The 115,343-nt window shown below is 68.7% G+C and carries 96 protein-coding genes, 2 tRNA genes and 12 pseudogenes (1 of these 110 only partly in view); 59 read left to right on the plus strand and 51 right to left on the minus strand.

Annotation, left to right across the window (positions count from 1 at the left end; translation table 11 throughout):
* Nucleotides 1-1,081, plus strand: the 3' portion of a protein-coding gene (locus RGU41_RS16990) for a purine-cytosine permease family protein (protein ID WP_322136914.1). 419 nt of this gene lie to the left of the window's left edge; the window shows 1,081 of its 1,500 coding nt (coding positions 420-1,500); its start codon lies off the left edge, out of view; its stop codon occupies nt 1,079-1,081.
* Between the two features lie 51 nt (nt 1,082-1,132).
* On the opposite strand, the gene RGU41_RS16995 is transcribed toward RGU41_RS16990, so the two are convergent.
* Nucleotides 1,133-1,396, minus strand: coding sequence for a YdeI/OmpD-associated family protein (locus RGU41_RS16995; protein WP_322137382.1), 264 nt, complete (start codon nt 1,394-1,396; stop codon nt 1,133-1,135).
* Here RGU41_RS16995 and RGU41_RS17000 point away from each other — a divergent pair.
* Nucleotides 1,364-1,528, plus strand: a complete 165-nt coding sequence (locus RGU41_RS17000; RefSeq protein WP_322137423.1) for a hypothetical protein — start codon at nt 1,364-1,366, stop codon at nt 1,526-1,528. The genes RGU41_RS16995 and RGU41_RS17000 overlap by 33 nt on opposite strands.
* A gap of 282 nt (nt 1,529-1,810) precedes the next feature.
* Here RGU41_RS17000 and RGU41_RS17005 read toward each other — a convergent pair whose 3' ends face one another.
* The 5 genes from RGU41_RS17005 to RGU41_RS17025 all read right to left on the minus strand — a co-directional run bounded on the left by RGU41_RS17005 (nt 1,811) and on the right by RGU41_RS17025 (nt 6,955).
* A complete protein-coding gene (locus tag RGU41_RS17005) occupies nt 1,811-3,166 on the minus strand; it encodes an alpha/beta hydrolase (protein ID WP_322136915.1) in 1,356 nt (451 codons plus the stop codon).
* 2 nt (nt 3,167-3,168) lie between these two features.
* Nucleotides 3,169-3,828: an alpha/beta hydrolase gene (locus RGU41_RS17010; protein ID WP_322136916.1), complete on the minus strand. Its 660-nt coding sequence runs from the start codon at nt 3,826-3,828 to the stop codon at nt 3,169-3,171.
* A complete protein-coding gene (locus RGU41_RS17015; RefSeq protein ID WP_322136917.1) occupies nt 3,822-4,175 on the minus strand; it encodes a hypothetical protein in 354 nt (117 codons plus the stop codon). Before RGU41_RS17015 ends, RGU41_RS17010 begins: the two co-directional genes overlap by 7 nt.
* A gap of 178 nt (nt 4,176-4,353) precedes the next feature.
* A complete protein-coding gene (locus RGU41_RS17020; protein ID WP_416172962.1) occupies nt 4,354-4,632 on the minus strand; it encodes a YbdD/YjiX family protein in 279 nt (92 codons plus the stop codon).
* Nucleotides 4,633-4,642: 10 nt separating this feature from the next.
* Nucleotides 4,643-6,955 carry a carbon starvation CstA family protein gene (locus RGU41_RS17025; protein WP_322136918.1) on the minus strand — a complete coding sequence of 771 codons (2,313 nt, stop codon included), beginning with the start codon at nt 6,953-6,955 and terminating at the stop codon, nt 4,643-4,645.
* A gap of 210 nt (nt 6,956-7,165) precedes the next feature.
* On the opposite strand from RGU41_RS17025, the gene RGU41_RS17030 reads away from it, so the two are divergent.
* Nucleotides 7,166-8,551 carry a glycine--tRNA ligase gene (locus tag RGU41_RS17030; RefSeq protein WP_322136919.1) on the plus strand — a complete coding sequence of 462 codons (1,386 nt, stop codon included), beginning with the start codon at nt 7,166-7,168 and terminating at the stop codon, nt 8,549-8,551.
* 103 nt (nt 8,552-8,654) lie between these two features.
* Here RGU41_RS17030 and RGU41_RS17035 read toward each other — a convergent pair whose 3' ends face one another.
* Nucleotides 8,655-9,794 (minus strand): glutamyl-tRNA reductase, encoded by a 1,140-nt coding sequence (locus RGU41_RS17035; RefSeq protein WP_322137383.1) that lies wholly within the window; start codon nt 9,792-9,794, stop codon nt 8,655-8,657.
* Nucleotides 9,692-10,006: a hypothetical protein gene (locus RGU41_RS17040; protein WP_322137384.1), complete on the minus strand. Its 315-nt coding sequence runs from the start codon at nt 10,004-10,006 to the stop codon at nt 9,692-9,694. The genes RGU41_RS17035 and RGU41_RS17040 overlap by 103 nt, the downstream gene beginning before the upstream one ends.
* A gap of 83 nt (nt 10,007-10,089) precedes the next feature.
* Between RGU41_RS17040 and hemE the strand changes: the two genes are divergently transcribed.
* The 13 genes and pseudogenes from hemE to RGU41_RS17105 all read left to right on the plus strand — a co-directional run bounded on the left by hemE (nt 10,090) and on the right by RGU41_RS17105 (nt 20,674).
* Complete coding sequence (gene hemE / locus RGU41_RS17045) at nt 10,090-11,286, plus strand: uroporphyrinogen decarboxylase (RefSeq protein ID WP_134560692.1); 1,197 nt, start codon at nt 10,090-10,092, stop codon at nt 11,284-11,286.
* Nucleotides 11,287-11,324: 38 nt separating this feature from the next.
* Nucleotides 11,325-12,476, plus strand: a complete 1,152-nt coding sequence (locus RGU41_RS17050; protein WP_322136920.1) for a protoporphyrinogen/coproporphyrinogen oxidase — start codon at nt 11,325-11,327, stop codon at nt 12,474-12,476.
* Nucleotides 12,386-12,874, plus strand: a complete 489-nt coding sequence (locus tag RGU41_RS17055) for an FAD-dependent oxidoreductase (protein ID WP_322136921.1) — start codon at nt 12,386-12,388, stop codon at nt 12,872-12,874. Before RGU41_RS17050 ends, RGU41_RS17055 begins: the two co-directional genes overlap by 91 nt.
* A 95-nt stretch (nt 12,875-12,969) precedes the next feature.
* Entirely contained in the window at nt 12,970-13,365 is a 396-nt protein-coding gene (locus tag RGU41_RS17060) for a YtxH domain-containing protein (protein WP_134449205.1), read from the plus strand.
* A complete protein-coding gene (locus RGU41_RS17065; protein WP_322136922.1) occupies nt 13,362-13,820 on the plus strand; it encodes a phage holin family protein in 459 nt (152 codons plus the stop codon). Before RGU41_RS17060 ends, RGU41_RS17065 begins: the two co-directional genes overlap by 4 nt.
* On the plus strand, nt 13,810-14,103 hold the full coding sequence (locus RGU41_RS17070; RefSeq protein ID WP_134449203.1) for a DUF3618 domain-containing protein: 294 nt from the start codon (nt 13,810-13,812) through the stop codon (nt 14,101-14,103). The genes RGU41_RS17065 and RGU41_RS17070 overlap by 11 nt, the downstream gene beginning before the upstream one ends.
* 79 nt (nt 14,104-14,182) lie before the next feature.
* On the plus strand, nt 14,183-14,947 hold the full coding sequence (gene hemQ / locus RGU41_RS17075; RefSeq protein ID WP_134449202.1) for a hydrogen peroxide-dependent heme synthase: 765 nt from the start codon (nt 14,183-14,185) through the stop codon (nt 14,945-14,947).
* Complete coding sequence (locus tag RGU41_RS17080) at nt 14,947-16,065, plus strand: ferrochelatase (protein WP_134449201.1); 1,119 nt, start codon at nt 14,947-14,949, stop codon at nt 16,063-16,065. Before hemQ ends, RGU41_RS17080 begins: the two co-directional genes overlap by 1 nt.
* A pseudogene (hemC, locus tag RGU41_RS17085) lies at nt 16,062-17,014 on the plus strand (hydroxymethylbilane synthase). The gene RGU41_RS17080 and the pseudogene hemC overlap by 4 nt, the downstream one beginning before the upstream one ends.
* Nucleotides 17,015-17,017: 3 nt before the next feature.
* On the plus strand, nt 17,018-17,809 hold the full coding sequence (locus tag RGU41_RS17090; RefSeq protein WP_134449199.1) for a uroporphyrinogen-III synthase: 792 nt from the start codon (nt 17,018-17,020) through the stop codon (nt 17,807-17,809).
* A gap of 129 nt (nt 17,810-17,938) precedes the next feature.
* On the plus strand, nt 17,939-18,922 hold the full coding sequence (hemB, locus tag RGU41_RS17095) for a porphobilinogen synthase (protein ID WP_416172980.1): 984 nt from the start codon (nt 17,939-17,941) through the stop codon (nt 18,920-18,922).
* Nucleotides 18,922-20,252 (plus strand): annotated as a pseudogene (gene hemL / locus RGU41_RS17100) (glutamate-1-semialdehyde 2,1-aminomutase). Before hemB ends, hemL begins: the two are co-directional and overlap by 1 nt.
* 191 nt (nt 20,253-20,443) lie before the next feature.
* Complete coding sequence (locus tag RGU41_RS17105; RefSeq protein ID WP_322136924.1) at nt 20,444-20,674, plus strand: hypothetical protein; 231 nt, start codon at nt 20,444-20,446, stop codon at nt 20,672-20,674.
* Between the two features lie 31 nt (nt 20,675-20,705).
* On the opposite strand, the gene RGU41_RS17110 is transcribed toward RGU41_RS17105, so the two are convergent.
* The 5 genes from RGU41_RS17110 to RGU41_RS17130 all read right to left on the minus strand — a co-directional run bounded on the left by RGU41_RS17110 (nt 20,706) and on the right by RGU41_RS17130 (nt 25,987).
* A complete protein-coding gene (locus RGU41_RS17110; RefSeq protein ID WP_322136925.1) occupies nt 20,706-21,245 on the minus strand; it encodes a hypothetical protein in 540 nt (179 codons plus the stop codon).
* A gap of 454 nt (nt 21,246-21,699) precedes the next feature.
* Nucleotides 21,700-23,301 carry a glutamine--fructose-6-phosphate transaminase (isomerizing) gene (glmS, locus tag RGU41_RS17115; RefSeq protein ID WP_322136926.1) on the minus strand — a complete coding sequence of 534 codons (1,602 nt, stop codon included), beginning with the start codon at nt 23,299-23,301 and terminating at the stop codon, nt 21,700-21,702.
* A complete protein-coding gene (locus RGU41_RS17120; protein ID WP_322136927.1) occupies nt 23,235-23,483 on the minus strand; it encodes a hypothetical protein in 249 nt (82 codons plus the stop codon). Before RGU41_RS17120 ends, glmS begins: the two co-directional genes overlap by 67 nt.
* Nucleotides 23,483-24,541 carry an NAD-dependent epimerase/dehydratase family protein gene (locus tag RGU41_RS17125; protein ID WP_134562096.1) on the minus strand — a complete coding sequence of 353 codons (1,059 nt, stop codon included), beginning with the start codon at nt 24,539-24,541 and terminating at the stop codon, nt 23,483-23,485. Before RGU41_RS17125 ends, RGU41_RS17120 begins: the two co-directional genes overlap by 1 nt.
* A gap of 84 nt (nt 24,542-24,625) precedes the next feature.
* Entirely contained in the window at nt 24,626-25,987 is a 1,362-nt protein-coding gene (locus RGU41_RS17130) for a nucleotide sugar dehydrogenase (protein WP_134449194.1), read from the minus strand.
* Nucleotides 25,988-26,297: 310 nt separating this feature from the next.
* On the opposite strand from RGU41_RS17130, the gene RGU41_RS17135 reads away from it, so the two are divergent.
* A complete protein-coding gene (locus RGU41_RS17135; RefSeq protein ID WP_322136928.1) occupies nt 26,298-27,635 on the plus strand; it encodes a glycosyltransferase family 2 protein in 1,338 nt (445 codons plus the stop codon).
* Between the two features lie 41 nt (nt 27,636-27,676).
* Here the strand turns inward: RGU41_RS17135 and RGU41_RS17140 are convergent, their stop codons facing one another.
* Nucleotides 27,677-30,370, minus strand: a complete 2,694-nt coding sequence (locus RGU41_RS17140; protein WP_134449192.1) for a helix-turn-helix transcriptional regulator — start codon at nt 30,368-30,370, stop codon at nt 27,677-27,679.
* 366 nt (nt 30,371-30,736) lie between these two features.
* The gene (locus RGU41_RS17145; protein ID WP_134449191.1) at nt 30,737-31,753 is read right to left on the minus strand and encodes an MDR family oxidoreductase; all 1,017 of its coding nucleotides are present in this window, start codon (nt 31,751-31,753) and stop codon (nt 30,737-30,739) included.
* A gap of 59 nt (nt 31,754-31,812) precedes the next feature.
* Between RGU41_RS17145 and RGU41_RS17150 the strand changes: the two genes are divergently transcribed.
* A complete protein-coding gene (locus tag RGU41_RS17150) occupies nt 31,813-33,249 on the plus strand; it encodes an LssY C-terminal domain-containing protein (protein WP_174774865.1) in 1,437 nt (478 codons plus the stop codon).
* On the opposite strand, the gene RGU41_RS17155 is transcribed toward RGU41_RS17150, so the two are convergent.
* The gene (locus RGU41_RS17155; protein WP_134560687.1) at nt 33,218-34,111 is read right to left on the minus strand and encodes a rhodanese-related sulfurtransferase; all 894 of its coding nucleotides are present in this window, start codon (nt 34,109-34,111) and stop codon (nt 33,218-33,220) included. The genes RGU41_RS17150 and RGU41_RS17155 overlap by 32 nt on opposite strands.
* Before the next feature lie 112 nt (nt 34,112-34,223).
* On the minus strand, nt 34,224-35,924 hold the full coding sequence (locus RGU41_RS17160) for a sodium:proton antiporter (protein ID WP_322136929.1): 1,701 nt from the start codon (nt 35,922-35,924) through the stop codon (nt 34,224-34,226).
* Nucleotides 35,925-36,059: 135 nt separating this feature from the next.
* On the opposite strand from RGU41_RS17160, the gene RGU41_RS17165 reads away from it, so the two are divergent.
* Together RGU41_RS17165 and RGU41_RS17170 are read left to right on the plus strand one after the other, a co-directional pair.
* Nucleotides 36,060-36,605, plus strand: coding sequence for a YbhB/YbcL family Raf kinase inhibitor-like protein (locus RGU41_RS17165; protein ID WP_134449188.1), 546 nt, complete (start codon nt 36,060-36,062; stop codon nt 36,603-36,605).
* 96 nt (nt 36,606-36,701) lie between these two features.
* Nucleotides 36,702-37,682 (plus strand): alpha/beta hydrolase, encoded by a 981-nt coding sequence (locus RGU41_RS17170; protein WP_241975507.1) that lies wholly within the window; start codon nt 36,702-36,704, stop codon nt 37,680-37,682.
* Nucleotides 37,683-37,692: 10 nt separating this feature from the next.
* Here RGU41_RS17170 and RGU41_RS17175 read toward each other — a convergent pair whose 3' ends face one another.
* Nucleotides 37,693-38,331 carry a LysE family translocator gene (locus tag RGU41_RS17175; protein ID WP_134560685.1) on the minus strand — a complete coding sequence of 213 codons (639 nt, stop codon included), beginning with the start codon at nt 38,329-38,331 and terminating at the stop codon, nt 37,693-37,695.
* A gap of 48 nt (nt 38,332-38,379) precedes the next feature.
* Here RGU41_RS17175 and RGU41_RS17180 point away from each other — a divergent pair, with 48 nt between their 5' ends.
* Complete coding sequence (locus RGU41_RS17180; RefSeq protein WP_322136930.1) at nt 38,380-38,937, plus strand: acyl-CoA thioesterase; 558 nt, start codon at nt 38,380-38,382, stop codon at nt 38,935-38,937.
* A 91-nt stretch (nt 38,938-39,028) separates the two neighbouring features.
* Here RGU41_RS17180 and RGU41_RS17185 read toward each other — a convergent pair whose 3' ends face one another.
* From RGU41_RS17185 to RGU41_RS17205, 5 genes and pseudogenes are all read right to left on the minus strand, one after another.
* Nucleotides 39,029-39,562 carry an SRPBCC domain-containing protein gene (locus tag RGU41_RS17185; protein WP_134562102.1) on the minus strand — a complete coding sequence of 178 codons (534 nt, stop codon included), beginning with the start codon at nt 39,560-39,562 and terminating at the stop codon, nt 39,029-39,031.
* A 125-nt stretch (nt 39,563-39,687) separates the two neighbouring features.
* On the minus strand, nt 39,688-41,304 hold the full coding sequence (locus RGU41_RS17190; protein WP_134562103.1) for a phytoene desaturase family protein: 1,617 nt from the start codon (nt 41,302-41,304) through the stop codon (nt 39,688-39,690).
* 66 nt (nt 41,305-41,370) lie between these two features.
* Nucleotides 41,371-42,303, minus strand: a pseudogene (locus RGU41_RS17195) (aldo/keto reductase).
* Nucleotides 42,304-42,450: 147 nt separating this feature from the next.
* Entirely contained in the window at nt 42,451-42,843 is a 393-nt protein-coding gene (locus tag RGU41_RS17200) for an META domain-containing protein (protein ID WP_241987449.1), read from the minus strand.
* A gap of 135 nt (nt 42,844-42,978) precedes the next feature.
* Complete coding sequence (locus RGU41_RS17205; protein WP_134449181.1) at nt 42,979-43,860, minus strand: LysR family transcriptional regulator; 882 nt, start codon at nt 43,858-43,860, stop codon at nt 42,979-42,981.
* A 507-nt stretch (nt 43,861-44,367) separates the two neighbouring features.
* On the opposite strand from RGU41_RS17205, the pseudogene RGU41_RS21065 reads away from it, so the two are divergent.
* The 5 genes and pseudogenes from RGU41_RS21065 to RGU41_RS17230 form a co-directional block, all read left to right on the plus strand.
* Nucleotides 44,368-44,772: pseudogene (locus RGU41_RS21065) on the plus strand (proline dehydrogenase family protein); the annotation flags it as partial.
* Nucleotides 44,773-44,876: 104 nt separating this feature from the next.
* Nucleotides 44,877-47,648, plus strand: coding sequence for a proline dehydrogenase family protein (locus tag RGU41_RS17215; protein ID WP_416173166.1), 2,772 nt, complete (start codon nt 44,877-44,879; stop codon nt 47,646-47,648).
* A 218-nt stretch (nt 47,649-47,866) separates the two neighbouring features.
* Nucleotides 47,867-48,889: a 3-oxoacyl-ACP synthase III gene (locus tag RGU41_RS17220; RefSeq protein WP_322136932.1), complete on the plus strand. Its 1,023-nt coding sequence runs from the start codon at nt 47,867-47,869 to the stop codon at nt 48,887-48,889.
* A gap of 11 nt (nt 48,890-48,900) precedes the next feature.
* A complete protein-coding gene (locus RGU41_RS17225) occupies nt 48,901-51,756 on the plus strand; it encodes an alpha/beta fold hydrolase (RefSeq protein ID WP_322137387.1) in 2,856 nt (951 codons plus the stop codon).
* A gap of 5 nt (nt 51,757-51,761) precedes the next feature.
* Nucleotides 51,762-52,727 (plus strand): NAD-dependent epimerase/dehydratase family protein, encoded by a 966-nt coding sequence (locus tag RGU41_RS17230; protein ID WP_322137388.1) that lies wholly within the window; start codon nt 51,762-51,764, stop codon nt 52,725-52,727.
* A gap of 45 nt (nt 52,728-52,772) precedes the next feature.
* On the opposite strand, the gene RGU41_RS17235 is transcribed toward RGU41_RS17230, so the two are convergent.
* Nucleotides 52,773-53,144 (minus strand): GntR family transcriptional regulator, encoded by a 372-nt coding sequence (locus tag RGU41_RS17235; RefSeq protein ID WP_322136933.1) that lies wholly within the window; start codon nt 53,142-53,144, stop codon nt 52,773-52,775.
* Between the two features lie 83 nt (nt 53,145-53,227).
* Between RGU41_RS17235 and RGU41_RS17240 the strand changes: the two genes are divergently transcribed.
* A complete protein-coding gene (locus RGU41_RS17240) occupies nt 53,228-53,680 on the plus strand; it encodes a YdeI/OmpD-associated family protein (RefSeq protein WP_134449177.1) in 453 nt (150 codons plus the stop codon).
* Nucleotides 53,681-53,788: 108 nt separating this feature from the next.
* Nucleotides 53,789-54,562, plus strand: a complete 774-nt coding sequence (locus RGU41_RS17245; RefSeq protein WP_198413731.1) for an ABC transporter permease — start codon at nt 53,789-53,791, stop codon at nt 54,560-54,562.
* Between the two features lie 40 nt (nt 54,563-54,602).
* Here the strand turns inward: RGU41_RS17245 and RGU41_RS17250 are convergent, their stop codons facing one another.
* Nucleotides 54,603-55,040 carry an Lrp/AsnC family transcriptional regulator gene (locus RGU41_RS17250; RefSeq protein ID WP_134449176.1) on the minus strand — a complete coding sequence of 146 codons (438 nt, stop codon included), beginning with the start codon at nt 55,038-55,040 and terminating at the stop codon, nt 54,603-54,605.
* A gap of 274 nt (nt 55,041-55,314) precedes the next feature.
* Between RGU41_RS17250 and ddaH the strand changes: the two genes are divergently transcribed.
* Nucleotides 55,315-56,172: a dimethylargininase gene (gene ddaH, locus RGU41_RS17255; RefSeq protein WP_322136934.1), complete on the plus strand. Its 858-nt coding sequence runs from the start codon at nt 55,315-55,317 to the stop codon at nt 56,170-56,172.
* On the plus strand, nt 56,169-57,467 hold the full coding sequence (gene rocD / locus RGU41_RS17260; protein ID WP_134449174.1) for an ornithine--oxo-acid transaminase: 1,299 nt from the start codon (nt 56,169-56,171) through the stop codon (nt 57,465-57,467). The genes ddaH and rocD overlap by 4 nt, the downstream gene beginning before the upstream one ends.
* Nucleotides 57,468-57,533: 66 nt before the next feature.
* On the opposite strand, the gene RGU41_RS17265 is transcribed toward rocD, so the two are convergent.
* Together RGU41_RS17265 and RGU41_RS17270 are read right to left on the minus strand one after the other, a co-directional pair.
* Complete coding sequence (locus tag RGU41_RS17265) at nt 57,534-58,796, minus strand: alpha-hydroxy acid oxidase (protein ID WP_134449173.1); 1,263 nt, start codon at nt 58,794-58,796, stop codon at nt 57,534-57,536.
* A gap of 86 nt (nt 58,797-58,882) precedes the next feature.
* Nucleotides 58,883-59,689 (minus strand): FadR/GntR family transcriptional regulator, encoded by an 807-nt coding sequence (locus RGU41_RS17270; RefSeq protein WP_322136935.1) that lies wholly within the window; start codon nt 59,687-59,689, stop codon nt 58,883-58,885.
* A gap of 262 nt (nt 59,690-59,951) precedes the next feature.
* Between RGU41_RS17270 and RGU41_RS17275 the strand changes: the two genes are divergently transcribed.
* A complete protein-coding gene (locus RGU41_RS17275) occupies nt 59,952-60,719 on the plus strand; it encodes a dienelactone hydrolase family protein (protein ID WP_134560677.1) in 768 nt (255 codons plus the stop codon).
* 6 nt (nt 60,720-60,725) lie between these two features.
* Here the strand turns inward: RGU41_RS17275 and RGU41_RS17280 are convergent, their stop codons facing one another.
* Nucleotides 60,726-61,316: a DJ-1/PfpI family protein gene (locus RGU41_RS17280; protein ID WP_322136936.1), complete on the minus strand. Its 591-nt coding sequence runs from the start codon at nt 61,314-61,316 to the stop codon at nt 60,726-60,728.
* A 153-nt stretch (nt 61,317-61,469) separates the two neighbouring features.
* A complete protein-coding gene (locus RGU41_RS17285) occupies nt 61,470-61,865 on the minus strand; it encodes a sortase (protein WP_134449169.1) in 396 nt (131 codons plus the stop codon).
* A gap of 127 nt (nt 61,866-61,992) precedes the next feature.
* On the opposite strand from RGU41_RS17285, the gene RGU41_RS17290 reads away from it, so the two are divergent.
* Nucleotides 61,993-63,459 carry a peptide MFS transporter gene (locus tag RGU41_RS17290; protein WP_322136937.1) on the plus strand — a complete coding sequence of 489 codons (1,467 nt, stop codon included), beginning with the start codon at nt 61,993-61,995 and terminating at the stop codon, nt 63,457-63,459.
* Nucleotides 63,460-63,613: 154 nt separating this feature from the next.
* Here the strand turns inward: RGU41_RS17290 and RGU41_RS17295 are convergent, their stop codons facing one another.
* Together RGU41_RS17295 and RGU41_RS17300 are read right to left on the minus strand one after the other, a co-directional pair.
* Complete coding sequence (locus tag RGU41_RS17295; protein WP_322136938.1) at nt 63,614-64,945, minus strand: MFS transporter; 1,332 nt, start codon at nt 64,943-64,945, stop codon at nt 63,614-63,616.
* The gene (locus RGU41_RS17300; RefSeq protein ID WP_322136939.1) at nt 64,942-65,418 is read right to left on the minus strand and encodes a MarR family winged helix-turn-helix transcriptional regulator; all 477 of its coding nucleotides are present in this window, start codon (nt 65,416-65,418) and stop codon (nt 64,942-64,944) included. Before RGU41_RS17300 ends, RGU41_RS17295 begins: the two co-directional genes overlap by 4 nt.
* A gap of 90 nt (nt 65,419-65,508) precedes the next feature.
* On the opposite strand from RGU41_RS17300, the gene RGU41_RS17305 reads away from it, so the two are divergent.
* On the plus strand, nt 65,509-66,372 hold the full coding sequence (locus RGU41_RS17305; RefSeq protein WP_134449167.1) for an alpha/beta fold hydrolase: 864 nt from the start codon (nt 65,509-65,511) through the stop codon (nt 66,370-66,372).
* Between the two features lie 9 nt (nt 66,373-66,381).
* Complete coding sequence (locus tag RGU41_RS17310; protein ID WP_134449166.1) at nt 66,382-67,431, plus strand: lipoate--protein ligase family protein; 1,050 nt, start codon at nt 66,382-66,384, stop codon at nt 67,429-67,431.
* 36 nt (nt 67,432-67,467) lie between these two features.
* Here RGU41_RS17310 and RGU41_RS17315 read toward each other — a convergent pair whose 3' ends face one another.
* A complete protein-coding gene (locus RGU41_RS17315) occupies nt 67,468-67,821 on the minus strand; it encodes a GNAT family N-acetyltransferase (protein WP_134449165.1) in 354 nt (117 codons plus the stop codon).
* A gap of 34 nt (nt 67,822-67,855) precedes the next feature.
* Here RGU41_RS17315 and RGU41_RS17320 point away from each other — a divergent pair.
* Both RGU41_RS17320 and RGU41_RS17325 read left to right on the plus strand, forming a co-directional pair.
* Nucleotides 67,856-68,811: pseudogene (locus RGU41_RS17320) on the plus strand (DNA-methyltransferase).
* A 27-nt stretch (nt 68,812-68,838) separates the two neighbouring features.
* Nucleotides 68,839-69,762 carry an LLM class F420-dependent oxidoreductase gene (locus RGU41_RS17325; protein ID WP_134449163.1) on the plus strand — a complete coding sequence of 308 codons (924 nt, stop codon included), beginning with the start codon at nt 68,839-68,841 and terminating at the stop codon, nt 69,760-69,762.
* A gap of 133 nt (nt 69,763-69,895) precedes the next feature.
* On the opposite strand, the gene RGU41_RS17330 is transcribed toward RGU41_RS17325, so the two are convergent.
* Complete coding sequence (locus tag RGU41_RS17330) at nt 69,896-70,924, minus strand: LacI family DNA-binding transcriptional regulator (protein WP_134449162.1); 1,029 nt, start codon at nt 70,922-70,924, stop codon at nt 69,896-69,898.
* A gap of 306 nt (nt 70,925-71,230) precedes the next feature.
* On the opposite strand from RGU41_RS17330, the gene RGU41_RS17335 reads away from it, so the two are divergent.
* The 3 genes and pseudogenes from RGU41_RS17335 (at nt 71,231) to RGU41_RS17345 (ending at nt 74,699) form a co-directional block, all read left to right on the plus strand.
* Nucleotides 71,231-72,562: an ABC transporter substrate-binding protein gene (locus tag RGU41_RS17335; RefSeq protein ID WP_134560671.1), complete on the plus strand. Its 1,332-nt coding sequence runs from the start codon at nt 71,231-71,233 to the stop codon at nt 72,560-72,562.
* Nucleotides 72,563-72,646: 84 nt separating this feature from the next.
* Nucleotides 72,647-73,773, plus strand: a pseudogene (locus RGU41_RS17340) (carbohydrate ABC transporter permease).
* Nucleotides 73,770-74,699 carry a carbohydrate ABC transporter permease gene (locus RGU41_RS17345; protein ID WP_174774658.1) on the plus strand — a complete coding sequence of 310 codons (930 nt, stop codon included), beginning with the start codon at nt 73,770-73,772 and terminating at the stop codon, nt 74,697-74,699. Before RGU41_RS17340 ends, RGU41_RS17345 begins: the two are co-directional and overlap by 4 nt.
* Nucleotides 74,700-74,792: 93 nt before the next feature.
* Here RGU41_RS17345 and RGU41_RS17350 read toward each other — a convergent pair whose 3' ends face one another.
* Together RGU41_RS17350 and RGU41_RS17355 are read right to left on the minus strand one after the other, a co-directional pair.
* A complete protein-coding gene (locus RGU41_RS17350; RefSeq protein ID WP_134562112.1) occupies nt 74,793-75,473 on the minus strand; it encodes an NAD(P)-binding oxidoreductase in 681 nt (226 codons plus the stop codon).
* A gap of 80 nt (nt 75,474-75,553) precedes the next feature.
* The gene (locus RGU41_RS17355; RefSeq protein WP_134449265.1) at nt 75,554-77,290 is read right to left on the minus strand and encodes an MDR family MFS transporter; all 1,737 of its coding nucleotides are present in this window, start codon (nt 77,288-77,290) and stop codon (nt 75,554-75,556) included.
* Between the two features lie 203 nt (nt 77,291-77,493).
* Between RGU41_RS17355 and RGU41_RS17360 the strand changes: the two genes are divergently transcribed.
* The 4 genes from RGU41_RS17360 (at nt 77,494) to RGU41_RS17375 (ending at nt 80,668) form a co-directional block, all read left to right on the plus strand.
* Nucleotides 77,494-78,339: a M15 family metallopeptidase gene (locus RGU41_RS17360; RefSeq protein WP_134562113.1), complete on the plus strand. Its 846-nt coding sequence runs from the start codon at nt 77,494-77,496 to the stop codon at nt 78,337-78,339.
* A gap of 98 nt (nt 78,340-78,437) precedes the next feature.
* Complete coding sequence (locus RGU41_RS17365) at nt 78,438-79,310, plus strand: IPT/TIG domain-containing protein (RefSeq protein WP_322136940.1); 873 nt, start codon at nt 78,438-78,440, stop codon at nt 79,308-79,310.
* Nucleotides 79,289-79,807: an amidase domain-containing protein gene (locus tag RGU41_RS17370; protein WP_322136941.1), complete on the plus strand. Its 519-nt coding sequence runs from the start codon at nt 79,289-79,291 to the stop codon at nt 79,805-79,807. The genes RGU41_RS17365 and RGU41_RS17370 overlap by 22 nt, the downstream gene beginning before the upstream one ends.
* Nucleotides 79,808-79,903: 96 nt before the next feature.
* The gene (locus RGU41_RS17375) at nt 79,904-80,668 is read left to right on the plus strand and encodes an amidase domain-containing protein (protein WP_134560737.1); all 765 of its coding nucleotides are present in this window, start codon (nt 79,904-79,906) and stop codon (nt 80,666-80,668) included.
* An 85-nt stretch (nt 80,669-80,753) separates the two neighbouring features.
* On the opposite strand, the pseudogene pgm reads toward RGU41_RS17375, so the two are convergent.
* Nucleotides 80,754-82,368 (minus strand): annotated as a pseudogene (gene pgm, locus RGU41_RS17380) (phosphoglucomutase (alpha-D-glucose-1,6-bisphosphate-dependent)).
* 35 nt (nt 82,369-82,403) lie between these two features.
* On the opposite strand from pgm, the gene pheA reads away from it, so the two are divergent.
* Nucleotides 82,404-83,339 (plus strand): prephenate dehydratase, encoded by a 936-nt coding sequence (gene pheA / locus RGU41_RS17385; RefSeq protein ID WP_134560736.1) that lies wholly within the window; start codon nt 82,404-82,406, stop codon nt 83,337-83,339.
* Nucleotides 83,340-83,491: 152 nt separating this feature from the next.
* Here the strand turns inward: pheA and RGU41_RS17390 are convergent, their stop codons facing one another.
* Nucleotides 83,492-84,493 carry a diacylglycerol/lipid kinase family protein gene (locus RGU41_RS17390; RefSeq protein WP_134560735.1) on the minus strand — a complete coding sequence of 334 codons (1,002 nt, stop codon included), beginning with the start codon at nt 84,491-84,493 and terminating at the stop codon, nt 83,492-83,494.
* 48 nt (nt 84,494-84,541) lie between these two features.
* On the opposite strand from RGU41_RS17390, the pseudogene serS reads away from it, so the two are divergent.
* From serS to RGU41_RS17415, 5 genes and pseudogenes are all read left to right on the plus strand, one after another.
* Nucleotides 84,542-85,805, plus strand: a pseudogene (gene serS, locus RGU41_RS17395) (serine--tRNA ligase).
* Nucleotides 85,802-86,611, plus strand: coding sequence for an HAD family hydrolase (locus tag RGU41_RS17400; RefSeq protein WP_134449151.1), 810 nt, complete (start codon nt 85,802-85,804; stop codon nt 86,609-86,611). Before serS ends, RGU41_RS17400 begins: the two are co-directional and overlap by 4 nt.
* A 141-nt stretch (nt 86,612-86,752) precedes the next feature.
* Nucleotides 86,753-86,837 (plus strand) — tRNA-Ser (locus RGU41_RS17405).
* Nucleotides 86,838-86,878: 41 nt separating this feature from the next.
* Nucleotides 86,879-88,162, plus strand: coding sequence for an LCP family protein (locus RGU41_RS17410; RefSeq protein ID WP_241975523.1), 1,284 nt, complete (start codon nt 86,879-86,881; stop codon nt 88,160-88,162).
* Between the two features lie 94 nt (nt 88,163-88,256).
* Nucleotides 88,257-88,347: transfer RNA gene (locus RGU41_RS17415), tRNA-Ser, on the plus strand.
* A 76-nt stretch (nt 88,348-88,423) separates the two neighbouring features.
* Here RGU41_RS17415 and RGU41_RS17420 read toward each other — a convergent pair.
* The 3 genes and pseudogenes from RGU41_RS17420 to RGU41_RS17430 form a co-directional block, all read right to left on the minus strand.
* Nucleotides 88,424-88,615: pseudogene (locus tag RGU41_RS17420) on the minus strand (tyrosine-type recombinase/integrase); the annotation flags it as partial.
* Between the two features lie 415 nt (nt 88,616-89,030).
* Nucleotides 89,031-90,131, minus strand: coding sequence for an SDR family oxidoreductase (locus RGU41_RS17425; protein ID WP_241985116.1), 1,101 nt, complete (start codon nt 90,129-90,131; stop codon nt 89,031-89,033).
* Between the two features lie 10 nt (nt 90,132-90,141).
* Entirely contained in the window at nt 90,142-91,005 is an 864-nt protein-coding gene (locus RGU41_RS17430) for an alpha/beta hydrolase (protein WP_322136942.1), read from the minus strand.
* Between the two features lie 164 nt (nt 91,006-91,169).
* Here RGU41_RS17430 and RGU41_RS17435 point away from each other — a divergent pair, with 164 nt between their 5' ends.
* Nucleotides 91,170-91,742: a TetR/AcrR family transcriptional regulator gene (locus RGU41_RS17435; RefSeq protein ID WP_166787370.1), complete on the plus strand. Its 573-nt coding sequence runs from the start codon at nt 91,170-91,172 to the stop codon at nt 91,740-91,742.
* A 687-nt stretch (nt 91,743-92,429) separates the two neighbouring features.
* Here RGU41_RS17435 and RGU41_RS17440 read toward each other — a convergent pair.
* Nucleotides 92,430-93,752, minus strand: a complete 1,323-nt coding sequence (locus RGU41_RS17440) for a replication-associated recombination protein A (RefSeq protein WP_322136943.1) — start codon at nt 93,750-93,752, stop codon at nt 92,430-92,432.
* Nucleotides 93,753-93,834: 82 nt separating this feature from the next.
* Nucleotides 93,835-94,224: an MmcQ/YjbR family DNA-binding protein gene (locus tag RGU41_RS17445; RefSeq protein WP_134449147.1), complete on the minus strand. Its 390-nt coding sequence runs from the start codon at nt 94,222-94,224 to the stop codon at nt 93,835-93,837.
* Between the two features lie 87 nt (nt 94,225-94,311).
* On the opposite strand from RGU41_RS17445, the gene RGU41_RS17450 reads away from it, so the two are divergent.
* Nucleotides 94,312-94,920 (plus strand): TetR/AcrR family transcriptional regulator, encoded by a 609-nt coding sequence (locus RGU41_RS17450; protein WP_322136944.1) that lies wholly within the window; start codon nt 94,312-94,314, stop codon nt 94,918-94,920.
* On the opposite strand, the gene RGU41_RS17455 is transcribed toward RGU41_RS17450, so the two are convergent.
* Together RGU41_RS17455 and RGU41_RS17460 are read right to left on the minus strand one after the other, a co-directional pair.
* Nucleotides 94,917-95,807: an NADPH:quinone oxidoreductase family protein gene (locus RGU41_RS17455; protein ID WP_241975245.1), complete on the minus strand. Its 891-nt coding sequence runs from the start codon at nt 95,805-95,807 to the stop codon at nt 94,917-94,919. The two genes, RGU41_RS17450 and RGU41_RS17455, sit on opposite strands and share 4 nt — an antisense overlap.
* 256 nt (nt 95,808-96,063) lie before the next feature.
* The gene (locus RGU41_RS17460; RefSeq protein ID WP_134558333.1) at nt 96,064-96,537 is read right to left on the minus strand and encodes an aromatic ring-opening dioxygenase LigA; all 474 of its coding nucleotides are present in this window, start codon (nt 96,535-96,537) and stop codon (nt 96,064-96,066) included.
* 244 nt (nt 96,538-96,781) lie between these two features.
* Here RGU41_RS17460 and pgi point away from each other — a divergent pair.
* A pseudogene (pgi, locus tag RGU41_RS17465) lies at nt 96,782-98,510 on the plus strand (glucose-6-phosphate isomerase).
* A 56-nt stretch (nt 98,511-98,566) separates the two neighbouring features.
* Here the strand turns inward: pgi and arr are convergent.
* Together arr and RGU41_RS17475 are read right to left on the minus strand one after the other, a co-directional pair.
* A pseudogene (gene arr / locus RGU41_RS17470) lies at nt 98,567-98,994 on the minus strand (NAD(+)--rifampin ADP-ribosyltransferase).
* Between the two features lie 63 nt (nt 98,995-99,057).
* Nucleotides 99,058-99,885: a helix-turn-helix transcriptional regulator gene (locus tag RGU41_RS17475; protein ID WP_322136945.1), complete on the minus strand. Its 828-nt coding sequence runs from the start codon at nt 99,883-99,885 to the stop codon at nt 99,058-99,060.
* An 85-nt stretch (nt 99,886-99,970) separates the two neighbouring features.
* Here RGU41_RS17475 and RGU41_RS17480 point away from each other — a divergent pair, with 85 nt between their 5' ends.
* The 3 genes and pseudogenes from RGU41_RS17480 (at nt 99,971) to RGU41_RS17490 (ending at nt 102,646) form a co-directional block, all read left to right on the plus strand.
* Nucleotides 99,971-100,651 (plus strand): SDR family NAD(P)-dependent oxidoreductase, encoded by a 681-nt coding sequence (locus RGU41_RS17480; RefSeq protein WP_322136946.1) that lies wholly within the window; start codon nt 99,971-99,973, stop codon nt 100,649-100,651.
* A 57-nt stretch (nt 100,652-100,708) separates the two neighbouring features.
* Entirely contained in the window at nt 100,709-101,596 is an 888-nt protein-coding gene (locus RGU41_RS17485) for a helix-turn-helix transcriptional regulator (protein ID WP_322136947.1), read from the plus strand.
* Nucleotides 101,597-101,630: 34 nt separating this feature from the next.
* Nucleotides 101,631-102,646, plus strand: a pseudogene (locus tag RGU41_RS17490) (aldo/keto reductase).
* 120 nt (nt 102,647-102,766) lie between these two features.
* Here the strand turns inward: RGU41_RS17490 and RGU41_RS17495 are convergent.
* Together RGU41_RS17495 and RGU41_RS17500 are read right to left on the minus strand one after the other, a co-directional pair.
* Nucleotides 102,767-103,408 (minus strand): NADPH-dependent F420 reductase, encoded by a 642-nt coding sequence (locus tag RGU41_RS17495; protein ID WP_134449138.1) that lies wholly within the window; start codon nt 103,406-103,408, stop codon nt 102,767-102,769.
* A gap of 70 nt (nt 103,409-103,478) precedes the next feature.
* Nucleotides 103,479-104,600 carry a hypothetical protein gene (locus RGU41_RS17500; protein WP_134558329.1) on the minus strand — a complete coding sequence of 374 codons (1,122 nt, stop codon included), beginning with the start codon at nt 104,598-104,600 and terminating at the stop codon, nt 103,479-103,481.
* Between the two features lie 201 nt (nt 104,601-104,801).
* Here RGU41_RS17500 and RGU41_RS17505 point away from each other — a divergent pair, with 201 nt between their 5' ends.
* Nucleotides 104,802-105,776: an aldo/keto reductase gene (locus tag RGU41_RS17505; RefSeq protein WP_322136948.1), complete on the plus strand. Its 975-nt coding sequence runs from the start codon at nt 104,802-104,804 to the stop codon at nt 105,774-105,776.
* A gap of 38 nt (nt 105,777-105,814) precedes the next feature.
* On the opposite strand, the gene RGU41_RS17510 is transcribed toward RGU41_RS17505, so the two are convergent.
* Nucleotides 105,815-108,334 carry a putative bifunctional diguanylate cyclase/phosphodiesterase gene (locus tag RGU41_RS17510; RefSeq protein WP_322136949.1) on the minus strand — a complete coding sequence of 840 codons (2,520 nt, stop codon included), beginning with the start codon at nt 108,332-108,334 and terminating at the stop codon, nt 105,815-105,817.
* 180 nt (nt 108,335-108,514) lie between these two features.
* Nucleotides 108,515-108,961, minus strand: coding sequence for a VOC family protein (locus tag RGU41_RS17515; RefSeq protein WP_134449134.1), 447 nt, complete (start codon nt 108,959-108,961; stop codon nt 108,515-108,517).
* Between the two features lie 313 nt (nt 108,962-109,274).
* Here RGU41_RS17515 and RGU41_RS17520 point away from each other — a divergent pair, with 313 nt between their 5' ends.
* From RGU41_RS17520 to RGU41_RS17530, 3 genes are all read left to right on the plus strand, one after another.
* A complete protein-coding gene (locus tag RGU41_RS17520) occupies nt 109,275-110,339 on the plus strand; it encodes an ABC transporter permease (protein ID WP_322136950.1) in 1,065 nt (354 codons plus the stop codon).
* 40 nt (nt 110,340-110,379) lie between these two features.
* The gene (locus RGU41_RS17525) at nt 110,380-111,492 is read left to right on the plus strand and encodes a substrate-binding domain-containing protein (protein WP_134449132.1); all 1,113 of its coding nucleotides are present in this window, start codon (nt 110,380-110,382) and stop codon (nt 111,490-111,492) included.
* 98 nt (nt 111,493-111,590) lie between these two features.
* Nucleotides 111,591-114,137 (plus strand): ATP-binding cassette domain-containing protein, encoded by a 2,547-nt coding sequence (locus tag RGU41_RS17530; RefSeq protein WP_322136951.1) that lies wholly within the window; start codon nt 111,591-111,593, stop codon nt 114,135-114,137.
* A 78-nt stretch (nt 114,138-114,215) separates the two neighbouring features.
* Here RGU41_RS17530 and RGU41_RS17535 read toward each other — a convergent pair whose 3' ends face one another.
* Nucleotides 114,216-115,094, minus strand: coding sequence for an NAD(P)-dependent oxidoreductase (locus tag RGU41_RS17535; protein WP_322136952.1), 879 nt, complete (start codon nt 115,092-115,094; stop codon nt 114,216-114,218).
* Nucleotides 115,095-115,343 lie beyond the last annotated feature (249 nt).

Below are 115,343 nucleotides of genomic sequence, written 5' to 3' on the forward strand. Positions count from 1 at the left end.
GCTCGCCGTGCTCGCGACGGCGACGGTCTTCACCGAGCTCGGCTGGGACGGCGGGGCGCTCACCCAGGTGGTGGCCCTCGTCGTCGTGGCCGGCCTGATCGTGCTCGGTGGCGTCTTCGGCTTCGACCTGATCATGCGGCTGCAGAAATGGATCACGATCGTCACGGGCCTGCTCACTGTCGTCTACGTGTTCCTCGTCGTCGATCACATCGACTTCCCGGCCATCGCGGCGATCCCCGCCGGGGACACCCCCCACGTGATCGGCGCGCTCGTCTTCATGATGACGGGCTTCGGCCTCGGCTGGGTGCAGGCCGCCGCCGACTATTCCCGGTACCTTCCCCGCTCGGCCTCGAGCCGCGGCGTCGTCGGCTGGACGACGGCGGGCGCCTCGCTCGCCCCCGTCGTGCTGCTCCTCTTCGGGCTCCTGCTCGCCGGGTCATCGAGCGACCTCAGCGCCGCCATCGCCGTCGACCCGATCGGGGCGCTCACGACGATCCTGCCGGTCTGGTTCCTGGTTCCGTTCGCCCTCGTCGCGGTTCTCGGCCTGATCGGCGGCGCCGTCCTCGACATCTACTCCTCCGGGCTGGCGCTCCTCGCGGCGGGGCTTCGGGTGCCGCGCTTCGCGGCCGCCGGGATCGACGGGGTGATCATGGTGCTCGGCGCGATCTACGTCGTGTTCTTCGCCGGGAGCTTCCTCGGTCCGTTCCAGGGCTTCCTGATCACCCTCGGCGTGCCCGTCGCGGCCTGGTGCGGCATCTTCCTCGCCGATTTCGCGCTCCGCCGCTCCGGCTACGACGCCGCGGGCCTCCTCGACCCGCGCGGGCGCTACGGGAGCGTGCGGGTCGGCGCGCTCGCACTCCTCGTGCTCGGGTCCGTCGTGGGCTGGGGCCTCGTCACCAACGGCTTCGCGGACTGGCTCGCCTGGCAGGGGTACCTGCTCGATCCCCTCGGCCTCGGCGGCCGGACGGGCGACTGGGCGTTCGCGAACCTCGGCGTGCTCGTCGCCCTCGTGATCGGCTTCTGCGGCATGCTCCTCGTCGGCCGCGGCGCCGTCCGCGCCCAGGAGCGGCAGCCCGTCTGATCCGCCCGCGTCGGCAGGCAGCGCGGCGCGGGGGCGCGGACGGGGCCGCGCTCAGTCGGGCGCCGGTGCGGGGTCGGCCGGGGGTTTCGGCTTCCACTGGTTGGCCCGTTCGCCCCGGCCGGCGAGCACAGCCGTCTCATCGATACGTTTTTGGCGGGTCGCCGGAGTCTTCGCCTGCACGATCCATTCGAGGATGCCGCGGCGAGCCGAGGGCGGGAACGCGTCCCACTGCGCGCGGGCACCCCGATCCCGTCGAGAGCTGCGCCGAGGTCCGCGGGAACCGTGAGGTTCTCGACCTCGTCGAGCCGGGTCCAGGAACCGTCCGCCTCTGCGGCCGCGACGACGGCCTCCCCGGCCGGCAGCATCCGCCCCTCGCGCCTGGGCAGTTCGATGCGCAGCTTGTTCGGCCTCGCCCAGGCGCTGCCGCGCTTCCGCGGTGAGAAGTAGAGCATCGTCCGGTGCTCGTCCAGCCGGGCCGGTTTGCTGTCGATCCAGCCGACGGAGAGCGCCTCGAGAACGGCGTCCTCGTAGGCGAGGATCGGCCGGCCGGCGGCCTTCCGCCAGAAGACGAGCCAGACCGCGGTCGACACCGCGTGGTTCTCCACGAGCCAGGTCCGCCACTCCTCGACCGACTCAGGGTGGATGCGCGGTACCTGGTCACCGCCCGCGTCCCGTTCAGTCATGCGACGACCATACCCGCGTCCCGCGCCGCCCGGGTCGGGGGAGGGGTCAGGAGGGCGGAGCGAGGCCGAGGCGCGGGTAGAGCGCGGCGAAGCCGGCGTCGAGGCCTCCGTTCAGCGCCCCCACTTCGTGCCCGACGCCGGGGATCTCGGCGTATGACGCGGTCATTCCCGCGGCCTGGGCTGCGTCGACGAGCATCCGTTGCCCGGCGGCGACGCCCGGGTCAGCTGCGCCGGCAGTGAAGATCGCGAATGTCCCCGGGTAGCGGTGCCCGGCGAGAAGGTTCACCGGCTTCTGCGCGTCATAGGCCGCCTGGCTGCCGCCGAACACGTCGTTCAGGGTCTGGTCCTGGATCTCGGAGCCGGGGAATGACTCGCCGGAGATGTCGATCACGTTCGACCAGATGTCGGGATGCTTGGCCGCGAGGGAGATCGCGCACTGGCCGCCATTGGAGAACCCGGCGATCGTCCAGTACCGGTGGTCGTGCGTCACGTTGAGGTTCGCGGCAGCCCAGCCGACGACGTCCCTGGTGAGGAAGGTCTCCGCGTTTCCGTACCTCGCGGTGTCGAGGCACAGCGGGTCGACGGAGGGATCGCCCAGCTGGTCGGCGACGACGACGATCGGCGCGAGACCCCCGTGCTGGGAGGCCGCACGGTCGAGGCTCGCCGCGACGTATTCCGGGTCGGGGTTGCCGGGCTGGCCCAGCAGCATGATCACGAGCGGCAATGCCGGCGCGTCCGGGACGAGCGCCGCAGGGGGCAGGTAGATTCCGGCCGGCCGGGAGCGGAATCCGGAGACGGTGTTCGGGATCACCTGGCTCCCGGTGTTTCCCGCGGCGGGGATGTCGGCGGGTGGATTCCACGTCTGCCAGAGGGCGCGGCCCGTCCGGTCAGGGTTGGGGTCGGCTCTCGAGCCAGGGTGGGAGCCGGTGCCTGCGACCGGGGTCGAGCGTGGCGCTGCCGGATTCAGTGCGATCGGCGGCAGCACGTTCACCCCGAGAAGCGCGCCGAGGGTGCGGTCAAGGCCATAGCCCGCATTGATCCCGAGCGCCCCCGTCGCGACGAAGAGCAGCACCGATGCGGCGGCGAGGCTCCGGCGTGCCGGCCGCGTCTTCCACAGGTTCACGAGTGCGATCCCGACGGCGGCGCAGGCCGCGCCGAGCCACGCGTACGCCACGGGCACGAGGCCCATCCCGAACACGTTGAAGACCCGCACCAGGAAGAACCAGAGGAGCACCGCGACAACGCCTCCGGAGGCGACCGCGACCGCGACGGTCATGAGCCAGCGCGGGGTCGGTCGTCGGGCGAGCAGGAAGACCACGGCCGCGCCGGACAGGGTGTACGCGCCGACGATGACGGGGCCGTGCAGGATATCCGTGCGCAGGAGCGCCTGGAGGGCGTCCACGCCTAGCCGAGCCCGAGTCGGCTGGCGAGCACGCCGAACGCCTCGGTGAGTCCACCGCCCAGCGCCTCGAAGGAGTGGCCCTCGCCGGGCACCTCGTAGTACGTCACCGCCACCCCCGCAGCCCTGGCCGTTCCGCTCAGATCCTTCAGCCCCGGTTCCATCACCGAGTCCTCCGAGCCGACCGTGAACACGGCCGTGGTGTCAGGGTAGCGGCTCCTGCCCAGCAGCGTGGCCGGTTTTGTCGCGTCGTAGGCAGCCTGGTCACCCCCGAACACGTCAGCCAGGACCTCCGGCTCCGTCTCGAGTCCCGCATACACCGTGCCGGAGGCGTCGATGAGGCTGCCCCAGACCTCCGGGTACCGGAGCGCGAGCGACAAGGCGCACTGGCCGCCGTTCGAGAACCCGGCGACGGTCCATGATTCGCGGCCGGCCTCGATGTTGAGGTTGCCGCGCGCCCAGGTGAGAACGTCCTCCTCGAGGTACGTCTCGACCCGGCCGTATTCCGCCGTGTCGAGGCACAGTGAGTCGACGTCCGGGTCGCCCAGCTGGTCGGCGACGAGCACGATCGGGGCGAGGCCGTTGTGGGCGGCGGCGAAGGCGTCGAGCACGGATGCGATCGGGCCGGCGTCCGGGTCGCCCGGCTGTCCCATCATCATCAGCACGAACGGCAGGGCTGGGGCGTCCGGGACGAGCGCGGCCGGCGGGAGGTAGACCTCGGCGTCGCGCGCGCTGAAACCCGAAGCGGTCGCCGGGATCCGGACGCTGCCGATGGTGCCCTGGGCGGGCAGGTCGGCCGGTGGCCGCCAGGTCGCGGGGAGGGGGACGAGTCATCCACCCCCGGCGCGGGCGGTGCCGGCCTGTCGGGGAGAGACAGCGCGGGGACGGCCTGGTCCGGCTGCGCGAGTCCCGTCGCGACGCTGACCGTGAGGACGACGGTGGCGACGAGCAGCACCAGGCCGGCGGCGCCTGCGGCGATCCAGCGGCGCCGCGGGGTGAACCCGTTGCCCATCCGACCACCCTCTCCTGAAGCCGACGCGAGCCCTGCCACTCTGTCATTGCCGACGTTAGGAAGACAAGCTGGACATTCGGTGCGAGCGGCTGATTCCAGGCTCGCGAAAGCGGGTGAGCCGTCGGTTTGCCCCAGTCATGACGACGGCTCACCCGCTTTCGCGAGCCTCAGGAGTGGGTCAGCAGCAGCGGCCCTGCGGGTTGGCGTCCTGGCGGTCGGTCTGGTCCCGCCAGAACTCGCGCTCGGTCATCATCCGCTCGGTGGGGTGAGCAGGGTCCGCGGTCCCGTGCGCGGCCTCGTGGTGCGCCCGGTACTTGTCCCAGGCGTCCTCTCCCATCACCCCTTTGACGTACCAGGCCACGCTCCGCGCTGCCCGGCGGATGCCGCCGAGGAGCGCAGCGAGCGAGGTCCCGCCTGCCGAGGGCATCCGCTGCCCCCGGCGTGCCCCTGCTGTCATCACCGGACCGTCACCGGCCAGGGGTGCCCGCGCCGGCGTTCCGCGCCGTCCTGGCGTTCTTCTCGGCGGCAGCCTGGGCTTCCCAGCGGCCCTGCAGCTCCTTTTCGGCCGGGGTCGGCAGGAAGCCGGAGGGCGCGAACATCTGCGACGGGAGCGCAGGGTCCTCGTTGGTGCCGAAATCGCGGCTCTTCCAGGACTTCCAGGTCGCAACGACCGAGGAGACGATCACGATGATCGCGAGGGTGACGAAGAGGATCGACAGGAGACCCTGCACCATCGTGTTCCGTACCACGGCCTCCATGGCCGCGACGCTCGGCGCCGTTCCGAACGAGGTCTTCCCCGCCGCGAGGGCGTCGGAGAATGCCTTGTTCTGGGCGAAGTAACCGACCGCGGGGACGGTTGAGAAGATCTTCAGCATCGAGGCGTAGATCGTGATGATCGCGGCGAACGCGAGGGGCACGGCGACGATCCAGATGTACTTGAATTTGCCCTGCTTCGCGACGATCGCCATGCACACCGCGAGTGCGATTGCGGCGAGCAGCTGGTTCGCGATCCCGAAGAGCGGGAACAGGGTGTTGATGCCGCCGAGCGGGTCCGTGACGCCCATGATCAGCACGGCGCCCCAGAGGAGAACCATGATGCCCGTGGTGAGCCAGGCCCCCGTGCGCCAGGAGGTGTTCTTGAACTTCGGGAAGAAGTTGCCGAGGCTGTCCTGGAGCATGAAGCGCGCGACGCGGGTCCCCGCATCCACGGCGGTGAGGATGAACAGCGCCTCGAACAGAATCGCGAAGTGGTACCAGAACGCCATCATGCCTGAGCCTCCTGCGACCTGCTGCATGATGTGCGCGAGCCCGACCGAGAGCGTCGGGGCGCCGCCGGAGCGGGAGACGATCGTGGCCTCTCCGACGTCCTTCGCCGTCTGGGTGAGCATGTCGGGGGTGAGGTTGACCCCGGTGAGCCCGAGGCTGTTCACGAACGCGACAGCGCCTTCTACGGTGCCCCCGGTGAGGGCCGCCGAGGAGTTCATCGCGAAGTAGATGCCGCGGTCGATCGAGACGGCGGCGACGAGGGCCATGATCGCGACGAAGCTCTCCATGAGCATGCCGCCATAACCGATGAAGCGGGTCTGGCGTTCCTTCTCGATGAGCTTCGGGGTCGTGCCGGAGGCGATCAGGGCGTGGAAGCCGGAAAGGGCGCCGCAGGCGATCGTGACGAAGAGGAACGGGAAGAGCGACCCGCTCACGACCGGTCCGCCGTTGGCGACGAACTCGCTGAATGCCGGGACCGTGATCTCCGGGCGCACGATGATGATCGCGATCGCGAGCATCCCGATCGTTCCGATCTTCATGAAGGTCGAGAGGTAGTCGCGCGGGGCGAGCAGCAGCCAGACCGGGAGGATCGCTGCGACGAAGCCGTAGATGATGATGCCGATCGCGAGCGGGACCGGGTCGACGTGGAAGAACGATGCTCCCCACGCCGTGTTCGAGATGGCGCCGCCGCCGATGATGGCGGCCAGGAGCAGCACGAACCCGATGATCGACACCTCGCTGACCTTGCCCGGGCGGAAGAAGCGCAGGTAGCAGCCCATGAAGAGCGCGATCGGGATGGTCATGCCGACCGAGAAGACGCCCCAGGGGCTCGCCGCGAGGGCGTTGACCACGACGAGGGCGAGGATCGCGACGATGATGACCATGATCGCCATCGTGGCGATCAGGGCGGCGGTGCCGCCGATCTTGCCGAGCTCGTCGCGGGCCATCTGGCCGAGCGAACGTCCGCCTCGGCGCATCGAGTAGAACAGCACGATGTAGATCCTGCACCGCACCGGCGAGACACGACGCCGGCGATCAGCCAGAGCGTGCCGGGCAGGTAGCCCATCCTGCGCGGCGAGCACCGGGCCGACGAGCGGGCCTGCCCCGGCGATCGCGGCGAAGTGGTGGCCGAACAGCACCCGGCGGTCCGTCGCCGCGAAGTCCTTGCCGTCCGCCTTGTACTCTGCGGGGGTCGCCCTGCGGTCATCGGGCTTCAGCAGGTGCTTCTGGATGTAGTTCGAGTAGAAGCGGTAGCCGATCAGGTAGGTGCACACCGCGGCGAAGACGAACCAGATGGCGTTCACGGTCTCGCCGCGGACAACCGCGAGCATGACCCAGCTCAGTCCGCCGAGGAGGGAGATGCCGGCCCAGAGTGCGATCTTGGCCGGGGTCCAGCGTCGCTCCTGGGCGTCGTGCTCGGTCTGGTCGAGTGCGACAGGGAGCAGGGACGGATCGCGATCGAGCGGACCGGCCCCCGTGAAAGCGTCGTGCGGCGTGCGGGGCCTGGTGCCCATGATCTCTCCTTTGAGGGTGGTGCAGATGGTGCTGAGGTGCGGTTCACGACCGTGCCGAATCCAAGCTGAGAAAAAGCTGAATTCGCGATGATTCCTTAGCAAGGCTAACAGCCAGAGGGGCGCACCGGGACGAGAGCCTAAAATGGGTACGCCTGACCGGGATTTTCCGCACGGCACGCCCCACATCCACCCTCGACCATTGGAGCCACCGTGGCCGCACCCTCCCGCCTCGATTCCGTCATCGCCCTCGCCCGCCACCGCGGGTTCGTCTTCCAGGCGGGTGAAATCTACGGCGGATCCCGGTCCGCGTGGGACTACGGGCCCCTCGGCGTCGAGCTCAAGGAGAACATCAAGAAGCAGTGGTGGCGCTTCATGGTCACGAGCCGCGACGACGTCGTCGGGCTCGACTCCTCGGTGATCCTGCCCAGGAAGGTGTGGGAGGCATCCGGTCACGTCGAGGTCTTCAGCGACCCCCTCGTCGAGTGCACGAGCTGTCACAAGCGTTTCCGCGCCGACCACCTCGAGGAGGAGTTCGAGGAGAAGAAGGGGCGCCCCGCAGAGGGCGGCCTCGACGGCATCCCCTGCCCGAACTGCGGCAACCGGCACATCTGGACGGAGCCGCGCGCCTTCTCCGGCCTGCTCAAGACCTATCTCGGTCCCGTCGACGACGAGGCGGGCATGCACTACCTGCGTCCAGAGACCGCGCAGGGCATCTTCGTGAACTTCGCCAACGTGCTCCAGGCTGCCAGGATGAAGCCCCCGTTCGGCATCGGCCAGATCGGCAAGAGCTTCCGCAACGAGATCACACCGGGCAACTTCATCTTCCGCACCCGCGAGTTCGAGCAGATGGAGATGGAATTCTTCGTCGAGCCCGGCACAGATGAGACCTGGCACGAGTACTGGCTCGAGCAGCGCATGAGCTGGTACACCGGCCTCGGCATCGAGCCGGAGAACCTGCGCTTCTTCGAACACCCGGCCGAGAAGCTCTCGCACTACTCCAAGCGCACCGTCGACATCGAGTACCGCTTCGGGTTCAGCGGGAGTGAGTTCGGCGAGCTCGAAGGCGTGGCGAACCGCACGGACTTCGACCTCAAGACGCACGCTGCGGCATCGGGCAAGGATCTCTCGTACTTCGACCAGACCAAGAACGAGCGCTGGGTGCCCTACGTGATCGAGCCGGCGGCCGGGCTCACCCGCTCGCTGATGGCGTTCCTCGTCGACGCGTACCACGAGGAGGAAGTGCCGAACGCGAAGGGCGGCGTCGACAAGCGCACCGTGCTCAAGCTCCACCCGCGCCTCGCGCCGATCAAGGCCGCCGTGCTTCCGCTGTCCCGCAACGAGGCGCTCTCGCCGATGGCGCGCTCCCTCGCTTCCCGCTTGCGCGAGTCGTGGAACGTCGACTTCGACGACGCCGGCGCGATCGGGCGCCGCTACCGCCGCCAGGACGAGATCGGCACCCCGTATTGCATCACGGTCGACTTCGACTCTCTCGAAGACCAGGCCGTCACCGTGCGCGACCGCGACACCATGCAGCAGGAGCGGGTGCCGCTCGACAAGCTCGACGCCTACCTCGCCGAGCGCCTCCGCGGAGCCTGACCCGAGCGCGGGCTTTTCGCCGCTGCGCGTGTGGTCCGCCACCCGCGCAGCGGCGCAGCTCCCGCGCTCGCCGAAGAGACGCCGAGACGCCGCGCGCGAGCGCTCAGGAGGCCCGGTGCGCCGATCCGGGGAACGGATCCAGGGGCGGAGCGGACTCGGCCACGGAGCCGGCGCCGGACTCGACCCGGATGCCGAAGAGGGCGTCGAGGCCGCCGGTGAACGCGGCCTGCTCACCGGCCCTCGCGAGTTCGCGTGAGCGCACCATCGGCGTGTGCAGCAGGACGCTCGCGAGATGCCGCAACGCCCGCTCGGTCTGTTCGGTATCGTCGCCGTGCGCGCGCGCCCGTTCGATCTCTGAATCGAGCAGGTCGAAGACGTGGCTGCGCAACGCGACGACCGCTGGGGTGAGGCTCTGCTCTTCCGCGACCGCAGAGAACTTGCGTGCGGCGCGGTCGACGAGCAGGCGGGCCTCGCTCGTCGCATTGAGCTCTTCGAGCGGGGCGTGGATGCGGATGGTCTCGAGGTCGAGCAGCTCGACTCCCGGGACCTCGGTGACGTCAGGAGCGACGTTGCGCGGCAGGCCGAGGTCGATGATGAGCCGTCGGCCGGCCGGAGCGACCGGCTGTGCTCCGGCGTCGACATCCGCGGTTGCTGCCGCGCCCTCCCGGAGCAGTGCGGCCGTGACGACGTGGTGTTCGACGGTCGTGCAGGTCAGGATCAGGTCGGCACGATCGGCTTCGACGGCGAATCCCGACTCGGTGATCGCGGTGATGCCATGCGAGCCCGCGAACTTGACGGCGCGCCCGGTGGGCGAGTAGACCCGCACGTCGGAGACGCCGAGGTCGCGGAGCGCTGCGAGGGCGGCGCCGGCGTAACGGCCGGTTCCGACGAGCAGCACGCGGGTGCTCGCCCAGTTCACGATGCGGGTCTCGGCGAGCTGCAGGGCGAGGCGCACGAGTGACCGCCCGGCCGCGCCGATTCCGGTGCGGTTCTTGATGCCGCGGGAGGTCTGCGACGCGCGCTGGAACAGCCGCTCGAGTTCGGGGGTGGTCGTGCCGCGCTCGCGGGCCTGCTCGAGGGAGCGGCGCACCTGGCCTGCGATCTCGCCCTCGCCGACGACGACGGATTCCAGGCCGCTCGTCACCGCGAACAGGTGCTCGGCGACGCCGTTGCCGTGCACGAAGTCGAGGGTCTCGCGGAGGACCTCAGCGGTGACGCCGGTGCCGGCGCTGACGCCCGCGATCGCGGCCTGTACGGCCTCGAGGGGGAGGCGCCGTCGGGTTCGTCGAGGTCGAGGTAGGCCTCGAAGCGGTTGCAGGTTGCGACGATGACCGCTCCGGACAGGCTCGGGTATCGCTCGATGATGCCGCCTGCCGTGCCGGGCGCGCCGACGGACAGCTTCTCGAGTACATCGAAACTCGAGTTCTTGTGGTTCGCGGACAGGCAGATCAGCACTCGGTGAGTCTACTTTGTCCATCTGGGCGTGGATCATCTGCGGAAAGCGCTTGGCTCCTGAAAGTTTGACAGAATTGACACAAATGAACCTCGACGCTCAACACCCCCTCGCCTCCGGACTCACCGCCGATTCCCGCCTCATCCGCGCATACCAGGGCACCCGCCCGGAGGCCACCCCCGTGTGGTTCATGCGCCAGGCCGGGCGTTCCCTTCCCGAGTACCGGTCGCTGCGGGTCGGCACCCGGATGCTCGATGCGTGCCTCGACCCGGAAATGGCCAGTGAGATCACCCTCCAGCCCGTGCTCCGGCACCAGGTGGACGCGGGAATCCTGTTCAGCGACATCGTGATCCCGCTCAAGCTCGTCGGTGTCGACGTCGAGATCGTCGCCGGGATGGGGCCGGTGCTCGGCAAGGCCGTCCGCACCGCCCGCGACGTCGCCGAGCTCGTCTCCCTCGACCCCGCCGTGCTCGAGACCACCCTCGACCCGATCCGGAAGGCCGTCGCCCGAACGGTCGCCCAGCTCGGCGGGACCCCGCTGATCGGGTTCGCCGGGGCGCCGTTCACCCTTGCGGCCTACCTCGTCGAGGGCGGCCCGTCCAAGGACCACATCCACGCGCGCACCCTGATGCACGCCGACCCTGCGGCCTGGGCCTCCCTGATGGACTGGACCGCAGAGGTGACCGGCCGCTTCCTGCGCGCCCAGGTGCTCGCAGGAGCGAGCGCTGCACAGCTCTTCGATTCCTGGGCCGGTGCGCTCTCCCTGGCCGACTACAGCCGGTTCGTCGCCCCGGCGTCGGCTGCTGCGATCGCCCACGTGCGCGATCTCAGCTATGCCGAGACCGCGCCCGGTGCGGACGCACCGATCCGGCGCAACGTCCCCGTCGTGCACTTCGGCGTCGGCACCGGCGAACTTCTCCACGAGATGCACGCCGTCGGCGCGGACGTCGTCGGCGTCGACTACCGGGTGCCGCTCGACGAGGCCAATCGCCGACTCGGCGGGAACGTCCCCCTGCAGGGCAACCTCGACCCCGCGCTCCTCGCCGCGCCGTGGCCCGTCCTCGAGGCGCACGTCCTCGACGTGCTCGAGCGCGGGCGCACCGCTCCTGCCCACGTGCTCAACCTCGGCCACGGCGTCCCGCCGCTGACCGACCCGACCGTGCTCACCCGCCTCGTCGCATTCGTGCACGAGGTCACTGCCGGCGCTCACGGGGAGACCGGAGCACCCGGGGCATCCGCCACCGCACCGAGCGAGCCGGCGTCCACGCCGGCCGCGTCCTGAGCCGGCGAGCGATGAGCGAAGCGCCGCGGGGCGGGCGGATGAGCGGCGTGCGTGACGTCGTCGTCGTCGGCGGAGGGGTGGCCGGCCTCTCGGCTGCCCGCGAGTGCGCCAGGGTCGGGCTGAGCGTCACCGTGCTCGAGGCTGGACGCGACCTCGGCGGCGCGCTCGCGAGCCACGAGGTCGCCGGGCTCACCCTCGACAGCGGGGCGGAGAGCTTCGCGGTGCGCCGCAACGCCGTGGCCGAATTCATCGAAGGACTCGGTCTCGCCGACCGGGTCGTGCAGCCGAACGCCGCCGGCGCGTGGCTCTGCCTGCCATCCGATCGTCCTGGCGGACCCGCGGTGAGCGTTCCGATGCCCCGGGCTGGCGTCCTCGGCATCCCCGGCTCCCCGCTCGCAGAGGACGTGCGCCGCGTGATCGGCTGGCCGGGAGCCCTGCGAGCCTGGCTCGACCGCCTCATGCCCGTGCTCACGATCGGCAGGGAGCACAGCCTCGGCGAACTCGTCCGCAAGCGGATGGGCCGCCGCGTCCTCGAACGCCTCGTCGAGCCGGTCACCGCGGGCGTCTACACCTCCTCAGCAGACGATCTCGAAGTCGACGTCGTCGCTCCCGGCCTCAACGCCGCCCTCACCGTGACCGGGTCGCTGTCCGGCGCCGTGCTCTCCCTCCGCAGCGCCGCTCCCGCCGGCTCCGCGGTCTCCGGGCTTCGCGGCGGCATGGCCGGCCTCGTGACCGCGCTCCGCGCCGAACTCGACCGCTTCGACGTCGAGGTGTTCACGGAGGCCGCCGTCACCAGCATCCGCCCCGTCACGGCCGGACCCTGGCAGGTCACGATCGCGCCCCGGCCGGAAGCCTCCGAAGAGTCCGATGCCCCCGAAAGCCCCGAGAGCCCCGATACCCCCGAAGCTACCGCCGCGCCAGGGGGCGCGAATCCGGCGACCTGCCAGAGACCCTGCCGGAGACCCTGTCGGCGCGGTTCGTCATCCTCGCGACGCCCGGCGCCCAGGCCCTCGCCCTCATCGCGCCGCTCGGACCTCAGCAGAAGGCGCTCGGCGCCCTGCACTGGCCGAAACCGACCCCGATCGAACTCGCCACCCTCGTGCTCGCCGCCCCTGAGCTCGACGCGCATCCGCGCGGCACCGGGGCCCTCGTCGCCGCCGGCGCACCCGGCATCACCGCAAAGGCACTGACCCACGTCACCGCGAAATGGGACTGGGTCGCCGAGACCGCGGGTCCCGGCGTGCACGTGCTCCGGTTGTCCTACGGCCGCGCGGGGCAGAAGAGCCCGAGCGCCCGCCTCACCGACGACGAACTCCTCTCCCTCGCCCTCGCGGATGCCTCCGCCATCCTCGGTACCTCGCTCTCCGCGGACCAGGTGCTCGGCTTCGACCGCACCCGGTGGGGCGACGCCCTCTCGCCGGCGACCGTCGGCGCCCGCGACCGCGTCGACCAGGTGCGTCGGGCCGTCGCGGCCCTCGAAGGGCTCGAGGTCACCGGGGCCTGGCTCTCCGGAACCGGGCTCGCCTCCGTCATCCCCGATGCCCTCGCGACCGCCGGCCGGACCCGTCGCGATGCGCTGGTTCTCTGAGCCGTTCTCCCCAGTAGTCCGGCAGTTTGCCCTCCACCGTTTCCGCAGGCGGGATACTCTGAGACGTACGTGAACGACGAAGAATGGAGTGACAGATGCGGGGAAAGCTTCTTTTTATCACCGGTGGACTCGTCGGTTACGTCCTGGGCTCCCGTGCCGGACGTAAGCGCTACGACCAGATCGTGGCCTCTGCCGAGAGCCTCTGGAACGCCGACCCCGTGCAGCGCCGCGTGACCGAAGTCCGCGACTTCGCCCTCGAGCGGGTCGGCGACGTGCCTGCCGCGCTCATCAACGCCGGCAAGAAGCTCGTCGGAACCCTCACGGACAAGACCGCGAAGGCCACGGATGCCGCGGGCCCAGGCCCCCGGTACGGCACGTCCTGGCCCACGAAACGCCCGGCAGCGTCAGCGCCGTCGGCCACCCCGACGGCGACCCCAGACCACGGCACCCCCGACCCGGGCGCGCCCACATCGGAAGCACCCTCACTGTGACCGGATCGCCGGCCGCGACCGGAACCCAGACCGACAGCGCCCGCGCAGCAGGGTTCGGCCCGCGCCCGCGCAAGACCCTGATCACCCTCGTCTCCGAGCTGCCCGGGCAGATCGCCGCGCTCATCCACGCCGAGATCGAGGCCTTCAAATCCGAGATGGCGGGCAAGGCGAAGAACATCGGCGTCGGCATCGGCCTCTTCGTCGTGGCCGGCGTGTTCGCATTCCTCGCGGTCATCGTCTTCGTCGCGCTCGCCGTGATCGCCCTCGCGCTCGTGCTGCCGCTCTGGCTCGCGACGCTCATCGTCGCGGTCGCCCTGCTCCTCATTGCCGCGATCCTCGTGCTGATCGGCGTCAACCGGGTGAAGGCCGGTACGCGCGCCGACCCGGACGGCCTCGCGGCAAGCATCCGCCGGGACGCAGACGCGATCAAGGGAGTCGGAGACTATGAGCACTGAACAGGACAAAACGACCGGTGCTGCAGCGACTCCGTCGAAGTCCACGCACGCGTTGCGCGCCGAGGCGACAGCCGCGCGCGCCCAGCTCGCGCTGACCCTCGACGCTATCGAGTACAAGCTCAACGTCCCGAAGCGGATGCGTGACCAGGAACGCCTCGCCCGGCGCCGCCTGCACAAGCTCGGCGAGGAGAACCCCACGGCACTGCTCGGGGTCGCCCTCGGCAGCGCCCTCGCGGTCGGAGCCGCGGTCTGGTTCGCGCTCAGGGCCGTCCTCGACGACTGAGGCCGGCCGGACGGGCGTGCCCAGCCGGGCGCCAGCTGAGTCTTTTGGCTCTGGTCACAAAAAAGTAGAGACTGTACTCATGACTCAGCCGGCTGCCGGAGAGGCAGTAACCTCTTCCCACCCCGCCCCCGACGCCGACACCCTCACCGGTGACGCAACGGGTGCGGCATCGCCCCAGGGCTTCACCCTTTTCGCGGTGCTTCGCAAGGACCCGACGAACCCGGACGACCTCGACGGCCGCGACGTACCGCACGCGGTCCTCGAGCTCGACGACATCGTCGAACTCGTCGAGGCGGAGGGCGTCACCGTCCGCGGCTTCTACGACGTGTCCGGCCTCCGCGCCGATGCCGACCTGATGATCTGGACCCACGCACCCGAGGCGGAGACCCTGCAGTGGGCGAACCGGGAGCTGCGCCGTAGCCGGCTCCTCAAGAGCCTGCTGCCGACCTGGAACGCGATGGGCGTGCACCGCGACGCCGAATTCAACAAGAGCCACGTGCCCGGCTTCCTCCGCGGCGTCGAACCGAAGGCCTGGCTGACCGTCTACCCGTTCGTCCGCAGCTACGAGTGGTACCTGCTCCCCGAGGCCGAGCGCAGCGCCATGCTCGCTGACCACGGCCGCAAGGGTGCCGCCTTCCGCGGTGCGATCGCGAACACCGTCTCCGCCTTCGCCCTCGGCGACTACGAATGGCTCCTCCCGATCGAGAGCGACGAGCTCACCGAGCTCGTCGACCTCATGCGCGAGCTCCGCAACACCGAGGCCCGCCGCCACGTGCGCGAAGAGGTCCCGTTCTACACCGGGCGCCGCATCTCCACCGCGGAACTCGTCGAGGTGCTCCAGTAGTGAGCGCGTACGACGCCATCCTCCTGGCCGGCTTCGGGGGACCCGAGGGACAGGCCGACGTGATCCCCTTCCTCCGCAACGTCACGGGCGGCCGCGGCATCCCGGAGGAACGCCTCGAAGAGGTCGCGACGCACTACCGCCACTTCGGCGGCATCAGCCCGATCAACGCCCAGAACCGCGTGCTCCGCGCCGCACTCGAAGCAGAACTCGACCGCCGCGGCATCGACATCCCCGTGCTCTGGGGCAACCGCAACTGGGACCCCTACCTCCGCGACGTCGTCGCCGAGGCGCACGCCAACGGCCAGGACCGCCTGCTCGCGATCGTCACAAGCGCATACAGTTCGTACTCCGGCTGCCGCCAGTACCGTGAAGACCTCGCGGCGGCGCTCGAGGTCACGGGCCTGACCGGCGTGGTGCACATCGACAAGGTTCGCCAGTTCTTCGACCACCCCGGCTTCGTCACCCCCTTCATCGCCGGCGTGAGCAAGGGCCTCGCGGATGTCGCCGCCCAGATCCCGGGCATCGACCTCGCCACCGAGGTGGAGGTCCTGTTCTCGACGCACTCGATCCCGTCGACGGACGCCGCGAAGAGCGGACCCGCCGAGCGCGGCTTCGGTGAGGGCGGCGCATACGAGGCCCAGCACCTCGCCGTCGCGCACACGGTGATGACTGCTGTCGCCGCAGCGGATGCCGCGGCGAGCGAGACCCCGTGGCAGCTCGTCTTCCAGTCCCGGAGCGGGCCGCCGAGCATGCCATGGCTCGAGCCAGACATCAACGACGCCATCCGGCTGCTCCCGGCCAGGGGCATCCGTGCCGTCGTGATCGTGCCGCTCGGTTTCGTGAGCGACCACATGGAGGTCATGTGGGACCTCGACAACGAGGCGACGGAGACCGCGCACGAGCAGGGACTGTTCTCGGTGCGCGTACCCACGCCCGGGGTCGACCCTGCATACGTGAGCGGGCTGATCGACCTCGTGGTCGAGCGCCTCGAGGACACGCCGGCAGCCGAACGCCCCGCGATGACCCCGCTCGGACCCTGGTACGACGTCTGCCGGCCGGGCTGCTGCGAGAACGTGCGCCTCGGCTTCAAGCCAGCCCTCGCCGGGATCGCGCCGTGAGCACGATCAGGATCGGCACCCGGGGAGCGCCCTCGCCCTCGCCCAGACCCAGGCGGTCGCCAACCGGATCGCAGCAGCAGCGGGCACCGAGGTCGAGCTCGTCGTGATCACGACCCACGGCGACACCTCGAAGGAACCCCTGTCCGGCCTCGGCGGGACGGGCGTGTTCGCGAGCGCCCTCCGCGAGTCCCTGCTGAACGGCGACTGCGACGCGATCGTGCACTCCTTCAAGGACCTGCCGACCGCGCTGTACCCCGGCCTCGTCGTCGGCGCAACGCCGCGCCGCGCCGACGCCCGCGACGTGCTCTGCGCCCGGGACGGACTGACCCTCGAGACCCTTCCGGAGGGCGCCAGGGTCGGCACCGGCTCCCCGCGCCGGGTCGCCCAGCTTCTGAAGGCCCGGCCGGACCTGCACGTCGTCGACATCCGCGGCAACGTGGACACCCGGCTCGGCAGGGTCGCCGCAGGCGACCTCGACGCCGTTGTGCTCGCCGCGGCCGGCCTCAGCAGGCTCGGCCTCCTGAGCGCGGTCGAGGGCGAGTACCTCGAGCTCTCCGACTGGCCGACCGCGCCCGGCCAGGGTTCCCTCGCGATCGAGGTGCGGGAGGGCAGGCTTGATCGCCCGCTCGGAACCGCGCTCGCCGCGATCAACCATGCGACGAGCCAGGCCACCACGACCGCGGAGCGTCTCGTGCTCGCGCGACTCGAGGCCGGCTGCGCGGCCCCGATCGGCGCGATGGCGGCGATCGACGACGGCCTGTTGTTCCTGACTGCCACGGTGTACAGTCCTGATGGTGCCCGAAGTATCGTGAGTTCGCACGCCGCGACGCCCGATTCACATTCCGTCACCCACCTGGTCGAGGCCGCCCAGGACGTCTCCGAGCGTGTGGCCCGTGATCTGATCCAAGGCGGGGCTGCCGATTTTGCCCCCATGAAGGTGACTTCTTAAGAAATGACCTGGCGCTACAAGACCCTCTCCAATCCCACCAAGCCGCTTGCCGGTTGGCGGGTCCTCGTCCCGCGCGGCGGCCCGTGGGGTGACCACGTCGCCGCGGACCTCCGCTCCCGCGGTGCGCAGCCGATCGTGGCCCCGATGATCAACTTCGCCGCGACCGACAACGCCCCCGCGCTCGACGCGGCGCTCGCACGCCTCGCGGACGGTGACTTCGACTGGATGACGATCACGAGCGCGACGACCGTCGATGTGCTCTCCTCGCACCGCGCCGTCGTGGCTCCCGGCACCCGGATCGCCGCCGTCGGCGAGACCACCGCGGCGGCTCTCATCGCCGCCGGCTATCGCGTCGATCTCGTCCCCGCCGAGGACAACTCCGCCCGTGGCCTGCTCGCCGAGTGGGAAGCCGCCACCCAGGGTGTCGTGCCCCTGCGCATCCTCACCCTGCGCTCCGAGATCGCCAAGCCCCTGCTCACCGAGGGTCTGCGCCGGATCGGCCACGAGGTCGAGTCCGTCGTCGCCTATCGCACGATCGGCGTTCCCGTGGACCCGCGGGTCGTTGCGGATGTCGCGGCCGGCAAGGTGCAAGCGCTCCTGGTCACCTCGGGGAGCGTCGCAGAACAGGTGCAGGAGCAGTTCGGACCTGTCCCCGAGACGACCCTCGTCGCCTGCATCGGTCCGCGCACCGCCAAGGACGCCGCGGCCCTCGGACTCCGCGTCGACCTCGTTGCGGAAGCCCCCAGCGCCGAGGCGCTCATCGAGGCCCTCTCGCACTTCGCCGAACTCCGCTAGCGCCTCAACCTTCCCGCCCTCCCGCGAAAGCGGGTGAATCGTCGGTTTGGGCGCGCGTGAACGACGATTCACCCGCTTTCGCGGCGGCTCGAGTGGTGTCTCGTCTGGCGTGGGTAGGGTGGATGGGTGATTACTCCAGTTATTCGGCCTCGACGGATGCGTTCGAGTTCCTCGCTCCGCCGGCTCGCCCGTGAGACCCGCATCCACCCCGCCGAACTCGTGTTGCCGATGTTCGTCCGCGAAGGGCGGGAGTCGGTGGACATCACCTCCATGCCCGGCGTGGTGCAGCACTCGATCGACAGTGCGCGCCGGGCCGCAGCCGAGGCCGCCGCAGCAGGTATCGGCGGCGTGATGCTCTTCGGAGTGCCGGATGTGCGCGACGCCATCGGCTCCGGCGCGACCGACCCGCTCGGGATCCTCAATGTCGCGACCCGGGCCATCGCAGACGAGGTCGGCGACGCGCTCGTCGTGCAGACCGACCTGTGCCTCGACGAATTCACCGACCACGGCCACTGCGGGGTGCTCGCGCTCGACGGCAGTGTCGACAACGACGCGACCCTCGAGCGGTACAACGAGATGGCACTGATCCAGGCGGCCTCCGGTTCCCGGTTGCTCGGGCTCAGCGGCATGATGGACGGCCAGGTCGCCTCCGTTCGCGAGGCCCTCGACGGTTCGGGATTCCAGGACACCACCGTCCTCGCATATTCGGCGAAGTACGCCTCCGCGTTCTACGGCCCCTTCCGCGAGGCCGTGCAGTCGACGCTCACGGGCGACCGGCGCAGCTACCAGCTCGACCCGGCCAACCGCAGGGAGGGCGTGCGCGAGGCCCTGCTCGACATCGAACAGGGCGCGGACGTCGTGATGGTCAAGCCGGCAGGCAGCTACCTCGATGTACTCGCAGACGTCGCGGCCGTGAGTGATGTCCCGGTCTGGGCATACCAGGTGTCCGGTGAGTACGCGATGATCGAGGCGGCCGCCGCCCAGGGCTGGATCGACCGCCGCCGTTCGATCGAGGAATCGGTGCTCAGCATCCGCCGGGCAGGCGCAGACGCCGTGCTCACATACTGGGCCGTCGAACTCGCCGTCTGGCTTACCGAAGGAAACCGCCCGTGATGACCCGCAACGACGAGCTGTTCGCCCGCGCCCAGCGCGCCATCCCCGGCGGCGTGAACTCGCCGGTCCGGGCCTTCCGCTCGGTCGGCGGCACCCCGCTGTTCCTCGTGAAGGCCTCAGGAGCCCACGTCACCGACTCAGACGGCCGCGACTACGTCGACCTCGTCAGCTCCTGGGGGCCCGCGATCCTCGGCCACGCGCACCCCGAGGTCGTCCACGCGGTCCAGGCCGCTGCAGCACTCGGCTTGTCGTTCGGTGCGTCCACTCCGGGCGAGACCGAACTCGCCGAGCTGATCGAGGGCCGCGTCTCGGCCGTCGACAAGCTTCGCCTCGTCTCGACGGGCACGGAGGCGACGATGACCGCCATTCGCCTCGCCCGCGGCTTCACCGGTCGCGAGCTCCTGATCAAGTTCGCCGGCCACTACCACGGCCACTCCGACGGACTCCTGGCCCAGGCCGGCTCCGGGCTCGCGACCCTCGCCCTGCCCGGTTCCGCCGGTGTGACCGCTGCGACTGCGGCGCAGACCCTCGTGCTCCCGTACAACGACCTCGAGGCCGTGCGCGCCGCGTTCGAAGCCCACCCGGGGAGGATCGCCGCCGTCATCACCGAGGCCGCCGCCGCGAACATGGGCGTGGTCGCGCCAGACCCTGGCTTCAACGCAGCCCTGACCGAGCTCGCGCACTCCTACGGTGCGCTGCTCATCATCGACGAGGTGCTCACCGGCTTCCGGGTCGGGCCGGCCGGGTACTGGGGCCTCGACAACGCGGGAGAGACCCCCGCGAAGCCGTACAGCCCCGACCTCTTCACGTTCGGCAAGGTCATCGGTGGCGGCCTGCCCGTCGCGGCCCTCGGCGGACGTGCCGACGTCATGGACTACCTCGCCCCCGCAGGCCCGGTCTACCAGGCCGGAACCCTGTCCGGGAACCCGGTCGCCGTCGCAGCGGGCATCGCGACCCTGCGCGCCCTCGACGACACCGTCTATCCGCGGCTCGATGCGACCGCGCTGCTGCTCTCGAACGCGGTCTCCGCCGCCTTCTCAGCAGAGGGTGTCGCGCACAGCGTGCAGCGGGCGGGCAACCTGTTCAGCTTCGCGTTCGGGGCGGATGCCGCAGCGCACCCCCACGGGACTACGCCGCCGTGCAGCGCCAGGAGGCCTTCCGGTACGGCCCGTTCTTCCACGCGATGCTCGACGCCGGGGTGTCACTGCCGCCGTCGGTGTTCGAGGCCTGGTTCGTCTCTGCGGCCCACGACGAGCAGGCGATCGAGTGGATTCTCGACGCGTTGCCCGCGGCGGCGAAGGCGGCAGCGGCGGCCGTCGTGCCCGACTGACGGAGCGCACAGTTCCGCGTTACTGCATTGTGAGGTTTCGACAGCGGGAATACCGGCCGAACGGGGCAGACTAGGCCTATGGCTTCCTTGCGCGTTCATCCCGATCGGCTCGAGGTACACCTGACGAAGGCCGAGAAGACGCTCGCCTTCCGCCGCGAGGACATCGTCGTCGCACGGACAACATCCGCTCGGTGACGATCACGGACGACCCGTGGATCTGGATCCGCGGGATCCGCGCCCCCGGCCTCGAGGTTCCACTCGTGCTCGCGGTCGGCACCTGGAAGTTCCACGGGGGCAAGGACTTCCTCGCGATCAAACGCCGCCGCCAGGCCGTCGTGATCGACCTCATCGACGAGGACTTCTCGCGCGTGATCCTCACCACCAACCACGCTCCAGACCTGATCGCCTCGCTCAAGCTGTAGCCGGTCGCGGTCGCGGGTCGCGGGTCGCGTGCTACGGGCGCACTCCGCTCGTGGTGACGATCTTCGTCCAGGGCCCCGGCGGGACGTCGGCCGCCTCGACGAACTGCCAGTCGACCGTGTCGTTCTCCCCGTTGATGTCGCTGAATCGCAGGCAGCCGTTCAGGGCCGGGGAGACGTCCATGCCCGCTCCGTTGAACTTCTTGTTGGCCGGCCGGGCATCGTCCGCACCGAACACGTATGCGGCATCGTGGTACTGGCCGGGCCCGGCGTCCTCGATCTGGCCGTAACAGGTCTGGCCGTTCGAGCGGATGCGGACCCACCTGTTCTTCATCAGGCTCACGGTGTCATCGCCCGCCGAGCCCGCGTACGCAGACTGGCCGGCCCACGGCACGACCTTCTCGCGGGTCGCGAACGCCTGGGCGTCGTTGAGGTCGTCGAACGGGAGATCGAGGTAGAACGGGTTCTCCTTCGGAGCCAGCTGGGTCGGGAAGTAGTCGTTGGCCGCCGTCCGCACCTCGGTCTGGCAGTCGTCCGCCGTGCGGACGCCGTCGCAACCGCCATAGCTCGCCATCCACCCCGAGTCATACGTCGAATAGACCTGGCTGCCGTCCGCGGCGTTCGGGTCGAAGATCTCGCCGACCCAGAACGTCGTCGAGACGATCCCGGTGTGCCAGGGGTACGCCCCGACCGTGGGAGCCGTCGGGGCCGCGCTCGCGGACGGCGCGGGGGAGCTGTGCTCTGGCCGGGTCGCGGAGCGGTCGACACCACGATCGTCAGCACGGCCAGAACCGTCAGGCCGATCGCGAGGAGACTGATCAGGAGTGCGCGCCGGCGAGGGGTCCCGCCCGCTGGCTCATCGTCTTCCGGCATTCGCCCTCCTCCAGCGCACAGAACGTCCACATCGGGTCGCCAGCCGATGGCGTTGAGATGCTACCCGGCCTCTCGCGCGCTCACGGATCATCTTCACCACCTTCCCAGCGGACCGTCGGCCGGCTCGCACCGGCCGCCGGCCGCCACCGCCCCGCTCAGTCGACGGTGACCGACTTGGCGAGGTTGCGGGGCTTGTCCGCGTCGAAGCCGAGCTCGACGGCGAGGCCGAGTGCGAGCATCTGCAGCGGAACGACGGCCGCGAGCGGCCCGCACGGTGCTCCGAGCGACAACGGGACTTCGACGCTGCTGCCCGGCCGGCCGATCGTGATGATGCGCCCACCGCGCGCGCGCACCTCGGCGATATTCCCGGCCAGCCGGGGATCGTCGTCGTCGATCACGACGACAGGGGTGCCCTCCTCGACGAGCGCGAGCGGACCGTGCTTGAGTTCGCCGGCCGGGTAGGCCTCCGCCCAGCGGTACGTGATCTCCTTGAGCTTGAGTGCGCCCTCCGCGGCGTATGCGACGCCGGCGCCCCGCCCGAGGAACAGGAACCCCTTGGCGCCCCGCACCTCCTCGACGAGGGGAGGAAGCAGCGCCCGCGCGGCGGCTGCGGCCTCCGCGAGTTGTTCCGGAATCAGGTACAGGTCGTTGACGAGCCGGTGGGCCCTGGCCACATCCATCCTGCCGCTCGCGACGAGCGACGAGATCACGAGCCCGGTGCCGACGATGACCTGGCAGACGAACGTCTTCGTCGCGGCGACACCGATTTCCGGCCCGGCCGCGCAGCTCACGACGGCGTCGACCTTGCGACCGAGCGTCGAGTGCACGTTGTTGACGAGGGCAAGCACCGGGGAACCCTCCGGTCCCTCCTCGAGGGCCCGGAGCACGTCCGCGGTCTCGCCAGACTGGCTGATCATCACCGTGAGCGTTCCCGGTTCGACGACGGAGCCCGCCGCTTCGCTCGCGACGACGGAGGAGTGGCCGAGCCCGCCGAGCCGGCTGAGTGCGGAACCGATGACCTCTCCTGCGTTGAGGGAGGTCCCGCACGCGACCACCCGCATCCGGTCGAACCGGGGCAGGCCGAGGTCGTTCCAGAGCTCGCCGGTCGCGATCCGGCCGCCGACCTCGTCGAGCAGGCGGGCGGCGGCCTCCGGCTGCTCCCGGATCTCGGCGGCCATGTGGTCGTCGGCCTCGACGGTCAGCGAGAACTGCGGCCGCGGCGGCCGCGGGATGGCCGGGGGAACCGGGGCCGGGATCCCGGAGTTGGTCCAGACCAGGTCGTTCGTGACCTCGACGACGTCGCCGTCCGCGAGGATGTGGAATTCGTCGACCCAGTCGCCGATCGCAGAGATGTCGCTCGCGAGGAAGATCCCCGCCGAGGAACGGGCAGCGAGCAACGGCGAGCGGTGTGCGGCGGCGACCATGCGCCCTGTCCGTGCGTCGAGGACGACGAGGGCCCACGAGCCGGTCAGCTGGGCGACCGCGGCGCTCACCGCTCCGAGCAGGTCGTCGGAGTCGAGCAGGCGGTCCTCGACGAGGTGGCAGATGACCTCACTGTCGACCTCGGAGGAGAACCGGTGCCCGGCATGCACGAGCTCGGCGCGCAGCCGGTCCGCGTTGTCGAGGATGCCGTTGTGAACGACGCTCAGGCGGCCCTCGCAGTCCTGGTGAGGGTGCGCGTTCTGAACGCTCACGCCGCCGTGGGTGGCCCAGCGGGTGTGGCCGATGCCGGTGCCTGCGAGCAGGGGCCGCCCCACTCCTCGACAAGCCCGGTGAGGGAGTCGACGCGCGAGATCGTGCGGAACACGGCCGTCGTGCCGTCTTCAGCGGACACGGCGATGCCCGCAGAGTCGTAGCCGCGGTACTCGAGGCGTTTGAGTCCCGCGACGAGATAGCCGGGCGCAGGTTCGATGGCGCGACAGGCGATGATCCCGCACATCAGAGCAGCCCGGGGATCTGGCTGCCGGCGGCGACGAGGCCGGGGGCGTGCGGATGCAGCGGCGAACCCGCGAGGGCCATGGCCTCGTTGGCGTTTCCGCCGCCCGCCGCGGCGCCGGCCACGTTCCGGATCACGTCGTCGAGCGGGGTACTCGGTTCGAAGTCGACGAGCTTCCGAGCGAGGCCGTTGTTGGGGACCCGGCGACGCATGTCCTCGTAGCCGGGGGCGTAAGCCTGCTCGTAGGGAATCAGGCTGATGTCGCTCGTCGAGCCGAGGACGTCGATCACGCGCTCGGCGAGGCCGAGGATCGAGATCTCCTGGGCGCCGCCCATGTTGACGGCCAGGCCGTACGCGGCCGGAGTCTCGGCGAGCCGGACGAGGGCGGGCACGATGTCGCCGACGTAGGAGAAGCAGCGGGTCTGTCGTCCGTCGCCGAAGACCGTGAGTGGCTCCCCTCGCTGCGCCTGGCCGACGAGATTGGGAAAGACCATGCCGTAACGCCCGGTCTGCCGCGGCCCGACCGTGTTGAACAGGCGCACGATGGCAACCGAGAGTCCGAACTCACTCCAGTATGCGTGCGCGAACGCCTCATCGATCCCCTTCGCGGCGGCGTAGGTCCACCGGGACTTGAGGGCGGAGCCGAGGATGCGGTCGGACTCCTCGTCGAGGCTGTCGGCGGTGTTCTTCCCGTAGACCTCGCTCGTCGACGCGAGCAACAGGGTCGCCCCCGCGGCGACGCACGCGTCGAGGACGTTCTCGGTGCCGTGGATGTTGGTGCGCAGGCTCGTCAGGGGCTCCTCGACGATGAGCTTGACGCCGACGGCCGCGGCGAGGTGGAAGACCCGGTCACGCCCGGAGATGAGGTCGGTGACGAGTGCCCTGTCGAGGATGCTGCCCTGGACGAACCGCAACCGCGGGTTGTCACTGACCCTGGCGAGGTTGCGGAGCGAACCCGTCGAGAGGTTGTCGAGCACGATGACGTCGTCACCCTGCTCCAGCAGGTATTCGGTGAGGTGGCTGCCGATGAAGCCGGCGCCGCCGGTGATCAATGATTTCACGGTGGTTCTCCGATCGAAGGGGTGGGCAGGGCAACGGATGCCGGGGGCCGAGCGGCCCCCGGCATCCGCCCGGGAAAGAAGGGGTCAGAGCTGCACGCGGCGGGGCAGGTCGGTGCGACGGTAGGTCGTGTCGAGCACGAGGACCTCCGGGGACAGCCATTCCCAGTCGACGTTGTCGTGGTCGGTGTGCAGGACCACGAGGTCGGCGCCGAATGCGTCCGGGTCGACCGTCGCGGTGAGCTCCCTGCCGTTCCTGAGCCGGACGGACCCGAAGAACGGGTCGTGGAACCCGACGTCCGCGCCCTGGTCGGCCAGCATGCTGAGGATATCCAGCGCAGGCGACTCACGGAGGTCGGCGACGTTGGGCTTGTAGGAGACTCCGACAACGAGCACGCGTGCGCCGCGGAGAGGCTTGCCCTGGTCGGCGAGGGTTTCGCGCACCCGCTCGAGGACCCGGCGCGGGCGGCCGGCGATCTCGCTCATCGCGTGTTCGATGACCGGCGCGTCGACGTGAGCCTTGCGGAGCTGCCAGAGCAGGTAGTGCGGGTCGCACGGGATGCAGTGCCCGCCGACGCCGGCGCCGGGGAAGAAGGGCATGAACCCGTAGGGCTTGGTCGCTGCGGCGTTGATGACCTCGATGACCGACAGCCCGAGGGCGAGGCACGCCTCGGCGAATTCGTTCGCGAGGGCGATGTTCACCGCCCGGAAGGTGTTCTCGAGGAGCTTGCTCATCTCGGCGACCTCGAGGGAGCTGACACCGTGGATGTTGCGGGCATAGCGGCCGAGGAGGGCGGCTCCCGCGGCCTGGCAGGCCGGGGTCGCGCCGCCGACCACCCGCGGCACGTCCTCGTGGGCGTAGCGGTCGTTGCCGGGGTCGATGCGTTCCGGGCTGAAGGACACGAAGATGTCCTTGCCTGCGGTCAGGCCGCGAACGAGCAGCGGGGTGACGAGGAGGTCCCTGGTGCAGCCGGGGTACGTCGTGGAAGTGAGCATCAGGAGCTGGCCGGGAACGGCGGCGTCGACGACCATCGTGCACGCGCTCGCGAGGATCTCGAGGTCGGGCGTGAGGTGTTCGTCGATCGGCGTGGGGACGCAGATGATGACCGCTGCCGCGTCGCCGAGGAGGTAGGTGTCACCCGTGATCTGGAAGTCGTCGCCCGACATCGCCGTCTCGAGGCGCTCCCGGTCTGACTCGAGGAGGTCGGCTTCACCGCTGCGGATCACGGCGAGCCGGCGTTCGCTCACGTCGACGCCGAGTACGCGGAGACCGGCGGCGTGCAGGGACAGCGCCGTCGGCAGCCCGACGTATCCGAGGCCCACGATGGCGACGTCGAAGTCGAACTGGGTGCGGGGGATGACCGGGATGAGCAGGGCGTCCGCGTTCGTGCGCTGGCGGCCCTGGTGCGTGAGCGGCAGGGAAGAGTCGTCGACGATTTCGATTGACATTCCAGGTCCTTTGTTCGGGTAAGTCTGTGTGGTTAGGTGCGGTTCGGTGGTTAGGTGCGGTTCGCGGATGCGCCGCCGTCAGTCGAGGAGTTTCGGGACTCGGCGAGGTGCGGCGTGTGGTGTTCCCGCGGCCAGTCTCTGCAGATGTTGCGATCCGGGCAAGCCATGGCCGGGACTCTGCGGGATCGTGTGGGCATCCCGCACCCGGATGTGGTTAACCGCACCTGTCTGCCGTCGCGGGCGCCCCGTCCCGCGTGTACGGTCGGACCACCGGAGCGACCCCGCGTCCGGCCGGTCGACGGAGAGTCACATGCTGAGCCTGGTCGTGGTGCTCGTCCTCGTGGTCGGGGTGAACACCGCCCTGTGGGGCACGGTCGGTCTGGGCCGTGTTGTCGCGCAGGCGTTCCGGAAGCGGCCGCGGAGTGCGCGCCACCGGCTCGCACAGCAGGCCGCTGGCGGGGCGGCCGCCGGAGCAGGCGGCCGCGTCACCCCGAAGGACGTCGCCGTGCTGATCGCGGCGCACAATGAAGAACTCGTGATCCGCAACACGATCCGCTCGGCCGCCAGGCTCGTGCCCGTCGGCAATATCTTCATGGCCTCGGACGCGTCTAAGGACACGACGGCGGTGATCGCGGAGGAGAGCGGGGCGAACGTCGTCGAGCTCCTGCCCAACCGCGGCAAGGCCGGTGCGCTCGTCGCCGCGATCACGCACTTCCGGCTTGCCGAACGCTTTGAGATCGTGATGCTGCTCGACGCGGACACGCAGCTCGCGGACGACTACATGGAGACGGGCCTGCCGTACTTCGATGATCCCGGGGTCGTCGCCGTCGCCGGCCGCGCCGCGACGGTGACGGACCCGCCATCACCGACCCGGCTCGGCCGTTTTCTCGTGGCGTACCGCGAACGCTTCTATGTGGTCGTGCAGTTCCTCCTCAAGTACGGCCAGGCCGCCCGCTTCGCGAACGTGGTGTCGATCGTCCCCGGCTTCGCGAGCATGTATCGCAGCCGGATCCTCGCCGACATCGACATTTCCGCCCCGGGGCTCGCGATCGAGGACTTCAACATGACATTCGAGGTGCATGCCAAGAGGCTCGGCCGCATCGCCTTCCACCCCCTCGCGGCGATCGCGTACACCCAGGACCCCGACACCTTCCGGGACTACACGAAACAGCTGCGCCGGTGGACGCTCGGCTTCTGGCAGACGGTCCGCCGGCACGGTTTCCGGTTCGGGACCTTCTGGGGAGCCCTCGCCCTCTACGTCTTCGAACTCGTGACGAGCAGCATCATGATGCTGATCTTCCTGCCGCTGCTCCTGATGTCGCTTGCGGCCGCGGCCTGGGGCGAGGTCTCGGCAGACCCGGTGTCGATCGCGGTCGCGCAGGCCGTCCCTCCGGCGTCCATCGTCATCGGGGTGCTGGTGCCGGACTACCTGCTCACGATCCTGGTCGTGATCGTGACCGGGCGGGTGCACTACCTGGTGCTCGGGATCGGCTTCCCGCTCGTGCGCATCGTCGACGCGTTCATCTGCCTCCGGACCATCCCGCAGGCCTTCTTCGGCCGGTCGAGCGGCACCTGGAAGAGTCCGGAACGACGGAGCAACACGGCGTCGACACCCGGGATCGCGGTCGGCGACGCCCTGCCGGGGTAGCGCGACCTGACCGGTCCCTTTCGATCAGACCATCCCGTATATCAGACCATCCCGCTTGCCGCACCGTCTGACAGCACCGTGCCGGTGCCGGAGAGCAGCGCGATCAGGTGCGACCGGGACTTGGCACCGAGCTTGTTGTATGTGCGGGTGAGGCGTACCTCCACGGTGCGCAGGGAGACGAAGAGCTCGGCGGCGATCTCCTTGTTGCGCTTGCCCTGTTGCACGAGTTCGGCGACGAGCCGTTCGTCGGGGGCAAGGGTCGCGAGGAGGGGATTGACGCTCGGGGCGTGGGTGCCGAGACGGACGGCATCCGCTTTTCTGGCCCACGGGATGGCACCGAGCTGGGTGAAGATCATCCGCGCGGCCAGGTACTGGTCTGCGCCTTCCCTGCCGTGCCCGAGGCTCACGAGCCGGTCGGCGAAGCTCAGGAGGGTGCGGCCCTGCTCGAATTGCGAATCGCCAGGCTGCCAGAGGCCGGCGGCCTGTTCGAAGACGGCGATGGATGCCTCGCCGGGTGTCAGCAGGGCCTCGGCCCGTGCCGTGGCGAGCACCGTCCACCGGGTGTGGAAGGGCCGGGCCCTGGCCCGGAACTCACGGAACTGGATCACGGCCTCCCGCAGCCGGCCGGACAGCACGTATGCCTCGATCAGGTCGACCTGGCTCCGGAGCAGCGAGGGGTTGCGGAATGCTGACCCTATTGCTCCGGCCCGGTGCAGGAATGCGATCGCATCGTCGAACCTGCCCTCCATGAGGGCGAACCGGCCCTGGTCTGCCACGAGCCGGGCGGCGAGAGCCGGATGGTCGCTCGTCGCGAAGCTGCGGTTGCAGAGCTCGATCGCCGCGTCCGCGCGCGCTCGGTCTCCGCGGGCCTGCCAGTACCAGGCCGTCAGCAGCTGGAGCGGGCGGCGATGCACCTGTTCCGTCCCGGATCCTGTGAGCGATTCGATGATGGCCATGGCCTCGAATTGGTTGCCGGCGAGGATCTCGTTCTCTGCGAGGTAGTACCTGGCCGTCTGCAGGACGATCGGGTCCGGCGGGGGCTCGAGGCCGACGACGGTGCGCAGCACGCGCCTGGCGTCGCCGTATCGGTCGATGAACGTGAGGCTGCGGCCGAGGACGGACAGTGCCCTGGCGCTCGTCTCCTCGGTCCAGCCGTGCCGGGACAGCCGCTCGAACATCCGGGTCGAAGGGCCGGGGTCACCCTCGAGAGCAGACAGCAGCAGTGCGGACAGCTCGTGGAGTTCGACGGACTCCGGGGTCGCGCTTTCGAGGAGGTGACGGCCCCTGGCGAGGGCTTCCCGCGCGGCGTCGACTTCCCAGCGCTCGGCGTGACTGAGGGCGCTCATGCCGAGCAGGCGCGCGAGGTCTTCCGCCCTGCCGCTCGCGCCGCGCGGTCCGACCCAGTCGTCGAGGTCGGTCGTGAGCAGCTGGTGGGTCGACATGAATTCGATCCCGCTGCGGAGGGTCGCGAGCTTTGTGACCGTGGCGATCGAGCCGGGCCTGCGCTGGCCGAGCCTGGCATAGCGGGCCGCATAGGAGAGTTCGCCCTGCAGGTACAGCGCCTCCGCGACCTCGAGCAGGGCCTCGGGGCTTCCGGTGGCGTCGAGCGCGAGGGCGAGGGCGCGTTCGGCGAGTTCGACGGACTGCCAGATCAGGCCCCTGCGGCCGAATTCGGCAGCGGAGGCGAGCAGTTCGTCCGAGGAGAGGCTGCCGGCATCCGCCCAGCTGCGGTGCCACGCGGCGAGGCCGGGATCCCCTCCGGGCGCGTCCTCGCTGCGGGCGGCACGGGCATGGAATTCGGCGCGGGTACCGGCGTCGATGGACCAATAGAGGTGGGAACGCAGCGCTGAGTCCGAAATCCGGAGGTACCGGCCGTCGCGGATGACGGTTCCCGCGGACAGGAGTTCTTCCAGGGCGCCGCGGATGGGGTCGCCGCTCTGGCGGATCGGATCCTGGCTGCTGAGGTAGGAGCAGGACAGCATCGCCAGGAGGAGGTGCTGGTCGTCCGGTTCCTGTGAGGTCCGGGTCGAGGGAGCGCGGGAGGCGCGGAACGGCAGGGCGACGGGGGCGGCGTTCCCGAGGTGCCTGCTGGTCAGGAGCCGGGCGTTCCTGGCGATTTCGGACGGACTTCCCGATGAGGAGGATGCCAGCATCCGCCGGAGTGCCTCGTCGGACTGGGGCCCGAGAAGCTCGGTGGCGAGGAGCATCGATTCGGCGAAGGTGAGGCGGTCGAGGGTGATGCGCGGGAGCGAGGCGAGCGGGCCGACGGGGGGCTCCGCGCACACGGTGCCCACGAGGCGCAGCCCCGTGCCGCCGAGGCGCGCCGCGACCATCGCGAAGACGGTCTGGCTCGGGAGGTCCATCAGGTCGAGGTCGTCGATCAGGAGGAGGGTTGTCTCGGGGGTGAAGTCGCGGATCAGGGCGAGGAGTTCCGCCGCGCGGGCGGCGAGCTGGGCATCCGCTTCGCCGGGGATGAGGAGTTCGCTCGAGAGCGCTGCGGCGGCCGGGGTCTGGAACGAGGCGACGAAGGCCGAGAGGCCGGAGAGCGGGAAGCCGGCTTCCGCAGGATTGATCCTGACTCGGAAGATCTCGATCCCGGGGATCGGTTCGACGGAGGCGAGCAGGCGCGATTTGCCGGATCCGGGCTCCCCGACGACCAGCATGGCTGACTCATGAGGGGCGGTTGCGAGTTCGAGGATCGCGCCCAGCGTGTCGCGGTGGATGCTGGACTTCATGCGACGACCCCAGGAATCATTCCGGGCCATTCCGGGGGTCGGTGAAGGAGTTCATTCATGAGACGGCGCTTCGTTTCGGGTAACGAGTGCGTGCGGATCACTCTGTTGGGGGAGTACAGCAGCCGCCTCGGGGATGAGTCGGTGCTCTGCATTACTACCTGTGTGCCGTCCCGGAATGGGTGGTCCGGGACCTGTCACCCCCGGTGAAGGGGGTTCCTGTTATGCAAGGTACGCTCATTTTCTTCCAAGGTATCCCCCACTAGTGGGGGATTACGGCGCGCCGAAAGCCTGGGGGTGCGCGGAGGGGCATCCGCTGTGATAGCGGTACTGGGCGGTTCTGCCACGACTAAATCGTGTTTGACCGCGCTATTCGTGGATCGCGACGACCGTGCGCCCGTGCAGCCGACCCGCGAGGATGTCATCGGCCGCCGGGATCGCTTCCTCGAGCGTGATGCTCGACGTCAGGCCGTCGAGGAGCGCCAGGTCGAGGTCGGATTCGAGCCGCGACCATGCCTGTTCCCGGAGGGCCAATGGAGCCTCGACGGAATTGATGCCGACAAGGCTGACCCCGCGCAGGATGAAGGGCATCACCGTCGTCGGGAGGTCGGCGCCCTGGGCGAGGCCGCACGCGGTGATCACGGCCCCGTAGTTCGCCTGGGCGAGGACATTGGCGAGGGTGGCGCTTCCGACGGAGTCGACGGCCGCGGCCCAGCGCTGGGCCTGGAGCGGTTTTCCGGGCTCGGAGAGGGTGCTCCGGTCCAGGATCGCCTCGGCCCCGAGGCCGCGGAGGTAGTCGCCGAGTTCGTCGACGCGACCGGTCGATGCCGTCACCCGGTAGCCCCTGGCCGAGAGCAGGGCCACCGCGATCGAACCGACTCCGCCTGCGGCGCCGGTGACGAGCACAGGGCCGGAGTCCGGCGTTGTCCCGGCGCGTTCGAGCGCGAGCACGGCGAGCATGGCGGTGAATCCGGCCGTGCCGATCGCGGCGGCCCTGAGGGCGCTGATTCCGGCGGGCAGGCGTACCAGGGACGCGCCGGAGACCCTCGCGCGTTCGGCGAGGCCGCCGTGGTGGGTCTCGCCCAGGCCTGAGCCGTTCAGGATGACCCGGTCTCCTGGCGCCCAGCGCGGGTCCTCGCTCGACTCGACGGTGCCGACGAGGTCGATCCCGGCGATGAGGGGCCAGGAGCGAATGACCCCGGGGCGACCGGCGAGCGCGAGCCCGTCCTTGTAGTTGAGGCTCGAGTAGTCGACGGTGATGGTCACGTCACCCGGCATCAGGAAGGAATCGTCGACGAGCGTGAGCGCCGCGTGCTGCGACGTGGCGCCGTCCTCCGCAACGGTTCGTTCGACGACGATGGCGCGGAACTGAGTCTCAGGAGTCATGCTCCGAGCCTACTTCCCGCCCCTCGCCCGCGTTCGGCCTAGTCGGTAGCATGAGCGCTATGACCGCCGCCGTCGTGCCAGAGAAGGTGCGGGTCGTGCCGCGCCGGCTCTCGGTGAGCGCGGGAATCGACGCCTTCTTCTTCGTCTTCGCGGGGTTCGCCGCGGTCTGGCTCGCCGTTCTGCTCGTGAACGAGAGTTTTCAGCTCGGCTGGGGTGCGCTCTGGTTCGCTGTGCTCTTCTGGGTGCTTCTGGCCTACCTTGTGCTTCCGCGGCTGCACCGGATCCTGACCCAGTTGTACGTTCCCCACTACTTCATCGGCAGGACCCGCACGAGCGACGGCCTCCTCGGCGACCCGGTCAACCTCGCTATCACCGGCACGGCCGAGCAGCTGCAGCAGGCGCTCGCCGCGGCAGGGTGGACGCGGGCGGACGACATCACGCCAGGCACGACCTGGAGGATGGTCTCGGCGACGCTCGCGAGGCGCAGCTATGACGAGGCGCCGGTCAGTCCGCTGTTCCTGTTCGACCGGATGCAGGACTTCGCCTACCAGCAGGAGGTCGCCGAGAATCCGGCCAAGCGGCACCACGTGCGGTTCTGGCGCTGCCCCGACGGCTGGCTGCTCCCCGGTGGGACGAGGGTCGACTGGCTCGCGGCGGGGACCTTCGATCGTGCCGTCGGCTTCTCGCTGTTCACCCTGCAGATCACGCACAAGATCGACGAGAACACCGACATCGAGCGGGACCACATCGTCGACTCGCTTCTGCACGCCGGCTCGGGGGCTCGGGTGCACCTGATCCGGGACTTCTCGAGCGGATACCACGCACGCAACGGCGGCGGCGACACGATCCAGACGGACGGCGACCTGCCCGTCGTCGATGTATCCGGCATCGCGGTCTCCGGCGCTGCGGCTGCACGTGCGGGGTCTGCCGCGCCGGAACCGGCACCGACCGCGGCAGTGGCATCGGCGTCGACGGTGGCATCGACGGCGGCACCGACCGGGAACGCGGTGCCGTCCGAGCCCGGCGCCCACCGGCGGCGGCCGGCATCGATCAGCGTCGGAGCGCTGATGCTCGGCGCGCGGGTCCTGTCCGGTCTCGGTGTCATCGTCCTCGCGGCGCTCGACTGGCCGGAGTTCGTCTCGGCCGTCGCCCTCGACGGCACGCCGGCGGGCACCGTCGACCCCGCGACGGCCGGGGTCGCCCTCGGGATCCTGCTGGCCGGCTACGGGGTCGTCCTCGCCCTCAACATCGGCTTCGCCGCATTCGTGTACTTCGGCCGGAACTGGGCACGGATCGTCGCGATGTCCTTCGCGACGGTGAGCATCGTCACGAGCTTCGTCGACTATGCCGTCAACGGGGCCGCGATCACCCTGCGGACCTCGCTCGTGAGCGTCACCTTCGACATCCTGATCCTGCTCGCCCTCTCGGCCAGGGACGCGAGGGAGTTCGCCCGCGCGCGGCCGGTCAGGAGTGCGCGGGGCAGGCGGGCGCCGTAGCGGCGCAGTCAGGGCAGACGACGAGCTGTGCGCGGCAGGACGGCTCGCGGCAGTTCTGCATCCGGTTGGTCGCTGCCGCGCAGCAGGCGCAGCGGCCGAGGACCGCGGTGTCCCCTGCGAAGTCGACGGACATCCGCTGGTCGAAGACATAGAGCGAACCGTCCCAGAGACCGGCATTCCCGTAGGCCTCGCCGTACCCCACGATGCCGCCATCGAGCTGGTAGACCTCGCCGAAGCCGCGGTCCTTCATCAGTGAGCTGAGCACCTCGCAGCGGATGCCGCCGGTGCAGTACGTCACGACCGGCCGGTTCTTGAGGTGGTCGTACCGGCCGCTGTCGAGCTCTGCGGCGAAGTCGCGGGTCGTCGCGACGTCGGGAACGACGGCGCCCCGGAAATGCCCGATCTCCGCTTCGAAGGAATTGCGGCCGTCGAAGAAGACCAGGTCGTCGCCGCGCTCGGCGGCGAGTTCGTGCAGCGCGGCGGGGGAGAGCCGGGTGCCGCCGCCCTGCACTCCTGCCGCGGTGACCGTGAGGTCGCCGGGAGCGCCGAAGCTCACGATCTCCTCGCGCACCTTCACCACGAGGCGCGGGAAGTCGAGGCTCAGGCCGGCCTCGTCGAGCCCGGTGCCTTCGCTCCACCGGAAGTCGATGTCGTGGAACGCCGGGTACTCGCGCGTCTTCCGCACGTAGCGTTTCACGGCCGGGAGGTCGCCGCCGATCGTGCCGTTGAGCCCGTCCTTCGAGATCAGGATGCGGCCGCGGAGGCCGAGGGCTTCGCACAGGTCGCGCTGCCAGAGCCGTACGGCCTCGGGGTCGGCGAGCGGCGTGAAGACGTAGTAGAGCAGGATCTTCGGAATGGCCACCGCGCCATGTTACCCGCCCTGGTTCGGTGTAACTCCTGCAGATTCCCGCGGTTGACGGCGGGCGCCCCGGAATCACGCGGCAGGAATTCCACCGCCGGGGAATGTGCAGGAGTTATGCCCAGGGGTTGGAGGACAGCCGGGTTTCCTCGAGGTCGAGCATGCGCTGGGCCCTCTCGATGAGGTGCGAGCCGTATGCCCCGGTCTCACGGGCGTTGAGCAGGGCGGCGCGCTCACGTGCGAGCACGTGCAACCGCAGCGCACGGTGCTGGTGGTGAGGGGCGCCGGTGGCCGGGGCCGCCGTCTCGTCGAGCGCCTGTGCGCGGCGGATGCTGTCCGCACGCACCCGGGACAGTGCCTCCGCGGTGAACGGTTCACCACCGTCCTGCGCGAGCGCAGGGTTGCCGAGGCTCTCGAGACCGGCCGCGCTGATCTGGCCGACGAGGGCTGCGAAGCCACGCTGGTCATCCGCCTCGGCGCTTCCGGTGAGCCCGAGCCTGCGGATCAGCAGCGGCAGGGTGCCGCCCTGCACGATCAGGGTCACGAGGGCAACGGTGAACGCGATGAAGATCAGCTGCGGCCGGTAGGGGATGCCGGTCGGCAGCGACTGCGCGGCGGCGAGTGCGACGACGCCTCGCATCCCCGACCAGCCGAGCACAGCGCCGTCCCGCCAGCCGAGGCTCTCGACCGTCTGGAAGTCGAGGTCCGCCCGCTTCCTGGTCAGCCTCCTGTGGGCCCTGGCCTGGGCGACGTCCTCGTGGCCGGCCGTGCGCAACCGCCGCAGTGCGGAGTCGACCTCCCGGCCGCCGGCGCGGGCCCTCCGCTCTTGTCGTTTGAGCTGGGCGATAAGGGGGACGACGAAGGCGCCCCGGACGACGACGAGGACGACGGTCGCGAGAAGTCCGATGCCGACGGCCTCGATGACGCTGACATGGTCCTCGTGCACCTCGCCGACCAGGTATTTCAGTTCGAAGCCCATCAGGAGGAAGACGCCGTTCTCGAGCACGAACTGGATCGTCCGCCAGTTCACCCGTTCGCTGATCCGCACCTCCGCCGTGAAGACCAGCGGCCCCCGATGCCCGGTCACGAGCCCGGCGACGACGACGGCGAGCACCCCGGACGCGTGGACGTGGTCGGTCGGGATGAACGCGAGGAACGGCACCGCGAATGAGATCGTCGTGTTGAGTACGACGTTCCCCAGGCGCGACCTCAGCCACACGGTCAGGTGCCCCACGACGAGACCGATCCCGATCGCGACTCCGACCGCGAACGCGAAGTCCCCGGCCACGCCGATCAGGGACACCCCGCCTGCCGTCGCCGCGATCGCACAGCGGAGCAGCACGAGGGCCGAGGCGTCGTTGAGCAGTCCCTCACCCTCCAGCAGGGTCACCACCCGGGGTGGCAGCCCCAGCCGGCGCCCCATCGAGGTCGCGGCGACCGCATCCGTCGGACTCACGACCGCACCGAGCGCGAGGGCGGCGGGAACGCTGAGTCCGGGCAGTAGCCAGTGGAACAGTGCTCCGCTCGCGACGGCGCTCACGATCACGAGCAGCACAGAGAGCCCGGTGATCGCCGTCGCGTTGCGGCGGAAGTCGTGCAGCGGCACGTTGACCGCCGCCGAATAGAGGAGTGGAGGGAGGACGACCGCGAGGATGAGCTCGGGCGGGAAATCGAAGGCCGGTACGCCGGGGACGAGGCTCGCCGCGATCCCGATGAGCACGAGGAGGAGCGGGGCGGCGACTCCGAGCCGCGGCGCGATGACGGCAACCGACACGATGGTCAGGATGCCGAAGACGCCGAGAAGGGGATAGTCCATTGCTGGACCGTAGCGAGCCGGGCTGGACCCGACCGCTGTGCGACCTTGGCGGCGCCTGAGGATCTTCGAAGCGAGGGCGCCTGGCGCCTAAACTGGGGGCAGCCCGCACAAGAACCCCCGCCGCCAGGAGGACCCATGACCACCGCCGATCCGCTCGCCGTCTACGGCGAGGTGCCGCTCTTCACGCTCTCGAGCACGGATGTGACCGACGGGGCACCGCTTTCGGCCGCGCAGTTCGGCGAGGAAGCCGGTGGCCTCGACCGGTCGCCGCAGCTGTCCTGGAGCGGGTTCCCCGCCGACACGAAGAGTTTTGCGGTCACTCTCTACGACCCGGATGCCCCGACCGGCTCTGGCTTCTGGCACTGGGCGGTCTTCAACCTCCCGGCCGCCGTCACGTCCCTTCCCGCCGGAGCCGGCGCCCCCGGCGGTGCCCAGTTGCCCGCCGGCGCGGTCACCCTGCCCAACGAGCTGCGGCTCACCTCCTTCATCGGTGCCGGCCCGCCGCCCGGAACCGGCACCCACCGCTATCAGTTCATCGTGCACGCAGTGGATGTCCCCACTCTCGACCTCGACCCCGGGTCGACTCCCGCCGTGCTCGGCTTCACCCTCCGGTTCCACACCCTCGGCCGCGCGGTCATCGAGGCGACCGGAGCATTCGGCGGGGCGGCGCTGCACCCCTAGAAGGCCTGTCCCCGACAGGAACATGAGGGCTTCTCAGGTCGCTCACACGCGCGGGACCTAGGTTCGTGCTGTGAACCAGATCCGCAGCACCCTCGCATGACCGCAGGAACCACCCTGAAACCCCGAGAAACCAGCCTCCGCCGTGTGCCCGTATGGGTCTGGCGGGCCTTGATGATCCGGCTCTCACCCGGCGAACTGCACAAGTTCAACCTCCAGCCGATCGATACTGTGGACTACCACATCGACGTCGACTACGTCGGGGATGAGAGCCGTGACCACCGGCTCGACGTGATGGTGCCGCACGACCCTGCCGGGCCGCTTCCGGTCTACGTGTACTTCCACGGGGGCGGCTGGACCTCCGGCGACAAGGCGCCGCTCACCAAGTACTGTGCGAGCCAGGCCGCAGACGGCATGGTCGTCGTCAACGCCAACTACCGGATGGCCACCCGGTTCCAGCTCAGGCACATGCTCGAGGACGGCAATGCGGTGCTCGACTGGGTGGCCCGCAACATTGCCGACTTCGGCGGGGACCCCACCCGGATCGTGCTCGGTGGGGATTCGGCCGGCGGTCACATCGCGGCGCTCCTGGCGGCATCCGCTTTCGAGCCGGAGCTCGCGGCCCACTACGGCATCGAACCCCACGTGGATCCGGGCAACCTCCGCGGCCTCGTGCAGCACTGCAGCATCGCCGACCTCTCGGTGATGTTCGAGCGCGGCTTCGTGCTGAGCCTCAACTTCCTGCGCATGCTGCTGCCCGAGCGGGGGCGCGGAGTCGTGCTGCGGGCCGCGGCGCGGTTCATGAACCCGATCGAGTGGCTCGACAGCGGGTTCCCTCCGGTCTTCGTCACGACGAGCGAACGGGACTACTTCTACCGGGCGAACCTGAACTTCATCGCGGCGCTCAAGCGCAGGTCGATCCAGGTGGACAGCCTGATCTACGACCGGCGACAGGCGAACACCCATCACACCTGGCAGCAGGACGCTCGGCATCCGGAATCGCAGGAGGTGTACCGCCGTCTCGGCGCGTTCGTCCGTCGCGTCGCGGCCCTGCCCGTCCCGGTCCCCGTCGCCGTCTAGGGACGGCGGGTCAGCTCTGGGCGCCGGTCGCGGCGAGGACGCCGCCGAGGCCGATCATCATGACCCCGCCGCCCGCTGAAAGCTTCTCCAGCCGTTTCGGCGACTTCGCGAACCAGTCCCGCGCCGAGCCGGCGGCGATGGCCCAGACGCTGTCTCCGGCGAGGGCGAGCACCACGAAGACCGTGCCGAGGGTGAGGAGTTGCAGCGGCACCGCGCCCGCACGGTAGTCGACGAACTGGGGAAGCACGGCGACGAAGAACACGATGGACTTGGGGTTTGTGGCGCCGACGACCGACCCTTCGGCGAGTAGCCGCCACCACGGCCGGGCGACGAGCGTGATGCCGCGGGTCCGGGTGACCGCGCCGCGGTACCGGATCGCGTGGATGCCGAGGTAGACGATGTATGCGGCCCCGACGACCTTGACGATCGTGAACACCACGATCGACTGGGTCACGATCGCGCCGAGGCCGAGCGCGACGGCCGCGATGAGGGGCAGCATCCCGAGGGCGTTCCCGAGCACGCTCAGGAATCCGCCGAGGCGCCCGAGCGCCAGGGAGCGTCCGATCACGAACAGCACGGTCGGCCCCGGAAGCGCGATGAGGGCGACGGAAGCGAGCGCGAAGGTGAGCAGGTGATCGATCGGGACCATACCGGAATGCTACCCAATCGCCCGAGGCGTTAACATCGCAGGATGCATATGCTGATCCGCACCCTCTTCCACGGCTGGCTGTCGAAGCGGGGCCCCCGCGTCGGGTCCTACGACGTCGTCAGAACCCGGTTCGTGACCCTCCCGACCGACCAGGACATCCTGCGGCACATGAACAACGGGGTGTACCTGTCGATCATGGACATCGCCAGGCTCGACCTGCTGCACCGTACCGGCATCTGGCCGATCTTCACCGCACGCGGCTGGTACCCCGTCGTCGTGAGCGAGACCATCAGCTTCCGTAAATCGCTCACCGTCGGCCAGCGGTTCACCGTCGAGTCGCGCATCCTCGGTTTCGACGAGAAGGCCGTCTACGTGGAGCAGCGCTTCGTGCGACCGGATGCCGACGGTAACCCCGAGATCCTCGCGCTCGGCTTCATCCGGGGCCGCTTCCTCAAGCGCAGCGGGGGCGTCGTCGGAATCGAGGAACTGCTCGCCGCCGTCGGACCGGCGCCCGCCGGCCTCACCGTCCCGGCGTGGCTGCTCGAGTGGAGCGCCGACGTCGCCCTGCCCGCGACCCGCGCGGCCGCGCCGAGTCTCTGGGAGTAGCCGGCGGCAGCGGCCGTTTCGGCAGCGGGCACAGCAGCTTTGGCGCGCCGACGTCCGGGAGGGCTCGCACCCTCGGGGACGGTCGGCAGGACTATGCGCGCGGCGGTGCGGGGACGGGAACGACCGGGGGCTTGTCCGGGACGATGAGCTCGGAGTAGTAGAGCTCGTGCGCGCCCGCGTAGTGCTCGTGGCCGGGCACGGGGTGCCCCGTGCGCATCGCGACGAGGCGATCCAGGTAGTAGTCCCAGAACGGCCCGACGCGTGCCGCATCCGCAGCGGAGTGCAGGCGCTGCCCGAGGGTGAGCGTGGTCATGCCCGCGCCTTCGACGAGGTGCAGGATCAGGTGCCTCGCCGCGTCCCCTTCGCCGAGGTTGATGGTGAACCGCTTCGGCGGGATGCACTTGAGGATCGTCACGTACGTCCACTCGGCATCCGTTTCGGAGAGCTTGAAGCGCACGGCGCCTGTCTCCGGCGCACCGGTGTACGTGCCGATCCACCCGGCGAGGCCGCCTGGCCGGCTGACGCTCGCCCAGACGTCGTCGATGGGGGCGGTGAAGAGCCGATCGAGCATGAGGTACAGCCCGTCCTCGCGATGGGCAAGGCGACCGGTGGGTTTGGCTGACATGGGGACCTCCGCGATGAGTGAAACACGAGCCGTGCCTTCAGGCTAAACCCGTTGGGCGTCCCCGTGCCACAGCATCGCCCGACGGCTCCGTCAGCGAGCCCCCGGCCGCGGGTTCGGCCGTCGTTTCAGTCGTCGAGCTCTGCCTCGAGGACCGCCATTGCGGCGTTGTGCCCGCCGATGCCGCTGACCCCGCCGCCGCGCCGGGCGCCCGCGCCGCAGACCAGGATGCGCGGGTGCCGGGTCGCGACGCCCCAGCGCTCCGCCGCGGTGTCCCTCGGGGCGTCGTCGTCGAGGAACGGCCACTCGAGGGGACCGTGGAAGATGTTCCCGCCCGGCATTGCGAGGGCGTGTTCGAGGTCGAGGGTCGTCTTCGTCTCGATGCAGGGCCTGCCGGCGGCATCGGTCAGCATCAGGTCCTCGATCGGCTCGGCGAGAACCGAGTTGAGCGAGGCGAGCACGGCCTCCTGCAGCCTCGTCCGGGTGGCGTCGTTGTTCTCGTCGCTCAGCCAGCGGTTCGGCGCGTGCAGGCCGAAGACGGTGAGGGTGTGTGCGCCGGATGCCGCGAGTTCCGGCGAGAGGATGCTCGGGTCGCTCAGGGAGTGGCAGTAGATCTCGCACGGCAGCCGGTCCGGGATGATCCCGCGGACGGCCTCGTCGTACGCGCCTTCGAGCTGGGTGTACGTCTCGTTGATGTGGAAGGTTCCGCCGAACGCAGCCTCGGGGGAGACCGTCGTGTCGCGGAGCCGCGGCAGCCGGCGCAGCAGCAGGTTGACCTTGACCTGGGCGCCCTCCGGCTTCGGGAGGGCCCCTGGCGCGTCCGCACGCGCGGCCCCTGTCGTGCCCCGGCCGCCGGCATCCGCTTCGAGGAGCTGCTCGAGCACCCAGGGGGCGACCCCCGAGAGCACGACCGTCCCGGCGACCTCGCGGATGCTGCCGCCGCGCCGGTAGCGCACGGTTCCGTCCGGGCTGACGCTCGTCACCTCGGCGTCGGTCACGATCCGGGCGCCCGCCTGCCGCGCCGCCTTCTCGAGTTCGCCCGTCACGGCGCCCATCCCGCCGATCGGAACGTCCCAGTCCCCGGTCCCGTTGCCGATCACGTGGTAAAGGAAGCAGCGATTCGCGGCGAGGTCGCCCGCCTCCGCCGACGTGAAGGTGCCGATCAGGCCGTCGGTCGCGACGACGCCGCGCACGAGGTCGTTCGTGAATGCCTCGGTGATGGTCCGGCCGAGCGGATGTTCGACGAAGCGCTCCCACAGGGAGTCGTCGCCGAGCAGGCGCCTGGCCTCTGAGCGGGTCGGCAGGGGTTCGCAGACCGTGGGGAAGAGCGCCAGGGCGAGCCGCCCGGTGTCGGCGTAGAAGGCGGCCCAGGCGTCGGAATCGGCTCCGGCGCCGATCCGGTCGAAGCTCGCCCTGGTGGCTTCGGCGTCGCCGTTGTCGACGAGGAGGCCGCCGGCCGGGTCGGCCGGGTTCGGCGTGTATGAGGAGAAACGCCTGCGGGCGAGGTCGATCTCGAGGCCGAGTTCCTCGATGATCCGCTGCGGCAGCAGGCTGACGAGGTAGGAGTAGCGCGAGAGGCGGGCGTCGACGCCTGCGAACGCCTCGGCGGAGACCGCGGCACCGCCGACGTGTTCCGCGCGCTCAAGCACGATCACGCTGCGGCCGGCGAGGGCGAGGTACGCGGCGGCGGTCAATCCGTTGTGGCCGCCGCCGACGATGACAACGTCATGAGTGGGTTCCGTCACGCCTCGAGACTAGCAACGGGTGCCGCAGCGTGCGGGCCGGCGCGGGACATCCGGCCCGGACGGCGATCAGGGAACGATGTGCCCGGCGGCGCGGAACAGCTCGTACCACTCGGCCCTGGTGAGGGTCACATCGGATCCCTGGGCCGCCCCGGTGACGCGTCCGGGGGTGGTGGTGCCGAGAACGACCTGCATCCTGGCGGGGTGGCGGAGGATCCAGGCGGTCGCGATGGCGATCGGCGGGACGCCGTAGTGGGCGGAGAGCCTGTCGATGACGGCGTTGAGTTCGGGGTACTCGGGAGAGCCGAGGAAGACCCCGTGAAGAAGCCGGCCTGGAACGGCGACCATGTCTGGATGGTGATGTCGTTCAGGCGGCAGTAATCGACGATTCCGCCCCCGTCGCGGGTCACGGCCTGCTCCTGCCCGCTCATGTTCGCGGCGACCCCCTGCGCGATGATCGGCGCATGCGTGAGCGAGAGCTGCAGCTGGTTGACGACGATCGGCTGGCGCACGTGCTTCCGGAGCAGGTCGATCTGGCGCGGTGTGTGGTTCGAGACGCCGAATGCCCGGACCTTGCCCGTGGCTTCGAGTTCGTCGAACGCGCGGGCGACCTCCTCGGGTTCGACGAGGGCGTCGGGGCGGTGCAGCAGCAGGATGTCGATGTGGTCGGTCCGCAGGGCTGCGAGGGACCCCTCGACGGATTCGATGATGTGCTCGTAGGAGAAATCGAAGTACGGCCCGTCCCCGACGATTCCCGTCTTGGTCTGGATCGTGATCTCGTCACGCTGGGAGGGTGAGCTGCAGCGCCTCCCCGAAGCGGCGTTCGCAGCCGTGCAGTTCGGAGCCGTAGATGTCGGCGTGGTCGAGGAAGTCGATCCCGGCGTCGCGGGCGGTGCGCACGAGTTCGCGGACCTCGTCGTCGCTCTTCTCCTGGATGCGCATCAGGCCGAGGATGACGTTCGGAGCGACGATATCGGTGCCGGGCAGGGTGAAAGTCTTCATGTGGATTCACGCTAGGCGAGGCGGGTACAGAAGTAAAACAACTGACGGTGATGCGATTGAGAAGGGCGAACGATCAATGTGTCGGCCGGGGCGGCGCGGTCGCCAGCGCCGCTCACCGCGGTCGCTGCTCCCCGCTGGCGTTGCCGATCAGGTCGGGTTGCTCGTCGGCTGGCGTTCGAGGGTGCCGATCTCTTTCCCGCCCTGGTCCGTGAGGGTCATCGTGGAGCCGTCGATGGTCGCGGACGTCGCGGATCCCAGCCAGGTATCGACACCCTCGCAGGCCATCAGGGTCGAGGCGATGGGCCCGAACTCGATCCGGTCCCCGCTCGTCTTCCAGGTGCCCACGAGCCGGTTGCAGCCGTCGGTGCCCGAGAGCGAACGGTCCTCGTGGAGCTCGAGGCTCGGCATCCGCGTGGCGTTGGGGTCGCCCCAGACGCCTGTCGCGGCGCTTTCGGCGGATGCCCCGCACCCGGACAGCGCGACGGCGACGCTTGCCGCCGCCGCGCCCACGAGAATTCGGCGGGCGAGGATGGTGATCACGGATGCTCCCATTCCGCACGCTGTCGCGGGCGTGCTCACCCCATTGAAGGCCCGCCCGTGACCACCGTCAAGGCGTGAGCATCGTCACGGCGCGACCGTCGTCACGGCGCGACCGTCGTCACGGCGCGACCGTCGTCACGGCGTGACCGCGCGGGCGAGCGCGTCGCGCACGGCGACGACGCCCGGCCGCTTCGTGCTCGAGCGGCGTGCCGCCGAGAAGAGGGTGCGGCGCGGGTGGCCGGGCAGGTCGACGAGGCGCACCGTGGGTTCGGCGCCGGCCCAGACCAGGTCGGGCAGGATGCCGACGGCGTTCCCCGATTCGATCAGGCGGATGTGCGCGATCAGGTCCGCGGTCTCGAACCGGACATCGGGTTCGAACCCGGCTTCGCGGCAGAGCTGGCTCGCCCACGACCGGGAGACGGTTCCTTCCGGTTCCATGACCCACGGCATCCGCGCCAGGCCTGCGAGATCAGCGCTCGCGCTCGCGGACGGCAGCGCGAGTCGCAGCGCATCCGTCGCCAGGTTGACCCTGTCGAGGTCCGCCCTGTGGGCACGCCCGTGCCCCGGGTACTGCTCGGCGAGGACGAGGTCGAAGTCCCTGGCACTCACTTCGAACAGGCCGCGCTCCGGCTCGCGCTCGGTCACCTCGACACGCAGCTGGGGGAATTCGGCGGCCAGGAGGGTCAACGCCCGGGGGATCACGGCGTGGGACGCGGACTGGAAGACCGCCACCCGCACGGTGCCCGAGACGGTCGTGAGCGAAGCCATCATCTCGGCCTCGGCGATCTCGAGCCGTTCGAGCAGGTGGGTGGTGTGGTCGACGAGGATCTCGGCCTGCGCCGTGAGCTGCACGCGGCGACCCACCTTGTGCAGGAGCTCGACGCCCGCCTCCTTCTCGAGCAGGGCGAGTTGCTGGGAGACCGCGGACGGGCTGTACGAAAGCGCCTCGGCGACCCCGGCGAGGGTCCCGCGGATCTTCAGTTCACGCAGCAGGCGCAACCTCCGGACGTCCAGCATCCCGTGCACCTTCCGCTCGGCTCCATTGCACACAAATCCTAACCACTACTCTGCACAAACGGTCGCTTTTACTTATCGGAAGTTCCCGCGACACTGGACTCAGATTCCGTCCCCCGGAACGGCTCCCGGCCGTTGCGCGAGCGAAAGACTACCCTCGTGACCATGAGCAACTCACCGTCCGTCGTGCACCAGGCCCAGAGCGCGGAGGTTGTCACGCTCGTCAGGAAGTGGCTCGCGGAGAGCACCGCCATTCCGGCGGACGTCTCCGCAGAACGCCTCGCCGGCGTGCTCAAGGACCCGAACGGCCTCGACTTCACGGTCGGCTTCGTCGACGGCGTCATGCGCCCCCAGGACCTCATGGTCGCCGGCTACAACCTGCAGGCCGTCGCGAAGAAGGCCCCCGGCTTCCTGCCAGGGTACCTGCGCGGCGCCATCGGCCTCGGCGGCGTGCTCGGCCCCGTGCTGCCGTGGGTCGTCATCCCGGCCGCCCGCAAGGTGCTGCGACAGATGGTCGGCCACCTCGTCGTCGACGCGACGCCGGACAAGCTCGGTCCCGCGATCGCGAGCCTGCGCGAATCCGGCAACCGGCTCAACATCAACCTGCTCGGCGAGGCCGTGCTCGGAGAGAAGGAAGCCCTGCGCAGGCTCGAGGGCACGAGGGAACTGCTCGCCCGCCCCGACGTCGACTACGTCTCGATCAAGGTGTCTTCGATCGCGAGCCAGCTCTCGATGTGGTCGTTCGACGAGGCCGTGACCCGGGTCGTCGAGAGGCTGACCCCGCTCTACGAGCTCGCCGCGGCATCCGCTGTGCCGAAGTTCATCAACCTCGACATGGAGGAGTACCGCGACCTCGACCTCACGATCGCGGTCTTCGAACGCATCCTGGACCAGCCCCGCCTGCTCGGCCTCGAGGCCGGCATCGTGCTGCAGGCGTACCTGCCCGACGCGCTCGGCGCCCTCCAGGGCCTGACCCACTGGGCGCAGAACCGGCGCGCGGCCGGGGAGCCCCGATCAAGGTGCGCGTCGTCAAGGGCGCCAACCTCGCCATGGAACACGTCGACGCGATCGTGCACGACTGGCCGCTCGCGACCTACGGCACCAAGCAGGACGCGGACACGAACTACAAGCGGGTGCTCAACTGGGCGCTGACCCCGCAGAACACGGATGCCGTCCGCATCGGCGTCGCCGGGCACAACCTCTTCGACGTGGCGTGGGCCCACCTCCTCGCCAAGCGGCGCGGCGTCGACGACCGGGTCGAGTTCGAGATGCTGCTGGGCATGGCGACGAGCCAGGCCGAGGCCGTGAGCCGGGACGTCGGCAGGCTGCTGCTCTACACGCCCGTCGTCAACCCGGCCGAGTTCGACGTGGCGATCAGCTACCTGATCCGCCGCCTCGAGGAGAACGCGAGCCAGGACAACTTCATGTCCGCCGTGTTCGAACTCACGACCTCGCCCCCGCTCTTCGAACGCGAGAAGGAGCGCTTCCTCGCCTCACTCCGGGCACTCGAATCATCGGTCGGCCCCGAGGCCTTCGTGCCAGCGCCGAACCGAAGCCAGGACCGTTCTGCGGTCACCCAGCTCGAGGCGACAGAGTCTGCGGCCGAAGCGGCGCAGCACACCGACGATGACCTCGGCCTCACCAATGCCGTGCTCGGCTTCACCCGCGGCTCGCTCAGCGACACGGCCGCGGTCCTGACCCACGCGGGCGCGGGCGACGTGGCCGCCGGCATCCGCCGTTTCCACAACGAGCCGGACACCGACCCCTCGCTTCCGGCGAACCGCGCGTGGGGGCGCCGGATCCTCGCCCAGGTCGAGGGGTCACGCCTCGGCATCGACACGATCCTCGCCGCCCGCGTCGATACAGAGGAACAGCTCGACGCCATCATCGACACCGTCGCCGCGAGCGGCAACGAATGGGGCCAGCGCCCCGGCGGGGAGCGGGCCGCGATCCTGCACCGCGCCGGCCTCGCGCTCGCCGCGAACCGCGACCGCCTGATCGAGGTGATGGCCGCAGAGACCGGCAAGACCATCGCAGAGGGCGACCCCGAGGTGAGCGAGGCCATCGACTTCGCGCACTACTACGCCGAGAGCGCCCGGGCGCTCGACGCCGTGCAGGGCGCCATCTTCGTGCCCCCACGCCTCACCGTCGTGACCCCGCCGTGGAACTTCCCCGTCGCGATCTCCGCCGGCGGGGTGCTCGCCGCACTCGCGGCAGGCTCCGGCGTCATCGTGAAGCCCGCGAAGCTCGCCCAGCGCTCCGGAGCGGTCATGGTCGAGGCGCTCTGGGAGGCCGGAGTGCCCCGCGACCTCCTCGCGCTCGTCGACCTCGCCGACCGGGAGCTCGGCACCCGGCTGATCGGGCACCCCGCGGTCGACCGGGTCATCCTCACCGGAGCATACGAAACCGCGCAGCTGTTCCGGAGCTTCCGCGAGGACCTGCCGCTGCTCGCAGAGACGAGCGGCAAGAACGCGATCATTGTGACCCCGTCCGCAGACCTCGACCTCGCCGCCGCCGACGTCGTCAAGAGCGCGTTCGGGCACGCCGGACAGAAGTGTTCCGCAGCGAGCCTCGTCATCCTCGTCGGTTCCGTCGCCAGGTCCGAGCGTTTCCTCGGCCAGCTCGTCGATGCCGCGACGAGCGTGCGGGTCGGACGACCCTCCGACCCGGTCACCCAGATGGGCCCGCTCATCGAACCCGCCAACGGCAAGCTCCTGCACGCCCTCACCGAACTCGGCGTCGGCGAGAGCTGGCTCGTCGAACCGAAACAGCAGGGCGAGGACGGCGCGCTGTGGTCGCCGGGCATCCGCACGGGAGTCGCTCCCGGTTCCTACTTCCACCTCACCGAGTTCTTCGGGCCCGTGCTGGGAGTGATGCATGCGCGCACACTCGAGGAAGCCATCCGCTTTCAGAACGCGGTCGACTACGGGCTCACCTCCGGACTGCACTCGCTCGATCCCGAGGAACTCGCGACCTGGCTCGAGACGATCGAGGCGGGCAACCTGTACGTCAACCGGGGGATCACGGGCGCGATCGTGCAGCGCCAGCCGTTCGGCGGCTGGAAGCGCTCGTCGGTGGGAGCAGGCACGAAGGCCGGCGGCCCGAACTATCTCTACGGCCTCGGCAGCTGGGTGACCAACCCGGGCAGGAACAGTTCGACCCTGCACCTGCGCGGCCTCGAACCGAGCGTCACGCAGCTCATCGAGGGGTCGCAGCCCGTGCTCGACTATGCCGACTTCGACGTACTGCGCCGCTCGGCCCTCAGCGACGCGCTCGCCTGGCGCGAGGAGTTCGCGGCGGTCAGGGACGTCTCCGCGCTCGGCGTCGAACGCAACCTGTTCCGCTACCGGACGTTGCCCGTCACGGTGCGCCTCGCCGAGGACGGCACCCTGTCGAACCTGCTGCGGGTGCTCATCGCCGCGACCCTCTCGAAGTCGCGTTTCACGGTGTCGAGCGCGCTGCCGATGCCGCCGATCGTGCGGGGCGCCCTCGCCGAGCGTGAGATCCCGGTCACGGTCGAGAGCGACGCCGAATGGCTCGCCCGCGCTGCAGCCGGCGGCATCACGACGAGCCGGGTTCGGCTGATCGGCGGCGACCCGCTGACCGGGGCGACGGATGCGGCGGCCCAGCTCGCGCACGCCCTCCGCGGCAGCCCCGACGTGGCCGTCTACGCCCACCCGGTCACCCAGGCAGGCAGGGTCGAGTTGTTGCCGTTCCTCCGTGAGCAGGCGATCTCGATCACGGCGCACCGCTTCGGCAACCCGAGCACCCTCTCCGCCGGCATCATCTGACCGCCCCGCCCCGCCCCGCCCGCTCACCCGAACCGCGAGAGCGGAGATTTGGCCCTTAAACCACGATGTTAAGGGCCAAAACTCCGCTCTCGCGGACGGGGTGGGCGGTCAGGGGGAGCGGCACACAGCCTGCATACGAGGAACGATCAGTTGAGTGGGGGATAATACCGGGGACCGTGGCGTGCCAGCGGCGCCGCAATTCGACAGGGGAACAGCACTTGGACGGAAACGCAACGACGTCGCACACAAACGTCGCGCTCTTGGCGGTCGCGAGCACCCTCGCACCGATCGTCACTACCTCGATCGAGATCGACCGTCGACTGCAGCCGGCCCTGAAACGCCTGCGTCTCCCGAGCGGCCTGCTCCAGCGCGTCGCCGGCGTCTACGAACGCCGCAACTGGGGCAGCGACCTCGCCTTCGACGACGCGGCCGTGTCAGCGGGCAAGCGTGCCCTGAGCGACGCGGGCGTCGAGCCGGGCCAGGTCGGTCTCCTGATCAACACCTCGGTCACCCGCAAGCACCTCGAGCCCTCCGTCGCCGTGCGCATCCACCACGGCCTCGGCCTGCCGTCGTCCGCCACCAACTTCGACATCGCGAACGCGTGCCTCGGGTTCGTGAACGGGATGACCCTCGCCGCGCAGCTGATCGACTCCGGCCAGGTCGACTACGCCGTCGTGATCGACGGCGAAGACGCCGACGAAATCCAGGCGAACACGATCGACCGGCTCGGGCGGCCCGACATCGGCCGCAAGGACTTCATGAGCGAATTCGCGAGCCTGACCCTCGGGTCAGGGGCGGCCGCGGCCGTCCTCGGACGTGCAGACCGGCATCCGGAAGGCCATCGCATGCTCGGCGGCGTCACCCGCGCCGCTACCCAGTTCAACGGGCTCTGCGTCGGCAGCGTCGACGGCATGTTCACCGACGCCAAGGCGTTGCTCAAGGGCGGCATGGAACTGGTCGTGTCGGCCTGGACGGAGGCGAAGCGCGACTGGAACTGGTCGAGCATGGACCGCTACATCCTGCACCAGGTCTCTGACGTGCACACCAACGCGATCGTGAAGGCCACCGGGCTCGACCGGGCGAGGGTGCCCCTCACCTACCCGCTGTTCGGCAACGTCGGGCCGGCGTCGATCCCGATCACCCTGGCCGAAGAGGCCAAGACCCTGCGTCGCGGCGACCGGGTGCTGCTCATGGGGGTCGGCTCCGGCCTCAACACCGCCATGATGGAACTGGCCTGGTGACCGGGCGCACCATGACCCACCCCCGGCAACAGCACCAGTACCGCCTGCCGCGCGCCGCGGCGACGCCCGCGCCGGCGTCCCTGCCGCCCGAGGGGCTGCCGGGACTCGACCCCGCGTTCTCGAGGCTGGTCGAGGCAGGGGAGCCGGGCGCCGGCATCCGCACCTGGCACCTGCTCGACAACGGGCCCGTGCTCGCGTCCCGCGGCATCACCCCGGTCGGCACGGTGCTGTGCGTGCACGGCAACCCGACCTGGTCGTACCTGTGGCGGTCGCTCGTGACGCAGGCGACGGATGCCGCCACGCGCGGCGAAGAGGCCTGGCGCGTGATCGCCGTCGACCAGCTCGAGATGGGCTTCTCCGAGCGCACCGGGACGGTGCGCCCGCTCGCCCGCCGGGTCGCAGACCTGGGCGACCTCACGGACGCGCTCGGCGCGGAACCGCTGGGACTCACCGGCCCGGTCGTCACCTTCGGCCACGACTGGGGCGGAGTCGTCTCGCTCGGCTGGGCGATCGACCACCCGGACCTGCTCGCGGGCGTGCTGCTGCTCAATACCGCCGTGCACCAGCCGGAGGACGCCGCGATCCCGGCGCCCCTGCGGCTGGCACTCCAGGGCGGCGTGCTCGGCACCGCGACCGTCACGACGCCCGCGTTCCTCGACACGACGCTCGCGCTCGCGCATCCGCCGCTGTCCGCCGCCGTCAAACGCGCCTACCGGGCGCCGTACCGGGGAGCGGCCCGCCGGGGCGGGATCGGCGCGTTCGTCGCCGACATCCCGGTCGGTCCCGGATCCGTCAGCACGCCGGAACTCGACCGCATCGCCTCTGGCCTTCGCGGCCTCGAGGTGCCGGCCCTGCTGCTCTGGGGTCCCACCGATCCGATCTTCAGCGACCGGTATCTCGACGATCTCCTCGACCGACTGCCCGACGCCGACGTTCACCGCTTCGAGGGGGCCGGGCACCTGGTGGCCGAGGACGTCGACTACGCCGCGGCCGCACTGACCTGGCTCGCCGACCGCGCCCCGCTCGCCGCCGTGCCCGCCGCCCTCACCGCCGCCCTCACCGCCGCCGGGCCCGTTCCGGTCGAGAGCGCCCGATCAGCTGGTCACTCTCGACCGGAACAGGACGTTTCGGACGGGGAACCCGCGCCCGAATCCGGCCGCGGCGACTACCGGCCGCTCTGGCACTACCTCGATGAATTCCGGGAGAGCGACGACATCGCCCTCGTCGACATGGCGCCCGGTCACGGTGCCGCCCAGCTCAGCGTCAGCTGGCGCGAGATGTCCGCGCGCGTGCGTCGGCTGGCCGCAGGGCTCTACCAGATCGGCGTCCGCAAGGGCGACCGGGTCTCGCTTCTCGTTCCTCCGGGCGCCGACCTCACGGCCGTGTTGTACGCCTGCGTGCGCATCGGCGCCGTCGTCGTGGTCGCGGATGCCGGTCTCGGCCTCCGCGGCCTGACCCGGGCCGTCCGGGGCGCGCGCCCAGACCACGTCATTGGAGCGACCCCCGGGTTGGTCGCCGCCCGGGCGCTCGGCTGGCCCGGCCAGAAGATCGCCGCGGTCACCCTCGCCAGGCCGCTTGCCAGGCTCCTCGACGTCTCCTTCACCGTCGCCGAGCTGGAGTCGCTCGGCGCGGATGAGGGCCTGCCACCAGAGCCCACCGCGGCAGACACGGCAGCCGTGCTCTTCACGTCCGGGTCGACAGGGCCGGCCAAGGGCGTCGTCTACACGAACGGCCAGCTCGCCGCGGTCAGCCGGGCGCTTCGCGAGCAGTACGGCGTGGGCCCAGGGACGGGCCTCGTCGCCGGCTTCGCGCCGTTCGCCCTCCTCGGCCCCGCCCTCGGCGCACGCTCGGTGACCCCCGACATGGACGTCACGTCGCCGAAGACGCTCACCGCGACCGCGGTGGCCGCCGCTGTCGCCGCGATCGACGCATCCGTCGTGTTCCTGTCTCCGGCAGCCCTCACGAACGTCGTCGCGACCGCGGCACGCCTCACCCCCGCCGACCGGGCGTCTCTCGCCGCGGTGCGCAGCTTCCTGTCCGCAGGCGCGCCGGTCGCAGAGCCGCTCCTCGCGGCCGCAGCGCGGTTGATGCCGGACGCGACAGCGCATACCCCGTACGGCATGACCGAGGGCCTCCTGATGACGGATATCACCCTCGAGGGCATCCGGGTCGCGACCGCGGCCTCCGCTGGCGGCGTCTGCGTGGGATGCCCGACCGGGACCACCCGGATCCGGATCAGCGCTCTCGACGACCGGGGCGCGGCCACAGGCGCACTGTCCGAGGAGACCGGTGTCACCGGTGAGATCGTCGTCTCCGCGCCCCACGTCGAAGACCACTACGACCGGCTCTGGCTCACCGACCGGGCCGCCAGGCGCGGAGCGATCGCGGGCGAACGCTGGCACCGCACCGGCGACGTCGGCCACCTCGACGCCGACGGCCGGCTCTGGGTCGAGGGCCGGCTGCCGCACGTCATCGTCACCGCGGAGGGCGTCGTCACGCCGGTCGGCCCCGAGCAGGCCATCGAACGCGTTCGTCTGACCCCGCGCGATGCGGTCACCGCGGGCATGTCCGGCAGGCCGAACCCCGGACACCCCGGTGTCGCCCGTGCGGCCCTCGTCGGGGTCGGACCGGTGGGCACCCAACAGCTGGTCGCCGTCGTCGAGACGAGCCCGCCCGCCTGGCGGGTCGGACTCGCGACGGAGGCACTCGCTGCCGCGATCCGAACGGCATCGCCGGCACCTCTCGCTGCGGTGCTCGTGGTTCCCCAGCTGCCGACGGACATCCGGCACAATTCCAAGATCGACCGCAGCCGGCTCGCCCGGTGGGCGGGCGGCATCCTCTCCGGCGGGCGGATGACGCGACCGTGACCCCGTTGCGGGTGCTCGTCACCGGGGCGAGCGGTTTCCTCGGTCGCGCGATCGCGGCAGAGCTGGTCGCGGCCGGACACGAGGTGAGCTGCTTCCAGCGGCGGCCGTCCGGCGTCGCAGGGGCCAGGGACCTGCTCGGTTCCGTGACCTCGGCCCGGGACGTGGATCATGCCGTCATCGGCATGGACGCCGTCGTTCACCTCGCGGCCAAGGTCTCCCTCGCGGGCGACCCGCGCGATTTCGAGGCCGTCAACGTCGGGGGCACCCGCTCCCTGCTCGCCGCGGCCGCGGATGCCGGGGTCTCGCGCTTCGTCTTCGTGTCGTCTCCCTCTGTGGCCCACGCCGGGACATCCATCGTCGGCAGCGATGCCGGCCCGGCGGATCCCGGTCGTGCCCGCGGCGACTACGCCCGGACCAAGGCCCGCGCGGAATTGCTCGCGCTCGACGCCGACTCTCCACTCATGCGGGTCGTGGCCGTGCGGCCGCACCTGGTCTGGGGCCCCGGGGACACCCAGCTCGTCGCCCGGATCGTCGAGCGGGCCAGGGCGGGGCGCCTTCCCCTGCTCGGGCACGGCGCAGCTCTCATCGACACGACCTACGTGGACAATGCGGCCACGGCGATCAGTGCAGCCCTCGACCGGGCGCGCGAGGTGCACGGCAACGCCTACGTGATCACCAATGGCGAGCCCCGGCCCGTCGCCGAGCTGCTCGCCGGCATGTGCCGGGCGGCCGGGGTCCGCCCACCGGCCTGGTCGGTTCCCGCCGCGCTCGCACGCGGCGGCGGCTCCGTGATCGAGGCCGCCTGGCGAGTGCGCCCGGGAGCCGACGAGCCCCCGATGACCCGCTTCCTCGCCGAACAGCTCTCGACCGCGCACTGGTTCGACCAACGCCGCACGCGCGCCGACCTGCACTGGACCCCCCAGGTGACCCTCGACGAGGGCTTCCGCCGCCTCGCCGCCGCATACACCTAGCTCCCCGCTTTCGCGGCTGGGCTGGGCGGGGCGCGTGCGGAGTGATCAGGGGCGGATGCCGAGCGCGGCCGAGACGAGCGCGAGCGCGTCGTCCGCGCCGAGGCCGAGCACGCGCATCCGTTCGGCGAAGTCGGCAGCGGCGCGTTGCGCCTGGCGCAGGGTCGGGTCGCCCGTTGCAGCGATGAAGGAACCCTGGCGGCCGCGGGTCTCGATCACCTCGCCCCGCTCGAGCTCGCGGTAGGCCCTGGCCACCGTGTTCGGGGCGAGTCCGAGTTCGTCGGCGAGCCGGCGCACGGTCGGCAGCTTGTCTCCGGGCGCCACGGCACCGGTCCGAACGGCCTCGAGCACCTGAAGCCGCAGTTGCTCGAACGGCGGCGTGGGGAATGCTCGTCGATGGTCAGCTTCATGGTGCCGCACCCGGTTTCCTTGTGTTGGTTATGTACCAAGCTAGCCCGCAGGGACCCGTGCGCGGAACCGCTCGCTGCGGCATACTCGGTTCCATGAGATTCACGACCGTCCTCGAGCTTTCCGGCAAATCGGCAACGGGCATCCGCGTTCCCGAGGAGGTCGTCGCGGGCCTCGGCCCCGGCAAGCGCCACGCCATCACGGTCACGATCGGCGGTCATACCTACCGCAGCTCCGTCGCCCCCTACCGCGGCGCATTCATGATCGCGCTCAGCGCCGAGAACCGTGAACAGGCAGGCGTCGCCGCAGGGGACGAGATCGAGGTCGACGTCGAGCTCGACACCGAACCCCGGGTGGTCGAGGTGCCCGCAGACTTCGCCGCAGCGCTCGACGAGCAACCGGATGCCCGGGCCGCCTTCACGGCGCTGTCGTACAGCAACCAGCGCGCCCACGTCCTCGCGATCGAGAGCGCGAAGACGCCGGAGACCCGCCTGCGCCGGATCGAGGCGGCCCGGTCCGCACTCACGCCGGCCGCACCGACTCCCTAGCCTCGGGCCCGCCGTCGATTCCCGGTTCGGGAAGTGCTTTCCACTCAGAGGGCATGACCGACCCCGTGTGGAGCGAGGTCGAACCGGATGGCTCGCTAGGCTCAGAAGGTGACCTGGCCCGCCGACCTCCCCGCCGAACTGGGCGGACTCCTGCCCAGCCTCATCGGGGTGCTGCTGCTGATCGCGGTCGTCACCGCCCTGCTTCGCGGCTTCCACGTGCCCCGCCCGTACGCACCCGCCCTCGCGATCCTCCGGGGCACCCTCCAGCTCGCGGCGATCAGCCTCATCCTGAGCGGCATCATCTCCGATCCGCTCTGGGTCGGAGTCGGGCTCAGCGTGATGTTCATCGCCGCCGTGAGCACGGTCAACCGGCGTCTCGGGGCGACCCGGCAGCACTTCGGCTGGATCGCCGCAGCGATGGGCCTCGGCATCCTTGCGACACTCATCGTGGTGTTCTCGGTCGGCGCCATCGAATTCTCGCCGCGGTATGTGCTCTCCTACGGCGGAATCATCATCGGCAACGCGATGTCGATTGCGACCCTGACCGGCCGGCGCTTCGGCGAGGCCGTCACCGAGCACTGGGACGAGGTCGAGGGCTGGATGGCGCTCGGGGCGACCCCGCGGCAGTCGACGCTCGACCTGGCGCGCCGCGCCGTCTATTTCGCGATCATCCCCACGACCGACCAGACCAAGACCACGGGCCTCGTCACCCTGCCCGGAGCGTTCGTCGGCGCGATCTTCGGCGGAGCCTCGCCCCTCGAGGCCGGGCGCTTCCAGATCGTCGTGCTCGCCGGCATCCTCTGCGCCGGTGCGATCACGGCCGTCACCCTGATCCAGTTCCTCGCGCCGATCCGCATGAAGCCCGCCACGATCCCCACCTAGTCACCACCGACGAAGACCGCTCTCGCGGGCAGCGGCGCGGCTACTCGGCGGCGCGGTGGATGAGCCGGGAGAGCACGATCGCGCTGCGGGTGTGGTCGACGTTGGGTGCGAGGCGCACCTTCTCGAGTGCGGCCTCGAGCCCGGGAATGTCCCGCGCCCTGATGTGTACGATCGCGTCGGCGCTTCCCGTGACGGTGCCTGCGTCGACGACCTCCGGTACGCCGGAGAGGATGCGCAGGAGTTCGTCGGGGGCGACGGTCCCTCGGCAGAAGAGCTCGACATATGCCTCGGTGCTCATGCCATCGATCGCGGGGTCGACCTGGATCGTGAACCCGCGGATGATCCCGTCGGCGACGAGCCGGTCGACCCGGCGCTTGACCGCGGAGGCGGACAGCCCGACGACCGAGCCGATGTCCCCGTAGCCCGCGCGCGCATTCTGTCTCAGAAGGTCGAGTATGCCGCGGTCGAGGTTGTCCATTCCGAGAGTCTAGGGGAATTCCGCGCACTGGCGTGGAATTCCTGCGCATATGCCGACGATCACGCCGATTATGCGCGCATATTGGCGTGCAACGTTGATTCACGCTGTGTGAGAATGAGCACGGCGTCTTTGCGCGGTGCCGTTCACCCGTTCGTTGTTCACTGTTCGACGTTCACGTTCGACCGCGCGGAGCTCTCATGAGTGACCTGGTCCGCCATCCACCCCGCGTTCCGATTCCGTCAGTAGCAGACGGAGCGCAGCCGAAGGAGACCTCATGACCATCGATCTCGACCCCACATCGACGCCGGAGACCGCGGCCACCGCCCCGGTGCGCACGGCCGTCAAGCGCACGGTGCTGATGTGCAAGCCCGACTACTTCACCGTCGTCTACCGGATCAACCCGTGGATGGACCCGGCCATCCCGACCGACACGAGCCTCGCCGTCGCCCAATGGCAGACCCTCTACGACACCTACATCGGCCTCGGCTTCGACGTGCACCTGGTCGACCCGATCGACGGCCTGCCCGACATGGTGTACGCCGCCAACGGCGGTTTCGTCATCGACAACATCGCCTACGGCGCCGCGTTCACCTACCCGGAGCGCCAGCCGGAGGGCCCCGCCTACATGGACTGGTTCCGCGACAACGGCTTCGACGTCCGCGTGCCCGTCGAGATCAACGAGGGCGAGGGCGACTTCCTGCTCGTCGGAGACGTCATCCTCGCCGGCACCGGCTTCCGCAGCGCCTCGAACAGCCACGAAGAGGTGTCGGCGATCTACGGCCGCCCGGTGATCACGCTCAACCTCGTCAACCCGAGCTTCTACCACCTCGACACCGCGGTCGCCGTGCTCGACGACACCAACATCGCCTACCTGCCGAGCGCCTTCGACGAGCAGAGCCTCGCCGTGCTGCGCGAACGCTACCCCGACGCCATCATCGTCACCGAGGAGGACGCGGCGATCCTCGGCCTCAACTCCTACTCCGACGGCTACAACGTCGTCATCGCCGCCCGCGCGAAGGACTTCGAGCGCCAGCTCCGCGAACGCGGCTACAACCCGATCGGCGTCGACCTCTCCGAGCTCCTGCTCGGCGGCGGCGGCGTCAAGTGCTGCACCCTGGAGCTGCGCCGATGAGCACCGACACGAACATCCGTCCGGACGCGAACCGGGCCGACCAGACGAAGGATGCCGCACTCGGCACGCCGGGACAGGCATCCGCAACGCCCGCCGCCTTCATCGCCCTCGAAGAGGAGCATGCGGCCCACAACTACCACCCGCTTCCCGTCGTCGTCGCGACCGGCGACGGCGCCTGGGTGACGGATGTCGACGGCAAGCGCTACCTGGACTGCCTCGCGGCGTACTCCGCGGTCAACTTCGGCCACTCGAACCCCGTGCTTCTCGATGCCGCCCGAGCCCAGCTGGGCCGGATCACGCTCACGAGCCGCGCGTTCCACAACGACCAGCTCGGCCCGTTCGTCACGGCTCTCGCCGAGCTCGCCCACAAGGACATGGTGCTCCCGATGAACACGGGCGCCGAGGCCGTCGAGTCCGGGATCAAGGTCGCCCGCGCCTGGGGTTACCGCGTGAAGGGCGTCGCGCCGGACCAGGCGAACATCATCGTCGCCGGGGGCAACTTCCACGGCCGCACCACCACCATCATCAGCTTCTCCGACGACGAGTCGGCCCGCGCCGGCTTCGGCCCGTTCACGCCCGGGTTCCGCACCGTCCCGTTCGGCGACGCCGCGGCCCTCGAGGCCGCGATCGATGAGAACACGGTCGCCGTGCTGCTCGAACCCATCCAGGGCGAGGCCGGCATCGTCGTGCCGCCCGCCGGGTACCTCCCCGCTGTGCGCGAGATCACCACGCGCCGCAACGTGCTCTTCATCGCCGATGAGATCCAGTCCGGTCTCGGCCGCACCGGAGCGACCTTCGCGTGCGACCTCGTCGGCGTCGTGCCCGACCTGTACCTCCTGGGCAAGGCCCTCGGCGGCGGGATCGTGCCCGTCTCTGCGGTCGTCGGCAACCGGGACGTCCTCGGCGTCCTGCAGCCCGGCGAGCACGGCTCGACCTTCGGTGGCAACCCGCTCGCCGCGGCCGTCGGCCTCGCCGTCGTGCGGATGCTGGCCGAGGGCGAGTACCAGGAGCGCGCCCGCGTGCTCGGTGCGCACTTGCACGAAGCCCTCAATGGCCTCGTCGGGCGAGGAGTCGTCGCGGTCCGTGGCGCCGGGCTCTGGGCCGGAATCGACATCGACCCGTCGCTCGCGAGCGGCCGCGCCGTGTGCGAGGCACTCATGGTCCGCGGCGTCCTGGCCAAGGACACCCACGGCTCCACGATCCGGCTCGCCCCGCCGCTCTGCGTGTCCGAGGCCGACCTCGACTGGGCCGTCGCCCAGCTCGCGGCCGTCCTCGACGGGTTCGCCGTCGCCTAGCGTCCGCGTCAGGTCGGCGCGAACTTCAACGAGTCGGCTCGGCTGAAACGGGCAGTATCGGCCTCGCTAGCTTCGCGTCGCGGTCACGCCCTCCGGCCGGGCGATACGGCTCAGCCGGGCCAGCTGGGTGACGTGCCCGGGCTCGAGCTCCTCGAGGGACTTCACGCCGAGCAGTCGCATCGTGCGGGTGATCTGCTCCGACAGGATCGCGATCGCCCGGTCGACGCCGGCCTCGCCGCCGGCCATCAGCCCGTAGAGGTAGGCCCGGCCGACGAGGGTGAACCGTGCGCCGAGGGCCACGGCCGCGACGATGTCCGCGCCGCTCATGATGCCGGTGTCGAGGTGCACCTCGAGGTCGTTGCCCACCTCGCGGGCCACCTCGGGCAGCAAATGGAACGGGATCGGCGCGCGGTCGAGCTGGCGACCGCCGTGGTTGGAGAGGATGATCGCGTCGATGCCCATTTCGGCGAGCCTGGCGGCATCCGCCACGTTCTGAACGCCCTTGACGACGACCTTGCCCGGCCACTGCGCCTTGATCCAGGCGAGGTCTTCGAAGGTGACGGTCGGGTCGAACATGGTGTCGAGCAGTTCGCCGACGGTGCCGCTCCAGCGGTCGAGGGAGGCGAAGGCGAGCGGCTCGGTCGTGAGGAAGTTGATCCACCACTCCGGGCGCGGCAACGCGTTGACCACGGTGCCCACGGTGAGCTGCGGCGGGATGGAAAAGCCGTTGCGCTTGTCGCGGAGGCGCGCTCCGGCAACGGGCACGTCGACCGTCACGAGCAGCGTGTCGAAACCGGCCTTGGCGGCCCGGTCGACGAGCGCCATCGAACGGTCCCTGTCCTTCCACATGTAGAGCTGGAACCAGTTGCGTCCTGTGGGGTTGGCGGCCTTGACGTCCTCGATAGCGGTCGTGCCCATCGTGGAGAGCGAGAACGGGATGCCGGCCTTCGCTGCCGCGTGCGCGCCGGCGATCTCGCCCTCGGTCTGCATCATCCGGGTGAACCCGGTCGGTGCGATCCCGAACGGGAAAGCGACCGGAGCCCCGAGCACGTCCCAGCCCGTCGAGACCGTCGAGACGTCGCGGAGGATGGCGGGGTGGAACTCGATGTCCTCGAAGGCCTGGCGGGCGCGCGCGAGCGAGATCTCCGCCTCCGCTGCCCCCTCGGTGTAGTCGAAGGCAGCCTTGGGAGTGCGCCGCTTGGCGATCGCGCGCAGGTCATAGATGGTGAGGGCGCTCTCGAGGCGGCGCTTCTTCGCGTTGAGCTCCGGCACCTTGAACTGCATGAGTGGGGCGAGGTCTTTGATCTTGGGGATGCGTCGTTGGACCATGGTCAGGATTTCCGTTCTGGGGTTGGGCAGGGCGGGTCGGGGGCTGCGGCGGTCGGGAGATCGGGTGATCGGTGGGTCAGGTCAGGTCAGGTCGGCTCGGGAGGGGAGCGGCGCCCGGACGGGGTCGGGATCGCGCGGTCCCGCCGTGAGAGCCGGGTCTCGGCGTAGTACCCGGCGATGTGGGCCTGGACGGCGCGGCGGGCCGCGGCGGGGTCGGCCGCGCGAATGCACGCGACGATCTCGCGGTGTTCGAGCCTGAGGCGGGCGGATGTCTCCGCCCACGACCCGAGCGCGGCAACGCCCGCACGTGCGTACGCTTCGATCGCACTGCGGAGTCCGGCCATGGTCGCGGTGATGACCTGGTTCCCGGTTGCCTCGGCGAGGGCGAGGTGGAACTGGGCGTCGAGCGCGAGGAACTCGGACTCGGTCCGGCCCGGCGCATCCATCGCGTCGAGGAGCTGTTCAGCCGGTTCGAGCGACGCCGGTTCGAGCGACGCGGGGTCGTGCGCCTCGGCGAGTTCGGTGACGACGGCGGCCTCGAGCACGAGCCTGGTCTTCACGACGTCCTCGACCGGGAAGCCCTGGGCCGCGACCTGCAGTCGCATCAGCGCGGACATCCCGCCGCCGGGAAGCGCCACGATGATCGCCCCCGATGTCGGCCCGGAGCCCGTCGCGGTACGGATGAGTCCGAGCACCTCGAGCACCCGGATGGCCTCGCGCACGCTCGACCGGCCGACGCCGAGGGAGGCGGCGAGGGAGCGTTCGGGTGCGAGGCGATCCCCGGGTCGCAGCCGACCCGAGAGCAACTCGCCCTCGATCGATTCGAGCACGAGTTGCCAGGCCCTGCGTTCGTCGGGGAGTGCGCCCTGCGCGGGCACGGCGTCAACGGTCACGGGCTCCTCCTCGGCAATGGGGTGGTGTCGGTCGTTGCGGCGGCGGCCGTGAGACGAAGCCGCTGTGGTCTGACCACACACTACACGGCGACGCCTGCCCGGGTCCAGCCCTCTCCCCAACCCGCCCCTCCAACCGCGAGAGTACGAAAATGGCCCCTTCACGTCGTGCGGAGGGGCCATTTTCGTACTCTCGCGGAGTTGGAGGCGCGAACCATTGCGATAGGGTTCCTCCAACCCGAGCACGTCCAGGCCAGGAGGCCCCATGACCGCGAACCCAGCTCCCCAGCTGATCGACCTCGAACTTCCGGCCGCGAACGGCGGAAGCGCCGGACTCCGCGCGGTGCTCGGAGTGCCTGCCGGCTCCGGTCCCTGGCCCGGGGTTGTGCTCGTGCACGAGGCCTTCGGCATCAGTGACGTGATGCGCCGGCAGGTCGAACGACTGGCGGCGGCCGGCTACCTCGCACTGATGCCCGACCTCTTCACGGAGGGCGGCGCCCGGAAGTGCCTCGTCGCGACCTTCCGCGCCCTGACCGCGGGCGAGGGGCGCGCGTTCGTCGACATCGAGAACGCGCGGCACGCGCTCATCGCCCGGGCGGACTGCACGGGTGAGGTGGGTGTGCTCGGCTTCTGCATGGGCGGCGGCTTCGCGCTCGCGGCCGCCACGCGGGGGTTCGCCGCGGCATCCGTCAACTACGGCCGGCTGCCGAAAGACCTCGACGCAGCCCTGGCGGGTGCGTGCCCGATCGTCGGCAGCTATGGCGGCAGGGACCGCTCTCTCGTCGGCGCCGCTGCCCGGCTCGAGGGCGCGCTCGAGGATGCCGGCGTGCCGCACGACGTCAAGGAATACCCCACGGCCGGGCACTCCTTCCTCAACGATGCCGAAACAGGCCCGGCCGCGGTGCGCTTCCTCACGCAGCGTATCCTCGGCGCCGGCCCCGACCCGGAGGCCGCCGCTGACGCCTGGATCCGCATCGAGGCGTTCTTCGCCGAGCACCTCGCCTCGGCCGCGGACCCCGCGCCCGCCGACTGACCGGTCTCAGCGAGCCGATGCGAGGGCGGGTTCGGTGGGAGTGACACCGGATGCCGCGAGCAGCTTCATGAATTCGCGCATCCAGCTGGGGTGGTCCGGCCAGGCCCTGCCGGAGACGAGGTTGCCGTCGACGACGCCCGCGCCGTTCTCGAACACGCCCCCGCCGAGTTCGACGTCGATCTGCAGGGCCGGGTACGCAGTGCTCGTGCGGCCGTGGAGCACCCCGGCGGCGGCGAGCAGCATCGGGCCGTGGCACAGTGCGGCGACGGGAGCGTTCCGTTCGAAGAAGTGCCGGACGATCCGCTTCGCGTCCTCGTCGTTGCGGATGTACTCCGGTGCGCGGCCGCCGGGGACGACGATGGCCGCGTAGTCGGCCGGGTCGACGTCCTTGAACGCAACGTCGGCGTCCCAAGTGTGGCCGAGCTTCTCGGTGTAGGTGTCGAAGCCGTCCACGAAGTCATGGACGACGAACTGGAGCTTCCTCTTCTCCGGGGCGCCGATATGCACCTCGAAGCCCTCCTCGAGCAGCCGCTGGTAAGGGTAGAACACCTCGAGGGTCTCGGCGGCGTCGCCGGTGAGAATGAGGATCTTGGTCATGACGTTCCTCTCTGAACGGTGTGAATCTGAACGTTGCTGAACTCAGCGGACGGGTCGTCCGTTGACGCCTTCAGTGTTCCCCCGACCGGCGCGCCGGGCAAGTGCCACCGGCGCAGGCCGGTGCGGAACAGCTGGGAAAGGGTCCAGGCCGGCTCAGACGAACATCAGCACGACGCCGAGGACCGCCGATGCGAGCCCGGTGCCGAGCAGGATCAGCCCGGTCAGGCGCAGGGCCTTGCCCTCCGATTCCGGGGCATGCGTCACCCCGCGGGATGCGTCACGGGAGTGGTACCAGACCTGCACGTCGTCGCCCGGCGCGAGCCGGTGGCTCTCGTGCGTGTTCGCGGCCCGCTCGTGCACGTCCCCCGAGCGGTCGAACCAGCGGATGACCGTGTGCGATCCCGAGGACGCGATCACGCCATCCGTGGCGACCCAGCCGCCCTTGACACCGCGGATCGCAAGCCCGAGGACATAGAGGACGGCGCCTCCGACGAACCCGACGAGGGTCAGGACCTCGCTGATGAGCCCGATGAGGTCGTGCGCGTCCATTCGCCCCACTCTCGCCCGCACGTCTCGTGCTCGTTCGCCCTGTGACCACGATCGTATCGTGCCCCGGCGCGGCGCCGTGAGGGTCCCCGATGCCCCTGATCCGGGGGCCAGCGGATACAGTCGAGAGATGACCACGGTCGAAAAACCCGTCCCCGCCCACAAAGACCGCAGCTTCTTCGGGCAGCCGCGAGCTCTCGCCAATATCTTCGGCGTGGAAATGTGGGAGCGGTTCTCCTTCTATGGGATGCAGGGCATCCTGCTCCTGTACCTGTACTACTCCGCCGCCGAGGGCGGCCTGGGGATCGAGCAGGCGACGGCCGCCGGCATCGTCGGCGCGTACGGCGGAGGGGTCTATCTCTCGACGATCCTGGGCGCCTGGATCGCCGACCGGGTGCTCGGCAGCGAGAGGGTGCTGTTCTACAGCGCCATCGTGATCATGCTCGGGCATCTCGCCCTCGCCCTCGTGCCCGGCGTCGCAGGCGTGACCGTCGGACTCTTGCTGATCGCGCTCGGCAGCGGTGGCTCGAAGGCCAATGCGACGAGCGTCGTCGGTTCGCTGTACACACGGGACGACCCTCGCCTCGACGCAGGCTTCTCGCTCTTCTACCTCGGGATCAACCTGGGCGCGTTCTTCGGCCCGATCCTGACCGGGCTCCTGCAGACGACGGCCGGCTTCCACTTCGGCTTCGGCCTCGCCGCCGTCGGTATGGCGATCGGGCTCACCCAGTATTCCTTCGGACGCAGGAGCCTGCCCGAGATCGTGCACCAGGTTCCGAACCCGCTCCCGCGCTCGCGCTGGACCCCCTACCTCGTCGGCGCGGTTGCCGCCGCGGCGCTCGTCGTGGTGCTCGTGCTTGTCGGCGTGATCACAGCGGACGGCCTCGTCACCCTCGTGATCGCCCTGACGGTCATCGCGACGATCAGCTACTTCGTCGTCATCCTGCGCAACCGACGGATCAGCATCGTCGAGCGCAAGCGGGTCTACGCCTTCATCCCGCTCTTCCTCGCGAGCGCCGTGTTCTGGTCGCTCTCCCAGCAGCAGTTCACCGTCGTCACGATCTACACGGACGAGCGCCTCGACCGACACTTGTTCGGATGGGAAATCCCGGTGTCCTGGATCCAGTCCTTCAACCCGGTCTTCATCATCCTGCTCTCCGGCGTCTTCGCCGCGCTCTGGACCCGCTGGGGTAGCCGCCAGCCGTCGACTCCGGTCAAGTTCGCGCTCGGCACCGCGGTGATGGGCGTGGCCTTCCTCGGCTTCCTGCCGTTCGTGGGCGGCGGTGCCAACTCGACGCCGATGCTCGCGATGATCGGCATTCTCTTCGTGCTCACGGTCGCCGAGCTCCTGATCGGCCCTGTCGGCCTCGCGCTCACCACGAAGCTCGCGCCCGCGCCGTTCCGAACCCAGATGGTCGCCCTGTTCTTCCTGTCGATCGCCCTGGGCACTGCCGTGTCCGGTTCGCTTGCCCAGTGGTACACCGAGGTCCCCGAGACGCTCTACTTCAGCGTGATCGGCGGCGTCGCGATCCTGTTCGGCATCGGGCTCGCGGTCTTCGCCCGTCCGGTGCTCCGCCTCATGGGCGGCGTGCGCTAGCGGGGTCCCTGCCGCCCTGCGTATCGGCGAGCGGATGCCGCTGGCCGGTCCTCCGGCATCCGTCGCCCCGCCGGTGCGGTCGCCGCCGCGCCGCTTTCGTCAGCCCGCTCCCGAAACGGCGGGCGCGGCCTGCCGAAACCGGCGCGGGCGCGACCTAGCGGGTCGCCTCGATGATTGCGATCTCGCGGGTGGCGGTCTCCACGTCGATGGGGTCGTGGTCGCGTCCGTCGCCGTCGTGGTGCACCTGCATGTGGGGCACGACCCCTCTGCGGTACCGAACGCGCAGGCTGCGGTACCTGATCAGCCAGAACAGCATGGCCCCCGCGGCCAGGATGCCCGAAAGAGCCGCGACGCCCAGCGCCCAGCGCGGGCCGAAGCGGTCGGCGACCCACCCGACGAACGGGGCGCCGAGCGGGGTGCCGCCGGCGAAAATGGCCATGTAGAGCGCCATCACCCGGCCACGCATCGCGGGCTTCGTGGTGGTCTGCACATAGGCGTTCGCGGTCGTCATGAGCGTGAGCGAGAACAGCCCGACGAAGACGAGCGAGACCGCGAAACTGAGATACGTGGGCATCACCGCGGCGATTCCGCACGCCACGCCGAAGAGCGCGGCGCCGGCGACGACGAGGCGCAGTCGCGGGCGGCTTCGACGGGCCGACAGCAGCGCGCCCGCGACCGAGCCGACGGCCATGATGGAACTCAGCAGCCCGAATTCGCCGGCGCCCATGTGGAATTCGACCGTCGCCATGGTTGCGGTGAAGATCGCGAAGTTGAGCCCGAAGGTTCCGATCAGGAAGACCGCGATCAGCACGACGATGATGTCTGGCCGATGCGCGACGTAGCGGAACCCGGCCATCAGCTGGCCCCGCTTCCGCGGCGCCCGCGGCTGGGGGCGCAGCTCGCTCGTGTGCAGCAGGGTCATCGCGACGACCGTCGCGGCGAAGGTGACGGCGTTGATCAGGAACACCCAGCCCGCGCCGACCGCGACCGTCAGCAGGCCGGCGACGGCCGGGCCGATCAGGCGGGCGCCGTTGAACGAGGCCGAATTCAGTGCGACCGCGTTGGACAGGTTGCTGTCGGGGACGAGCTCGGAGACGAAGGTCTGCCGTGCGGGAGAGTCGATCGCGGCGACGATCCCGAGTCCGAGCGCAAAGAGGTAGACATGCCAGAGCTGGGCGACGCCGGTCACGACGATCAGCCCGAGCCCGAGGGCCAGGACGCCCATCAGGCTCTGGGTCATGATCAAGAGCTTGCGCCGATTGAACCGGTCCGCGATCAGGCCGGACCACGGCATCAGCAGGAGTTGCGGCCCGAACTGCAGGGCCATCACGATCCCGACCGCCGTTGCGTTGTGGTCGGTGAGCATCGTCAGGACGATCCAGTCCTGGGCGGTGCGCTGCATCCACGTTCCGATGTTCGACACGAGGGCGCCTGCGAACCAGATTCGGTAGTTCGGGACGCTCAGGGAGCGGAACATGGTACTCAACTGTCGGTGAGCTCCTTCATGACGGTGATGGCCTCGGTGAGCACGCTGCGCTGTTCGGGGCTGAGCTTGGCGATGCGGAGGGCGAGCCAGGCATCCCGTCGGTTGCGGGTCTCGTGCATGAGGGTGCGACCGGAGTCGGTCACGGTGAGGATGATCTTGCGGCCGTCGTCCGTGGAGCCCGCCCGGTGGACGAGGCCGGCCGATACGAGCACCCCGACGGTGCGGCTCATCGAGGGCGGAGTGACCCGCTCATGCTCGCTGAGTTCGCGCAGGGTGAATGGACCGTTGAAGAAGAGGGAGCCGAGGGCGGAGAACTGGCTCGCGCTCAGCTCGTTGTCGGCCTTCTCCTGGCGCAGGCGACGGGCGAGGCGACCGTTTGCGACGCGGAAGTCATGGCTGAGCTCTGCAACGCTCGGCCGGTGTCCGGCGTGGGTGTCCGGCGGGGTCACGGCCGGTTCGAGCCTGGAATCCATAACTCATAACTGTAACCGTTTAGCAAGGCTAAGTATTCCCGTGAATTCTCCCGTTCTGACAGACTTCTCCCGTTCTGTCAGACTGGCCGCGTGCCTACCTATACGGATGACTATGGCGTCACCTTCGAGTACTACGTGTGGCCGGTGCCGCGCCCGCGGGCGGTCGTTCAGGTGGTGCACGGCGTCGGTGAACACGCCAACCGCTATACCGAGCTCGTCGGCCGGCTGAACGAGGCCGGCTACACCGTGTACGCGGACGACCACCGCGGCCACGGGCAGACCGGGCTGCGACAGTATGCGGGCGACACGACCAGGCTCGGACGGCTCGGCCCCGGCGGGTTGCGGGCCGCGGTCGCCGGCGTGTATCAGCTGAGCGGCATCATCCGCTCGGCGCACCCGCACCTGCCGCTCGTTCTGCTGGGGCACAGCTGGGGCTCGTTCATGGCGCAGATGATCCTCAACGAGCACGCGGATGCCTATGCCGCGGTGGTCCTGACCGGTACCGCCTATCGCTGGCCGGGCTACCTCAACGGCGGGGACCTCAATGCGCGGCACAAGCACCTCGGAACGACGGGCGTCGAATGGCTCAGCCGTGATCCCGCGGTCGCGGACGCCTTTGTCGCCGATCCGCTGACGACCATGACGCCGCTCGCGAAGCTCTTCGGCCTCCGGGAGGCCGCGCGGCTCTTCGGACGTCCGGCGCGCGGACTGCCGGCCGACCTCCCGCTCCTGATCCTCGTCGGCGGAGACGACACCGTTGGCGGGGAGCGCAGCGCAACCATGCTCAAGAACGCATACGCGCGACGCTCAGGGCTGCGGGACATTCGCCTGGTGGTATATCCCGGTGCCCGGCATGAAGTCTTCAACGAAACGAACCGCGCCGAGGTCTTCGACGAGCTGATCGGCTGGCTCGACAGGCAGTTACCCCCGGGGGTCGGCGGGATCGACGGTTAGGCTGGCCTCATGCATGGTGAATACAAGGTCCCTGGTGGCAAGCTCGTGGTCGTCGACCTGGACGTCGTCGACGACACGATCGTCAATTTCCGGCTGGCTGGGGACTTCTTCCTCGAGCCAGACGATGCCCTCGGGGCGATCAATGCGGCCGTGACCGGCCTGCCGGCCGGCACAGATGCTGCAGGGCTCGCCGCCGCGGTGCGCGCGGCCCTGCCACCCCAGGCCACCCTGCTCGGGTTCTCCCCCGAGGCCGTGGCGGTCGCGATCCGCAGGTCCCTCGCGCAGGCGAGTGGCTGGCGGGACTACGACTGGCAGCTCGTGCACTCCAAAGCCGTGCCCCCGGTGATGCAGATGGCGCTCGACGAGGTGCTCGCGATCGAGGTCGGCGAGGGCAGGCGCAAGCCCACGCTGCGGATCTGGGAGTGGACGGAGCCCGCCGTCGTCATCGGAAGCTTCCAGTCGCTCCGGAACGAGGTCGACGCCGAGCAGGCGGAGGCCCACGGCTTCACCGTCGTCCGCCGGATCAGCGGCGGCGGCGCCATGTTCATGGAGGCAGGCTCGGTCATCACATACTCGATCTACGCTCCCACCGCGCTCGTGCAGGGAATGACCTTCGCCGACTCCTACGCCTTCCTCGACGAATGGGTGCTCACCGCGCTGCGCTCGCTGGGCATCGACGCGCACTACCAGCCGCTCAACGACATCACGAGCCCGACCGGCAAGATCGGCGGCGCCGCGCAGAAGCGTCTCGGCAGCGGTGCCGTGCTGCACCACGTGACTATGAGCTACGACATGGACGGCGAGAAGATGGTGCAGGTACTGCGCATCGGTCGCGAAAAGCTCAGCGACAAGGGCATCACGAGCGCCGTCAAACGGGTCGACCCGCTCCGCAGCCAGACCGGCCTCAGCCGTGCCGAGATCATCGACAGGATGAAGCAGACCTTCACGACCCTGTACGGCGCGGTAGACGGGGACATCACCGAGGCGGAATACGCCGCCGCCGAGGCGCTCGTGGCGAGCAAGTTCGGCACCGACGAGTGGATCGCCCGCGTCCCCTGACCGACGGTCGAGGCCTGCTCGACGGGGGGACGGCGGCTACCGGCCGCGGGTCAGCAGGTCCTGGTATTCGGCGTGCTTGTCGATCCACGCGACGACATAGGGGCAGACGGCGACGACCGTCAGGTCAGTGCGCTCGCGCATGTCGTCGAGGGCCTGCTCGACGAGGATGCTCGCGAGTCCTTCGCCCCGGTGCCGGGGGTCGACTTCGACGTGGGTGAAGAGCACCCGGGAGCCGTCGATCTCATAGTCGGCGAAACCCGCGGTCGTGTCCCCGAAGAGCAGGCTGTACCGGGAGAGGGCCGGCTCATGCCGGAAGGTGGGCCGCGCGGTATCCTGCGTCGTCGCATCCGCCGGAGTCGTTGATTCGGTCGTCGGGGAGTCTGTAGTCATCCCCATAGAGTAAGCCGACTGACACAATGAGGGAATGCCAACCGCGTGGTCCCCGTCCTCCCCCAACCGTGTCGTCCATGCAGACAACCTCGAAATCCTGCCTGCCCTTCCCGACGGGGCGTTCACGCTGATCTATCTCGACCCGCCCTTTAATACCGGTCGCAAGCAGAATCGGCGCACGACCACTTCGGTGCGAGTGGCTGCGGTGACCGGGTCTGTCCCTGACCCGGCATCGGCGGACGCCCCCTGACTGGGGTCGCTGTGTCTTCGCCGCGAGCGGGCGGTTTGGCGGCCGCCGGCACCATCACGGGGTTCAAGGGGCAGCTCTACGAGCGGATCAAGGGCGACCTGCTCGGCTACGACGACCAGTTCGAGGACTACTGGGCCTTCCTCGAACCCAGGCTGATCGAGGCCTGGCGACTCCTCGCCGAAGACGGCACCCTCTACCTGCACCTCGACTACCGCGAGGCGCACTACGCCAAGGTCCTCCTCGACGCGCTCTTCGGCCGCGACTGCTTCCTCAACGAACTGATCTGGGCCTACGACTATGGCGCGAAGTCCAAGAACCGCTGGCCGACCAAGCACGACACGATCCTCGTCTACGTGAAGAACCCGCAGCACTACTACTTCGACTCGACGACGGTCGACCGCGAGCCGTACATGGCCCCCGGCCTCGTCACGCCGGAGAAGGTCGCGCGCGGCAAGCTGCCCACGGATGTCTGGTGGCACACGATCGTGTCGCCGACGGGCAAGGAGAAGACCGGTTACCCCACGCAGAAGCCGGTCGGCATCCTGCGGCGGATGATCCAGGCCTCGAGTCGCGAGGGCGACTGGGTGCTCGACTTCTTCGCCGGCAGCGGCACGACGGGTGCCGTCGCCGAGTCCCTCGGCCGCCGCTTCCTGCTCGTCGACCAGAACCCGGAGTCGATCCAGGTGATGCGCACCCGGTTCGCGGCCCTTCCGGAGGTCGAATTCCTCGACGCGTCCTGATTCCGGGCCGTCTGGGAGACTGGACGGATGAGACTCCGCATCTTCACAGAACCCCAGCAGGGCGCCAGCTACGACGACATCCTCGCGGTCGCGCAGGCCACAGAGGCGCTCGGGTTCGATGCGTTCTTCCGCTCAGACCACTACATGGTCATGGGCGACGGCGGCGGGCTGCCCGGACCGACGGATGCCTGGACGACCCTCGCCGGACTCGCCCGCGAGACCAGCCGCATCCGCCTGGGCACCCTCGTCTCCTCGGTGACCTACCGGGCGCCGGGGATCCTCGCGATCCAGGTCGCCCAGGTCGACCAGATGTCGGGAGGCCGGGTCGAGCTCGGGCTCGGCACCGGCTGGTTCGAGAAGGAGCACCTCGCCTATGGCATCCCGTTCCCGGCCAAACGCTTCGGCATGCTCGAGGAGCAGCTCGAAATCGTCACCGGGCTCTGGGAGACGCCTGTCGGCGATCGATATGACTTCACCGGTGAGCATTACACCCTCGTCGATTCCCCCGCCCTCCCGAAACCCGCCCAGCAGCGGGTTCCCGTGATCGTCGGCGGCGGCGGGGCGAAGCGCACCCCGGCCCTCGCGGCCCGCTTCGCGACCGAGTTCAACCTGCCGTTCCCCGAGTTCGCCGATATCCCCGGCAAGTTCGCCGGCGTGCGGGCGGCGTGTGCGACGATCGGGCGGGACCCGGGGGAGTTGCACTATTCCGTGGCGCTCATCGCGGTCGCCGGGCGCGATGAGTCCGAGTTCGCACGCCGGGCCGCCGCGGTCGGCCGGGAGCCCGCCGAGCTGCGCGAGCACGGTCTCGCCGGTACCGCCGCGGAGATCGTCGACCGTCTCGGCGCCCTCGCAGAAGCCGGCGTCGACACCGTCTACCTTCAGATCATGGACCTCGCCGACCTGGACCACCTCGACTTCATCGCCCGCGAGGTCGCACCCCGGCTTCCCTGAGCGTTCGAGCGCGGCTGTGGCCGGGCGCGAAGTTCCGCGAGAGTACACTTTCGGCCCCTAAACCGCGGGTTTAAGGGCCACAAGTGCACTCTCGCGAGCAGGGGGCGGTGCGGGGCGGATGCTGCGGAGCGGGTCAGGCGGACTCGCGCAGCACCAGGCTGGTCGGCATGATGTTGCGGTGCGGCACGGTCTCGTCGTCCGCGAGCAGGCGCAGGAGCAGGTCCGCCATTGCGAAGCCCATCTCCTTCGAGGGCTGGCTCACGGTGGTCATCCCGATCGGCCCCGAGGTGGCTGCCGGGCTGTCGTCGTATGCGACAACCGCGATGTCCCTCGGCACGGCCCTGCCCAGCTCGGCGAGGACGCCGAGCGCGCCGGTCGCCATCAGGTCACTCGCCACGAAGAGGGCGTCGATGTCCGGGCAGCGCTCGAGCAGGCGGCGGGTGGCCGCCGCGGCACCGGAGGCCGTGAAGTCGGCGTGCTCGACGGCATCCGTCGCGAGGCCCGCGTTCTCGAGCACCCGGCGGAACCCGGTGAGGCGGTCGATGCCTGCCGGCATGTCGACGGGCCCGGTGATCGTGCCGATCCGGCGCCTGCCGATGTCGACAAGGTGCTGGACGCCGCTCATGGAGCCCGCGATGTTGTCGACGTCGACGAAGTAGTTGTTCGCGCCGGAGTCGTTGGTCGGGCGCCCACCGAAGACGACCGGCATCGTGGATTCGAGGTCGGCGACGAAGTTGTCCCCGGTGTGGTGCGAGATGACGAGTGCCCCGTCGACGTTTCCCGCGCGCAGGTAACGCATGGTCTTGTGACGCGGGTCAGTCGAGGCGACCAGAAGGTTGAGCGTGTAGTCGCTCTCGTCGAGGCGCTGGGTGATGCCCTGCACGACGGCGGCGAAGTAGGGATCGCCGAAGAACTTCGTCATGTCTTCCGGCACGACGAGGGCGACCGACTGGGTCTGCCGGCTGGCAAGCGAGCGGGCAGCGCGGTTGGGCACGTAATTGAGCCGTTCGATCGCGGCCGTGACCGACACGACGACCTCCGGCCGCACCTTGGGCGACCCGTTGACGACGCGGCTCACGGTGGCGCGGGACACGCCGGCCTCGGCCGCCACCATTTCGAGCGTCGGCTGCGGCGGACGCGCGTTGCGGACTCCCGATGTCATGGGGTCAGTCTATTTGGATGCGCGCAGCGCGCTGGCACACCGGAGCCGGAGCGCCGTCCCGAGGCGGGCGCGGGGCACTCCGCAGGGTCGCGGCCGAATGGGTTTCGTGTCGCCTTGACAAGGGATCGGTGGGTGACCTAGTGTTGCGTTGATCAGTGAGAGCGCTCTCACACCAAAATGAGAGCGCTCTCACAACCCCGTTGGGCGGGCGCCTCTCCCTGAGAGCCACCCGCCAGGCGCCGGTCGCTTGCAACACACATTTCTCGCATTACACACACGCACAAACACGCACACAAAGGAGTGACAGTGAAGTTCTCACGACGCACCAAGGTCGGGGCAGCAGTAGCCTGCGCCGCATCCTTCGCCCTCATTGCGACGGGCTGTTCATCGGCAGGAACCGGCACCTCAGCCAGTGCCGCACCGGTCGAGCTGACCGTCACGACGTTCGGCACCATGGGCATGGATGCTCTCTACGCCCAGTACGAGGCCTCGCACCCCGGCATCACCATCAAGGCCAACAACATCGACACCGGTGGCAATGCCCAGACGGATGCCTTCACCAAGATCGCGGCAGGCAGCGGCCTCTCCGACGTTCTCGCCGTCGAGGAAGGCTGGCTGGGCGCGATTCAGAACGTCTCGAGCCAGTTCACCGACCTCAAGGCTTACGGTGCAGACTCGGTCAAGGACCGCTGGGTTTCGTGGAAGGTCGACCAGGCCACCGACAAGGACGGTCGCATCATCGGATACGGCACGGATATCGGCCCGGAGGGCATCTGCTACAACAGCAAGGCCTTCGCAGCAGCCGGTCTCCCGACCGACCGCGCCGCAGTCGCCACCCTGCTCGGGGGCAGCGGCTCCACCTGGGACAAGTACTTCGCGGTGGGCGAGCAGTACCAGAAGGCAACCGGCAAGGCGTGGTTCGACCAGTCCGGCTTCATCTGGAACTCGATGGTCAACCAGCTCCCCGAGGGCTATTACACCAAGGACGGCAAGCTCAACGTCGAGAACAACGCAGACCTGAAGTCCGCATGGACGAAGCTCGCCGCCGCAAACGCGGCCGGCCTCTCCGCCAAGCAGACCCAGTGGGACTGGAACAAGGGCACGTCGTTCACCGACGGCACCTTCGCAACCTTCATGTGCCCGGGCTGGATGCTCGGAGTCGTCCAGGGCCAGGTCAAGACCGCCGGCGGCGACGCCGTTGGCGCGACGGCCGGCTGGGACTTCGCCGACGTCTTCCCCGGAGGAGCCGCCAACTGGGGCGGTTCGTTCCTGACCGTTCCGACGCAGTCCAAGCACCCGAAGGAAGCCGCTGAACTGGCCACCTGGCTGACCGACGCCAAGCAGGAAGTCGCCGAATTCCAGGCGGCAGGCGCGTTCCCGAGCGTCACGGCCGCCCAGACCGATCCTGCACTCGCTGCGGGGACCGGCATCTCGGCCTTCTTCAACGACGCACCGATCGCATCCATCCTGAGCAAGCGCGCCGACGGCGTGAAGGCCCAGTACAAGGGACCGGATGACTCCACGATCCAGGAGAAGGTCTTCGGACCGTCCACGATCTCCCTCGATCAGGGCGTGTCAGGCGACAAGGCCTGGTCCGACGCCATGACGCTGTTCAACCAGCTCATCGTCAACAAGTAGCAGCAAGCATCCGCTCGGTGGGAGTGCCCCGGTACCTGCGCCCGCAGGCGCCGGGGCACTCCCGCTCGAAGGCAGAAAGCCACCATGACACTCACACGTGAACCAGAAGCCAGCAGCCCGCCGCGGCCCGACCGTACCGGTCGCAAGAGCGCCCTCACCTACAAGCACCGGCTCAGCCGCCTGGACGTGAAGCTCTCGCCCTACCTGTACATCTCGCCGTTCTTCGTGCTCTTCGGCGTCGTCGGCCTGTTCCCGCTGGTGTACACCTTCGTGGTGTCGCTCAACCACTGGAACCTGCTGAGCGGCCCGGGGAGTGGGTCGGATTCGACAACTACGCCGCCGAACTGAACGACCCGCTGTTCTGGAACTCGCTGTTCAACACGATGAGCATCTTCCTGCTCTCGAGCATCCCGCAGCTCATCGCCGCGACCTTCATCGCCGCGGTTCTCGACCAGAACCTGCGGGCCAAGACCTTCTGGCGCATGAGCGTCCTGATCCCGTACGTGGTGACTCCGGTCGCCGTCGCGCTGATCTTCTCGAACATGTTCAGCGAGCAGAACGGCATGATCAACCACCTCCTGAGCTTCGTCGGCGTCGATCCGGTGATGTGGAAGACGGATGTCTTCCCCAGTCACATCGCGATCGCCAGCATGGTGAACTGGCGCTGGACCGGGTACAACGCCCTCATCCTCCTCGCCGCCATGCAGTCTGTTCCGCGCGACATCCACGAATCGGCAGCCCTCGACGGGGCCGGATTCTTCCGCCGGTTCTTCTCGATCACGCTGCCGAGCATCCGCCCCACCATGATCTTCGTGATCATCACCGCCACCATCGGTGGCCTGCAGATCTTCACGGAGCCTCGCCTGTACGATGCGACGACCCCGACGCCGGGCGGCGCCCACCGGCAATTCCAGACCACCGTGCTCTATCTCTGGGAGATGGCGTTCCAGCGGCAGAACTTCGGCAAGGCCTCGGCCGTCGCCTTCATCCTGTTCCTCATCATCGTGGCGTTCGGCGTCCTGAACTTCCTGATTTCTCAGCGCATCGCCACCACGGATTCCCGCACGGACGTCAAGTCTGCGAAACGGGTGCTGCGGCGCAAGGCCGCGGCCGACCGGGAGGCTGCACTGGCGGCATCCGGAGCGGGCGAGCCCGTTGATTCCCCTCCATCCAGCACGCTCCCCACCGGCGCGAAGGAGCCCAGATCATGACCGGCACACTCACCCCAACTCCCACCGAGCCGGTTCGGCCGGCCCGGCCCGTCAAGCCCCGCGCCGAGAAGAACCCCGCCGGGCGGATGAAGGGCCACAAGGGCCTGGGGATCGACAGACGACCCGGTTTCCTCACGTACGGCATCCTGCTCGCCCTGTTCCTCGGTGGTGCGTACCCGCTCTGGTGGTCGGTCGTCGTCGGCTCGAGCTCGTCATCCGTATTGAGCCAGGAATGGCCGCCCCTCCTCCCGGGCGGACAGTTCTGGATCAACGTCGCCGCCGTCTTCGACACGATCCCGTTCTGGCAGGCGCTGCTCAACAGCGTCGTGGTGTCGACGATCATCACGGTCTCCGTGGTCTCGTTCTCCACGCTCGCCGGCTACGCCTTTGCGAAGCTGCGCTTCCGCGGCAGCAACGGGCTGATGGTCTTCGTCGTCGGGACCATGGCGATTCCCACCCAGCTCGGGATCATCCCGTTGTTCATCCTGATGCGTCAGTTCGGCTGGACCGGTTCCGTCGGTGCCATCATCATCCCGACCCTCGTCACCGCGTTCGGCGTGTTCTTCATGCGGCAGTACCTCGTCGACGTCATCCCCGACGAGCTCATCGAGGCAGCCCGTGTCGACGGCGCGAACATGATCACGACCTTCTGGAACGTCGCGGTGCCCGCGGCACGACCGGCGATGGCGATCCTCTCGCTGTTCACCTTCATGATGGCCTGGACGGACTTCCTCTGGCCGATGATCGTGTCCCCGCAGAACCCGACACTCCAGGTCGCGCTCAGCCAGCTCCAGTCCGCCAAGTACGTGGACTATTCCGTCGTCCTCGCCGGCGCCGTGCTCGCGACGCTTCCCCTGCTGATCCTGTTCGTCCTCGCCGGCAAGCAGCTCATCTCCGGCATCATGGCGGGCGCCGTCAAGGGCTGATTCCCGCCCGATCAGAAACGCGAAAGCGGGTGAATCGTCGTTCTCGAATGGTGAGAACGACGATTCACCCGCTTTCGCGTGCTACCGCCCGGGTCAGGCGAGGGCGGAGACCGCAGCCTGGACCGGCGTGCGGCCGGAGACCAGGTACAGCGTCTCCAGGGCGCCGGAGCCCGAGACGATGAGCGCGGCGAGAACCGCCGCGACGTCCGCGCGGGGGATCGTGCCGCGCACCTCCGGGATACCCGGACCGGTGTGCTCGAGGGTCACGAGCCCGGCGGCCGGCTCGTCAGTGAGACCGGCCGGGCGCACGATCGTCCAGGCGAGGTCCCGGCGCACGAGATCCTCCTCCGCGGCGAGCTTGGCACGGAGGTAGGCCACGAAGTCCGCGGGCACTCCGGCAGGCTCGGCGTCGTCGCGCACGAGGTCGGCCCCGGTCGACGAGACCTGCAGGAACCGGCGCACGCCTGCGGTCTCCGCCGCATCGGCGAGTAGAACGGATGCCCCCAGGTCGACGCTCGTCTTGCGCGCGTCGCCGCTGCCCCCGCCTGCGCCTGCGGCGAAGACGGCCACGTCGGCCCCGGACAGAACCTCCGCGAGCTCGGCGGGAGTCGTTGCCTCGAGATCGAGCACGACCGGGGTCGCGCCGTCGGTGCGGAGGTCGTCCGCCTGGTTCGGGTTCCGGATCAGTCCGATCACCTCGTGGCCGTCAGCCGTGAGGTCCCGGGTCAGAAGCCGGGCGATCTTTCCGTGTCCACCTGCAATTACAATACGCATCTCAAGGACAACGCCGCCGGGCGCTCCCGAATTCCCGCGCCCGGCATCCGCCCGCCAACCGCCCGTGTCGGGCGCCCGTGTCAGGCGCGGCCCGGGCGTTCGAATTCGTCGGTGTCGAGCCCCGGCTCGACGAGGGCTCCCATCGTGTCGGCGGCGTGCTGCGCGATCATGGCCTCGGAGGCCCGCTCGGTTGCCTGTGTCGCGGCGTGCTCGTCGGCCGCTTCCTGCATGGCGCTCGTCTTGCGGAGCGGATCGACCTTGAGGAAGAGGCTCAGTACGAAGGCGATCAGCACGACGACGAGGCTCACCCAGAACACCGTGACCGTGGCGTCGTTGAAGCCGACGAGGAAAGGCTGCGAGAGCCGAGGGTCCGCCGCGTTCAGGAACGAGGTGTCCCCGTCGAGGGCCGTCCCGAGCCCGGCCGGTTTCTGTAACAGGGCCAGGATGCCGGCGTTGGCTGGGTCGGCGAGCACGGCCGGATCTGAGGCGGCCGCCTTGACGCCGGCGACGATCGTCGGATTGCCGAATGCCGCGCCGAGGGTGTCCGGGATGCGGGTGAAGAGCACCGAGAACAGCACGGCGGTGCCGAGCGTGCCACCGATCTGACGGAAGAACGTCGAAGCGGATGTCGCGACGCCGATGTCCCGCGGTCCCACCGAGTTCTGGCTCGCGATGGTCAGCGTCTGCATGAGCTGGCCGAGACCGAGACCCACGAGGAGCATGCCCGTCATCATGAACCAGACCGGCTTGTCCGCGGTCGCGAAGGTGAAGAGCAAGAACCCGCCGGCCATGAACGCGGTGCCGACCGTGGGGAAGACGCGGTACTTGCCGGTGCGGGCGATGATCTGGCCGCTCACGATCGAGGAGATCATCAGGCCGAGGATCATCGGGAGCATCATGAAGCCGCTCTCGGTCGGGGTGGCGCCGTTCACGAGCTGCAGGTAGAGCGGGACGGTCATCATCGCGCCGAACATTCCGAAACCGACGAAGACGCCGAGCACGGTCGCCATCGAGAACGTCGCCGACCGGAAGAGCTTGAGCGGGATGAGCGCGTCATCGCCCATCAGCCGCTCGGCCACGATGAACAGCACGATGCCGAGCACGCCGGTCACGTAGCAGGCGACCGAGGTGAACGACCACCAGCCCCAGGTGCGGCCCTGTTCGGCGACGAGCAGCAGCGGCACTGCGGCGACGATGACTGTAACGGCACCCCACCAGTCGATCCGTACGGGACGCTTGAAGTGCGGGATGTGCAGGAAGCGGATCACGATGATGAGCGCGACGATGCCGATCGGGATATTGATCAGGAACACCCACCGCCAGCCGGTGATGCCGAGGATCGTCGTCGCGCCGGAGAGGACACCGCCGATGAGCGGGCCGATGACGCTCGAAATGCCGAAGACGGCGAGGAAGTAGCCCTGGTACTTGGCGCGCTCCCGCGGCGCGAGCATGTCGCCCATGATCGTGAGCGGAAGGGCCATCAGGCCGCCGGCGCCGAGGCCCTGGATCGCCCTGAATACCGCAAGCTCATACATCGAGTGCGACATCCCGGCCAGGAGGGACCCGATCAGGAACACGGTGATCGCGATCAGGAACAGCGGCCGGCGCCCGAAGATGTCACTGAGTTTGCCGTAGATCGGCGTGCTGATGCACGAGACGATCAGGTACGCGGTCGTCACCCAGGCCTGCAGCGACATTCCGTCGAGGTCGTCGGCGATGGTGCGCATCGACGTCCCGACGATGGTCTGGTCGAGAGCCGACAGGAACATCCCGGCCATCAGGCCGAAGATGACGAACAGGATCTGCCGGTGCGACATCAGGGGAGCGGAGGCGGACGAGGAGGCGGAAGCGGGAGGAGTTTGCATCGTCTGCAAAGTTACACGACGGGCAGGGAATCATCAACAGATTCCCGGACCCCGTTCCCGGCCGTTGGGGGGTGTTTCGGCACGCTCGTGGGGCGAGTCCCGGGACTAGGCTCATGAGCGTGCGTACAGAAGGTCAAACGGGGGGTTCACACAGGATGGGTTGGCGACGGATCACGGCTATCTCCCTCGCTGCCGTTCTCGTGGCCGGCGGGGCCGTCGCGCTCGGTTTTTTCGCGACGCACGCCCCGGCATCCGTCGCAACGGCGCTGCCCGGCGCGACGCCAGACCCCGGGTCTCCCGCGACGCACACGCCCGGCGACCGGCCGACACCCACGGATGCCGCGCGCCCGGCCCCGACCGCATCACCGACGCCGATAGCGTTGGTCCCGCGCTTCGACAAGGCGGCGCGTTCGCACGATGACCCGACCAGCATCTGGGTCGTCGTCGACAAGGACCGCCCCCTGCAGCCGGCCGATTACACCCCGCCGGATCTCGTGACCGTGCCCGTGCCGCACGTCTGGGAACCGCAGCTCCGCCGGGAGGCATCCGACGCCGTCGTGGCCCTTTTCGCCGCCTTCACGGCCGAGACCGGGCTGAAGCTGCAGTCGCAGAGTTCCTACCGCAGTTATCCCACCCAGGTCGCGGTGTACAACGACGACGTCTCGGCCCACGGGCAGGCCGTCGCGGACACGAGCACCGCCCGGCCGGGCACGAGCGAACACCAGACCGGCCTCGCGATCGACATCAGCGCCCTGCCGGCGAGTTGCTCCCTCGACGCCTGCTTCGGGGCGACTCCCCAGGGCACCTGGCTCGCGCACAACGCCTGGAAATACGGTTTCCTGCTCCGTTATCCGGAGGACAAGGTCGCCGTGACCGGCTACGCGTATGAACCGTGGCATTTCCGCTACATCGGCGTCGACCTCGCGACCGAAATGCACACGGATGGCGTGACCACTCTCGAGGAATTCTTCGGTCTCCCGGCGGCCCCGACCTATCACTAGGTCCGGCTCACGCATGGGTTTCGGAGGTTCCGCACAGGGTTCTGGCATGTGCGCGTGTTCGCATGTCGGGTCCCCGTCCGCCGTCCAGAAACGATTTCGTGCGCCCCCATACACGTCCTGAAGGTCCCGCCCGCTCCCGCCATCGCCGGGAAGATCCACTGCCCCTCCGCCCCATCAGCCCTCCACGGCCGACCGATTCGCCGTCCTCGGACTCCCTGTCGACAGGCTCCCTGGCGACCGCCGCCCGCTCCTCCGACTCCCTCGGCGTCGTCCGTTCCCGGCACCGCCTCGAGAAGGCGCCGTCCGGCCACCGCCCGCTGATCTGGCTGGCCGGCTCGGCCGCCGCCGCCAGCCTGTGCTTCGGCCTCTTCGTCCCGCTCTCGAGCCAGGCGTCCCCCGGGGTCGCCACCGCGGCATCCGCCCCACTCGCGGCCTCGCGCCCGGTGCCGGCGAGTGTCGTGGCCGCCGTGCCCGTCGTGGCCGGCAGCCCCGTCATCTACAGCGCGGTGAGCGCCGGCGACGGCGGCTCTGCCGGACCTGTCACCGGCGGAACGGTCGTGAGCGTCACCGGCTCCGGGCTCGCGGGAGTGTCGGGCGTGAGCTTCGGCGGCAACGCCGGCACCGTGCTCTCGGCGACCGACACGACGGTCACCATCTCGACGCCCGCGTCGACCGACTACGGCACCGGTTCCGTGGCGGTCTCGCTCGTTGACAGCACCGGGGCGATCGTTCCCGTCGCGAGCACTCCGGCGGATGCCGCGAACGCTGCCGCAGCGGCCGCGACAGCAGCCGCCGCGTCGAAGGCGTCTTCGGTCGCGTCGCTCTCGCAGGCGATCACGCCCCTCGTGGATGCCGCGGCCCCCTCGCCGCCGCGACCCCGACCCCGGCCCCGAGCGGCGCAGCGAGCGCCCTCGCGAGCACCGGCGCCGCGGCCGACACCGCACCCGCTGTGGCCGTCGCCGCCGGCGTGAGCCCGCTCACCTTCCAGTACGTCCCCGACCCGCGCATCACGGCCCAGATCGGCTACGTGCGCGCCCACTGGAACTCATACAACTCCGCCGTCTACGGCGCCATCGGCGGCAACGACTGCGTCAACTTCACGAGCCAGTCGCTGATCGCGCGCGGGTGGACGATGGACGCCGAGTGGTCCTATAGCGCTGCAGGCGCCGGATACAGCTCCGCCTGGTCGAGCTCGACCGCGTTCGCCGCGTACCTGTCCGCCCACCCCGAGCGTGCCACGCCGCTCACCGCCGGCGAAAGCAGCCGGGTCAAGGTGGGCGACATCGTGCAATTCGACTGGGACCGCTCCGGCGACAAAGACCACACCGGAATCGTCACCCGCGTCGTCAAGGACGCCTCGGGAACGCACCTCTATTACGCAGGTCACACCGAAGATAGCCTCGACAAGTCCGTCGAGGAATCCCTCGCGAACACCGGGGGAACGGTGAGCTACTGGAGCGTCGCCTAGCCCGGCGATTCAGCGACACTTCATAGCTTGGCGGGCAGTTTTCCCATTGAAGTGTGATTATCTGGATATATCCCCCCCAAATGAGACGAGGAATTCGTGCAGTTCACCCGACGCTTTCGCATCAGCGCAGCCGCGCTCGCGTTCGCTGCTCTCGTGATCGGCACCGCCGCCGTCGCATCCTGGGGCGACGACGATTCAGACTCGGCGCGAGCGGAGATCGCCACATCGGTGACCCCCACAGACACCGCGACCCCTCGGGCGACGCCGGCGGATGCCGGTGCTCCCGTCGCCGTCGACACCGCGCCTGTCGCGACCGCAACGCCGACACCCGCTCCGTCGCCCGTGACGACCGCCGCGCCCGCCCCCGTCGCGGCGGCTTCGACCGGCGGAGTGCAGGCCCAGGTCGACTACATGATCGCGCACTGGACGAACTACAACACGGCGGACTACGGCGTCGTCACCGACAACGACTGCGTCAACTTCACGAGCCAGTCCCTGATCCAGCGCGGCTGGGCCATGGACGGCAGCTGGTGGTCCAAGGGCACCGGCTCGTCCTTCACCCACTCGAACGCCTGGGTCAGCTCGACCGCGTTCCGCAACTACCTCGCGAGCTCTGGGCGTGCGACCGCGCTCACCGACCAGCAGCGCGACCAGGTCAAGGTCGGCGACGTCGTGCAGTTCGACTGGGACAACTCGGGCGACCGCGACCACACCGGCGTCGTGACCCGCATCGAGGGCAGCGGCGACGACATCGTCATCTACTACGCAGGCCACACCGACGACACCGACTACCGTTCCGTCGACTACGCGATCACCGTGAAGCACCCGGGCGCCACCGCGTACTACTGGAGCATTCCCTAACCACCGGCCGCGTCACACGACGGATGCCGCCGCCCGCGCCCGCCGACCGGCGAACGTGCGCGACGGCATCCGTCAACGAAAGTGTCTACGCGATGGCGGCGTCAACGATCGCCTTCGCCTCGAGCTGCACCTGGCGGAGGTGCTCCGGGCCCTTGAAGGACTCGGCGTAGATCTTGTAGACGTCCTCTGTGCCGCTCGGCCGGGCGGCGAACCAGGCGTTCTCGGTGACGACCTTGAGGCCGCCGATCGCGGCCCCGTTGCCTGGGGCGTGGCTGAGCTTCGCGAGGATCTTCTCGCCGGCGAGTTCGGTCGCGGTGATCGCGTCGCCGTCGAGCTTGCCGAGCTGGGCCTTCTGCGCGGGCGTCGCCGCGGCATCCACCCGGGCGTACGCCGGGTCGCCGAAGTGCTCGACGAGTTCGGCGTAGCGCTGGCTCGGGCTCTTGCCGGTGACGGCGAGGATCTCGGAGGCGAGCAGGGCCAGCAGGATACCGTCCTTGTCCGTCGTCCAGACCGTGCCGTCGAAGCGCACGAAGCTCGCACCGGCGCTCTCCTCGCCGCCGAACGCGACCGAACCGTCGATGAGCCCGGGCACGAACCACTTGAACCCGACCGGCACCTCCCAGAGGTCGCGGCCGAGGAAGCCGGCGACCCGGTCGATCATCGTCGAGGAGACGAGCGTCTTGCCGATCGCGGCGTCCGCGCGCCAGCCCTCGCGGTGGCTGTAGAGGTAGTCGATCGCGACGGCGAGGAAGTGGTTCGGGTTCATCAGGCCGCCGTCCGGCGTGACGATGCCGTGCCGGTCGGCGTCGGCGTCGTTGCCGGTGAGGATGTCGAAGTCGTCCTTGTGGGCGATGACCGAGGCCATCGCGGAGGGGCTCGACGGGTCCATCCGGATCTTGGAGTCCCAGTCCAGGGTCATGAAGCGCCAGGTCGGGTCGACCTTGGGGTTCGTGACGGTGAGATTGAGCTCGTAGCGGTCGCGGATCGCTCCCCAGTAGCCGACGCTCGCGCCGCCGAGGGGGTCTGCGCCGATGCGGATGCCGCTTGCCTTGATGGCGGCCATGTCGATGATGTTCTCGAGGTCGTTCACGTACGCACCGCGGAAGTCGTAGGTCTCGACCGCGCTCGGTTCGCTCATCTTCACGTCGACGAGTCCGCCGGCGATGAGCTCGTTGGCGCGCGCGGCGATCCAGGAGGTGGCGTCGCTGTCGGCCGGTCCACCGTGCGGGGGTTGTACTTGAAGCCGCCGTCGGTCGGGGGTTGTGGCTGGGGGTGACGACGATGCCGTCGGCCTCATCGGTGTTCCCTGCCCGGTTGTAGGCGAGGATCGCGTGCGAGAGCGACGGGGTGGGCACGTAGTCGTCGAACTCGTCGACGAGGACGCGCACGCCGTTGCCGACGAGCACTTCGAGCGCCGTCGTGTACGCCGGGGCGCTCAGCGCGTGCGGGTCCGTCCCGATGAAAAGGGGGCCCGTGATGCCCTGATTGGTGCGGTACTCGACGATGGCCTGCGTCGTCGCGATGATGTGGTTCTCGTTGAAGGCCGTGTTCAGCGAACTGCCACGGTGCCCGGAGGTGCCGAATGCCACCCGTTGGGCGGGCACGGTCACATCGGGTTTCAGGTCGTAGTACGCCTTGACCAGCGCGTCGACATCGATCAGGTCTGATTCCAGGGCCGGAGTGCCCGCACGTTCATTCATGTCCCCAGTCTGGCACTGCAAGTAGGCTGTGAGCCATGTCCGAGACGCGCAAAGCCAGCTACAGCTTCCTGGGGCCGGCGGGCACCTTCACCGAGGCGGCACTCGCCCAGGTGCCCGAGGCGCGCGGCCAGGCCTGGCGCTCCGTCAACAACGTGGGCGAGGCGCTCGCCGACGTCGTCTCCGGTCGCAGCGTCGCCGCGATGATCGCGATCGAGAATTCCGTCGACGGCGGCGTGTCCGCCACCCAGGACGCGCTCGCGAAGGTGCCGGACCTCCGGATCATCGGCGAGTATCTCGTGCCGGTGAACTTCGTGCTCGTGGCCAGGCCGGGCACGACGCTTGCCGACGTGAAGATCGTCGCCGCGCACCCGGTCGCATACGCCCAGTGCCGGAACTGGCTCGAGACGAACGTTCCGCACCACGGCCACATCCCCGCCTCGAGCAATGTGGCGGCGCCGACCTCACTGCTCGAGACCGAACAGGCGGATGCCGCGGTCGCCCCTCCGGGGATCGAGAACCATCTCGACCTCACGGTTCTCGCCACCGACATCGGTGACAACCCGAACGCCGTCACCCGGTTCGTGCTGGTCAGCCGCACGACCGTGATCCCGGAACGCACCGGTGCGGACAAGACGAGCCTCATCGTCGAGCTGCCGGAGGACCGCGCGGGGGCGCTCCTCGAATTGCTCGAGCAGTTCGCGACCCGCGGGGTCAACCTTTCGCTGATCCAGTCGCGTCCGATCGGCGACGCGCTCGGTCGCTACCGGTTCGTGATCGACGCCGACGGGCACATCCACGACGAACGCGTCGCCGACGCCCTGCTCGGCCTGCGCCGGTTCAGCCCGAAGGTGATCTTCCTCGGCTCGTACCCCCGGGCCGACCTGCAGCAGAACGAGTACACCAAGCGCTACGACGACGACGTCTACATCGGCGCGCGCGCCTGGCTCGACGCCCTCCTCCGCGGCGCCTGACCCGCCACCCCCGCCCCGCGCCCCGCCGCGCCGCTCCCCGGTCTCCTTCGGTCCGCGAGAGTACACTTTTGGCCCTCAAACCGCGGGTTTAAGGGCCAAAAGTGTACTCTCGCGAGCAGGAAAGCAGGCGGAGTGGGGCGGGGCCGGGGGCGTTACGCGGAAGCGGGCGCGGGCATCCGCACCGTGAGCGCGCCGGGGTCGGCACGCAGGGAGACGGCGCGCACCGGGCCGAACTCGTCGCCGTCGATCTCGAACTCCTGCGGGTGCTCGAGCACGATCCTGATCCGTGAACCCCGAAGCGTCGTCATCACCCGTTCGTTGCTCGACTCGCTCTGGGCGATGATCCTGCGCCCGACCGCGGAGCGGCGCAGCACGCCGTTCTCCCACGTCACCCTGCGCCAGATGGTCAGCCAGCCGAGGACGCCCTTGGGCTGCAGCACGGCGATGTCGAGAATCCCGTCGTCCACCTGGGCATCGGGCAGGAACTGGATGTTGCCCGGCAGGACCCCGCAGTTCGCGACCAGGATCGTGCTCACGTGCGCCGGCCGGTCGGTGCGACCCTCGAGGCTATAACGGATGCGGAATGGCTTCGACTTCGGGATCACCCGCATTCCGGCATCGACATACGCGAGCCAGCCGACCTGTTTCTTGAGATCGGCGCTCGTGTTGGCGATCATCTGGGCATCGAGCCCGAGGCCGGCCATCACCAGGAAGACGTGTTCGGCCTTCTCGCCCTCGGTGTCGGTGAGCACTGCGACGCCGAGGTCGATCGCCCGGTCCACGCCGCTGAACGCGATCTCCACCGCCGCATCGAGGCTCGCGAGCGGCAGCGCCAGGTTTCGGGCCAACAGGTTCCCCGTTCCGGCCGGCACGATCGCGAGGGCAACGCCCGTGTCGCGCAGGGCCTCGGCGACCGCGCGCACGGTGCCGTCCCCTCCCGCTGCGAGCACCACGGATGCCCCTTGTTCGATCGCCGTCCGGGTCGCCCGCTGACCGGCATCCGTCTCGGTCGTCGACAGCCACACCGTGCCCGACCACCCGGCGGCGGACTCCGCCGCTGCGACGCTCGCGCGGAGCTTGACCACGTCAACCTTGATCGGGTTGTACACGACGGCCGCTCGACGGCCGCTCGGAGTCTCACCGGGAGTATTCACGGGGTAAGGCTAGCAAGGCGCTCCGGCGGGCGCTTGTAGACTGGCACGGTGATTGATCCTGTACTGCTGCGAGAGAATCCCGATCTGATCAAGCGTTCGCAGAAGGCGCGGGGCGCTTCGGTCGAAGCTGTCGACGCCGCGCTCGCCGCGGACACGGCCAGGCGCACCTCGATCAAGGCCTACGAAGACCTGCGCGCCGCCCAGAACCAGTTCGGCAAGCAGGTCGCGAGCGCGCCCCCGCCGAGAAGAAGGCCCTCGTCGCCGAGGCCCAGGCCCTCGCCGCCCGGGTCAAGGCCGCTGCGGCGACCGCGACGGATGCCGAGGCGGACTTCACCGGGATCGTCCGCACCCTCGCCAATCCCATCATCGACGGCGTCCCGGCCGGAGGCGAGGAGAACTTCACCACGCTCCGCACCCACGGCGAGATCCCCACCTTCGACTTCGAGGCCCGCGATCACCTCGAGCTGGGCGAAATGCTCGGCGCGATCGACATGGCCCGCGGCGCGAAGGTGTCCGGAGCGCGCTTCTACTTCATGCGCGGCATCGGAGCCCGGCTCGAGATCGCCCTGATGAACATGGCCCTCGACCGCGCGCTCCAGGCCGGGTTCATCCCCTGATCACGCCCACGCTCGTCCGCCCGGAGATCATGGACGGCACCGGCTTCCTCGGCGAGCACGCCGACGAGATCTACTACCTTCCCGCCGACGACCTCTACCTCACCGGCACGAGCGAGGTCGCGCTCGCCGGGTACCACTCCGACGAGATCCTCGACCTGAATGATGGCCCGCTGCGCTACGCCGGCTGGTCCACCTGTTACCGCCGCGAGGCCGGCTCCGGCGGCAAGGACACCCGCGGCATCATCCGGGTGCACCAGTTCAACAAGCTCGAGATGTTCACCTACGTCCTCCCCGAGAACGCCGAGGCAGAGCACGACCGCCTCGTCGCCCTGCAGGAGGGCATGCTGCAGTCCCTCGGTCTCAGCTACCGCGTGATCGACGTCGCAGCGGGCGACCTCGGGTCGAGCGCGGCCCGCAAATTCGACATCGAGGCGTGGGTGCCCACCCAGAACGCCTACCGCGAGCTGACCAGCACGAGCAACTGCACCACGTACCAGGCCCGACGTCTGGACATCCGCTATCGCACCGAATCGGGCAAGACCGCGCCGGTCGCCACCCTCAACGGCACCCTCGCGACCACGCGTTGGATCGTCGCGATTCTCGAGACGCACCAGCGAGCGGATGGCTCGGTGCTCGTCCCCGAGGCGCTGCGGCCCTGGCTCGGCGGCCTCGAAGTCCTCGAGCCGATCCGATGACCGCGACCGTCTCGCCCTGGCTCGTCGCCCTCGACATCGACGGAACCACCGTGCACGAAGACGGTTCGATCAGCCCCGCCGTGCTCGAGGAAGTACAGCGGCTCACCCGCTCCGGGCACGAGATCATGCTCGCAACCGGTCGTTCGACGGCGGCCACCCTGCCGGTGCTCGAGCGCCTCGACATCACGCCCCGCTACGTGGTCTGCTCTAATGGCGCGATCACCCTGCGCCGGGACCTGACCGCGCCGACCGGGTATCGCCGCGAATGGGTCGAGACCTTCGACCCGAGCGAGGTGCTGCTCTCGATCCGCTCGCACCTCGGCGACGCACGCTACGCCGTCGAAGACGAGCACGGCTTCTACCGGTACACCGAACCCTTCCCGGATGCCACCATCGGCCTCGACAGTGAACACGTCGAGTTCGACGAGCTGCTCCGCCACGAGGCCACCCGCGTCGTCGTCATCTCGCCTGACCACGAGATGGAAGACTTCCTGCAGGTCGTCGAGCAGATGGGCCTCAACCGGGTGAGCTACTCGATCGGCTGGACCGCGTGGCTCGACATCGCGCCCGACGGCGTCAACAAGGCCACCGCAATGGAGCGGGTCCGAGCCGAGCTGGACATCCCCCGTGCCCGGGTGATGGCCGTCGGTGACGGACGCAACGACATCGAGATGCTCGAGTGGGCCGGGCTCGAGGGCCGCGGCGTTGCCATGGGCCAGTCCCCCCATGAGGTGCTCGCGGCGGCCGGGGAGATCACGGGAGCCGTGCTCGACGACGGCCTCGCCACGGTTCTCGCGTCGCTCTGACGCCGCTCCGGCACCCCTCCGAACCGCCTCGCTGCGGGCGTCCCAGCCTGCTGGCAGGGTGAGGAAGGCGCGATCGGCTAGAATCGGTCGGTATTCGTGTGTTGTCGACCGGGCGTTCTTCGCCGGACCGGGCCGCGAACGGGAGGGCTGTCCGAGCGGCCGATGGAGCCAGTCTTGAAAACTGGTGGACAGAAATGTCTCGTGGGTTCGAATCCCACGCCCTCCGCACGAACCCGTTACCCGGCCGGCACCACAGAAGGGATCTGAGTGAGCGACCAACCGAGACTCCGTTCCGCACGATCCCACAAGCTCAGCACCATCGCGCGGCACGGCCGGTTGAAGCACTCGAACCCGGTCGTCACCGTCGTCAAGTTCCTCGCAGCGGCCATGGCCGTCGTGCTCGTCAGCGGCGTCTCCGTCGCCGCGATCGCCACCCTCGACGTCGCATCGAGCGCGCAGCCCGGTGTGCACCTCGCCAACGAGACGAACGGCCCCGTCCCGCAGATCGGCGCCATCACAGGCGGCGTCAACCTCCTCATCGTCGGCAGTGACAGCCGCAAGGGCCAGGACCCGTCGTTCGGCCCGGAGGACTCCACCGGCGACCTCAACGACGTCACCATGCTCCTGCACATCTCGCAGGACCACACCAACGCCTCCGTGATCAGCTTCCCGCGCGACATGTTCGTGCCGATCCCGGCCTGCCCCGACCCGAGCGGCGGCACGTTCAATTCGATGAGCCGCCAGAAGATCAACACCACGCTCACGTACGGCGGGCTCGCCTGCACGGTGCTCACCGTGGAGAAGCTCACCGGTCTGACCATCCCCTTCGCGGCCGAGGTCCAGTTCAGCGGCGTGATGGCCATGTCCACCGCCGTCGGCGGCGTACCGGTCTGTGTCGCCGAGGAGATCCAGGACGAGTACACCGGCACCTTCCTCAAGCCCGGCATGCACACCCTCGAGGGTGTTGCGGCCCTGCAGTTCCTCCGTACCCGCCACGGTGTGGGCGACGGCAGCGACCTCACCCGGATCAACAACCAGCAGGTCTTCATGTCGGCCCTGGTGCGCACCATCAAGAGCGCGAGCACGCTGTCGGACCCGCTCAAGGTGTATTCGCTCGCGAAGGCCGTGACCGCCAACATGAAGCTCTCCGATAGCCTCAACAACGTCTCCGTGATCGCGTCGATCGCGGTCGCGCTCAAGGACATCGACCTGAACCAGGTCGTCTTCGTGCAGGTGCCCACCGGCGGCACGACCGGCGGAGTGCTCCCGCTCCAGCCCGACTTCAAGGAACTCTTCACCGCGGTCGCGGCCGACAAGGCCCTCAAGCTCGGCGGTACAACGGGGCGCGGCGCGACGCTCGACCCGAGCGCGACCGCGACTCCGACGCCCGCCGCGACGACGGATGCTTCCGCGACGCCCGATCCCACGGCATCCGCCGGCGCCACCCCGATCCCTACCCCGACGGACGCCACGACCCTGTCGGAGTCGGCGACCGGCCAGACCGCCGGGGAGCTGACCTGCTCCGTCGGCCGCACCCTCAACAACCAGTAGGCGCGGGCCTTCGGGCACCCGTGCAAACGGATGCCGCCGGTACGGTTATGATTACACTCGTGTGTTTGCTCGGTGAATTCTGCGCAGGCGCCAAGGAGACGTCGCATAGTACGGCTTAGTGCACCACCCTGCTAAGGTGGAGTACCCTTCACGGGGTACCGTGGGTTCAAATCCCACCGTCTCCGCACGTGTCTTCCCCCTACATCCCAGTGTTTTCAAGGGATGTGGGGGTTTTTCTTGGCCAAAATCCTCCCGTGGCAACACTTTGGCAACACTTGAGAACGTGGCAGCCTGATTCAGGAGGGTGGCAACGGCGTCCAGGTCGGCATCGAAGAGGTCCGCGTAGATGTCCAGGGTCATCGCGGCGGAGGCGTGGCCGAGCATCCGCTGCACCGATTTCACGTTCGCGCCGACGCTCACGGCGAGACTCTCGGCCGTGTGCCGGAGGTCATGGAGGGGCAGGTGACAGAGCGTGATCTGGCGATGGTCGACTGGCTGGGCATTGTGCGTTGGCGGAAGTCGATGCGATCCGGTGGGCCCTGGGCGCGATCTGGGCGACGCACGATGCGATCGGGCGGCAGCCGCCGAACCTGTTCCGGCAGACCACAAGGCATGAGGTCTCGGTCGCGACGGTCTCGGCCCGATATCTCGCTCTCGGCTGGCCATGCTCTTGAAGTGCCAACGTGGCTCGCGCAGTTGTCAGAGTCGAATCTTGACCGGAACGATAGACGAGGGCGCCGTCGGCCCTCTGCGATGCAGCTCCTGAACACCTGTTCCGATATTTGATGCGATGAGGAGTCGTTGAAGACCAAGGTGGTCGTGCGGCAGTTGGCTCACATGTGCTGCCGCACGACCCGTGGATCGTCCTTTAGCTTGCGCTGCGCGCTCCGACTACTCCGCCGTCGACGAGGAGGTCGGTGCCGGTGATGAAGGAAGCCGTCGGGCCGAGGAGGAAGGCTGCGGCGTCGGCGATGTCGTTCGGGGTTCCGAGTCGGCCGGCGCCGGAGGACTCGATCATGGCACGCATGACGTCGCCGTGTTCGCCGTTGAGTTCCTGCTGGCCGAGTGGGGTGGCGATAACCCCGGGGCTGATCGAGTTCACGCGGGCTCCGCGGCGGCCCCAGGCGACGCTCGCGGCCTCGACGCGCAAGATGTTGCCGCGCTTGGCGTAACCGTACGCCGCACCGGGGTCGGTGAGGGCGCTGATGAACGGCAGCTGCGCGAGACTGGCCGGGTCATCGTTAGCGAGCGCCTCCTCGTCCTGCTGTGTCAGGTCGATGCCGTATCCGGCCATGCTGGAAATGACGAGACCGGCACCGCCTGCCTCGACGACGGCCGCGAACTCCTCCAGCATGTTTGCCACACCGACCAGGTCGACGGCGGTGATTGCGGCGGCGGATGCCTGGACGGGCGACAGTCCGGCGGTGTGGATGACCTGGAACACGGGGCCCAGGGCCGCCGCCTCCGCCGCGAGCGCGGCCATCGATTCGCGGGAGGACACGTCGACCTTGCGGTCTGTCACGTCGTACCCGTCGCCGCGCAGGGCGGTGCGCACCCGGTCGAGGGCATCCTGGCTGAAGTCGGCGATGAGGAGGCGCTTGCCGGTGCCCTGGCGGCGGGCGATGAGCTCACCCATGCCACCGACCCCGATGACGACGACGACTTCGCCCCTCAACTTCGACGGGAGGTTGACCGGGGCTGCGAGGTCGCCCGCCTCCTCTTCGGCGTCTTCGGAGGGCGCTTCGCCGCCATTGGCGCGCAGGACGAGGTCATCGATCACGGACTGGGGCATCTGTCCCTGGCTGAGGCTGACGAGTTTCTGGAGCGCGAGCATGCGAACCGGCCTCAGCGCCAATTCGGTCTGTCCGCCGCCCGCGAGCAGGTCCCGGATCAGAGGAGCACCCACCGGATGCTTCAACCACTCGCCGATCGAGGACTTCGCGGTGAGGGGCTTGTCTGTCTTCGCCATGGGATTCTCCTTAGTTATTTCCGGTGATCGTGAGCTGTTGCTTCAGCCACGCGAGCGCGTCTGCAGAATATTTTTTTGCTATAGGAGCGCTGATGGCGACCGATTCGAAAGCGTGGGGTGCACCGGGGACGACGACGAGAGTGCAGTCGACGCCCGCCGCCGAGAGTCCTTCCGCATAGCTGCGGTCCTCTGTGAAGAACAGTTCGATGTCGCCCGTCCCGATCCACGCGGCAGGCAGGCCGGAGAGGTCACGACGTCGCGACGGCGCCGCGTAGGCAGGAACCTCGGGACCGCCGGGCGCGTCACCGAGGTACGCAGTCCAGCCGGTCAGATTAGATCGGTTGTTCCAAAGGAAATTGTTCTCGGCGTCTCGCGTGCGGTCTGCTGCCGTCCGATCGTCAAGCATCGGGCAGAACAGGAGTTGTGCGATGGGCTGCACCGGAAGTTCGTCGTGGATGCGCAGCGCGAGGCCCGCAGCGAGGCCCCCACCCGCGCTTTGTCCGCCTACCGCGATGCGCTCCGGGTCGATGCCGCGTGCTTTCGCATTGTCCTGCAGCCAGCGCCACGCCTGGAGGCAGTCGTCGAGTGGGGCAGGATAGGGATTCTCGGGTGCGAGGCGGTACTCGACGGACACGGTGACGATGTCGAGCTCGTCGGCGATCTGGATGAGGCGCGCGTCTTCCTGCGACGCCGCGCCGATCACCATGCCACCGCCGTGTAGGAAGAGCAATGCGGCGCCGGATCCCCCGAAGCGGGAGTGAAGACGCGCACGCCAGCACCTGGTCCGAAGTCGATCTTCTCGAAGGTCATTCCTGTGGGGCGCTTCGGTTGGGGCGCAGCACGGAGGAGTCGACGGATGGCCCTGATCCGCCACAGTCGCCCGGTCGGCAGGTTCGGGACGAAACGATAGATTGCGCGCAGTTCAGGGTTGAGCTGGGAAGCCTTGATGGGAATCTCCTTGGTTGCGCGGCGGATGCGATAGCGCCGATATTACGATACATCTGCCTCGTAATGCGAGTACGAACTTATACTAGACACATGACGAATGCTGCGCGAGGGAGACCCCGCAGTGAATCCGTTCGACGCTCCATCCTGGAAGCAGCCCGGGACCTGATCGCCGAGCGCGGCTATCAGCAGCTCAGCTTTCAAGCGATCGCAACGCGGTCAGGGTGCGGGCGCCAGACGATCTACCGGTGGTGGGCCTCCAAGGCCCTCATCGTCGCGGACCTCGTATTGGAGGGGCAACTCACGCTGCCCCAGCAACCGGTGCCGGACACGGGATCGCTCGACGTCGACTTGACTGAGTGGCTCGAACGGATCACGGCGTCCCTCCGGGACCCTGCCGTCGCCGCGCTCACGCGTGCGCTGATCTCGGCGGCCTCCGACGATCAGGGTCACGCCCAACTGCTGTACGCCATGACGACCGGTCCCTATCACCAGGGCCTGGTTGATCGGCTCGCGCGCGGCCAGTCGCTCGGCCAGCTTCGTGAGGCCGCGGACCCCGCGGCACTCGCGGATGCGCTCATCGGGACGGTGCTGTTCAGAACCCTCATCGCGGGTGCTCAGCCGGCGGGAGCGTCCGCCGTCATTCGGGCACTCACGGCTCCGTGATTATTCTCGCGCCGCGCCGCGCCGCGCCACGCCACGGCTGGCATGGACATCGTGGGCTTCGAGGTGCGGGACCGGGCTGTCGGAGCTAGTCACCAGGGCGGTCCTCGAGCGCGTCGAAGCTTGTGCTGATGATGTTGTCCGGCCAGGCCGACGTGTCATCGACAAGCGGATTTGGAACGTCATCGACAATTCCAACCTAAACGCAGTTTGTGTTGGAGAGTGAACGACGAATCAAAGTCGAGTTGGAACGAGATCTCAAATGCAAACGAGATAGGTGTACTAGGCAATCGAGAGGAGGCCCGTGCTCACATCCTGCCTGCAGCTCAAGCAAAATGCGTTTGTCGCGAGTGAGTCAACAGCACCCTAACTCCGTGAATCTACGGGATTCGCGGACCCTCGGCTGTGCTTCGAGCAGCCGGTTTCGACTACGGATCAGGAGGTCGGGAGCGACGACCGCGTCTGGGCTCCAAGAAGGGCCGTGGCAACAAAATGGCAACACTCGTACAAAAACCACGTGATCGAGCGACGTCCGAGTTATCGAACTTCCGCGTAATTATGCGGTTCGTGAGCGTCGAAGAGTCCAGATGATTGCTCGGCCAGAGTTCAAATCCCACCGTCTCCGCACTGTAAGGCCCCCGAGATCCGCGTAATTACGCGGAAGTCCGGGGGTCTTTTTCATTGCCCGGATTAGTCGGGGTCGGATTCGGGAGTACGGCCACTGGCGGAACCGTCCCGGAGCTGGGCCCAGTGGCGAAGCCGTGCGGAGATGGCTCGCTCATATCCCTCGGCGGAGGGTTCGTAGAAGGTCTGTCGGGGTATGCCCTCTGGGAAGAAGTTCGCGCCTGAGAACCCGTTCTCGGTGTCCGGGTCGTACTGATAGCCCTCGCCGTACCCGAGATCTTTCATGAGGCGGGTTGGGGCATTGAGGATGTGCGCGGGCGGCATCAGCGATCCGGTCCGCTTCGCGGCGGCGCGGGCCTTGTTGAATCCGCGATACACGCCGATCGACTTCGGCGCGGTTGCCAGGTAGATGACGGCCTGCGCGAGTGCGAGTTCTCCCTCTGGTGAACCGAGGCGATCATAGACGTCCCAGGCGGCGAGGGCCTGTTGAACGGCGTTCGGGTCGGCCATGCCGATATCCTCGGTGGCGAATCGGGTGATGCGGCGGGCGATGAACAGGGGGTCTTCACCGCCGTCGAGCATCCGTGCCAACCAGTACAGGGCTGCGTCTGGGTCGGAGCCGCGCATCGACTTGTGGAGAGCGGAGATGAGGTTGTAGTGGCCTTCCTGCGCTTTGTCGTATAGCGGTGCCCGTCTCTGCACGGCGGCCGCGAGGGCTGCCGGGTCGACGGGTGCGGGCAGGGCGTGTACCTGCTCGATCATGTTCAGCAGGTACCGGCCGTCACCGTCCGCCATCGCGATCAAAGCCTGACGCGCCTCATCGGTCAGCGGTAGCGGCTGACCGATGAGCGCTTCGGCGCGGGTGATGAGCGTGCTGAGCGCAACGTCGTCGAGGCGCTTCAGAACGAAGACCTGGGTGCGGGAGAGCAGTGCTCCGTTGAGTTCGAAGCTGGGGTTCTCCGTGGTCGCGCCAACGAGGATGACGGTACCGTCTTCGACGTAGGGAAGGAACGAGTCCTGCTGGGCGCGGTTGAAGCGGTGGATCTCGTCGACGAACAGCAGCGTGCCTTGACCGACCTCGCGCCGGCGCCGCGCTGCTTGAAACACTTTTCGAAGGTCGGCGACGCCGGCGAAGGTGGCAGAAAGGGGTTCGAACGCGAGGTTGGTCTGCTCGGCGAGAAGCCGCGCGATCGTGGTCTTGCCGCACCCGGGTGGCCCCCAGAGCACCATCGACATGAGTCTCTGTGCGTTGACCATTCGCCCGATCGGTGCGTCCGCCCCAAGAACATGGCCCTGCCCGATGACGTCGTTCAGGGTGCGCGGCCGGAGCCGATCAGCCAGCGGCCGTGACTCGTCGTCGATGTCGAAGAGAGACGGTGTCTCGCTCACGACTGCCGCTTGTCAAAATAGTGACCGCTCGTGATCGTGCCGACGCTAGGGGTGTGCTGCTGCAGCTGCCCGCGCGAGAGCGTCACAGTCCGCTCCGGTGGCCGAACAGTTCGGGATCGACCGGGCGTTTTGCGCGTGGCAGATTCTCGACCACGAGGAGGTAGGACTCGGTGACGAGATCGTCGATGAGAGACTCGTGCAGGTCTCCGCCTGGATTCAAGGTGATCCAGTGCTGCTTGTTCATGTGGTAGCCCGGCGTGATGTCCTTGTGCTGCTGGCGGAGAGCTCGGCTGTCTTCCGGGTCCGCCTTGACGATCACGATCGATTCACCAGTAATTTCGGTGATCAGCATGAAGACCTTTCCACGGACTTTGAATACTTCCCAGTCGGGTCCGAAGGGGTGCTCGAGCTCCGCGCCGGGAAGCTCCCCGACGCGCTCTCGGGCGTGTTGCTGGAGTGTGTCACCCTGCATGTCGTCCTCCTGGGGTCACTGCCCGTTTCTGGGCTTTCTGAATCTGCGTACAATGGTACATACTTTGTCTGACATCGAGGAGGTTGTGTGAGGAAGGGCAAGCCGAATGACCCGGAGCGCCGAACCCGGATCCTTCGGGCAGCACTGGAGGTCATCGCGTCAGAAGGCGTGCACGCGGCGTCATATCGACGCATCGCCGTGCAGGCCGGCGTGCCGCTCGGGTCCACGACGTACTATTTCGCCGACCTGGAGACGTTGATCGTCAGCGCGTTCGAGACCTTGAGAGACGGACTCGAACCGCGATACGCGGCCCCGATGCGCGACGCCCGTCTCGACACTGATGTCGTTGACGCGCTCGTGGCCACCACGTGCGGGTCGACAGCTCCAACGCTCACGGACATCCGCTTGTATGAGGAGATGCACCTCTACGGCGCGCGCAGTCCCCGGGTTGCGGAAGTCCTCCGCGACCTCCAAGAGGAGTCCCTCATGGTTCTTCGCCGCTCTCTGCCTGATGGCACGGCCCGTGCTGTCGACGCCCTCATGTGGGGGTGGTGGAGCTACCGGGCACTCCACCCCGGCGATCCGCTCGATCAGGGCATGGTGCGCAGCGCCTATCGAGCTCTGGTCGATATAGCCGTCACCCGCATGGAGCGCGGCGACCGGCGAGGAGTAGCCGAGAGCACCCCCGGCGTCTAACGGCGGGGGTGCACCGTGAGAACGGTCTTTCCGACAGCCCGTCGTTCATCCAGGGCGGCGACCGCTTCGGCGGCCTCCTCGAATGCCACCACCTCGTGGATCACCGGGGCGAGCGCGCCTCGAGCGACGACCGGTGCCAGGCGTTCCCATTGGGCCGTAAGCGAGACGGAGCAGGTCGGCATCAGTCCCTCCCACGCGACGCCGATGATGGTCGTGTTGTTCAGGAGCAGGCGGTTCACCTTCACGGTGGGGATGCTGCCGCCCGTGAAACCGAGAACGAGGAGCCGCCCGCGGGTCGCCAGCGCACGCAGCGAGTCGGTGAACCGTTCGCCACCGACAGGATCGAGCACCATGTCCACCCCGCGGCCGTTCGTGATTCTGCGAGTCTCGCTCAGGAAGTCGTGAGGCCGGATGACGTGGTCTGCCCCGACGTCTCGCGCCAGTTGCGCCTTTTCCGGCGTGGAGACGACGGCGATGACCTCGGCGCCGCGCAGCTTCGCCTGTTGGGTGAGTGCGACTCCGAGACCGCCCGCGGCGCCATGGATGAGCACCGTCTCGCCCGCACGGAGATTGCCGCGTTCCCCCAGGGCGAATTCTGCGCTCAGGACGTTGATGGGCATGGCCGCCGCCGCGATGAAGTCGATCTCATCCGGAAGGGGCAGGACGCGATCCGCAGGCGTGACCACAAAGTCTGCGAACGCGCCAGAACCGGCAACGCCGAGAACGCGGTCGCCGGCTGTGAATCCCGAGTCGGCATCGGCGTCGACGACGATCCCGGAGAACTCGCTCCCAATTGTGAACGGAACCGGGACGCGCAGCTGGTACTCGCCCCGAGATTGCAGCACATCCGGGTAGGCGATCCCTGCGGCATGAACCTCTACGAGCACTTCGCCTCGTGCGCGGACGGGAATCGGGATCGTGTGTGTTTCGAGTAGCCGGGGTCCACCGTGTGTGGTGTTCCGCACTGCCCGCATTGTCGTCGCACGTGAGTTCATACGTTCAATCATGCCGACAAGTGACTTTGCGTCGGCCGCCAGACCTGGGATCTTCCGCGCGCCAACAGAGCCCGGGGCGAAAGTCATCCCTGGAGCGGCACGGCGCCAGCGGTGACAGCCCCGAGAATTCAGGCGCCAGATTGGTGAATCAGCGCGATCCACCTGCGTCGACTCGACGCAGTTGCGTACCCACGATCAGAAAGAAGGCCCCGAGTCCGCCGGCGAAGGCGCTGACCCCGTAGGCGAGCACGGACGTCAGCAGCGAGGTGCGCAGCGATGCCCCTGTTGAAAGCGCCGCGCTCTGTTTGCGCAGCTCGACTGCCTCGTCGCTGGTCGCGTCAAGGCCTCTCAGGGCCGCACTGATATCGGCGAATGTGCGCCCACCCGCTCCGCGCTCAGCATTGTTCTTGATGACGAGCGCCTCGACGTAGGCCGTCACCGGCCCCTGCACCGTCTTGCCCGCGAGAATGGGCGCGTTGCCGGGTACTGTGATCTTTTCATCGCGCAGCTGCTTCGTGACCGTGAGCCACGCACCTGCTCCGACGGCGACGAAAAGCGAACCGGCCGCAATGGTAAGACCTGCGGTGCGGCGAAGGGCGATTGCAGTGGGCAACGACGACATCGATCATCCTTTCGTGAAGCGGAACACTCGAGTGTCACACAGTTCTGCATGCCGACTCCAGATGAAACTCGCTTGTGACGTGAGATCCGATTGCACCGAGCCCGCCGCCCGTCCCTGCTGCGTTCTGGTTGAACCGGTTGGCGTTAGACGGTCGCCGAACACGGCCATAGGCTGGTAAGCGGTCCGCCTCGCTGAACTGCGGGAGTCGCGGGCGGTTTGCTGATCCATTGTCCAGGAGGAATCCATGACCGAATTCGCCCCCGTTGATCCCACGTCTACCGACGCTTGGAGTCAGCTCGCCGGCATCGCCGAGGGATTCTCGCCTGATCTCCGCGAGTGGTTCGCCACCGACCCGGGACGAGCTGGTCGCTACACCTTGCAGGCCGGCGACCTCACGGTCGACCTGTCGAAGAATCTCCTGACCGAAGAGATCCTGGCCCACCTCGTGCAGCTCGCGAAGGACGTCGACGTCTCAGGCCGGTTCAACGCCATGATCACCGGCGAGCACATCAACGTCACCGAAGACCGTGCGGTTCTCCACACGGCGCTCCGCCGCCCGAAGAATGGCGCAGACCTCGTGCCGCCGACCGGCTTCGTCGTCGACGGTGCGGATGTCGACGCCGACGTCCACGCCACACTCGACAAGGTCTACGCATTCGCCGACAAGGTGAGGTCCGGCGCGTGGACCGGTATAACGGGCAAGGCCATTAAGACTGTCGTCAACATCGGGATCGGCGGGTCCGACCTCGGCCCCGTCATGGTCTACGAAGCGTTGAAACCGTATGTGCAGGCGGGCCTCGAGTGCCGCTTCGTCTCGAACATCGACCCGACGGATGTCTACGAGAAGACGGCGAACCTGGACCCGGAGACCACCCTTTTCATTGTCGCGTCCAAGACGTTCGGTACCCTCGAGACCCTCACGAACGCCCGGTTGGCACGCGAGTGGCTCTGGAACCAGCTCCTCGCCTCCGGCGCCATCGAGGACACTGACGCCGCCCGTGCTGCGGCCGTCGCCAAGCACTTCGTCGACCGTGTCGACCGCCCTCGACAAGGTCGCCGCATTCGGCATCGATCCCGAGAACGCCTTTGGATTCTGGGACTGGGTCGGCGGCCGTTTCTCGATCGACTCCGCCATCGGCACGTCCGTGGTCGTCGCCATCGGCCCGGACAACTGGCGCGAATTCCTGTCCGGTTTCCACACCATCGATGAGCACATGCGCACGGCGCCCCTCGAGCAGAACGTCCCGGTCCTGATGGGTCTTCTCAACGTCTGGTACTCCAACTTCCTCAAGGCCCAGAGCCATGCTGTGCTCCCATACGCCCAGTACCTCCACCGCTTCCCGGCGTACCTCCAGCAGCTCACCATGGAATCGAACGGAAAGAGCGTCCGCTGGGACGGGACAAGCGTCACGACCGACACCGGTGAGATCTTCTGGGGCGAACCGGGCACGAACGGACAGCACGCCTTCTACCAGCTCATCCACCAGGGCACGCGCCTGGTCCCCGCGGACTTCATCGCGGTCGCGAATCCCGCCCACCCGTTGAAGGATGAGACGGGCGACGGCGCCGCCGTCGAGCCAGGACAGGACGTCCACGGGCTGTTCATGGCGAACTTCTTCGCCCAGACGAAGGCGCTCGCCTTCGGGAAGACGGCCGCGGAGGTTCGTGCAGAAGGCACGGACGAGTCCGTGGTGCCGGCCCGCTCGTTCACCGGGAACCGTCCGACGACGTCGATCCTCGCGCCGGCCCTCACGCCGAGCGTCGTCGGCCAGCTCATCGCGCTCTACGAGCACATCGTGTTCACCGAAGGCACGATCTGGGGCATCGATTCGTTCGACCAGTGGGGCGTCGAACTGGGCAAGCAGCTTGCGCTTCAGGTCGCTCCCGCCGTCGACGGGGATGCGGACGCACTCGCAGCCCAGGACTCCTCGACGAAGGCCCTGATCTCGAAGTACCTCGAGCTGCGCAACTGACGCCGACCGGGTACGTCACGCATGGTGGCGTACCCGGTAGGGGTCTCCGGTCGCTCCTAGTCGTAGATGACCGCGAGACCCTGGCGCTTGAGTTCGGCGAGACCGTCGCGCATGGCCTGGAGCCGGTCGGGGGAGTGCCCTGTCCAGTCCTCGAGTTCGCCGACGATCGTGACCGGCTCCGTGGTGCGGTACGACAGGGTCGGGTTCCCGGGGAACTTCTTGTCCGTCACGTTGGGGTCGTCTTCGAGGGCACCCGTCGGTTCGACGATGTAGATCCGGCCGCGGCCGTCTCCGGCCGCGAGCTCGGCCCCCACGTCGCGGCATCCAGGGTCGCCGTCAGGTAGACGTAGTTCGTCGTCCGTCCCGCTTCGAAGTTGGACCCGCGCCCGGGCACCAACAGGTCCCCCACGGCCAGGTCGGCTTTCGTGCCGTGAAAGAGGGCCCCCGATTCGTGGACTTCGAATGGTGTGGGTTCGTTTGTCATGCGCACTCCCTGAAAGGTCGATTCACGATCGTACCCGGCCGACCCCGTGCGAGAACAGGGCGGTCAGGCGAACGTCCGGATGGCGCTCACCCGCAGGAGGTCGAGCCTGGCAGCATCCGTTGAGCCAGGAACCACCGTGTACACGACGATCTTCAGGTCACTCCCGGGCGCCGCAAGGACATCGCAATCGAAGGTGATCGGGCCGACGAGGGCGTTCTGCACGGTCTTGCGGGACTCGCGGTGTTCCCCGAACGTCGCCGAACTCCATAACCGTTCGAACTCCTCCGAGGTCGCGCGCAGGTCGGCGATGAGTTCAGAGAGCGCGGTGTCGTCCGGGTACCGGGTCGAGGCCACGTGAACATCGGCGACGAGGTCCCGATGGAACTCAACGAGGTGCTCCGGGCTGTGCTCGACGAACGACGGGCCCCCGGCGAACCGGTTCCAGAGCAGGTTGGAACCGCGTCCCGCCGCCGGAGCCTCACCGAACAAGGTCAGCCAGAGGTCGTTGACCAGCAGGGCATCCCAGGCGGCAGAGAAGACCGCGACGGGGACTTCACTGAGCCGGTCGACGATGTGCCGAACTCCCGGCGTCACGTGCCGGGGGACCATGGTCTTCGTCGGCACCGCTACCCCGCCGATGCGGAACAGGTGGTCCCGTTCGTCGTCGGTGAGTCGAAGCGCGCGGGCGAGCGACCCGAGCACCTGCGGTGACGGATGCGTGGCGCGGCCCTGCTCGAGACGAACGACGTAGTCGACGCTGAGGTTGGCGAGCATCGCGAGCTCCTCGCGGCGCAGCCCGGGCGAGCGTCGGTCTCCACCGGACGGCAAACCCGCCTCAACGGGAGAGATCCGGTCGCGCCACGCGCGAAGCAGGGAAGCGAGTTCTGGCATGGCTCCACTCTGCCCTTCCCGGCTGGGCAGCGGGTGGTACTGGCAATCCCAGCAAGTGTCGCGGGCACGCCCGCAGGCTGGAATCATGACAACAACACTCATCACCGGTGCCAACAAGGGCCTCGGACTCGAAACCGCCCGCCGCCTCCTCCGGGCCGGACACACCGTCTATGCCGGCATGCGCGACACGGCCAACGGCACGGATGCTGCGGCTCTCGGCGCCCACATCCTGCAGCTGGACGTCACGGACGACGAGTCCGTCGCATCCGCGATCGCCTCACTACCCGAGCTGGACGTTCTGATCAACAACGCCGGGATCGTCGGCTCGCACGCCGGAGTCGACGAATTCGGTGCGGACGACCTGGCCGCGGTCTTCGACACCAACGTGTACTCGATCGTCCGCGTCACCCGGGCCGCCCTGCCGCTGCTCAGAGCGTCCGGCAACGCCCGGATCGTCAACGTCGCCAGTGGGCTCGGGTTCCCGCGTTTTGTCACAGACCCCGCCCGCGTCGAATCGACGATCGCCGGCCTCGGCTACATGACGTCCAAGGCCGCGGTGATCATGCTCACCCTGCAATACAGCAAAATGCTGCCGTCGATGCGGGTGAACACGATCGATCCGGGCTACACGTCCACCGATCTCAACGGTCACAGCGGGCCGCAGACCGTATCCGAGGGCACGGATGCTGCGGTGGCGATGGCGACGATCGGTCACGACGGTCCGACCGGAACGTTCAGCGACCGTGACGGTCTCATCGCCTACTGACGTTCCGGGTACTGGCAGGACCTCCCACCCTCGAGGGATGTGACGTACCGTTTTGGCGTGGACAACAAGACCGAGATTCGTGACTTCCTGGTGACGCGGCGGGCACGCATCACGCCCGAACAGGCCGGGCTGCCTGACTTCGGTGGGAAGAGGAGAGTCGCCGGACTCCGCCGCGAAGAGGTCGCGATGCTCGCCGGGGTGAGTGTGGACTATTACGTCAGGCTCGAACGCGGCAACCTCGGCGGCGTCTCCGAGAGTGTCCTCGAGGCCCTGGTGCGTGCTCTCCAGCTCGATGAAACCGAGCGGGCTCACCTGTTCGACCTGGCACGGACGGCCAATGCTTCTGTCGGAACGCGGCGGCGACCAGCCGTCAGCCGGGTTCGCCCCGGTGTCATCATGCTGCTGGATTCGATCGCCGCACCGGCGTGGCTGCGTAACGGGCGGATGGACATCCTCGCGACGAACGCTCTGGGGCGCGCGTTGTACGCGCCGGTCTTCGACGGCCCGCTGACGCCCCCCAACACCGCGCGGTTCGCGTTCCTCGATCCGAGAGCGGTCGACTTCTGGCCCGACTGGAACCTGATCGCTTCCGGCACGGTCGCGACGCTCCGGGCGGAAGCGGGCAAGAACCCGTATGACAAGGGCCTGACCGACCTGATCGGGGAGCTCTCGACGAGAAGTGAGGAGTTCCGCATCCGCTGGGCTGCCCACGATGTCTACCAACACACGTCAGGGGAGAAACGGCTCCACCACCCCGTGGTCGGCGACCTCGAACTCACCTACGAGGCCATGCAGCTTGTGACGGACGAGGGGCTCACCCTGCTCGTGTACGGCGCCGAGCCGGGCACGAAATCCGCAGACGCCCTCGGCCTCCTGGCGAGCTGGGCTGCGACAGAGGCGCGGGAATCTCGCGCCCTGTCGATCGATGAGCACCACGTGGGCTGAGGAACCCCAGCCCGCCAACGAAAGGAAGAACCAGATGGACTACCGCCTCTTGGGACGCACCGGTGTAGAAGTGAGCCCCTGTGCCTCGGCACGATGATGTTCGGCGCCTGGGGCAACCAGGACGTCGACGACTCGATCCGGGTCATCCACCACGCCCTGGATGCCGGGATCAACTTCGTCGACACTGCCGACGTCTACTCCGGAGGCGGATCAGAGGAGATCGTCGGGAAGGCCCTCGCGGGACGTCGTGACGATGTCGTCCTCGCCACCAAGTTCTTCATGCCGATGGGGAAGGGCCCGAACCAGAGCGGCGGGTCTCGGAAGTGGATCATGCAGGCCGTCGAAGGCTCACTGCGCCGCCTCGGGACCGACTACCTCGACCTGTACCAGGTGCACCGCCCGAGCGCCGCGATGGACGTCGAAGAGACGCTCGGCGCGCTGACCGATCTGGTCAGGCAGGGAAAGGTCCGTTATATCGGCTCGTCGTCGTATTCCGGCAGCCAGATCGTCGAGGCGCAGGTGGCCGCACGCGACCGGAACCTCGCCAGGTTCGTCACCGAACAGCCGCCCTATTCGCTCCTCGTCCGCGGCATCGAGCAGGATGTCCTTCCCACGGCACGTCGCTACGGCATGGGCACCCTCACGTACAGCCCACTCGCCGGCGGGTGGCTCTCCGGCAAGTGGCGCAAGGACGCCGCTCCCGTCCCGACCTCGGCGGCACGCCCGAGCGCCCGTTTCGATATGACGAGCGTCGCCAACCAGCAGAAGCTCGAGGTCGTCGACGCCCTCGCCCGGGTCGCTGACGAGGCCGGTCTCACACTGATCCAGATGGCGATAGCATTCGTGATCAACCACCCGGGAGTCACCTCGGCGATCATCGGCCCGCGCACGATGGAGCAACTCATCTCGCAGCTTCCCGCCGCGGACGTGATCCTTTCCACCGAGGTGCTCGACGCGATCGACGCTCTCGTCGCCCCCGGCGTCACCTTGAACCCCGACGACAACAGCTACGGAGCGACCGAGCTCACCCCGGCCGCGCGCCGCCGCTGACGATCGCCGTCCTGTCTCCGCGAGAGCGGAGTTTGGCCCTTAAACCATGGGTTTAAGGGCCAAACTCCGCTCTCGCGGTAGGGCGGATGCTGCGAGGCCGACGATGAGACCGTGCGAAGGTCAGACCGTGCGCGGGGCCTTCGCGAGGTTGGCCTCGAGCTCGGCGGTGTTCTGGCGGATCACGTAGGCCGGGCGGTCGCGCTCGACGCGCCAGCTCTCGGAGAGCGGGCCGATGTTCACGGTGTCGAAGCCGAATTCGTCATACAGCTTCGTGACGAAGTCGGAGGCATCCGCGAAGTCAGACGAGGTCGCGAGCGCGCGCCGCGCCGGGTCGCCGGCGGGGTGCGCGTCTCCGGTGATGTCGACGGCCATGATGTGGTTGAAGCCCTTCGCGACCCGGGACGTGGGCAGGTGCGCCTGCAGCATGCCGGTGACGGTCGCCTCGCCCTTGTCGAGGGCGTCGATGTGGCCGTCGCGTTCGAAGTAGTAGTTGTTGGTGTCGATCACGATCTTGCCGGCGAGTGGCTCGACGGGCACGTCCGCGTATGCCTTGAGCGGCACGGTCACGACGGCGACGTCTGCGGCCTCTGCCGCCTGGACGGCGGTTCCGGCCGTCGCCTTCGGGCCGAGTTCGGCCACGAGGTCCGCGAGGGTCTCCGGGCCGCGAGAGTTGCTGATCACGACGTCGTAGCCGCTCTCGATCGCCTTGCGGGCGACCTGGCTGCCGATGTTTCCTGCTCCGATGATTCCGATAGTTGTCATGATCGCGACAACGAGGTCCGGGCGGAAAATGTTCCCGCATCAGCGAAAAGTACGCGCCTGGCGAAATCGTTCACACGGCGAATCGGGTGATGGCCGCGGCCGGCCCTCCGCCGGGAACGTCGTCGGCGCGGACCGCGAGCACCCGCGCGCCCGAGAGCAGGGCCCGGCGGGCGATCTCGTCCACGACGCCGTAGTTGTGGGCGTCGTCGACGTCGTCGAAGGTGATCGCACCGGATTCCTCGTCGACGTACCCCGGGATCTTCCGGTCGATGTCGACAACGAGGGTGTCGATGGCGCCGTAGGTGGCGGCACGGGCGATATCGCTGAGGTCGGTGGCGCCGCGGCCCTCGTTGAAACGGGCCTCGATCAGATCGGAGAGTTCACCGAGCTGGGCGGCATAGAGCCGGTCCAGCACGGGACGCGCGACGGCCGCGAGCTCCTCGGGAGTCCGTTCGTCGGGGTTTCCTTCGATGGTCGGGGCGGCGAGGAGCGGATACCCGCTGACCCCGCGGAAGATGCTGTTCAACGGTTCCGCGGTGGCCAGAATGAGTGGCAGGCCCGAACCCGTCACGAGTGGCCTGATCGCGGCATCCACCGATCGGGAATACTGGGCGAGGCGCACCTTCTGCCCCTCTGAGCCCTGGATGCGCCCGGACGGTGATCGGCCGCTGATCGACGGAAGACCGACGGCGCTCGCCGCGTCAGCAGGCAGGCCGGGCACGTCGACGACGTATGCTCCCGCGTCCGGCGAGACCTCGACCAGCCGGGCCGCATTCTGCGACACGGCGAGCACGAACGCCGTTTGCGGGAAGGTGATCGCCCGGAGCAGGGGCTTGATGTACAGGCGATCGGCCACCTCGAGCACGGAGGGGAGCACGTTGGGCACCCGAAACGTCTGCAGGTGGCCCGAGTAGTGGAAGATCGCGAGCGACCGCGACAGGTAGGACCAGAACTGACGGTCCTGGATGAGGTCCGCGATCGCGTCCTCGAGCTCTTCGACGGCGGCCCGGCCCGCCCCGGCCTCGGTGAGCTGCCGGGCTGCGGCCGCAACCTGGTTGCGGAGCTCGATCCGGGACGGTTCGGATTCGGTCGGAACCGGACTCGTGGGCAGATAGATCGAGACGCAGAACGGTTCCCGCACGGCCGCCAGCTGCCGGATCGACGTTGGATTGGGGATGTCGGTGTGCAGCATGTCTGGCCCGTACCTTCCGGAGAGTCGTTGTCTGGTTTCTCGTGCGTCCCCCGCGACGACGACAGTGTAGCCCCGGCTCCGGAGGGCCGCGCGGCGCATCCGTGCAGCTGCGGGCCGTAGTGTTCCAGTGAGGTCCGATCGCCAGGATGTCTGGTTCGGGCCGGTCGCGACTGAGAGGGATTGAACATGGAGTATCGCCGTTTGGGCAAGTCCGGGCTGCAGGTCAGCGAGGTGTCCCTCGGGTCGTGGGTGACGTTCGGCAAGCAGGTGCGCGAGGACGACGCGCTGGCGTTGATGACGCTCGCCTATGACTCGGGGATCAACTTCTTCGACAACGCCGAAGGCTATGAAGCAGGTGCATCGGAGGCCCTGATGGGGGCCGCGCTGGAGAAGCTCGGCTGGGACCGTGATTCCTACGCCGTGTCGTCGAAGGTCTTCTGGGGCGGATCGAAGCCCACGCAGCGGGGCTTGTCGCGCAAGCACGTGACCGAAGCCTGCCATGCCGCGCTGAAGCGCCTGCGGGTGGACTACCTCGACCTCTACTTCTGCCACCGTCCCGACATCGATACGCCGATCGAAGAGACGGTCTGGGCGATGCACAACCTCATCATGCAAGGCAAGGTGCTGTACTGGGGAACGTCGGAGTGGAGTGCGCAGCAGATCACCGAGGCCCACGCCGTCGCCCGTGCCCTGCACATCACGCCGCCGACCATGGAACAGCCGCAGTACAACATGTTCACGCGCCAGAAGGTGGAGAGCGAGTTCCTGCCGTTGTACGACACCTTCGGCCTCGGCACGACCATCTGGTCGCCGCTGGCCTCCGGGGTCCTCACCGGCAAGTACAACGACGGGGTTCCCTCGGACAGCCGGATGAACCTCCCGGGCTACGAGTGGCTCAGGGCGGAGTGGGAATCCGAAGCCGGGAAGGCCAAGCTCGAGAAGGTCCGCAGACTGGCGATCGTCGCCTCGGATGCCGGGCTGCCGTTGACGCACCTGGCGCTGCTCTGGTGCCTGCGCAACCCGCGGGTGTCGACGGTGATCCTGGGGGCGAGTAAGAAGGAACAACTGGCCGACAACCTCGCGGCCCTGGACTCGAAGGCCGCTCTGACCGCCGAGGTGGTCGCAGCGATCGAGGAGATCCTCGGCAACGAACCGCCTGCCCCCCAGCGCTACTGACCTCACCCGCGGGGCGCTGGCACCGTCCTTCGGTCGTCTTAGTGGACGAGGACCGCGACCGAAATGTCCGGCTGCGGGCGCGCGAAGAGATAACCCTGACCGTAGCGGCAGCCCATATCGCGGAGGAGCTCAAGCTGTTCGCTGGTCTCGATTCCCTCGGCGACGACGTCGAGTCCGAGGGAATCGGCCAGGTGCAGGATTCCGCGTACGATCGCCTGGTCGCGGTCAGAGGAGACAAGGTTGTCGATGAAGGTCATGTCGATCTTGAGTAGATCGACCTCCAGCGAACGGAGCTGGGCGAACGAGGAATAGCCGGTTCCGAAGTCGTCGATCGCGAGGCGGACGCCGAGATCACGCAGTTCGTCGAACGTGCGGGTCGCCGAATCCATGACGTCGATAACGGCGCTCTCGGTGAGTTCTAGCCAGAGCTGGCCGGGCGCCAGCCCGGTCTCGAGGAGGGCACGGCGAACGACGGTGCCGAAGTCCGAGCGCACGAACTGCCGCGCGGAGACATTGACGCTGACGGCTTGATCGGCATCGAGCGAAGTGGCCGCAGAACACGCCTGCCGAAGCACCGCGCGGCCGATGTCCCTGATCAGCCCGGTCTCCTCGGCGATCGCGATGAAATCGCCCGGCGCGACAATGCCGATTTCCGGTCGCCGCCAGCGCGCCAGGGCCTCGGCGGCCGCGACCCGCGGGTTCTGCAGGTCGACGATCGGCTGGTACCAGGTCTCGATCTCACTGCGTCCGACAGCAGTGCGAAGCCCGATCTCCGTGTCGACCCGCCGGCGGATGCGCCCGCGCAGGTCGTCGTTGAACACCTCATACCGGGCGCGACCCTGGTCCTTCGCCAGGTACATCGCCTGGTCGGCCTGCCGGAGCAGCGTCTCGGCGTCCTCGGTACCCGTGCTGACGGCGATGCCGATGCTCGTGTCGACCATTGCGGTCTGGTCGCCGATCTCAATGGGCAGGGACACCGCGGCTTGCACCGCCTTTGCGATCCGGCGTGCCTCCGCGCCCGTGCCGATGTCGGGACAGAGCACGACGAATTCATCGCCGCCGATCCGGGCGACCGTGTCAGAGGCCCGGACCGCCGCGCGCAGCCGGACCGCGATCTGGGCGAGGACCGCGTCGCCGGCGTGGTGGCCGAGGCTGTCGTTGACGACCTTGAAGCGGTCGAGGTCGATGAAGAGCAGGCCGACTCCACGGTGCGCCCTGGCGGCGAAGAGGAGTGCCTGGTCGAGCCGGTCGAGCAGGAGCAGGCGGTTGGGCAGGTCCGTCAGGGGGTCGTGGAAGGCGAGGTGCTCCACACGCGCCTCCGCCGCTCGCACGGCCGTGACGTCGGTGACGCTCAACAGGTAGCCGGTGACGCCGGTCGTGTCGAGAATCCGGGTGGCGCTCGCCTGCACCCATTTCGCCTCACCGGTCAGGGTCTGGAACCGGAACGTCGATTCAAAGGCGGCACCGGATGCGACGGTCGTCCTCCACGCGTCGATCACCCGCTCCGCGTCGTCGGCGTGGATGTTCCGGCCCCAGCCATCTCCCCGCGACGCCTCGACGCTCAGTCCGGTCATTCGCATCCACTGCTCGTTGGTTGTGACGACGCCGCCGCCGGCGTCGAATTGCACGATGCCGACGGGCGCGATGCGGATGAGCGCGTGCAGTCGCTCGGCGGTCCTGGCCAGTTCGCGGGTACGGTCGTGCACCGCGCTCTCCAGGGTTGCATTGGCCACGGCCAGGGCGTCGAAAGCGCCGTCCCGTTGGATGTCGAGCGCGCGGAGCCGTCCGGCCGCGATCCAGGCGACGCCGAGGACGAGCCCGATGGTGGACGAGACGAGCAGCGCGTTGCCGAATTCGGCGTCGAACCAGCCTTCTCGCTGGGCCCAGAGGCGCAGCCAACCAAGAAAGAACGGACCGAGAATGATAATGGGGAGACCGCTTCGGAGTAGCCGGCCCGCACTCCGGCGGTCGCGGACCAGGCCGACCAGCCCGATATCCGGTCGTTCGTACAGGATGGCCGCGGCGATCGCGCCCACGCAGAGAACGGTGAGCGTGGAGATGTTCAGCGGCCGGCCGGGGTCACTCACGGCCGATACTCCGTAAGCGGCGCTGAGGATCGTCAGGAGCACCAGCAACAGGGTGAGAACGGCGAAGCCGGCGGTGACGGCGGCACCCGCCACGCCACGGAGGCAGAAGGCGAGTCCGAGGAGCACGAGGGAGAGTGCGGTCCCGATCGCCATTCTTGGTGGCGAGCCACCGAGGCGGAGCCCCGGCAGGAGAACGTCGACGCCCAGGCCAACGCCCGAGACGTATTCGGCGAGGGTCAGTCCGCCGATGACGGTCGCGGCGGCGCCCAGCGCTGTCGCGACCGCCGGGCGGTCGGCGAGGGCGAGGGCGACCGCGAGAACGAGGAGCCCAACGATCGTTGTCGGCTTCATGACGTCGTGTGGCAACGCTGCGCCGGCCGACAGGTCGAGCATGTACCACCGGACCAGGGAGAAGAGGGTCACCAGGGCGACGAGGGCGGAAACGACCCGACTGTCACGGCTGACGCGCACCACCGCTCCCCCAACTGCCGGGCATTGGTGCCGGTCGACACTTGAACAGTACTGGCTTCCGATGCGGTGCCGTGCACGCAGTCCGGTTCGCCTCCGCGAGAGCGGGTGAATCGTCGTTCTGCCGCGCTCAGAACGACGGCTCACCCGCTTTCGCGAGGAAGGGGAGGTGTGGGGGCGGGCTCAGGCGGGCGACTCCCAGATTTCCAGCTGGATGCCGTCGGGGTCGCGCAGGTAGGCCCACTTGGAACCGATCAGGGCGCCGGAATCGAGAGTGACGGGCGGTGCGTTGAATACCGCGCCCTTCTCGACCAGGTCCCGGTATGCCGCGTCGAGGTCCGACACTTCGAGGCACACATGCGCGCTGCCGACATCACCATTGCTTCGATCGAAGTCGCGCCCCTCCGGGTTGTGGTATTCCAGGAATTCCAGGCGGGTGTTCCCGATCATGATCATCGAGAATGCCAGCGCGGCATCGTTCACCTGGACGCTGCGGGAGAGTGCCTCTCCCGAACCCTCGCTGACGGGACCAGGAGTGAGCCCGAACATTCGCGAGTACCACTCGAAGGAACGCTTCATGTCGCGCACCGTCACTCCGACGTGGTGCACTCCGAGAACCTGGAAGGCCATCTGACTCTCTCCTCTGCGTCCCGCCGCACTGCGGGTCGCTGTCGTCGTGTTGTCACTCGACTAACATTCTGCTGCGTCGGGATCGCTTTGTACAGTGTCACTACACAAGTGTGCACCGATCGCGCACGCCGGATCGCGGGGGATGGTCCTTCGCGGTGGTCGAGGACGATCCACCTTCCCCAAACCTCGGCGTTGCCGATTCTCGAATCGTTACCGGCAACTACTTGTGAACAGCTCAGGACTTTTGTAAAGTGACGCTCAACACACAGCGCGTGACATCGACGTTGCCCGGTGAGAATTGTTGGGAGAAAGCATGATCGACGCAACGGTGCGTGAACCGGCGAAGCTACTCAGTTCGCGACCTGTCGTCTCCAAGGGATTCGTCACCGTCGGCGTATCCACGGTGCTGCTCTTCGTGGTCTGCGCCCTTGTCGCGCCGACGAGCGTCTCCGGCGGGGCTGTGCTCGGGATGATCCCCTTCGCCGCCGTGCTTGCAATCGTCGGCCTCGGCCAGATGCTGGTCGTGCAGCAGGGCGGAATCGACCTCTCCATCCCCGGCGCCGTGTCGCTCGCCATCGTGATCGTCAGCCACGAGCCGGACGGTGACAACAGCAGGCTGTTGCCCGCGGTCGTTCTGGCGCTGGCCTACGCGATCGGGGCCGGCCTGCTCAATGGCTTCATGGTCGGCCGTCTCGGACTCAACTCGATCATCGCCACCCTGGGAACGAACGCACTGCTCTTCGGGGCCGTCCTGGGCATTTCCGGCGGCACGCCGCGCAGCACGACCAGCCTGCTGGCCGGAATCGCCGGCGGCCTGACCTGGGGCATCCCGAACTCAGCATTCTTCGCTCTCGCCGCGCTGGCGCTCGTGACCGTCATGGTCAAGCGCACGGTAGCCGGGCGGCGTTTCGAAGCCGTCGGGGCGAACCCGCTGACTGCCCGTGCGACGGGCCTGCGCGTGACGATCCATCAGTCGCTGGCTTTCGTGTGGGCCCAGCTGCTGTACTGCCTGGCCGGCATTCTGCTCGCCGGCATCACCAACCAGCCCACTGCCTTCCAGGGCGACGCATACCTGCTCCCTGCGGTCGCGGTCGTCGTGCTTGGCGGCACATCGTTGCTGGGTGGCCGCGGGTATCCCGTCGCCACGGTCATCGCGGCGTTGTTTCTGAGCCAGCTCGACCAGTTCGTGCTGTCACTCGGCGTGCCCTATGCGGTGCGCACCCTCGTGCAGGCGGCGGCGCTCGCCGTCGGCGTGGCACTGTACACGGTGGACTGGGCGGCATTCCGCCAGAGGTTCATCCGCAGGTCCCCCGGATCGGCACCCCGGCATGACTGCTACACACCGGGGACAAGGTTTTCGACGGAGCGGTCGAAATAGTGCGACAGAGGCGTCGCTCTCACAATGGAGGAAATCAAACATGAAACGTCCCAAGAGTCTCGCAATGCTCGTCATGTCCCTCGCCGCAGCTTCGCTGGCGCTCGCGGGCTGCAGCGGAACGTCATCGGGCTCGGGCTCCGGCTCGACGGCGGATGCCGGAACTTCTGTGGCAGGAGCACCGTCGTGGTGTGGTCCGAAAAAGATCTCCCTCGGTCTGCTCGACGGCTTCGGCGGAAACAGCTGGCGCCTGGTGACGACGGCGGCCGGTGCCGATGAGGCCAAGCTGTGCCCGAGCGTCACAAGCTACGAATACGCGGACGGCCAGGGCGACACCCAGAAGGCCATCTCGGACATCCAGGGCATGGTCGCCAAGGGTGTCAACGCCCTCGTCGTGTTCCCGGACGCCGGCCAGGCCATGCTGCCCGCCCTGCGCAGCGCATACAAGGCCGGCGTCGTGACCGTTCCCTACCGGGTCGACCCGGGCGGCAAGGACGGCGTGGACTACGACGCCTGGATCGGCGCGGACTTCGTGACCGATGGCAAGAACTGGGGTAACTGGCTCAAGACCAACCTCCCCGACGGCGGCAACATCCTCTTCATCAGCGGGCCGAAGGGCAACAGCCAGGCCGTCGACGAGCTGACGGGCATGAAGTCGGTCATCACCGACCCGAAGTACGTCTTCATCGGCGAGACGCCCGAGGTCACCAACTGGGACCCGGCACTCACCCAGCAGGTGCTCACCGCGGACATCGCGAAGTACCCGAAGATCGACGCCATCGTCTCGGACTTCGGCCCGTCGCTCGTGGGCGCCCTTCCGGCCTTCGCGAAGAGCGGGCGTTCCGTGCCGGCCATCGTCACCTCTGACGGAAACTCCCTCGGTTGCTTCTACACGGACAACAGCGCGGCCAACCCGGACTTCAAGCTGATGACGGTCGCCACCGGAAACGACAACGTGCGACTCGCCGTCGACTACGCGGTCGCGAAGGCGACCGGTGGCGTGCTCCCGACCGACACGGTCTTCAAGGCCCCGGCCTTCGAAGACTCCGTGAGCGGAAAGCCGAGCACCGTGCAGTGCAAGAAGGACCTGCCCGGCGACATCTACCTCTCGGCGAAGATGTCGCCTGAGGACCAGGCGGCCCTGCTGAAGAAGTAGGCCAACCGGTGCCGCCGTCGGGTCGGTCGCGACTGTCGCGACCGACCCGGCGGCTGGTTCGTTTCCCCACATTGCACAGACAGGAAAAGGTCACAACTGTGAACAACCACGACACCGTCGACGTGACGACGCCGGACAAGGTCGAGCCCGCCGCCCCCGCAACCCTCGTGATGTCCAACATCTCGAAGCTCTACTCCGGCGTCGCGGCCCTCTCGGACGTTTCCGTCGAGATCCTGCCCGGCGAAGTCCACGCCATCCTCGGCGAGAACGGCGCGGGCAAGTCGACGCTGATGAACGTGGCATCGGGTACGGCGCAACCCGACGGGGGCAGCATCACCTTCGAGGGCACGCCGATCGGCGTGCTGACACCGGCCATCGCCGTGCAGCTCGGAATCGCGATCGTCCACCAGCATCCCGCCGTGCTCCCGGACATGACCGTCCTGGAGAATCTGCAGGTCGCCCTGCCCGCCGCGGTCCTCGCGTCCGGTACGTCGCTGGAAGCCACTGCTCAGGCGCTGCTCGCCGACGCCGGCCTGAGCGTGCACCTTCAGGATCGCGTGGAACTCCTGTCCGTTGCCCAGAAGCACCTGCTCGAGATCGCCAAGGCTCTTGCCCTCAAGCCGAAACTCCTCATCCTCGACGAACCGACAGCGCCCCTCGGCCAGGGATCCGTCGACCTGCTGTTCGAACGTGTGCGGAGGTCCGTGTCGAACGGAACGGCCGTCGTCTACATCACCCACCGCCTGGCCGAAGTCCGTGAGCTCGCCGACAAGGTGACCGTGCTTCGGGACGGCCGCGTCCGCGGCAGCGCCCGCGTCGCCGACATCACCGACGACGAACTGCTCGCGATGATCGTGGGACGCAAGCTCGAATCGACCTTCCCGCCCAAGCACATCGGCTCGCCGGACGACGAGACGAACTTCTCGATCAACGGGTTGAGCGGCTCGGGATTCGCGAACATCTCGATCAGCGCCCGTCCGGGCGAGATCATCGGCATCGCCGGGGTCGTCGGAAACGGCCAGAGCGAACTGATGCGCGCGCTCGCCGGTCTCGACTACTTCATGGGAACGGTCGCCATCGCCGGCAAGACCTTGAACTCCCGGCAACTCCTGCAGGAGGCGGCATACATGCCCGCCGATCGGCACCGCGAGGGCCTCCTGATGTCCCTCTCGGTGCGCGAGAACGCCGCCGTCTCGGCACTGGCGAAGTTCAAGCGGGGACCGCTGCTCAGCCGCAAGCGTGAGTTGGGCACGGTGGCCGAGACGCTGGGTTCGCTCGCGGTCAAGGCCGCGTCGATGGATTCCGTCGTCTCCTCCCTGTCCGGCGGCAACCAGCAGAAGGTCGTCCTGGCGCGGGCGCTGCTCTCCGAGCCGCTGCTGGTCGTGGCCGATGAGCCGACGCAGGGCGTCGACGTGGGTGCCCGGGCCGAGATCTACCGGATCCTGCGTGAGGTCTCGGCCTCCGGCATCCCCGTCGTCGTTGCCTCATCCGACGCGAAGGAGCTCGAGGGGCTGTGCGACCAGGTCATCGTGATGTCGCGGGGGCACGCGCTCGAAGTGCTCCAGGGCGCTGCGATCAGCGAAGAACGCATGATCCACGCCGCCGTCCGCTCGACGACCCGATCGGTGTCCGTCGTCGCGGATGAATCGGTCTCGAAGCACTCCGGACTCCGTCGTTTCCTGCAGGGCGACTATGCCCCCGCGGTGCTCCTGGTCGGTGTCATTGCACTGCTCGGGTCGTTCCTGTTCAGCCAGAACGCCCGCTACCTCTCCGACTTCAACATCTACTCCGTGCTCACCCTCGTCACGGCGCTCGGTTTCATCGCTCTGGGGCAGACCATCTCGCTGCTGATCGGAGGTATCGATCTGTCCGTCGGGCCCCTCGCCGGGTTCCTGGTGGTGATCGGGTCGTTCTTCATCAACGACGACAAGACCGTGGTGATGATCGTCCTCGGATTCGTGCTCATGATCGTCGTGGCGGCCGTCATCGGGGTGGTCAACGGCTCGCTGATCAGGTTCGCCCGGTTCACTCCCATCGCCGCGACGCTGACCGTGTACATCGCGTTGCAGGGATTCAGCTTCCTGCTCAGGAGCTCCCCGGACGGGTACATCAACTCGACGGTCACCGGAATCATCGGGTGGCAGCTCGGGCCGGTGCCTGTCGCCTTCATCGTGCTCGTCGCGGCCACGCTCGTGACCGAGTTCTTCCTGAAGAAGCGACGCTGGGGCTGGAAGCTGCGCGCGACCGGGTCCAACGAGGAATCGGCGCGCAGGAACGGCATCAATATCAACCGGACCGTCATCCTCGCGTATGTGGCCACTTCACTGTTCGCGTTCGTGGGTGCCGTGATGCTGATGGCGCAGATCGGGGTCGGCGACCCCGCCCAGGGCGTCGGCTACACGCTCACGAGCATCACCGCGGTCGTGCTCGGTGGAACGAGCCTGCTCGGCGGGCGGGGCACCTTCATCGGCACACTCCTCGGTTCCATCCTGCTCGTGCAGGTCCTCAATGCGACGTCTTTCCTCGGCTTGTCCCAGATGTGGCAGTACCTGTTCCAGGGGCTCCTCATCCTGGTGGCGGCGATCGTCTACTCGGTCGCACGACGCAACAACAAGCGCAGGAAGACGTCCTTCGCGCTCAGGTAGGCCGCCCGGTCACCGGTTCCGAGACGACAGAGCGCCGAGCCCGATCCGGTCCCGGCGCTCTGCCATCTGTCTTGCGCTTCACTCTGCGGTGCTGAGCCCGCGGGTGATCTCGGCGATGGCCGACCAGTCAAGGGGCGCGAGTTCGGGATCGGCGAGAGCCCGCTCGAACATGTCGCGCAACACGGGCGCCGTCGGGAGCACGACGCCGCTCGCAGCAGCAGCCCGCTCCGCGAGGGACAGGTCCTTGAGGCCGAGCCCGACGCTGAAACCGGGCGGGCTGTATGCCTTGCGGGCGATCAGGTTTCCGTAGCCCGTGTAGACGCTGCCCGTGAACGCGGCATCCGTCAGGATCTCGACGAACGTCATGCCATTGACTCCACCGTGTTCGACCAGGGTCACCGACTCGGCGAGGGCCTGGAGCGCGTGGATGAGGTTGTAGTTCACGCCGATCTTGACCAGGCTTGCCGTGCTCGGCCGCTCGCCGACGGCCCAGGTGCGCTTGCCGATCGCGTCGAGGTACGGCTGCGCCCTGGCTATGGCGCTCTTCGTGCCTGCCGCGACCACATTGAGCTTCCCGGCCGCCGCGATATTGGACCGGCCGAGCACGGGAGCCGCCACGTAGTCGATCCCGGCGAGGGAGTGCAGGTCGGTCAGCCGATCCGTCGCCTCGACGCTGAGCGTGGCGCAGTTGATGTGCAGGGTGCCGGCCGGCGCATCCGCGAGGGCCTCCGCACTGAAGACGGCCTCGGCGGCAGCGTCATTGGCGAGCATCGAGATCACGGTACCGACGCTGAGGGCGTCGGCGATGGAGACCGCCCGGGTGGCGCCGGCCGCGACGAGGGCGTCCGCCCCACCGGTCGATCGGTTCCAGACGTGCACCGAATGGCCGGACTCGATGAGCCGGCCTGCCATGGCAGAGCCCATTTCGCCGAGTCCGATAAAGCTGATGTCCGACATAGTTCACGCCTTCCAGATTGTCCTGAGGTTTCCGGATCCCGGCCAGCGGCCGGGCGCTCCGTCGCGCCGGATTGGGGCGCAACCGCCCCTTTGTGCAGTTCCAGTGAACACTACCGTGAGTGCCCGGTCTGCTCAACGTGATTCCCTCCCGATGGCAGTGTTCGCTTGACAAGCCCGACGCCGCTGAGTTGAATGTCAACCAACACCTTGTGCAGTGAGACTGTACAAAATAGTATTGCTGCGATACCC

The sequence above is a fragment of the Cryobacterium sp. 10C3 genome, assembly GCF_034314285.1.
In the GTDB taxonomy this organism is placed as follows: Bacteria; Actinomycetota; Actinomycetes; order Actinomycetales; family Microbacteriaceae; genus Cryobacterium; species Cryobacterium glucosi.

Excerpts from the sequence above, each read along its gene's own strand:
- RGU41_RS17015 (WP_322136917.1), bottom strand. The coding sequence starts at position 4,175 with ATGGGCAACGGGTTCACCCCGCGGCGCCGCTGGATCGCCGCAGGCGCC.
- RGU41_RS17020 (WP_416172962.1), bottom strand. The coding sequence starts at position 4,632 with ATGACAGCAGGGGCACGCCGGGGGCAGCGGATGCCCTCGGCAGGCGGG.
- RGU41_RS17025 (WP_322136918.1), bottom strand. The coding sequence starts at position 6,955 with ATGGGCACCAGGCCCCGCACGCCGCACGACGCTTTCACGGGGGCCGGT.
- hemE (WP_134560692.1), top strand. The coding sequence starts at position 10,090 with ATGAACCTCGACGCTCAACACCCCCTCGCCTCCGGACTCACCGCCGAT.
- RGU41_RS17050 (WP_322136920.1), top strand. The coding sequence starts at position 11,325 with ATGAGCGGCGTGCGTGACGTCGTCGTCGTCGGCGGAGGGGTGGCCGGC.
- RGU41_RS17060 (WP_134449205.1), top strand. The coding sequence starts at position 12,970 with ATGCGGGGAAAGCTTCTTTTTATCACCGGTGGACTCGTCGGTTACGTC.
- RGU41_RS17070 (WP_134449203.1), top strand. The coding sequence starts at position 13,810 with ATGAGCACTGAACAGGACAAAACGACCGGTGCTGCAGCGACTCCGTCG.
- hemQ (WP_134449202.1), top strand. The coding sequence starts at position 14,183 with ATGACTCAGCCGGCTGCCGGAGAGGCAGTAACCTCTTCCCACCCCGCC.
- RGU41_RS17090 (WP_134449199.1), top strand. The coding sequence starts at position 17,018 with ATGACCTGGCGCTACAAGACCCTCTCCAATCCCACCAAGCCGCTTGCC.
- RGU41_RS17110 (WP_322136925.1), bottom strand. The coding sequence starts at position 21,245 with ATGGCGAGCTATGGCGGTTGCGACGGCGTCCGCACGGCGGACGACTGC.
- RGU41_RS17120 (WP_322136927.1), bottom strand. The coding sequence starts at position 23,483 with ATGTGCGGGATCATCGCCTGTCGCGCCATCGAACCTGCGCCCGGCTAT.
- RGU41_RS17130 (WP_134449194.1), bottom strand. The coding sequence starts at position 25,987 with ATGTCAATCGAAATCGTCGACGACTCTTCCCTGCCGCTCACGCACCAG.
- RGU41_RS17135 (WP_322136928.1), top strand. The coding sequence starts at position 26,298 with ATGCTGAGCCTGGTCGTGGTGCTCGTCCTCGTGGTCGGGGTGAACACC.
- RGU41_RS17140 (WP_134449192.1), bottom strand. The coding sequence starts at position 30,370 with ATGAAGTCCAGCATCCACCGCGACACGCTGGGCGCGATCCTCGAACTC.
- RGU41_RS17145 (WP_134449191.1), bottom strand. The coding sequence starts at position 31,753 with ATGACTCCTGAGACTCAGTTCCGCGCCATCGTCGTCGAACGAACCGTT.
- RGU41_RS17150 (WP_174774865.1), top strand. The coding sequence starts at position 31,813 with ATGACCGCCGCCGTCGTGCCAGAGAAGGTGCGGGTCGTGCCGCGCCGG.
- RGU41_RS17160 (WP_322136929.1), bottom strand. The coding sequence starts at position 35,924 with ATGGACTATCCCCTTCTCGGCGTCTTCGGCATCCTGACCATCGTGTCG.
- RGU41_RS17165 (WP_134449188.1), top strand. The coding sequence starts at position 36,060 with ATGACCACCGCCGATCCGCTCGCCGTCTACGGCGAGGTGCCGCTCTTC.
- RGU41_RS17170 (WP_241975507.1), top strand. The coding sequence starts at position 36,702 with ATGACCGCAGGAACCACCCTGAAACCCCGAGAAACCAGCCTCCGCCGT.
- RGU41_RS17175 (WP_134560685.1), bottom strand. The coding sequence starts at position 38,331 with ATGGTCCCGATCGATCACCTGCTCACCTTCGCGCTCGCTTCCGTCGCC.
- RGU41_RS17180 (WP_322136930.1), top strand. The coding sequence starts at position 38,380 with ATGCTGATCCGCACCCTCTTCCACGGCTGGCTGTCGAAGCGGGGCCCC.
- RGU41_RS17185 (WP_134562102.1), bottom strand. The coding sequence starts at position 39,562 with ATGTCAGCCAAACCCACCGGTCGCCTTGCCCATCGCGAGGACGGGCTG.
- RGU41_RS17205 (WP_134449181.1), bottom strand. The coding sequence starts at position 43,860 with ATGCTGGACGTCCGGAGGTTGCGCCTGCTGCGTGAACTGAAGATCCGC.
- RGU41_RS17225 (WP_322137387.1), top strand. The coding sequence starts at position 48,901 with ATGACCCACCCCCGGCAACAGCACCAGTACCGCCTGCCGCGCGCCGCG.
- RGU41_RS17240 (WP_134449177.1), top strand. The coding sequence starts at position 53,228 with ATGAGATTCACGACCGTCCTCGAGCTTTCCGGCAAATCGGCAACGGGC.
- RGU41_RS17250 (WP_134449176.1), bottom strand. The coding sequence starts at position 55,040 with ATGGACAACCTCGACCGCGGCATACTCGACCTTCTGAGACAGAATGCG.
- ddaH (WP_322136934.1), top strand. The coding sequence starts at position 55,315 with ATGACCATCGATCTCGACCCCACATCGACGCCGGAGACCGCGGCCACC.
- rocD (WP_134449174.1), top strand. The coding sequence starts at position 56,169 with ATGAGCACCGACACGAACATCCGTCCGGACGCGAACCGGGCCGACCAG.
- RGU41_RS17265 (WP_134449173.1), bottom strand. The coding sequence starts at position 58,796 with ATGGTCCAACGACGCATCCCCAAGATCAAAGACCTCGCCCCACTCATG.
- RGU41_RS17275 (WP_134560677.1), top strand. The coding sequence starts at position 59,952 with ATGACCGCGAACCCAGCTCCCCAGCTGATCGACCTCGAACTTCCGGCC.
- RGU41_RS17280 (WP_322136936.1), bottom strand. The coding sequence starts at position 61,316 with ATGACCAAGATCCTCATTCTCACCGGCGACGCCGCCGAGACCCTCGAG.
- RGU41_RS17285 (WP_134449169.1), bottom strand. The coding sequence starts at position 61,865 with ATGGACGCGCACGACCTCATCGGGCTCATCAGCGAGGTCCTGACCCTC.
- RGU41_RS17290 (WP_322136937.1), top strand. The coding sequence starts at position 61,993 with ATGACCACGGTCGAAAAACCCGTCCCCGCCCACAAAGACCGCAGCTTC.
- RGU41_RS17300 (WP_322136939.1), bottom strand. The coding sequence starts at position 65,418 with ATGGATTCCAGGCTCGAACCGGCCGTGACCCCGCCGGACACCCACGCC.
- RGU41_RS17310 (WP_134449166.1), top strand. The coding sequence starts at position 66,382 with ATGCATGGTGAATACAAGGTCCCTGGTGGCAAGCTCGTGGTCGTCGAC.
- RGU41_RS17315 (WP_134449165.1), bottom strand. The coding sequence starts at position 67,821 with ATGACTACAGACTCCCCGACGACCGAATCAACGACTCCGGCGGATGCG.
- RGU41_RS17325 (WP_134449163.1), top strand. The coding sequence starts at position 68,839 with ATGAGACTCCGCATCTTCACAGAACCCCAGCAGGGCGCCAGCTACGAC.
- RGU41_RS17330 (WP_134449162.1), bottom strand. The coding sequence starts at position 70,924 with ATGACATCGGGAGTCCGCAACGCGCGTCCGCCGCAGCCGACGCTCGAA.
- RGU41_RS17345 (WP_174774658.1), top strand. The coding sequence starts at position 73,770 with ATGACCGGCACACTCACCCCAACTCCCACCGAGCCGGTTCGGCCGGCC.
- RGU41_RS17350 (WP_134562112.1), bottom strand. The coding sequence starts at position 75,473 with ATGCGTATTGTAATTGCAGGTGGACACGGAAAGATCGCCCGGCTTCTG.
- RGU41_RS17355 (WP_134449265.1), bottom strand. The coding sequence starts at position 77,290 with ATGTCGCACCGGCAGATCCTGTTCGTCATCTTCGGCCTGATGGCCGGG.
- RGU41_RS17360 (WP_134562113.1), top strand. The coding sequence starts at position 77,494 with ATGGGTTGGCGACGGATCACGGCTATCTCCCTCGCTGCCGTTCTCGTG.
- pheA (WP_134560736.1), top strand. The coding sequence starts at position 82,404 with ATGTCCGAGACGCGCAAAGCCAGCTACAGCTTCCTGGGGCCGGCGGGC.
- RGU41_RS17400 (WP_134449151.1), top strand. The coding sequence starts at position 85,802 with ATGACCGCGACCGTCTCGCCCTGGCTCGTCGCCCTCGACATCGACGGA.
- RGU41_RS17425 (WP_241985116.1), bottom strand. The coding sequence starts at position 90,131 with ATGGCGAAGACAGACAAGCCCCTCACCGCGAAGTCCTCGATCGGCGAG.
- RGU41_RS17435 (WP_166787370.1), top strand. The coding sequence starts at position 91,170 with ATGACGAATGCTGCGCGAGGGAGACCCCGCAGTGAATCCGTTCGACGC.
- RGU41_RS17445 (WP_134449147.1), bottom strand. The coding sequence starts at position 94,224 with ATGCAGGGTGACACACTCCAGCAACACGCCCGAGAGCGCGTCGGGGAG.
- RGU41_RS17460 (WP_134558333.1), bottom strand. The coding sequence starts at position 96,537 with ATGTCGTCGTTGCCCACTGCAATCGCCCTTCGCCGCACCGCAGGTCTT.
- RGU41_RS17475 (WP_322136945.1), bottom strand. The coding sequence starts at position 99,885 with ATGCCAGAACTCGCTTCCCTGCTTCGCGCGTGGCGCGACCGGATCTCT.
- RGU41_RS17480 (WP_322136946.1), top strand. The coding sequence starts at position 99,971 with ATGACAACAACACTCATCACCGGTGCCAACAAGGGCCTCGGACTCGAA.
- RGU41_RS17495 (WP_134449138.1), bottom strand. The coding sequence starts at position 103,408 with ATGACAACTATCGGAATCATCGGAGCAGGAAACATCGGCAGCCAGGTC.
- RGU41_RS17500 (WP_134558329.1), bottom strand. The coding sequence starts at position 104,600 with ATGCTGCACACCGACATCCCCAATCCAACGTCGATCCGGCAGCTGGCG.
- RGU41_RS17515 (WP_134449134.1), bottom strand. The coding sequence starts at position 108,961 with ATGGCCTTCCAGGTTCTCGGAGTGCACCACGTCGGAGTGACGGTGCGC.
- RGU41_RS17520 (WP_322136950.1), top strand. The coding sequence starts at position 109,275 with ATGATCGACGCAACGGTGCGTGAACCGGCGAAGCTACTCAGTTCGCGA.
- RGU41_RS17525 (WP_134449132.1), top strand. The coding sequence starts at position 110,380 with ATGAAACGTCCCAAGAGTCTCGCAATGCTCGTCATGTCCCTCGCCGCA.
- RGU41_RS17535 (WP_322136952.1), bottom strand. The coding sequence starts at position 115,094 with ATGTCGGACATCAGCTTTATCGGACTCGGCGAAATGGGCTCTGCCATG.